A 113,466-nucleotide genomic window follows, 5' to 3' on the forward strand; every position below is an offset into this window, starting at 1 on the left:
GACGAGCCCGCACGCCTCAGGCCCGGTGAACCGTGAAAACGCCACGATCAATCTGATAAAAGACGAGCGCATCATCGTTACCGATATTAACGATATTTATTATGCCGAAGCGCATGAAAAGATGACGTTTGTTTATACCCGCCGCGAAGCTTATGTCATGCCGGTAAACATTACCGAGTTTTGCAGCCGTCTGCCGGAGGCGCACTTTTTCCGCTGTCACCGCTCCTATTGCGTGAATCTCAATAAAATTCGCGAGATCGAGCCCTGGTTTAACAACACCTATATTTTGCGCCTGCGGGATCTCGATTTTCAGGTGCCGGTAAGCCGCAGCAAAGTAAAAGAGTTTCGCCAGCTAATGCGGCTGTAAAAAAGGCGCCTCGCGGCGCCTGGAATCAGAGGATTTGCCCCAGCGTCTGGCGCAGGTGCGCGCCTGCGCCCAGCAGGCCTGGCTGATCGTGAACGATGAGATAAACCGGAATATCCTGTACGTAAGCTTTGAAACGGCCTTTGTCTTCAAAACCACCGCGAAAACCGGAAGCGGTAAAGAAGTCCAGGAATCGCGGCACAATGCCGCCTGCAATATAAACGCCGCCAAAGGTGCCCAGCGTCAGCGCCAGGTTGCCGCCAAAGCGGCCCATAATCACACAGAACAGCGAAAGCGCGCGGCGGCAGTCGGTGCAGCTGTCTTCCAGCGCCCGCTCGGTGATGTCTTTCGGCTTCAGGTTTTCCGGCAGACGGCCGTCTGCTTTAACAATAGCGCGGTAAAGATTCACAAGACCCGGGCCGGAAAGCACACGCTCGGCAGAAACATGCCCGACTTCGGCGCGCAGCTGTTCAAGAATAATAGCTTCCTCTTCGCTGTTCGGCGCGAAATCCACATGGCCGCCCTCGCCCGGCAGGCTCACCCAGCGACGGTCGACATGCACCAGATGCGCCACGCCAAGACCGGTGCCCGCTCCATAAACGGCAATCGGTTTGCCAGGCTGCGCGGCGGCGCCGCCGAACTGGATCAGCTCTTCTTGTTTGAGCATCGGAATAGCCATCGACACGGCGGTAAAATCGTTAATGATTTCCAGATGCGCAAAACCCAGGTTCTTTTTCATCTCCGCAATAGAGAAAGCCCAGATATGGTTAGTCATCGCCACCCAGTCGCCGGTTATCGGGCAGGCGATAGCGATGCAGCCGTCGGTCACAGTGACGTTATGTTCATCCAGATAAACACGCACCACCGCTTCAAGGCTCGGATAATCCAGCCCGGAATAGGTTTTTGCACGCAGAATTTCGCCGCTGTCTACATCGCATAGCGCTAAGCGTGCGTTGGTGCCGCCGACGTCCCCCACCAAAGCATATTTTGTCATTCTTTCACTGCTCCGCTAAATTCAGAATTGGTCCCTGGCACACTGTAATTTCCTGACGCCAGAACAACAATGACCATAGCATATGTGCCCCAGGTTTATTGATAACTGTCACAGATTACCTTTACCGTTTCAGCACGTAATGTCATGCGATTATGACACAGCGGCTGACGCGGTCTGAATAAGACAACGGTGCAATACGTTAAGGAAAATATCATGCTCCATCCGCGAGCCCGAACCATGCTGCTGCTCTCTTTTCCCGCGTTGTTAATCGGCGTGGGATCAAGCCTGATATTACTCTGCGTGATGAAAGTCGCCGCAGCGCTGCAAACGCTGTTATGGCAGTCTCTGCCCTCGCGGCTTGGCGTGGCGCTGGATTCCCCGTGGTGGATTTTGCTGATGCTCACGCTAACCGGCGTGGCGGTAGGGCTGGTGATTCGCTATCTGCCCGGGCATGCCGGCCCGGATCCAGCGCGGGAGCCGCTTATCGGCGCGCCGGTTTCGCCGCTCGCGCTGCCGGGGTTGATTATCGCGCTGGTGCTGGGGCTTGCAGGCGGCGTGAGCCTTGGGCCGGAACACCCGATTATGGCGCTGAATATCGCGCTGGCCGTCGCGATCGGCGCCCGGGTATTGCCTCGCGTTAACGCGCTGGACTGGACGATACTTGCCGCCGCGGGCACCATCGGCGCGTTGTTTGGCACGCCGGTCGCCGCCGCGCTTATCTTTTCGCAAACCCTCAACAGCAGCAACGACGCGCCGCTGTGGGATAAGCTTTTCGCGCCGCTGATGGCCGCTGCCGCAGGCGGCATCACCACCAGCCTGTTCATCCACCCTCACTTTGCGCTGCCTGTCGCGCCCTACGGACAGATGCGGCTGGTGGATATTTTAAGCGGCGCCGTCGTCGCGGCCATCGCCATCGCGCTTGGCATGGTAGCCGTATGGTGTTTGCCTCGCCTGCACAGGCTGCTGCACCGGTTAAGGCACCCGGTGCTTACCCTGGGCGCAGGCGGCTTTTGCCTGGGGGTGCTCGGCATTATCGGCGGACATATCACGCTGTTTAAAGGGCTGGATGAGATGCAGCAGCTCGCTTTCAGCCAGACTTACAGCGTGGCGGACTATTTGCGCTTTACCCTCGTAAAACTGGCGGCGCTGGTGATAGCCGCCGCCTGCGGCTTTCGCGGCGGGCGTATTTTTCCGGCCGTGTTTGTCGCCGTCTCGCTCGGCTTAATGCTTCATGCGCATGTGGAAGCGGTGCCGGCGGCCATTACGCTCTCCTGCGCGGTGCTGGGTATGGTGCTGGTTGTCACCCGGGACGGCTGGCTCAGCCTCTTTATGGCGGCGGCCATCGTGCCGGATCTTAACCTTCTGCCGCTGCTGTGCATCGTTATGCTGCCCGCCTGGCTGCTGCTGGCGGGCAAACCGCTGATGATGGCCTCCCGGGATGATAGCTAAGCGGAATTGCGCGCCTCCAGCGCCGCGCTGACGGCGCCGAGCAGCGCAGGCAGGCTCTCTTTCGGCAGCATCACTTCCACAAGGCTAAGCTGCGCTGGCTGCGCCAGGCGTTCAAGCACTTCACGGAGTTGTACGGTCTCGCTGACGCGCCAGCTTTTCGCCTGGCGCGTTATGTCCAGCGCATGCGCCAGCGCCGTCCAGTCCCAGCGGGCGATATCGTTGTAACGCTGCTGCGCGCCGTGAATGGCGCGCTCCACTGTGTAGCCATCGTTATTAAGAATAATAACCACCGGCTTTTGTCCGTCTCGCAGCATCGACCCAAGCTCCTGAACAGAGAGCTGTGCCGCCCCGTCGCCAGTAATCAACACCACGCGCCGGTTAGGCGAGGCAGTTTGCGCGCCAAAGGCCGCAGGCAGCGCATAGCCTATCGAGCCCCAGAGCGGCTGAACAAGAAACGTCACGCCTGCGGGCAGTTGTAACGCCGCCGCGCCAAAAGCCGCCGTCCCCTGATCCACGACCACGATATCCCCGGGGCGCAAAAAAGCCTGCATTTCGCGCCAGAAGGCGTTTTGATCCAGGCCGCCTTCGCCCTGCGCCAGCGGCGGCGGCACGAGTTCAGGCTGCGGCCAGCGCTGCACATGCCGCTTACAAACCTGATGCAGGATCTCAACCGCTTGCGCCACAGGCAGAGGGCTGAACCAGCGTTCGCCAACCCGCGCCGCCTGGGGTTGAACGTCGATAGTCTGGCTGTGGGAAAGATGCTGGGTAAAACCAGCGGTAATGGTGTCTGAAAACTGCACCCCCACGCAGATAACTAAATCTGCCTCTTCTATGGCTTCACGAACCGTCGCGGCGCTTGCCGCCCCGCTGTACGTTCCCACAAATCCTGGCTGGCTTTCATCCAGTAATCCTTTGCCCATCAGCAGCGAAGCGTGCGGCAGCGGCGTATCATCCAGCCACTGTTGCAGCGCTTTTTGTTGCCCGAAGCGGTGCGCTAAAAAATCGGCGAGTAATGCGGGTCGCTGGCTTTTCGCCACGCTTTCACTTACTGCTTCGGTAAAAGCGGCTATTACGTTTTCATCGCCAGGTACGGGGCTATTTGTGAGAGCGTTTACAGGCGCAGTGGCAGCTATTTTTGCCACATCGGCCGGTAATAGCAGGTAAGCAGGCTTGCGTGTTTTGAGCATTTCACCGATAACCCGGTCGATTTCGGCGCAGGCATTTTCCGCCGTTAATACCGCCTGCGCGACCGTTGCTTCCCGGGCGATACGCAAAAAATGGGCAAAATCGCCGTCGCCCAGCGTGTGGTGCAGACATTCGCCTTTTTGCTGTGCGCTGCGACAGGGCGCGCCGACAATATGCAAAACCGGCACATATTCCGCGAAGCTCCCCGCGATGCCGTTAAGCGCGCTGAGTTCCCCCACGCCAAACGTAGTGAGGATTGCGCCAGCGCCTTTGCAGCGGGCATAGCCGTCGGCGGCATAGGCGGCATTAAGCTCATTGGCGCACCCTACCCATTTCACTGCTGCATGACTGATGACGTTATCAAGAAATTGCAGGTTGTAGTCGCCCGGCACGCCAAACAGATGTGAAATGCCGCACCCTGCCAGCCTGTCCAGAAGATAATCCGCAACGCTGTAATGAGAAGGCATAATTGCCATCCTTTTAATAAGGGCCTGATTTGAGTATCGAAGAAGTGTGATCGCTGTCCAGGAGGCGGCAGTTTTTCCGTCTGGAAAGCAAGCTTTACGCCGCGCCCGGGTGTAGGCTGAGAGACGCTCGTTTTTGTGTAACCGTATACACTTATTGCAGACTATCTTCTCAGAGGCATTCTTTATGGTTTATCAGGCAGATCCGGCTCGTTACCAGGCCATGGAATACCGCCGCTGCGGCCGCAGCGGGTTAAAACTTCCGGCGGTTTCGCTTGGACTTTGGCACAACTTCGGCGACGCTACGCTTATCGAAACCAGCCGCCAGCTACTGCGCCGCGCTTTTGATTCAGGCATTACCCATTTCGACCTTGCGAATAACTACGGGCCGCCTCCCGGTTCAGCGGAAAGCAATTTTGGCCGCATCTTGCGGGAAGACTTTCTGCCTTATCGCGATGAATTAATCATCTCTTCAAAAGCAGGCTATACCATGTGGGACGGCCCCTACGGCGACTGGGGTTCGCGCAAGTATCTGATTTCCAGTCTTGATCAGAGCCTGAAACGCATGGGCCTTGAATATGTAGACATCTTTTATCACCATCGCCCTGATCCCGACACGCCGCTTGAAGAGACCATGCGCGCGCTTGATCATCTGGTTCGCCAGGGTAAAGCGCTCTATGTGGGCCTTTCTAACTACCCGGCGGCGCTGGCAGCGCAGGCCATTGATATTCTTAACGACCTCGGCACCCCTTGCCTTATTCATCAGCCTAAATACTCTCTGTTTGAGCGCTGGGTAGAGGCGGAATTGCTGGATGTGCTGAAGGAAAAAGGGGTGGGCAGTATCGCCTTTTCACCGCTGGCAGGGGGGCAACTGACGGATCGCTACCTGAACGGCATCCCGGCGGACTCCCGCGCGGCGAGCGGCAGCCGTTTCCTTAACCCCGACCAGCTCACTGCGCAGAAGCTTGAAAAAGTGCGTAAGCTGAACGCGCTGGCGGAACGTCGCGGGCAGAAGCTGTCGCAAATGGCGCTCGCCTGGGTGCTGCGTGACGAGAAAGTGACATCGGTGCTGATTGGCGCCAGCAAGACCAGCCAGATTGACGATGCCGTCGGCATGCTGGCTAATCGCCAGTTCACGCAGGAGGAACGGCAGGAAATCGAAGACATTCTTAGCCATCCGCAAGCCTGAAACATTTAGCAAAAAGTGCTGTGCCGCAGGAATTAGGAGTTAAAGCGATAAAGGAGTTCTTTACCTGTCCGTAATATTCTCGTAACAGGCCTTTGTGGCCCCGATCGTGAAGGAGAAGAGTATGTTCAGGTCCCTGATTCTTGCGGCAGTATTGCTTGCTGGTACGCCGCTGGTCGCCAGCGCTGGCGAAATCACCCTGTTGCCATCGATAAAATTACAAATTGGCGATCGTGACAATTACGGTAACTACTGGGACGGCGGCCGCTGGCGCGACCGTGATTACTGGCATCGTCACTATGAACGACGCGAAGGACGCTGGTGGCGCCATGATAACGGCTGGCACCGCGGCTGGGATAAAAAGCGCGGCTGGGATAACCGCCGGGCTTATGAGCGTGGTTATCGCGCCGGTTGGGAAGACCGCGATGACCGTCGCGGCTGGGGGCATAAAGGCCGCCACCACCATCACTAACTGAAAAAAGCAGGCGCAAAGCCTGCTTTTTTTTGCCTACGCGACTTACAGCCCCAGCGCCGTTCCCACCAGCAGCCAGATATTCAACGCCACCACTACGGTGACAATCGCCCAGCCAATACGCTTAACAAGCGTAGTATTGACCAGTTCGCCCATCAGTTTTGGGTTGCTGGTAAAAATAAGCAGCGGGATAAGCGCCAGCGCGATGCCAAAACTCAGCAGCACCTGGCTCATCACCAGGATTCGGGTAGGATCCAGCCCCATCAGAATGACGATAAAAGAAGGCGCCATTGTAATAGAGCGGCGCAGCCACAGCGGAATGTGAAAACGCACGAATCCCTGCATGACCACTTGTCCCGCCAGCGTTCCCACGACCGTTGAAGAGAGCCCCGCCGCCACCAGGCTTAAGCCAAAAATCGTCGCCGCCGCGTGGCTTAGTAACGGCTCAAGGGTCAGATAAGCCTGATCGAGATCCGCAACGCCGCTGTGACCATTAAAGTGAAAAGCCGCAGCCGCCGTCGCCATCATCGCCAGGTTAACAAAACCGGCGATGGTCATGGCGATAGCAACGTCCCATTTCGTGGCGGAATAACGCTCTTTGCGAGAGCCGTCATGAAGGTTCTGCGTTAACGAAGAGTGCAGATAAATAACGTGCGGCATAATGGTCGCGCCCAGTACGCCAGCCGCCAGGAAAACAGCCTCCGAGGTGGGCAAGCCTGGAATAATCATCCCTTTCGCCAACGCAGCCACTTTCGGCTGAGAGAAAAAGAGCTCGACGATATAAGCTGCGGCAACGAAAAGCAGCAGGCCGCCAATGACTTTTTCCAGCGGTTTTTGCCCGTGACGCTGCAACATCAGAATTAAGAACGTGGCGATACCCGTTAAAATCGCGCCCTGCAACAGGGAAACGCCAAGCAGGAGTTTAAAGCCGATGGCGGCGCCAATAAATTCCGCCAGATCGGTCGCCATGGCGATGATTTCCGCCTGTATCCAGTAAAACCAGACGACCGGACGCGGATAATGATCGCGAATGTGTTCCGCCAGATTTTTCCCGGTGGCGATACCCAGTTTTGCGGAAAGAACCTGGATAACCATCGCCATCAGGTTAGCCCAGACGACAACCCACAGCAGCTTATAACCGAAGCTGGCGCCGGCCTGGATGTTGGTAGCGAAGTTGCCAGGATCGATATAGCCGATGGCCGCAATGAAAGCAGGCCCCATCAGCGCGAGCCTTAACTTACGCGCTGTACGCCCACTGCTATTCTCAACGCGACTGTTGCTCATGCTTTGCCTCTAAATATAGCCTTTGCTATGTTTCATGCTATCAAAATGAGAATGATTATCAAGTTCATTAAGGAAAGGTAAACGTGATTTCTCTGATAGCTGAAAACGATGCAAGGCGGGGTCTATGGCTCTGGTCGCTGCGACAAACGCTAACGGACCGATTGTGATAAAAGTGTAGCAGTATGACGTAACTTTTCACTTCCTTACTTAACATATCAGAATTGTATGATGGATCACTTTTTTTGCGTTCCGTCACAGGACCTTACTATAGTGTGCGTTTACTCTCGTTTTCTAAATGTTTGTTGCATAGAATGTGCACGGAAATTAAACCTGCCTCATATTCGGAGCAAACATGTCCCGCGTTCTGCATTTTATTCTGGCGCTAGCCGTTGTTGCGCTGCTTGCCTTGCTGGTTAGCCATGACCGCAAGAAAATTCGTCTGCCTTATATTGGTCTGTTACTGGTAATAGAAGTTTTGCTGGCCTGGTTCTTTCTTAACTCAAATATTGGCCTGGGCTTTGTTAAAGGCTTTGCCGATATGTTTGAAAAACTGCTCGGCTTCGCCAATGAAGGTACTAACTTCGTCTTTGGCAAAATGAACGATGAAGGTCTGGCATTCTTCTTCCTGAAAGTGCTCTGCCCTATCGTTTTCATCTCTGCGTTGATCGGTATTCTGCAACATATCCGCGTACTGCCGATTATTATTCGCGCTATCGGTACCGTGCTTTCTAAAGTTAACGGTATGGGCAAGCTCGAATCCTTCAACGCGGTAAGCTCGCTGATTCTGGGACAATCAGAAAACTTTATCGCCTATAAGGATATTCTTGGCAAGATGTCGCGCAACCGCATGTACACCATGGCCGCTACTGCGATGTCCACCGTGTCTATGTCGATTGTCGGCGCCTACATGACCATGCTGAAACCGCAATACGTGGTAGCAGCGTTGATCCTGAATATGTTCAGCACCTTTATCGTGCTCTCCATCATCAACCCGTACCGTGTTGAGAATGAAGAAGATCTGCAAATGTCTAATTTGCATGAAGGCCAGAGCTTCTTCGAAATGTTGGGTGAGTACATCCTGGCAGGTTTTAAAGTCGCTATTATCGTAGCCGCGATGCTGATTGGCTTTATCGCGCTTATCTCTGGTCTTAACGCGCTGTTCGCCGCTGTGCTGGGCATCTCTTTCCAGGGCATTCTGGGTTACATCTTCTACCCGGTAGCCTGGGTAATGGGCGTGCCGGCAAGTGAAGCGTTGCAGGTAGGCAGCATCATGGCGACGAAACTGGTTTCCAACGAATTTGTTGCGATGATGGATCTGCAAAAACTGGCGGGCCAGATTTCTCCGCGCGCCGAAGGCATCCTCTCCGTGTTCCTGGTCTCTTTCGCTAACTTCTCCTCCATCGGCATTATCGCAGGGGCGATTAAAGGGCTGAACGAAGAACAGGGCAACGTGGTTTCCCGTTTTGGCCTGAAGCTGGTTTACGGCTCAACGCTGGTAAGCGTACTTTCCGCTTCTATCGCCGCACTGGTGTTGTAACGGTTTAAACGCTGAAGAAAGCAAAACCGGGGCTCAGGCCCCGGTTTTTTTATGTCAACGTTGCAGCGGTTCCGGCCTGCCTGACAGATACCCTTGCAGATAATCTACGCCCAGACTCAAGAGCATCTCGCGCTGCGCCTGCGTTTCAACATATTCAGCCACGACCGTCAACGACTTCACTTTCGCCAGCTCACAAATTGATTTCACAATCTTCTCGTCAACCGGGTCACTGGTGATCTCTTTAATAAAGCAGCCATCAATCTTAATGATATCGGCTTCGATGGTCTTCAGCCGTTCATAGTTCGCATAACCTGTTCCGAAATCATCAATGGCAATGCGCAACCCGCTCTGGCGCAACAACGCGACGTTTTGCATACTGGTTTCCGAATCGGAGAAGGCTTGCGCCTCCGTTATTTCAATAATGACGGTGCTGAGTGAAACCTGATACTGGTTAAAAAGCGAAACGATCTCTCTGGCAATCCCTTTTTGCATTAACGTCATCGGCATCAGGTTTAGCGAAAAGCGCGCTTCGTTGCGGGATGCCGGATGCTGACTCAGATATCGAAGCAGCTTTTGCAATACCAGCATGTCGAAGCAGGCGCTGAGGTTAAACTGGGCGATAACGGGCAGAAATTTATCCGGCGTGATGATTTGACCATCGCAGTAAAGACGCGACAGAATTTCCTGATACCCCTCGCCATTAGCATCGACTATCGGCTGGGCGTAAAGCATGATCTGGTCTTCATCCAGCGCGCGTTTAACGTTCTGCAACATAAGCACCTGCCCGGTGATATAGCCTGAAACGTTGCCTTCACGCTCATCCAGCGCCAGCACCGGCTCGCTCATTTGCGTCTGCTCGGCCAGATAGCTGAGCTGGCCAATGAGCCGATAAAGCCTTTCTTTATCGTTTTCAACTTTTCCCCAGGCGGCGCCGTAAGCCAGCTCAAGCGTTGCGTTATGCCAGTGTATACGCTTGCTGTTAAGCACATCGACAATATGCCGCAACCGGGAAGCTGGCTCCGGGCCCGCCAGAAAAAGCAAAAGATCGCAGCCGGGTAAATAGAAGATTTTATCTTTCGCGCCAAGCCAGGGTTGCAGAATTTGCACTACGGTTTTTTTACAGTGGATCCGCATTTGCAACCCATAATGGCGGCTGAGAATTTCCAGATTAGCCATATGCAAGCAGCAGAGCGTGCCGGTCTCTTCCTGTTGAAGGTGAAGCTCCAGCGCGCGCAAGTTAGGCAGTTGAGTAAGCGGATCGGTCTGCGCAAGCGTGCGGTATCGGCGCTGCATCCAGGCATTACGCTGGAAAATTACCGTCATAAAAATCATGGAAACGGTAAAAGCAATAAACACGGAAAGCACGAAACAAAGCATGAACGAGGCGTTTTCTTCAGGAATAAATCCACTGTTCCATGACAGCAAACATAACGCCGTCAGCGCCCATGTCAGCGTGACCAGCCGCGGGCCTAAATGAAAAACGCCTACGGTAAAGAAAATAAAAATAACCGGCACCATATAACCGGAAATAAACACTGCTTTATAAGGAACGCAAAAAAGCAAAGTTAATATGACAACGGAAAATAACCAGCAAAGCGTAAAAGCAATTTTCTCAGGGCTAAAGGCGGGCATGACGCAACGGCGCCAGAAATTACGCGCAACGACTTTGCTTAATATTATTCGCAAAGGATAATAGAAAAGTACGGTGAAAGATAAAGACGCCATAAAGAGGCTCTGGAAATCGACGACGCTATAGAAAAGCGAGCTTTTACCAAAATAAGCTGCGACGACGCCAGGATAACCAAGATAAAGCCCAGCCACAAGCATCAAACATTTTAATATACATGGCGTGATAAACCCAAACCCCAGCAACCGCACTCCAACCCCTTTCCCCGGAAGCGCATAACGCCAACGACGCCCCAGCAGATATCGACAAACCAGCCCTCCTGCGATCAACGAAACGATAATGCATGATACCAGCGTCAGATTTTGCAGGACGTTCAGAGAGAGCTGGTGCGAATACCAGAAGTAAAAGCACGTGAAAAGTGGAAGGAGCGCATAACGTCCATAAATGAACACCAGGGCGATAGCGAAACTTAAAGGCAGATAGGCAAGATAGTTCGTGGTGCCATCAATAATGGTTTGTGGCGACAAAGCACGGCATAAAGGAATTAACAAAAAACATAACAAAAAAGCGATACCAGACTTCCGCAACGGATTGTAATATTTCATAGCAAAGAATGTTACTTTTCTGTAATTTAATAGAATGAATTTTCGCTGCTAATGGTAAATATCTTTTATTAAAGTAACAAGGCAGGAAAAGGTGAATTACATATTAAGTAAAAATACATTCATATGCTGTATTGAAATACACATATATATACAAATAAATAGGTATATTATAAATTAATCGTTTGATTATCGGGTAGTGACAAGGTGGGTTTCGCAGGCACAAACAAAAAACCCCCGCCGTCTGGCGAGGGTTTATATTTTGGTGGAGCTAAGCGGGATCGAACCGCTGACCTCTTGCATGCCATGCAAGCGCTCTCCCAGCTGAGCTATAGCCCCACGATGCGTTGTTTACCTTACCAAACCTTGCGGGAAGAAGGTTTGGTGGAGCTAAGCGGGATCGAACCGCTGACCTCTTGCATGCCATGCAAGCGCTCTCCCAGCTGAGCTATAGCCCCAACGTAAACACTGTGTCGTGTCGACGGGCGGCATAATAAGAATTCCCCTTCACACTGTCAACGGCAAATTTGAACTTGCCTGTCAACCGCTGAAAAAGCCAGCAACTTATCTGAAAAGCAGGGGCTTTGCAGGATCTGCTAGTTATTCGCATCACAGTTTCTATTAAAATTTCGCGTTAAGATGAAATCTTATTACACCCACTATCAGCAGGACTACTCATGCTCAAGGAACGAATGACGCCTGAAGAACTGGCTATGATGACAGGGTATAGCCGTCAGACGATTAATAAATGGGTTCGCAAAGAGGGATGGGAAACGTCGCCCAAACCCGGCGTGCAAGGCGGCAAAGCCAGGCTGATTCATGTTGATGATCAGGTAAGAAACTTTATCCGCAGCACACAGCGAGCAGCGGACAATACAGGCGTCTACAGCGCCTCTCCCACAGATACCCCACTGGAAAATTTACTGCGCAATTCGCTAAAAGAGATGACGGCTTACGAACAAAAGCAGATAACTTCGCTGCTTTTACGCGAAGGCATTTCAGGGCTTTTGCTGCGTCTGGGTATCCGAAGCGCGGAATAAATAATGATTAAGTTTAAAACAAGGATGACCTCCGCAGAACTGGCGGAGATGGCTGCTACCACGCCGCAGACCATTAATCGCTGGGCGCGAGCGCAAAACTGGAAAAGAAGAAAACTGAAAGGCAGCAAACGTCAGCTTGAGATTTTCGTTAACGCCTCGGTAAGAGAGTATCTTCTTAGTACTAAACAGTTGCGCTACTTTGCTGATGAAATGCATGTAGCACGGGAAACACCCGCTGATTACGGTATTTCCACCAGCGATTTAGCCTTCCAGTTACAGGAGGCGCTCGACATGATGACCTCAGGGGAGCAGCAGAAGCTCAGCGACTTGCTGGAAAACGAAGGGGTAAGCGGGTTGCTTTCGCGGCTGGGTATAGAAGAAGAGTAAAAGCCGGTAAATGTACCGGCTTTTTTATACGCATGCTTTCCGACAGCGGCTTACTGCTGGTTTTCACGCTCGGCAATAAATGCCAGCGCTTTGTTAATGCGCTCCACGCTGCGGGTTTTGCCAATAGCATGCACAGTGACATCCAGCGCAGGCGACTGCCCTGCCCCGGTCACGGCAACACGCAGCGGCATCCCAACTTTGCCCATCCCCACTTCCAGCTCGTCAGCCGTAGCCTGAATAGCGTGGTGAACATTTTCTGCTGTCCACTCGCTGATGGCGGAAAGCTTATCGCGAACCACTTCCAGCGGCTGGCGAGCAACCGGACGAAGATGTTTTTTCGCGGCATCAGCGTCGAACTCGGCGAAATCTTCATAGAAGTAGCGGCAGGTTTGAGCTATCTCTTTCAGCGTTTTGCAACGTTCGCCCAGCAGTTTTACCAGTTCCGCCAGTTGCGGGCCATTACGGGTATCAATCCCTTCCTGCTCGATATGCCACTGCAAATGTGTCGCCACATATTCCGCTGGCATGGTGTTAATGTAATGGTGGTTCAGCCATAACAGCTTATCGGTATTAAAAGCGCTGGCAGATTTGCTGACCGCGCCCAGCGTAAACAGCTGGATCATCTCTTCGCGGCTGAAAATTTCCTGATCGCCGTGCGACCATCCCAGACGTACCAGATAGTTGAGCAACGCCTCCGGCAGATAACCGTCATCACGATATTGCATCACGCTTACTGCGCCATGGCGCTTGGAAAGCTTTTTGCCATCGTCGCCGTTAATCATAGAAACGTGGGCATACAGCGGCACCGGCGCGCCCAGCGCTTTAAGGATATTAATTTGACGCGGCGTGTTGTTGATATGGTCTTCGCCACGAATAACATGGGTAATTTCCATATCCCAGTCATCCACCACAACGCAAAAGTTGTAGGTTGGAGAACCATCGGTACGACGGATGATCAAATCGTCCAGCTCGAGGTTGCTGAACTCAATCGGACCGCGGATCTGATCATCAAATACCACAGAGCCTTCCTGCGGGTTAGCAAAACGCACTACGCAGGGTTCATCTTCTGCATGATGCTCATGGCTGTGACGGCAGCGCCCGTCATAACGCGGTTTCTCGCCTTTCGCCATTTGCTCTTCGCGCAGCGCTTCCAGACGCTCTTTCGAGCAATAGCATTTATAAGCCGTACCCGCTTCCAGCATCTCATCAATGACCGCATTGTAGCGATCAAAGCGTTTGGTCTGGAAATAAGGGCCCTCGTCCCATTCCAGGCTCAGCCAGTTCATCCCATCCATAATGGCTTCGATCGCTTCCGGCGTGGAACGCTCAAGATCGGTATCTTCGATACGCAGCACAAACTGGCCGCCTTGATTGCGAGCGAAAAGCCAGGAATAGAGAGCTGTACGGGCGCCGCCGACATGAAGGTAGCCAGTCGGGCTCGGCGCAAAGCGGGTTTTGATTTTCATTAAATGGCCTTAGTGTTGAACAGTGCCGAAAAGCGGCAAATGCCAGGGAATTTCAGTGCGCAATATTCTACCACCCTGAACTGATTCCTCAATGTCGGCGCCTAAGCTCAGCGGCACAAAGCGCCGATTTGATGCTGGTTTAGCCGAAAAAGCTTAACAAACCATCAGCCTGGCTAATTTTACGACGAACAAACAAAAACTTTGGAAAAGGCGTTGACTCATTTCGAACTCTCCCTATAATGCGACTCCACACAGCGGGGGTGATTAGCTCAGCTGGGAGAGCACCTCCCTTACAAGGAGGGGGTCGGCGGTTCGATCCCGTCATCACCCACCACTTTCTCGCCAGCTAAATTTCTTATTGTTGATGAAGTACCGAAGTGGGTGATTAGCTCAGCTGGGAGAGCACCTCCCTTACAAGGAGGGGGTCGGCGGTTCGATCCCGTCATCACCCACCACTCTAAACAAGTGGTTCCCGCAGTGTAGATAAGAAATTGAGAAGTGGGTGATTAGCTCAGCTGGGAGAGCACCTCCCTTACAAGGAGGGGGTCGGCGGTTCGATCCCGTCATCACCCACCACTTCGGGTCGTTAGCTCAGTTGGTAGAGCAGTTGACTTTTAATCAATTGGTCGCAGGTTCGAATCCTGCACGACCCACCAATGTAAAAAGGCGCCCTAAAGGCGCCTTTTTGCTATCTGTAACAACGACGCCGCCTGCGGCGGCGGCCCGAAGGGCGAGCGAAGCGAGTTATCCTGCACGACCCACCAGTGTAAAAAGGCGCCCTGAAGGCGCCTTTTTGCTGTGCATGTCTGGCAAAACCGGATTTTCCTGCGTATTCCCGTTCAAAAGTGACTCCTGCTCAAGCTCTTAGCGCTTATGCCGATAAACCTTCTTTATGGCAAAAAAGGAGCGCAGCGTGACTACGATTCAGGTATCAACCCCTTCAGCCAGCACGGCAAGCAGTAGCGGCAGTAATGGCTCAGGCGGCAACGATCTCTCATCCCAAATTAGTCGCATTACTACGCAAATCACCAAACTGACTCAGCAGCTTAAAGATATCTCCAGTGGCAGCGGCAGCGCCGAACAGAAGCAAAAACAACAAGAATTGATTACAACCCAGATTAAAATGTTGCAGGCCCAACTGGCGCAGTTACAACGCCAGCAAGCCGAACAAGCCCAGCAAAAACAGGAACAAAAGCAGGGCAAAGTCGAAGGCGTAAACAAGCCCTCCGATGAGCATCAGATTGATATCTATATCTGATAATCCGTTGCGTTAAACAACGGATCGCGTATGCGGGCTTCGGTTAATTTCTGAGCCTGCATACGCACCACTTCCCAGATGGCCTGAGCGGCACCCGAAAGCGACCGGTTTTTACGGCGCACCAGCATCAGCTTGCGTTCAATAACCGGCGTTAAACGACGCACCCGGAGATGGCTTCCCTGCGGCAACGGCAGAGCCAGCGCGGGCAATACGCTAATACCGATCCCTGCCTCTACCATCGGAAAAAGCGTAGCGGGATGCCCTATCTCCTGCACGATAATGGCGTCTACCTGTTGTTCTGCAAGCGCCGCATCAATCAGCGGACGACTGCCGGAAGCGTAATCTTGCAACACCAGCTTAGCGCCCTGCAAAGCCTGCCATGTTACCTGCGCCAGAGAAGCCAGAGGATCGTCTTCCCGGCAGAGCAAAAGAAACGGCTCGGAGAGCACTACTTCCCATTCCAGATCGTTAACCGGCCCCGGATCGATAACAATGCCGAAATCCACATCCCCCTGACGAATGCTCTCCAGCACCCATTGCTGAGGCCTGTCGTGCAGCACAAAGTCAATGTCCGGATAGAGCTGCTTTCCTTCAGCGATACACTGGGGCATGAGATGCGCGGAGATAGTTTGACTGGCAGCCACGCGCACCGTGCCGGAAAGCTGTTGTCCAAGCCTGCCAACATCACGAAGCGTGCTGTTCAGTTCATCAAGCAGCCTTTGCAGACGCATCGCCAGCTGCTGACCTGCCTCGGTCAGCACCACTTCACGCGTGGTGCGATCAAGCAACCTGACGCCAGTCTGTAGCTCAAGCTCTTTTATACTGTGACTTACGGCAGACTGACTCAGACCTATCAGGTTGCCGGCGCGGCTAAAGCTGCCCGCCTGCGCTACGGCGACAAAAACGCGAAGCTGGCGTAAGGTATAATTCATCTGTTTTATTCATTAATTCATTCAATAAATCAATTTTATTTCTTAAACCCGCTTTTGCACAATGAAGCTTTCTTATGGCAGGAATGGTTATGAAACTCTTTCGCATCCTTGACCCTTTTACCCTTACGCTTATCGCCGTCGTGTTGCTTGCCTCTTTCTTTCCGGTGCACGGCGAATATGTTCGCTATTTTGACTGGCTGACCAACGCGGCCATCGCCCTGCTCTTTTTCATGCACGGCGCTAAGCTTTCGCGTGAAGCGATTATTGCGGGCGGCAGCCACTGGCGGCTGCATTTATGGGTGATGTGCAGCACCTTTATTCTCTTCCCGGCGCTGGGCGTGCTGTTTGCCTGGTGGGCGCCTGTGCCGGTGAGCCCGGCGCTCTACTCCGGCTTTCTATATCTGTGCATTTTGCCTGCCACAGTACAGTCCGCTATCGCCTTCACCTCGATTGCGGGCGGCAACGTGGCGGCGGCAGTCTGCTCCGCTTCCGCCTCCAGCCTGCTTGGTATTTTTCTCTCGCCGCTGCTGGTTGGCCTGTTGATGCACATGAACGGCGCCAGCGGAAGCCTTGAACAGGTCGGCACAATCATGCTGCAACTCTTGCTGCCGTTTGTCTTAGGCCATCTTTCTCGCCGCTGGACCGCCAACTGGGTTGCGAAACATAAAAAATGGATCGGCAAAACCGACCAGACTTCCATCCTGCTGGTGGTTTATGGCGCATTCAGCGAAGCAGTGGTTAACGGAATATGGCATCAGGTGGGCGCAGGCTCGCTGCTGTTTATTGTGGCGGTAAGCCTGGTGCTGCTGGCGATCGTCATCGCAGTGAATATGGTTGTGGCGCGTAAGTGCGGCTTTAGCAAGGCGGATGAAATAACCATTGTCTTTTGTGGTTCGAAAAAGAGCCTCGCTAACGGCATTCCCATGGCGAATATTCTCTTTCCTGCCGCTACGGTCGGGGTGATGGTGTTGCCGCTGATGATTTTTCATCAGATCCAGCTGATGGTCTGCGCGGCGCTGGCGCGTCGTTACCAGCGCCAGACCGCTAAAGCGAAGGCGGATGCCCGCGCTGTGCAGGCGCACTAACGCTTCAGGGGCTGCACCAGGTGGGTCAGCCCCTCGCTTTTGATTAGCAGCGTAAAGGCCATCAGCTCACCGAGACGTCCCGCCGGAAACGTATCCTTGCGGGCAAACCACAACAAATACTCCTCCGGCAAGTCAATAAGCTTTCGCCCTTTATACTTGCCAAACGGCATTTCGGTATTGGCTATCTCAATGAGTTGGGCCTTTTCCACATTACTCTCCAAGCAGACGCAGCATCTGCTCCTCGTCGATAACCTCAATGCCCAGCTCCTGCGCTTTCGCGAGCTTGGAGCCCGCCGCTTCGCCGGCGATGACCATATCCGTTTTCTTCGACACGCTGCCGCTGACTTTCGCGCCAAGCGCTTCAAGCCGGGCTTTCGCATCATCGCGCGACATCTGGCTTAAAGAACCGGTCAGGACAATCGTTTTTCCGGCGAACGGGCTGTCTATCTCTTCCGCTTTCACCACTACCGGCGCAGGCCAACTGATGCCGACCTGCCCGACCAGCTCGCGAATTACCGCGCGGTTGCTCTCTTCTTCGAAAAAGTTAAAGACATGCGTGGCGACAACCACGCCTACGTCAGGCACTTTTTGCAGCTCATCGACCGAGGCCGCCATCAGCGCCTCCAGCGTGCCGAAATAAGCCGCAAGCCCGGCTGCCGTCGCCTCGCCGACTTCGCGGATGCCAAGCGCATAAAGGAAACGAGCGAACGTGGTTTGCTTCGCTTTTTCCAGCGCATCCACCAGGTTCTGCGCCGATTTAGGCCCCATACGTTCAAGGCGCTCCAGCGTCTCTTTGCCAAGCGCGAACAGATCGGCTGGCGTATGAACGTATTCCTTCTCAACGAGCTGATCGATGATTTTATCGCCCATGCCGTCGACATCCATCGCGCGGCGGGAGACAAAGTGCTTGAGCGACTCTTTGCGCTGCGCGCCGCATATCAGGCCGCCCGTGCAGCGCGCCACCGCTTCGCCTTCTACGCGCTCCACATCAGAGCCGCAGACCGGGCAATGGGCCGGAAACTCAACCGCCCGCGTCTCTTCGGGACGTTCGGAAAGCACCACGTTAACAACCTGCGGAATGACATCGCCTGCGCGACGAATAACAACCCGGTCGCCAATACGTAAACCAAGACGATCAATTTCATCAGCATTGTGCAGCGTAGCGTTGCTAACCAGAACGCCTGCGACCTGAACGGGCTCCAGCCGGGCGACAGGCGTGATGGCGCCGGTGCGCCCAACCTGAAACTCGACGTCGCGAACGGTGGTCATTTGCTCCTGCGCCGGGAACTTAAAGGCGACAGCCCAGCGGGGCGCGCGGGCTACAAATCCCAGTTGCTCCTGCAAATCCAGCGAATCGACTTTGATAACTACGCCGTCAATATCAAACCCAAGCGTCGGGCGATCCGCTTCGACTTTACGGTAGAATTCCAGTACGCCTTCCGGCGTGTCGCACAGACGGATCCGGTCGCTGACCGGCAATCCCCATTTTTTAAATTGCTGCAAACGCGCCATATGGCTTCGCGGCAGTTCGCCGCCTTCAAGCAACCCCACGCCATAGCAGAAAAAGGTTAACGGGCGTTTGGCGGTAATACGGGGATCAAGCTGGCGCAATGAACCGGCAGCGGCATTGCGCGGGTTAGCAAAGATTTTTCCGCCATTACGACGCGCTTCTTCGTTAATTTTTTCAAAGCCCGCCTGCGGCAGAAAAACTTCGCCGCGCACTTCCAGACGCAAAGGGATGTCTTTGCCGTGCAGCTTGAGCGGAATGGCGCGAATAGTGCGCACGTTCAGGGTGATATCTTCCCCGGTCGTGCCATCGCCCCGCGTGGCAGCGCGAACCAGCAAGCCATTTTCATACAGCAGGCTGACCGCCAGGCCATCAAGCTTGAGTTCGCAGCAATAAACCAGCGCGTCGGCGCTTTTCAAACGGTCCTGAACGCGTTTGTTAAAAGCCAGGAAGCTCGCTTCATCAAACACGTTATCCAGCGAAAGCATAGGCACTTCATGGCGCACCTGGCTGAACTCTGTCAGCGGCGCGGCGCCCACGCGCTGGGTGGGGGAATCGGGCGTAACCAGCTCCGGATGCGCCTCTTCCAGCGCCCTTAGCTCGCGCATCAGCCGGTCATATTCCGCGTCCGGAATTTCCGGCGCATCCATAACGTGATAGAGAAATTCATGATGGCGAAGCGTGGTTCGCAGTTGAGTCAGTTTTTCTTCGATTGAGTCCATATCGCACCATCAATGATAAAAAACCCCCGACATGCGGGGGCTGGTATGAGGATTGAGGTCGGAATGATATCAGGCGTTAGCCTCTTTGACCTCGCGAATGCGGTCCTGATATTCACGCAGCTTCTGAGGCGTCATCATACGGCGCTGGTCATCCAGCACTACGCCGCCCACTTCGTCAGCAATATGCTGGGCCGACTGTAGCATCAGCTTGAAGTTTTGCAGTTCATCGCCGAAACCAGGCACCTGCATAAAAATGGTAATGCCAGGCGTGGTGAAATCGTTCATGGTTTCCGGGTCAAAGGAACCCGGCTTCACCATATTCGCCAGGCTGAAGAGGATCGGGCCGCTGCCGTCCGGGCTAAGGTGGCGGTGAAAAATATTCATATCGCCAAATTTAAAGCCCGCCTGCTGGATACTGTTCAGCAGCACATCGCCATTGATTTGCGTGCCGGCATGCGCCGCAACGTTCATCACGATAACCGTTTCTTTAAGCTGCGGCTTTGGCGCTTCAACGGGTTGCGCTACTGGCTCAGGCTGCGCAGGCACGGCAACAGGTTGCGGCGCAGGCTGTTGCATCGCCGGTTGCGAGGCAGGCTGCTGTATGGGCGAAGGCGCATATTGCGGCGCGCCAGCGTGCGTTGGCTGCGGCACTGGCTGTTGAACCGGCGGCTGCGGCTGCGGCTGGGCCGCAGGGGTTTGCGGCGCAGGCTGCTGTACGGGCGCTTGCGGGCGCGGCGCGGCGACAGGCGTCTGTTCAGGCGCTTGTTGAACGTGCTGGCGCGGTTGAGCCGGTTCGTAAGGCGGTTGATAGTTGTGCTGTGGCTGACGCGGCGTTTCCTGTTCCCAGTTCGCGTTGTCCTGCGGCGTATTTACACGGCGCACTCGCACTTCACCCACGCCTTCCGTTTCATCGTCTTCGGCGTCTTCCTCAAACTCTTCTTCGTTGCGCTTCGATTTCATTCGCTTAAGCGGACGATCGCGGAACACGGAAGAACGCTCCTTACGACTGGTCCAGAGTCCATGAACCAGTAAGGCTATTATGGCTATCGCGCCAACAATGATTAATATCAGACGCAAATCCTGCATCATTATATTCTCTGTTGTTCTAACACCTTGCCAACACGGCAAACATTTACTCACTAAGAGTATTTGCCCAACTGCCCAAGTGCAAGTGCGCGCTCGGTTTTCTCAGCATAAAGATGGCATAAAGTCCGCTTTTTGCTGTTTTTTCGACCATTTCTGAACTGGCGCATTTACCCGGCTCGGTTAAGATAACCAACCCCTTCACGGGCTAACATCCAGGAGCATTGCAAGAGATATGGTTTCATATACAGGTACGGCCCCACGCAGCGGCCTTTATTACTTTTCGCAGGGCTGGAAACTGTTAAGCCAGCCGGGCTTAAAACGCTTCGTCCTTTTACCGCTTCTGGTGAACATCCTGCTGATGGGCGGCGCTTTCTGGTGGCTCTTTACACGGCTTGATGTGTGGATCCCGCAGCTTATGGCTTCGGTTCCCGACTGGCTGCAATGGTTAAGCTACTTGCTGTGGCCTGTCGCCGTGTTATCCATCTTGCTGGTTTTCGGCTATTTTTTCTCAACGGTCGCCAACTGGATTGCCGCGCCGTTCAACGGCTTGCTTGCCGAACAGCTTGAAGCGCGCCTGACAGGCGCGACGCCGCCTGATACTGGTATTTTCGGCATCATGAAAGATGTGCCGCGTATTATGAAGCGCGAATGGCAAAAGTTTGTCTGGTACCTGCCGCGGGCTGTCGTCTTACTGCTGCTTTATTTTATTCCGGGCATTGGTCAGACCGTAGCCCCGGTGCTGTGGTTTCTGTTTAGCGCCTGGATGCTGGCGATTCAGTACTGCGACTACCCGTTTGACAACCACAAGGTGCCGTTTAAAACCATGCGCGTCGCGCTCCGCCAGCAAAAAGTCACCAATATGCAATTTGGCGCGCTGGTTAACCTGTTCACCCTCGTTCCGGTACTTAACTTTGTCATCATGCCCGTTGCGGTATGCGGAGCGACGGCCATGTGGGTGGATTGCTATCGCAACCAGCATGCCCTCTGGAAGTAATGCCTGATGAGGTGGCATATGCCGCCTCTTATTCCATACTGATAAGCATTATTTCGCGACAGTATATAGATATGCGAATTCCTTACTTCCGCATAAGGGCTGAGCAGGTATGCTGGAGCGGTTCCCAAAATTCATACAGTTAAGGACAGGCCATGAGTAAGATTTTTGAAGATAACTCGTTGACTATTGGTCATACGCCTCTGGTTCGACTGAACCGTATCGGTAATGGACGCATCCTCGCTAAGGTCGAGTCCCGTAACCCGAGCTTTAGCGTCAAATGCCGCATCGGTGCCAATATGATTTGGGATGCCGAGAAACGCGGCGTACTGAAACCAGGCGTTGAACTGGTTGAGCCGACCAGCGGCAACACGGGTATTGCTCTGGCTTATGTTGCTGCCGCGCGCGGCTACAAGCTGACGCTGACCATGCCGGAAACAATGAGTATCGAACGTCGCAAATTGCTCAAGGCGCTGGGTGCGAACCTGGTGTTGACTGAAGGCGCAAAAGGCATGAAAGGCGCTATCCAGAAAGCAGAAGAAATTGTGGCGAGCGATCCGGCGAAATATCTGCTTCTCCAGCAGTTCAGCAACCCGGCTAACCCGGAAATTCATGAGAAGACCACCGGTCCGGAAATCTGGGAAGATACCGACGGCCAGGTTGACGTCTTTATTGCAGGCGTTGGTACCGGCGGTACGCTGACTGGCGTTAGTCGTTATATTAAAAATACCAAAGGTAAAACCGACCTTATCACCGTAGCGGTAGAGCCGACCGACTCGCCTGTTATCGCGCAGGCGCTGGCGGGCGAAGAGCTCAAGCCGGGTCCGCATAAAATCCAGGGTATCGGCGCAGGCTTTATCCCGGGCAACCTTGATCTGAAGCTGATCGACAAAGTTGTCGCCATCACCAATGAAGAGGCAATCTCTACCGCCCGTCGCCTGATGGAAGAAGAAGGCATTCTGGCAGGCATCTCTTCTGGCGCAGCGGTAGCTGCCGCCCTGAAATTGCAGGAAGACGAAGCCCTCAGCAATAAAAACATTGTCGTGATCCTGCCTTCTTCAGGCGAGCGTTATCTGAGTACCGCGCTGTTTGCCGATCTCTTTACGGAAAAAGAACTGCAACAGTGATGCCAGATTGTTAAATCTGAATAAAAAAGCACCTTCAGGGGTGCTTTTTTGTGGCACAGGTCAAACTTTTACCCCCACTGGCATTGCTTCAACCTGCTGGGTCTGGTATTTAACCAGCAAATTATTTCGATGCGTGAAATTAATCATTGGCACCCTTCGTGTTTGCTGAATCGATTTTACGATTTGGTTAAGCTGCTTTTTTCGCGGCATAATGATTAATGGCGAACGAAACGCGTGCCGCATGGAGATCCTGCCATGCGATTTTCGTCGTTCTGGCAGCCTGTGCTGCGTTCCGTTTACCTCGGCGCTAACAATACAGGCTAAAGTCCGGCCGCCAGGCTAGACTTTAGTTCCACAACACTAAACCTATAAGTTGGGGAAATACAATGTTCCAGCAAGAAGTTACCATTACCGCTCCGAACGGTCTGCATACCCGCCCTGCTGCTCAGTTTGTAAAAGAAGCTAAAGGCTTCGCATCTGAGATCACTGTGACTTCCAACGGCAAAAGCGCCAGCGCGAAAAGCCTGTTCAAGCTGCAAACTCTGGGTCTGACTCAGGGCACTGTTGTGACCATTTCTGCGGAAGGCGAAGACGAGCAGAAAGCAGTTGAACATCTGGTAAAACTGATGGCTGAACTCGAGTAAGTTCCGGGTTCTTATTAAAATCAGTCACAAGTAAGGTAGGGTTATGATTTCAGGCATTTTAGCATCTCCGGGTATCGCCTTTGGTAAAGCACTGCTGCTGAAGGAAGATGAAATTGTCATCGACCGGAAAAAAATTTCTGCCGACAAGGTTTCTCAGGAAGTTGAACGTTTCCTGAGCGGTCGCGCTAAAGCTTCTGCGCAGTTAGAAGCGATTAAGGTGAAAGCCGGCGAAACTTTCGGTGAAGAAAAGGAAGCCATCTTCGAAGGCCACATTATGTTGCTGGAAGATGAAGAGCTGGAGCAGGAAATCATAGCCCTGATTAAAGATAAGCTCGTTACTGCGGATGCCGCAGCGTACGAGGTTATTGAAGGTCAGGCCACCGCGCTGGAAGAACTTGACGATGAATACCTGAAAGAGCGTGCGGCTGACGTGCGCGACATCGGCAAGCGTCTGCTGCGCAATATCCTGGGCCTCGCCATCATCGATTTAAGCGCCATTCAGGATGAAGTCATCCTGGTCGCCGCTGACCTGACCCCGTCGGAAACCGCTCAGCTGAACCTGAAAAAGGTGCTGGGTTTTATCACCGATTTGGGCGGCCGTACTTCTCACACCTCTATCATGGCGCGCTCCCTTGAGCTGCCAGCCATTGTGGGTACCGGCAGCGTCACCTCGCAGGTGAAAAACGACGATTACCTGATTCTCGATGCGGTTAACAACAAAGTTTACGTTAACCCGACTAACGAAGAGATCGAAGCGCTGCGCAATATTCAGTCTCAGGTGGCTGAAGAAAAAGCGGAGCTCGCTAAACTGAAAGACCTGCCGGCTATCACGCTTGACGGCCATCAGGTAGAAGTTTGCGCCAACATCGGCACCGTGCGCGACGTCGCGGGCGCTGAGCGTAACGGTGCAGAAGGCGTAGGTCTTTATCGTACCGAATTCCTGTTCATGGACCGCGACTCCCTGCCTACCGAAGAAGAACAGTTCCAGGCTTATAAAGCCGTGGCTGAAGCTTGCGGTTCTCAGGCGGTAATCGTTCGCACCATGGATATCGGCGGCGACAAAGAGCTGCCGTATATGAACTTCCCGAAAGAAGAGAACCCGTTCCTTGGCTGGCGTGCGATTCGTATCGCTATGGATCGCAAAGAGATCCTGCGCGACCAGCTGCGCGCTATCCTGCGCGCCTCCGCTTTCGGCAAACTGCGCATTATGTTCCCGATGATCATCTCTGTGGAAGAAGTGCGCGCGCTGAAAAAAGAGATCGAAGCGTTCAAACAAGAGCTGCGCGATGAAGGCAAAGCGTTTGACGAAGCGATTGAAATCGGCGTGATGGTTGAAACCCCGGCGGCGGCGACTATCGCCCGTCACCTGGCGAAAGAAGTCGACTTTTTCAGCATCGGCACCAACGATTTGACGCAGTACACTCTGGCGGTTGACCGTGGTAATGATATGATTTCCCACCTCTACCAGCCGATGTCGCCGTCTGTGCTGAACCTGATTAAGCAAGTCATTGACGCATCTCATGCTGAAGGCAAATGGACAGGCATGTGTGGTGAGCTTGCTGGCGATGAACGTGCTACACTTCTTTTGCTGGGGATGGGTCTGGATGAATTCAGTATGAGTGCCATTTCTATCCCGCGCATTAAGAAGATTATTCGTAACACGAACTTCGAAGATGCGAAGGTTTTAGCAGAGCAGGCTCTTGCTCAACCGACAACGGACGAGTTAATGACGCTGGTTAACAAGTTCATTGAAGAAAAAACAATCTGCTAATCCACGAGATGCGGCCCAAATTACTGCTTAGGAGAGAAGGCTAATGGGGTTATTTAGTAAGCTGTTCGGTGACAAAGGCAATAGCGACACCGGAACCATTGAGATCGTTGCTCCACTGTCTGGTGAAATCGTTAACATTGAAGACGTGCCGGATGTAGTGTTCGCAGAGAAGATTGTTGGTGATGGCATCGCTATCAAACCGACCGGCAACAAAATGGTTGCGCCGGTAGATGGCACCATCGGCAAAATCTTTGAAACCAACCATGCGTTCTCTATCGAATCCGATAGCGGAATTGAGCTGTTCGTTCACTTCGGCATCGACACCGTCGAGCTGAAAGGCGAAGGCTTCAAGCGTCTCGCAGAAGAAGGCCAGCGCGTGAAGAAAGGCGATCCGGTTATCGAGTTCGACCTGCCGCTGCTGGAAGAAAAAGCGAAGTCCACGCTGACGCCGGTCGTCATCTCTAACATGGATGAAATTAAAGAGCTGATCAAACTTTCTGGTAGCGTAACCGTTGGCGAAACCCCGGTTATCCGCATCAAAAAGTAATTCATCAGTATGATAAAAACGGCGCCGCGGCGCCGTTTTTTTATGCCTGCCGAACAGTACAGTCCAGGACAGCCGCGTTATATCCCCGCGCCCTGGCTGTAGCTCTCTTCGCCAAACACGCCGGTTGAGAGATAACGATCGCCGCGATCGCAGATAATCGCCACTACCACTGCGCCAGGGTTTGACCGAGCGATACGCAACGCGCCCGCCACCGCGCCGCCGGAACTTACGCCGCAAAAAATGCCTTCTTTACGCGCCAGGGAACGCATGGTGTTTTCCGCCTCAAGCTGGCTGATATCCAGCACCTCATCCACCAGAGAAGCGTTGAAAATTCCCGGCAGATATTCCTGCGGCCAGCGGCGAATACCGGGAATGCTGCTGCCCTCTTCCGGTTGCAGACCGACGATTTTTATCTGGGTTTGCTGCTCGCGCAGGAAGCGGCTTACGCCGGTAATGGTGCCGGTCGTACCCATACTGGAAACAAAGTGGGTAATGCGGCCGTTCGTTTGCCGCCAGATTTCCGGGCCTGTGGTGGTGTAATGCGCATAAGGGTTATCAGGGTTATTAAACTGATCCAGCACCTTGCCTTCGCCGCGTTCGCCCATCGCCTTCGCCAGATCGCGCGCCCCTTCCATCCCCTGTTCACGGCTCACCAGAATTAACTGCGCGCCGTAAGCCTGCATTGCCGCCTTACGCTCCATGCTCATGTTGTCCGGCATCAGCAGCTTCATGCGATAGCCTTTCAGCGCCGCGATCATCGCCAGCGCAATGCCCGTATTGCCGCTGGTCGCTTCAATGAGCGTGTCGCCGGGTTTGATCTCGCCGCGCTTTTCCGCCTCGGTAATCATAGCGAGCGCCGCCCGGTCTTTTACCGACCCCGCCGGGTTGTTGCCTTCGAGCTTGACCCAGATTTCAGCCCCGTTGGTTAACCCGGTTCGTTGCAGCCGCACCAGAGGCGTATTGCCGATAGTCTGTTCTAATGTGTTCACGTTCTGTCTGTCCAAAGCATAAAAAAAGCGGCCACGGGGGCCGCTTGCTCGTCGTGTAAGGCGCTAAGCTATCAGGCTGTCTCAGCCAGAGCAACACTCTGGATCCGCTCGTCGCCGTTATAAAGGCGGGCATGTTGCAGGCCCACATACAGGCGCTCGCCCCGGTGCGGCACATAATCTTCGCGCAACACCACCGTCAGCGGTTCGTCGTACCAGCCGAGCGGCTGCACCACCAGCTGCATATAGTGGCCTTTCGGGCTGGCTTCCAGCACCTGCACCGGCAGCGGAGAATCCAGGCTGGTGCGGCGGCTTACGTCTACTTCCCAGGGACGCAGGAAAAGATCCACCGGCCCCTGATGCGCAGGCGGAAAACCGAGCGGCCAGCGGTGCGCGCCAACGTGGAACTGGCTGCCGCGGATCGTGCCTTTCAGGCGATTAACCTCGCCGAGAAACTCCAGCACGAAGCGCGTAGCGGGTTCGCGCCATACCTGCTCCGGCGCGTCGGCCTGTTCAATATGCCCCTGGCTCATCACCACCACCCGGTCGGCCACTTCCATCGCCTCTTCCTGGTCGTGCGTGACAAAGACGCTGGTGAATTTTAGCTCTTCATGCAGCTCGCGCAGCCAGCGTCGCAGCTCTTTGCGCACCTGGGCGTCCAGCGCGCCGAAAGGCTCATCGAGCAGCAGGATTTGCGGCTCTACCGCCAGCGCGCGAGCCAGCGCCACACGCTGTTTCTGGCCGCCGGAAAGCTGCGCCGGATAGCGGTCAGCCAGATGCGAAAGCTGGACCATTTCCAGCAGCTGCGTCACCTTTTGCTTTATCGTCGCGGCATTGGGGCGCTCGCGGCGCGGCAGAACGGTTAAGCCGAAAGCGATGTTGTCGAACACCGTCATATGGCGAAACAGCGCATAGTGCTGGAACACAAACCCGACCTTACGGTCGCGGGCATGCAGGCGGCTTACGTCGGTGCCGTGAAAGCGAATACGCCCGCTGGTCTGGTGCTCAAGTCCGGCGATAATGCGCAGCAACGTGGTTTTACCAGAGCCGGAAGGCCCCAGCAGCGCTACCATCTGGCCGGAAGGGATATCCAGTGAGATATCATTCAGCACCTGGGTGCGACCAAAAGACTTCTTAATATTGGCAATCTCAATGCTCATGGTTTCCCTCCTGTTGCCCGCGTTTTTCCTGATGATTCAAACGCCACTGCAACGCACTCTTCAAGAACAGGGTCAAAATAGCCATTAACGTCAGCAGGGCGGCGGCGGTAAACGAACCTACCGTGTTGTAATCCTGCTCCAGTAATTCAATTTGCAACGGCAGCGAAAGGGTTTCTCCGCGAATCGAACCGGAAACCACCGACACGGCGCCAAATTCGCCAATGGCGCGCGCGTTCGTCAGCACCACGCCATAGAGCAGCGCCCAGCGGATATTGGGCAACGTCACGCGCCGAAACATCTGCCAGCCGGAAGCGCCCAGCAGAATAGCCGCTTCATCTTCCTGGCTGCCCTGGCTTAGCATCACCGGCACCAGCTCGCGCACCACAAACGGACAGGTGACGAAAATGGTGACCAGCGCCATGCCCGGCCAGGCAAACATAATCTGCATATTGTGCTCGTCCAGCCAGCCGCCAAGCGGGCCGTTGGAGCCGTAAAAGAGCAGGTAAACCAGACCCGCCACGACCGGTGAAACGGCGAAAGGAATATCCAGCAGCGTCAGCAGCAGCTGGCGCCCGCGAAAATCAAAGCGCGTTACCAGCCAGGCGAGCAACGTGCCGAACACCAGGTTTACGGGAACGGTAATAAGCGCAATCAGCACCGTCAGCCAGATGGCGTGCAGCATGTCCGGGTTAGCGATATTCTCCAGCACCGGCATCAGCCCTTTGGAAAAGGCCTGCGCGAAGATATAAATCATCGGCACCAGCAGGATCAGGCAAGAGACCAGGACGCCCGTGCCGATAAGCAGCCATTTGCCCCAGTTCACGCCGGGACGGCCATAATTTTTCACTTCAGTAACTTCAGCCATTAGTGACCTACCACGCGCCGGCCAAAGCGGCTTTGCAGAGTGTTAATCCCAAACAGCAGCAGCAGCGAAGCGGCAAGGATCACCGATGCGATGGCGCTGGCCGCCGGGTAGTCGAACTCCTGCAACCGCACGAAAATCATCAGCGAGGTCACTTCTGTCTTCCAGGCAATATTGCCGGCGATAAAAATGACCGCGCCGAATTCGCCAAGGCTGCGGGTGAAAGAAAGCGCCACGCCCGCCATCAGCGCCGGAGAAAGCTCCGGCAGCACCACTTTACGAAAGCTCTGCCAGCGCGTAGCGCCAAGCGTCTGCGCCGCTTCTTCATATTCCGGGCCTAACTCTTCCAGCACGGGCTGTACGGTACGCACGACAAACGGAATGCTGGTAAACGCCATCGCCACGGCGATGCCAAGCCAGGTGTAGGTGACTTTTATGCCGAAGTGCGCCAGCCATTCGCCGTAAAAACCGTTCACGGAGAAAAGCGAGGCAAGCGTCAGGCCCGCTACCGCCGTCGGCAGCGCGAAAGGCAAATCCATTAGCGCATCCAGCAGCGTGCGTCCGGGAAACTGGTAACGGGTTAAAATCCACGCCATCAGCAGCCCAAACACGCCGTTGAATACTGAAGCCACCGCCGCGGAAAGCAGCGTGACTTTATAAGCCGCCACCACCTGCGGGTTAGTAATCACTTCCCAGTACTGCTCCCAGCTCATCTGAGCGAGCTGCATAATCAGCGCGCTAAGCGGCAGCAGCAAAATCAAACAAACAAACAGCAGGCTGGTGCCAAGGCTTAGGGTAAAGCCCGGCAACACGCGCTTAGAAACTGCAAACATCACTTACGCCCCGCCGCGACCAGCCGGTCAAATTCGCCGCCGCTGTTGAAATGGGTTTTCATCGCCTCCGGCCAGCCGCCGAACTTATCTTCCACACGGAAGAGCTCAGTCTGCGGGAATTTGTCCTTGAGCTTGTCCATAACCTGCGGGTTATTAACACGGTAATAATAATTGGTGATGATTTGCTGCGCCGTCGGGCTGTAGAGGTAATTCAGATACGCCTTCGCCGCTTTTTCGGTACCGTTAGCCTTCACATTTTTATCAACCCAGGCCACCGGAAATTCCGCCAGGATATTGACCTTCGGCACCACGACCTCATAGCCCTCTTTTTCATACTGATTGCGGATGTTATTCACTTCCGACTCAAAGCTAATCAGCACGTCGCCGAGGCCGCGTTCAACGAACGTGGTGGTTGCGCCGCGACCGCCGGTATCAAAAACTTCGACGTTTTTCAGAAACTGCGTCATGAACTGTTCGGTTTTGGCTTTATCGCCGCCGTCTGCTTTATCTGCCGCGCCCCAGGCTGCTAAATAGGTGTAACGAGCATTACCCGACGTCTTTGGGTTCGGGAAAATCAGCTTCACGTCCGGGCGCACCAGGTCGCTCCAGTCGTGGATATTTTTCGGGTTGCCCTTACGCACCAGGAAAGCCATGGTGGAATAAAAAGGCGAGCTGTTGTTCGGCAGGCGGCTCTGCCAGTCCGCCGGGATAAGCTTGCCCTTGTCATGCAGGATCTGCACGTCAGTCACCTGGTTATAAGTTACAACGTCTGCTTTTAAGCCCTGCAAAATGGCCAGCGCCTGCTTGGAGGAGCCCGCATGCGACTGCTTGATGGTGAGCTTATCGCCGTTGCTTTCTTTCGCCCACTGCTGCGCAAAAGGCGGGTTAAGGGCGGCAAACAGCTCGCGGGAGACATCATACGAGCTGTTCAGCAGCTCGGTTGCCTGAGCGTGTCCTGCCATTAACAGAGAGATGGCGATTGCACTCCATGCTTTTTTAGTAAACTTAACGGCCATTGCGCACCCTTATAAATGTGATGACGATCAGGCATCAGTTTATTTATAACGGGTGTTAAAGCTGTAACGCTTTTATATACCGTTTAGCGATTTGCAATTGCGAAAGGATATAAGACGGCGGCGCGCCGGAAAGCCGCGCCGCCTGGGGATCACAGCGAGAAAAGACGCTCCAGTGATGGCGCGAAATAGTAGCCGCCGGTAACAGGACGGGTAAAGCGCAGCATCGCGTCGCGCTTGCCGTCTTTATCACCGAACATGCTCAGCAGCTGCTGTTCAATGTTATAAAGACGCGCGCAATAAGCGCAGAAGTAAAGACCGTGAACGCCGCTCGCCGTGCCGTAAGGCAGGCTCTGGCGCACAATCTTCAGCCCTTTGCCCTCTTCTTTTAAATCAACGCGGGTCAGATGAGAGGTGACCGGGCGGGCGTCGCCGTCTATCTCTTCGTTAGCCGCTTTGGTGCGGCCAATCATCATCTCCTGATCCGGCACGCTCATGCGGTTAAGCTGCTTCAGGTTGTGCTCCCAGCGCTGCACGAAAACATAGCTGCCGCCTGCGTCCACGCCGTCGTTGATGACCGCGACGGCACGACGCGTTTCTTCGCCCGCCGGGTTCTCGGTGCCGTCGACAAAGCCGCTCAGGTCGCGATCTTCCACCCAGCGAAAACCGTGCGTCTCTTCTTCTACTTTCAGCGTGTCGCCAAAGGCCGCCAGCGCGGCCTGGGCAACGGAGAAATTGACGTCATGGCGCAGGGAGAGAATGTGGATCAGCACGTCATGCTGGGTGGCAGGCGCCAGCCCTTTGCCAAGCGGCATAAAGTTTTTCAGCTCTTCAGCGCCGACGCCGTCGCTCAGCTCGCGCCAGAGATCGTGGCCGAAACCGATAACCACCCCAAGGTGGGCTTCCGGGAACTGCGCCTGAAAGGTGGCGACCTTATCAGCTAACGCTTTGCAACCCTGGCGCAGCGCCTCCCGCTCACCCTGCGCTTTCGCTTCCAGCCAGATGGCGGCGCGGCAATGTTCCGGCAAAATGCCGCTTTGTACCTGAGACATCACTCCTCCAGAAAAAACGATGCCACGGGCGTGGCATGAATCGGGCTATTGTACCCGATTTTTCTGCCGGAGCGTTGCGCCAGAGCAAGCGGTTAACGGCGCCAGATAATCTTATGCAACGTCCATTTTTTCAGCGTGTCATCGGCAGGCATCAGGCCTTCCGGGCCGCGCCATTCGCCGGTGAAAACATAGCTCACATGATGGCTGCCCGGCGCCTGGCATTCCACCCCTTCACTGTCGTCGTCCAGCGCTTGTTTGCAGGCGCCATAGGCTTTGTCATACAGATCGCCAAACGGGGTGCCAATCTCAACGCCGCTGTCGGTGGTAATCGCTTTGTCCAGCACATCGATACGGCTGACCGTGCCGTTTTCGCCGTTAACCACAACCGCAAGATTGTCATCTTTCAGCGCTTCGAAATAACGCACCACCGCGCCGCCCTGCGTTTTCATGCCGCTGCGCAGGCGGTAATCGCTTCCCAGCGCGTCGGCGATAGCCTCTTCTTTCAGCGGCGTTTCGGCGGTGATATCGCCAAGCCCGTTTTCCGTGACTTCTGGCGTCGAGCCAAACCAGTTCCAGGGCGCCGCGGCCGACCAGTGTACATTCGATAAAGTCGTGCAGCCCGTCAGCACGAGCGGCAAACCGCAAAGCAGCAAACGCAGATTTTTCATTTTCTCTCCCATCTTAAAAAGTATTCCTTGTTGGAGCGCCGCAAAGGCAAAAAGTGCCGGTTAATCGCCTTGCGTCATAAAACAGGCGCGCAGGCGGGCGTTAAAGCCAAGCCACCAGAGGGCGAAAAAATCGGCCGCCAGCAACGCTGCGGCCGCCGCGCCCGACGCTTCATCGCTCATCAGCATAAACAGCTGCAAGGCCAGCAGCCAGGTTTGCGTTGCGATTAACACCCAGCGCCACGCCCGCCACAATCGCGGGAAACGCTCGCGCCGTCCGCTTAACAGAAAAGCCAGCGCCGCGGGTATGCCGGTCAGCACAAACAGCGCCCAGGTGCGCGCCTGCAACAGTAGCACCGCCCAGAACAGCGCTGGCGGCTTCAGCATTCCTTTGCCATCGTAATCGGAAGGTAAAAACATGTATAAATTCCGGGATCCGCCATCACAAATGGCGGAATTATGTCACCCTGTAAGGGTGCGAAGAAAGCGCTTCGCACGGGATAAACAAAAGGAGATTGATATGAAAAAACGTAGCATTGCGCTGTTATTTGCCGCCGCCGCGCTGACGGCAGCCCCGGCCCTCGCTCAAAAAGGGGGTTTCAGCGGCCCGGATAACACCAACGCCGCAGCCGCTGCCAAAGGCGGCTTCGTAGGCCCGGATGCGGCCAGCACCACGGTGGAACAGGCGAAAAGCCTGCGTGACGACGCATGGGTAGCGCTGGAAGGCAACATTGTGCGTAAGCTAGGCAAAGAACTTTACGAGTTCCGCGACGCCAGCGGCTCCATCAACGTTGAAATCGACGATCACGTCTGGAACGGCGTCACCATTACCCCAAACGACAAAGTGCGTATTGAAGGGGAAGTGGATAAAGACTGGAACTCCGTGGAAATCGACGTGAAGAAAGTGACCAAAGGTTAAGCCTCTCTCACCCGGCCTCGCGCCGGGTGAAAATTAATATTCCTGGTCTTCAATCAGACGTTTGCCAAGGCTTAGCACATCCTGATGTTCATAACCCAGGCGTTCATACATGCCCAACACCAGATCGTTATCTTCGCGGATTTGAATGTTAATTTTCGGACAGCCGCGGGCGATGAGTTTTTTCTCAAGGCGGCTTAACAGCGCATTGGCGATGCCGCGACCGCGAAACTCCGGGTGTACGCCCAGGTAATAGGCCGAGCCGCGATGGCCGTCGTAGCCGCCCATCACCGAACCGACTACTTCTCCGTTCACCTCGGCGACTAAAAACAGGTCCGGATCGTGATTCAGCTTACGCTCAATATCCATCTCCGGATCGTTCCAGGGACGCAGCAGGTCGCACCGCTCCCAAAGGGTAATGACCTCTTCGAAATCTGGCTGGCGAAAAACACGTATCTCCATGGTATTACCCATCTTTTGTGCAATAAAAACAGTGATTATGGCGCTATCGGTCGCAATAGCCAATATGCCCGGCAAAAGTTCGCAAAAAATGGCATACTTCCCTTTCGCCTCGCCTTGAAACGAAAAGTAAAACTTTTCCCGCTACGGAATGTCGTCCCCTGGAGAGCGATACGCTATAACACTGCGGGACCACAAAAACAGAAGTCAGGACGCATGAGCACTATTAAGCCTTTAAAAAAACTCACATCGCGCCGTCAGCTGCTGCTTACGGGCCTCGCAGCCCTGACGGTTACCGGCATTAACAAAGCCCTTGCCAGAGAAGAAAAACCGCTCGCCACCCGCAACAGCCACAGCAAACCGAAAGCGAAAAAAGCGGGCGCGAAGCGCATGGTTATGCTGGACCCAGGCCACGGCGGCATCGATACCGGCGCCATCGGCCATAATGGCTCGAAAGAGAAACATGTGGTGCTGGCGATAGCCAAAAAGGTGCGCGCTATTTTGCGCTCAAAGGGCATAGACGCCCGCTTAACGCGCAGCGACGACACCTTTATTCCCCTTTATGACCGGGTAGAAATCGCTCATAAGCATGGCGCGGATCTCTTTATGTCGATTCACGCCGACGGCTTTACCAGCCCCTCCGCCGCAGGCGCTTCGGTGTTCGCGCTCTCCAACCGCGGCGCGAGTAGCGCCATGGCGAAATACCTCTCCGATCGCGAAAACGCCGCCGATGACGTGGCGGGCAGCAAAGTGAAAAATAAAGATCACTATCTGCAACAGGTGCTGTTCGATCTGGTGCAGACCGACACCATCAAAAACAGCCTCACGCTCGGCTCGCACATTCTGCGACAAATCAAGCCGGTACACCGCCTGCACAGCCGTTCGACTGAACAGGCGGCGTTTGTGGTGCTGAAATCGCCGTCTATCCCTTCGGTGCTGGTGGAAACCTCGTTTATCACCAACCCGGAAGAGGAAAAGCTGCTCGGCACCAATGCGTTTCGCCAGAAAATCGCTACCGCTATCGCCAATGGCGTGATCAGCTATTTCAACTGGTTCGATAACCACAAAGCCCACTCGAAGCGAGGCTAACGAATGCAACCGGATATTCAGACCGTTAAATCCTTCCTGCTCGACTTGCAGGACCGTATCTGCCGGGAGCTCGCGGCTGTCGACGGCACGGCGTTTAGCGAAGACGCCTGGCAGCGCGAGGGCGGCGGCGGCGGTCGCAGCCGGGTGCTGCGGGAGGGCGGCGTGTTCGAACAGGCAGGGGTGAACTTTTCCCACGTACATGGCGACGCCATGCCCGCCTCCGCCACCGCGCACCGCCCGGAGCTTGCCGGGCGCAGCTTTGAAGCAATGGGCGTTTCACTGGTGGTTCACCCGCGCAACCCCTACGTGCCGACAAGCCACGCTAACGTGCGCTTTTTCATCGCCGAAAAGCCAGGCGCCGACCCGGTGTGGTGGTTTGGCGGCGGCTTTGACTTAACGCCTTACTACGGCTTTGAAGAAGACGCCGTACACTGGCACCGCACCGCGCGCGACATTTGCCAGCCTTTTGGCGAGGATGTTTATCCGCGCTATAAAAAGTGGTGCGACGATTACTTTTTCCTCAAGCACCGCAACGAACAGCGCGGCATTGGCGGCCTTTTCTTTGATGACCTGAACGCGCCCGATTTCGACCACTGCTTTAGTTTTATGCAGGCGGTGGGCAACGGGTATCTTGATGCCTATCTGCCCATTGTCGGGCGTCGCAAAGCGCTTGACTGGGGCGAGCGCGAGCGCGACTTCCAGCTCTACCGTCGCGGGCGCTATGTGGAGTTCAACCTGGTGTGGGACCGCGGCACGCTGTTCGGCCTGCAAACCGGCGGGCGCACCGAATCGATTCTGATGTCGATGCCGCCGCTGGTGCGCTGGGAGTATAACTATCAGCCTGAAGAGGGCAGCCCGGAAGCGGCCCTGTACCGCGATTTTCTGCCGGTACGCGACTGGGTGTGATCCTGCCGCGGCGCCGGTGAAATGGCGCCGCTAGTTTTTAAAATGCCCGTTCGCCACCTCTTCTGGCGTGACCACACCGCTGTCCAGCACCCAACCGCTAATCAGCGCGGCGGGGGTGACGTCAAAAGCCGGGTTGTAAACCCGCGCATTTTCTGGCGCCCACTGCACCGCGCCGAAGCTGCCCGCCACGCCCGTCACCTCTGCTGGCGCACGTTGTTCAATCGGGATAGCCGCGCCATCCGGGCAATCCGGGTCGAGGGTCGTTTGCGGCGCGGCGACATAAAACGGAATATGGTGAAACTTCGCCAGCACCGCCAGGCTGTAGGTGCCTATCTTATTAGCCACATCGCCATTCGCCGCGATACGATCCGCGCCAACCCATATCGCATCGACCTGCCCCTGCGCCATCAGGCTCGCCGCCATTGAATCGGTAATCAGTTGATAAGGCACGCCAAGCTCGCCAAGCTCCCATGCCGTTAAGCGACCGCCCTGTAACAGCGGCCGGGTTTCATCCACCCAGACGCTTTTCACTTTCCCTTCGTCAAATGCCTGCGCGATGACGCCAAGGGCGGTGCCCACGCCCGCCGTCGCCAGCCCGCCGGTATTGCAATGGGTCAGCAAACGGCTGCCGGGCTTCACCAGCTGGCTGCCTGCGCGGGCGATACGGTCGCACAGCTCGCGATCTTCCTGCACCAGCCGCACCGCTTCGGCTTCCAGCGCGGCGGCGTAGTTTTCTTGCGCGAGCGCCTGTTGCATACGGCCAAGGTTATTCATCAGGTTGACCGCCGTGGGCCGCGCCGCGCGCAGCGTTTCCAGCGCCTGCGCCAGTTGGTCGCGCGCCATGCCGCGCCCGGCAAGCAACGCCAGCAGCAGGCTTGCGGAAAGGCCGATCAGCGGCGCGCCGCGCACGCGTAAAGCATGAATATGGCCCACCAGCGCTTCCACGCTGTCGGCGGGCAGCCAGTTTTTCTGCTGCGGCAGCGCCTGCTGGTCGAGGATCCAGAGCTTATTGTCCACCACCCGCAGGCTGGTTGTCTGAAGTGTCTGCATGAGTTAAATCCCTGTTGCGTTATTGTGGCGTATTGTGTCAGGATGCAAAACGGATGTATAGACGTCTGAACGGCTTTATAACCTGATTGCATGAGGATATTCGTAATGTCGCACTACCGAACCTTCACAGCCCAGGACGCTGTGGCTTACGCGCAACAGTTTGGCGGTCTCGCGGATCCGTCCAGCCTTGTAGAGGCGCAGGAGGTGGGCGACGGCAACCTCAATCTGGTGTTTAAGATATTCGATGCCGCAGGCGTAAGCCGCATTATTGTTAAGCAGGCGCTGCCCTATGTGCGCTGCGTGGGCGAATCCTGGCCGCTGACCTTAGACCGCGCGCGGCTGGAAGCGCAAACCCTGGTGGCGCACTACCAACATTGCCCGCAGCACACCGTAAAAATCCATCATTACGACGCTGAACTGGCGGTCATGGTGATGGAGGATCTCTCCAGCCACCGCATCTGGCGCGGCGAGCTTATCAAAGGCGTCTATTATCCGCAGGCGGCACGCCAGCTTGGCGAATACCTGGCGCAAACGCTCTTTCACACCAGCGATTTTTACCTGCATCCGCATGAAAAAAAGGCCCAGGTGGCGCGCTTTATCAACCCGGAAATGTGCGAAATCACTGAAGATCTCTTTTTCAACGATCCATACCAAATCCACGAACGTAATAACTATCCGGCGAAGCTGGAAGCGCAAGCGGCAGCCCTGCGGGACGATCCGCAGCTCAAAACCGCCGTTGCCGCGCTGAAGCACCGCTTTTTTTCGCAGGCGGAAGCGTTGCTGCACGGCGATATACACAGCGGCTCGATTTTTGTCGCCGAAGGAAGCCTGAAGGCGATAGACGCCGAATTTGGTTACTTCGGCCCTGTAGGCTTTGATGTGGGCACCGCCATTGGCAACCTGCTGCTGAATTACTGCGGCCTGCCGGGGCAGCTTGGCATCCGCGAAGCCGCCAGCGGTCGCGACCAGCGCCTTGCGGATATTGTCGAGCTGTGGAATACCTTCGCCGAGCGTTTTCAGTCGCTTGCGCGGGAGAAAACCCGCGATGCGGCGCTGGCTTTCCCTGGCTACGCCAGCGAGTTCCTGAAAAAAGTATGGGCCGACGCCATCGGCTTTGCGGGTACGGAGCTTATCCGTCGAAGCGTAGGGCTTTCCCACGTGGCGGATATCGACACCATTCAGGATGAAGAGATGAAACTCTCCTGCCTGCGCCACGCCATTGAGCTTGGCAAAGCGCTGATTGTGCTCGCCCCGCGTATCGACAGCGCCGACGAACTGATCGCCCGCGTACGGCAATACGGTTAAGCGCTCTGCCCTCTCCCCTGGCGGGAGAGGGTCAGGACCAAACGCCAGCGCTATCCCAGATAGTCGATTACCGACAATCCGCCGTTGTAATCGGTGCTGTAGATAATCCCCTGCGCATCGACAAACACGTCGCAGGACTGTATCACCTGCGGGCGGCCAGGCCGCGTATCCATCATTTTCGCCGGCGCGGCGGGCACCAGCGCGCCGGTTTCCACAGGCCGATAAGGGTTGGAGATATCATAGGCTCGCACCCCGGCGTTCTGGTATGTCGCGAAAATCAGCGTTGAGCTAATAAAACTGCCGGGGCGGTTTTCATGCAGGTTATGCGGCCCGAAATGCGCGCCTTTAGCCACGTAATCCGCTTCATCCGGCTGCGGGAACGTTGCGATGCTGACCGGGTTTGACGGCTCGCGGATATCAAACAGCCAGATGTGTTTCTCGCCATCCTCCTGATGGTCGAGCACCGCTTCATCCAGCACGACCAGCAAGTCGCGGTCCGGCAAAGGCAGCGCGGTATGCGTCCCGCCGCCAAACGGCGGGCTCCAGTTGCGATGGCTGATAAGCGTCGGCTGGCTGCGGTCTTTCACGTCCAGAATCGTCAGCCCGCCGTCGCGCCAGCTGCCGTAAGCCGTATCGCCCGCAATAATCGCATGGTGCAACGCATAGCGTTTTCCTTGCGGCCAGTCTGGTTTTTCACCTGCCGCCTCGTTCATGCCCGGCAACCACCAGCGCCCCGCCACTTCGGGTTTACGCGGGTCGGCAAGATCGATAGTCAAAAAGATATAATCGGTAAACCCGTCAATCAGCGCCGAAACATAAGCCCAGCGCCCGCCCACATACCAGATGCGGTGAATGCCGATGCCGCTTAACGATAAAAAACCGATTTCGCGCGGTTTATCGGGCGTGGAAATATCAAACACGCGCAGCCCGGCGCTCCAGCCTCTCTCCTGCACATCGCGCACGGTGTCGCCCACGGAGCGGGTGTAATAGACCTTTTCATCGGCGAAGCGGGCGTCGGCGAACAGGTCGCGAGCGTTAATCACCAGCAGCAGATCGTCGTGCGCCTGCAAATGCACGTTCCAGGTTCCCGGCGGCGCGGGAACAAAACCCACCGCCTTCGGGTTTTTCGGGTCGCGCACGTCCACAATGGAAAACCCCTGCGACACCATATGGCCGATATACGCAAAGCCGCGGTGCACCATCAGCTGCACGCCGTCCGGCCTTCCGCCCTGGTCGCTGTGACCAATCAGCCGCATATTGCGGCTGTAATCGGGACGCGGTAAGTCAGCGGCCATTATTTGTTCTTCGCTTCAAGCGTCGCGAACCACGGCGCGATAAAATCCTCCGTCTGGCCCCAGCCCGGAATGATTTTGCCAAGGCTCGCCACGTTCACCGCCCCGCCCTGGCTTGCCAGCAGCGCCTGCGGAATGGCGGCGGCTTTAAAATCATAGGTGGCAGGGGTCTGCTCGCCCGCAATCTTATTGGCGATAAGGCGCACGTTGGTCGCGCCAATCAGCTTCGGATCGACGGCAACGGTCACTTTCCACGGGCTGGCGGCTTCGCGCATTAACTGCAAATCCTGGTTTGAAACATCAATGCTGTAGAGTTTGATCTCGGTGCGTCCGTTCTCTTTCAGCGCCTTATAAGCCCCCTGGCTAAACGCATCCCAGGCGCCCCAGATAGCGTCAATTTGCCCTTTCGGGTATTTCGCCAGCACCGCGCCCACTTTGTTCGCGGTATCGCCCTGCACGTCGGAAGACACCGCGCCGATAGACTCCAGCTCTTTAATGCCAGGGTTCTGTTTAAGGATGGCCTGATAAGCCGCCTGGCGGCGCTCCATTGGCGGGAAGCCCGCCACCCACAGCTTGATGATGTTCGCCTTGCCGTTGAAATCTTTTACCAGCTGGCCGAAAGAGAGGTTGGTCAGCGAAGCGTCATCCTGCTGGGTTACGGTCACGCCGGGAATATCGCCGTTCACCGCCGTATCGAACACGGAAACCTTAATGCCCGCGTCGACAATACGTTTCACCAGCGCCGTGGAGTACGGGTCGCGCCCCTGGGAGAGAATAATGCCGTCATATTTCTGGCTAATGGCCTGGTTAACGAAATCCTGGAATTTCGCGTCGTCGCCGTTGCTCAGAAAAGTGCTGACCTTAAAGCCCAGCTTTTTGCCTTCCTGAATCGCGCCGGCGACAAACTGCGTGGTGTTATCGTCCGAACCCAGGTTGCGGATAACGGCAATGCGCACCGGCCCGCTATGGTTAGCGATGGCCTCCGGCACTGGCGCAGGCGCGGCGGCAAAACCCGGCAGCGAGGAAAAAAGGCCCAGCGCCAGCAAAGAGAGCGTAAATTTTTTCATTCTGTTTGATTCCCTGTCCTGTGATTAACGGCGCTGGATATAGGTGATGGCAAGCGCTCCAGCAAGCACCAGCCCTTTGATAATGTCCATTGCGTAGTACGGCACCGAAAGCATGACCAGACCGTTGGAGAGCACGCCAAGAATTACCGCGCCGACCAGCGTGCCGAGAGCGTTAGGCTTGCCGCTGCCGGCGAGCGAAAAGCCTATCCATGCCGCCGCAACGGCGTCCATCAGGTAACCGCCGCCCGCATTCACCTGCGAAGAGCCGATGCGCGAAGCGAGCAGAATGCCCCCAAGCCCCGCCAGCAGCGAAGCGATCATATACGCCGCCACTTTATAGCGGGTGGTGCGAATGCCGGAGAGGCGCGCCGCTTCCGGGTTGCCGCCGATGGCGTACATGCGCCGCCCGTGGGTGGTGAGCGAAAGGCCAAGCTGCGCTACCAGCGTCACAATCAGCATAATGATAACGATGGTCGGCACCTGGCCCAGCAGGCCGAACGCTTCCGGGATTGTCCCTTCCGCCATGTCGCCGCTCGGCAGCACCATATTTTCGGTAATCGATCCGCCGAAGCTGTAGGTCATCGCCACACCCTGGATAACAAACAGGCTGGCAAGCGTGGCGAGCATATCGGGAATTTTCAGCACCACGATGAGAAAGACGTTAAACAGCCCCACCAGCGCGCAAAGCAGCAGCGTGATAACAATCGCTTCCGTGGTGCCGAAGCCGTGCCAGACGAAAAGCGAAATCACCAGCGCGTTAGCAAGCGAGGCGGTAGAGCCGACAGAAAGGTCAAACCCGCCCACCGTCAGCGATACCGACACGCCGATAGCAATGACCGTCACAATGGCGATGGAGCGCAAAATATTGATGATGTTAAACGGGTCGAGAAAATTGTCGGAGGCGATGCCGAACAGCGCAATCAGCACCACCACGGTAAGCAGCATCCCCCACTTATAGAAAAATTCAAACAGCTGATGGCGCGCCGACGGCGTCGCCTTAAGGGTTGCGGCTTTGCTCACGCTGGGGTTCCTCCGGTGGAGTAAAGTAATAAGGTTTCTTCGCTGGCCTCGCGTCCGTCCAGCTCCGCCACAATGCGTCCGTCCCAGAGTACGCAGATGCGGTCGCACAGGCCCACCAGCTCGGCAAATTCGCCGGAGGCGTAAATCACGCCTTTGCCTTCGCGGGCCAGCTGGTCGATTAACGTGAAAAGGTCGGTTTTCGCTTTGACGTCCACCCCTTTGGTCGGCTCGTCAAAAATGAATACGCTGGCCTTGCCGCGCAGCCATTTGCCGATAGCCACTTTCTGCTGGTTGCCGCCCGAAAGCCTGCGCAGCGGCTGCGCGGGCCCGGTGGTGCGTACGCCAAGCCGTGCAATGCTTTTAAGCGCCCAGCGCCAGGCTTCGCGGTGGCGAAAAAGGCTTGCGCGAGCGAAGGTGGTGTCCGCGCTGACCGCAAGGTTCATCACCACCGGCTCGTCGATGAAAATCCCCTCTTTGCGCCGCTCTTCAGGAATTAACGCCAGCCCCTGCGCTACTGAGTCCGCCGGGTCGCGCGGCTGCCAGGGTTTGCCGTTCAGCTCGCCTGCGCGCAGCGTACTGGCGCTGGCGCCAAAAAGCGCTTTGCAAAGCTCGGTTTTACCCGCGCCCGCAAGCCCGGCGATGCCGAGGATTTCGCCGCGCTTAAGGCGCAGCGAAATATCGCGCAGCAGGCTTTCGTCATGCAGGCCGTCGATGCGCAACAGCGTTTCATCGCCTGCTGGCGGGCGTTTCGGCGGGTAGATATCCGTTAGCTCATGACCAAGCATTTTTTCCACGATCTGTTCGCCGCTGAGCGCCGCCATCGGGCCGCTCTCAATCAGCTTGCCGTCGCGCAGCACCGTTAAGGTGTCGCAGATGGCTTTCAGCTCATGAATGCGGTGAGAAATAAATACTATGCCGATGCCCTGCGCTTGCAGGCGCTTCACCACAGTAAACAGCCGCTCGCTTTCATGCTGGTCCAGCGGCGCGGTGGGCTCATCGAGAATTAAAAAACGGCAGCGGTGGGAAAGCGCGCGCGCCAGCAAAATTTGCTGTTTTTCGGCAAGCGTGCAGCTTTCAATGCGGCGGTTAACGTCGAGCGTGACGTCCAGCTGCGCCAGCGCCTGCCGGGCCTCGGCGCGAATGGCGCGCCAGCGGTAGTAATGACCAGGCTGCGCCAGATGATCGAGCATGATGTTCTCTGCAATGCTCAGCCCCGGCACCAGCGCCACGTCTACCTCCTGCTGCACCAGATGAATGCCGAGCGCTTTCGCCTCGCGCGGCGAGCGGATAGCGACCGGTTCACTGTCGATCAGGATCTCGCCCTGGTAATCGGGATACGTGCCGCACAGCACGGCCATCAGCGTTGATTTGCCCGCGCCGTTGGCCCCCGTCAGCGCATGAACACCGCCGCCGATGAGCGTGAAATCCACTTTCGTGAGCGCCTGAAACCCGGCGAAAGCAATCGAGATATCGCGCATGTCAAGGCGCGGGGAAACAGGCATGGCGGGGCTCTCCGGGTGGTAATAACGCAATGATTTGCCACTTTTTCACGCAGACGTATCCCTGGCAATGAACGAATCGGCATAAGATAAAGCGAAAAAGCATTAGACGTCCAGATGTCCAGAAGTAACATCAAAATAATTCACGTTCGCGCCGTTTCTCTGGTCATCATGAAAATAATGCAACTTGCGGTCGCGATTTATTCAGACGTCCGGAAGTCTGTTTATGGTAGGGTGAAAGAAAACATAACAAGGACACTTACATGAGCAACACCGATATTCGCGTCGTTCCCGGCCCGGCTAACTATTACTCCCACCCGGGCGCGCTGGCGCGCCTTGCCGATTTCTACACGCCTGAGCAACTTTCCCGCGCTTTCTGGGTATATGGCGAACGCGCTATCGCCGCCGCGCAGCCTTTTCTGCCGCCAGCGTTTAACGCGCCGGGCGCGAAAAAAGCGCTGTTTAAAGGGCATTGCAGCGAAAGCGATGTGGCTCAACTTGCGCAGCAAGCGGGCGACGACCGCGCGGTAGTGATTGGCGTAGGCGGCGGCGCGCTGCTGGATACCGCCAAAGCGCTGGCGCGCCGTCTGGGGTTGCCGGTCGTGGGGATCCCGACTATTGCAGCCACCTGCGCCGCCTGGACGCCGCTCTCGGTCTGGTATAACGACGCGGGCCAGGCGCTGCATTTTGAGATCTTCAACGACGCCAATCACCTGGTGCTGGTGGAGCCGGAAATCATTCTGCGCGCGCCCGTGGAGTATCTGCTGGCGGGCATCGGCGATACGCTTGCCAAATGGTACGAAGCCGTGGTGCTGGCCCCTGCGCCGCAAACGCTGCCGCTGACCGTGCGCCTTGGCATTAACGCCGCGTTAGCGATTCGCGATGTGTTGCTGGAACAGAGCGAGGCGGCGCTGGCGGACCAGCAGCGCGGCGAGCTTAGCCAGGATTTTCGCGACATTGTGGACGCGATTATCGCAGGCGGCGGCATGGTGGGCGGCCTTGGCGAGCGCTATACCCGCGTGGCGGCGGCGCATGCGGTACATAACGGCCTGACCGTGCTGCCGCAAACCGAAAAGTTTCTTCACGGTACAAAAGTGGCCTACGGCATTCTGGTGCAGAGCGCCCTGCTCGGCCAGGATGAGATCCTGACGCAGCTCATCGCTGCTTATCAGCGCTTTAATCTGCCGACCACGCTTGCCGGGCTGGATGTGGATATTCATAACGCGGCGGAGCTTGAAAGCGTTATCGCCCACACGCTGCGCCCGGTGGAGTCGATTCACTACCTGCCGGTGGAACTGACGCCTGCCAGCCTGCGCGCGGCGTTTGAAAAGGTGGAAAGCTTCGCGCGCTAACGAAAAGCACGCGCCGCCATGCCCCTTTCGGCGAAATCTCTGTAGGCTTAAAACCTTGCTGATGCGGCGATAAAACACTATTCGCGCCGCCTCTTTTCTTTAGGTTAATGGGATGGTTTATGGCTTCTGTACACGCTGACAGCGGGGCGTCGTTGCTGGCGCACCGCTCGTTTGTCGCCTTCTGGCTGGCGCGCACCTGCTCCGGCTTTGGCTTCCAGATGTTATCTATCGTGGTGGGCTGGCAAATCTATGCCCTCACCCACAGCGCGTTTTACCTTGGCCTGATAGGCCTGGTGCAATTTCTTCCTTCCATTACGCTTGCGCTCTGGGCAGGCCACGTCGCCGACCAGCGCGACCGCCGCCGCGTGGTGCTGCTTGGACAACTGGTGGAATGGCTGGCTATCGGCGCCCTTACCGCCGTTACGGTGCTGCACCTCGCGGATGTCAAAATTATCCTCGGGCTTATCTTTATCATCTCCGTGGCGAAAGTCATGGAGGCGCCGTCGCTTCAGTCGATGCTGCCCGCGCTGGTGCCGCCCTTTCTGCTGGCGCGCGCCACGGCGGCGAGCGCGGTATCAAGCCAGGCGGCGATGATCATGGGCCCGGCGCTCGGCGGCCTGCTGTATGCGTTCGGGGCGGATGTGGTGTATGGACTCACCGCCGCGCTTTATCTGGTGTCGATAGCCATGGTCAGCCGCCTGCGCTATGAGCAAGCGCCGCCGAAGCGCCAGCCTGCAAGCCTCGCCACGCTGTTCGCCGGAGTGAAGTTTATTCGCGAGCGGCCGGACGTGCTGGGGGTGATATCGCTCGATCTTTTTGCCGTGCTGTTAGGCGGCGCGACGGCGCTGCTGCCGATTTACGCGCACGATATTCTGCATACCGGCCCGTGGGGCCTGGGGCTGCTGCGCGCTGCGCCCGCCGTCGGCGCACTGCTGGTCGGCTTCTGGCTTAGCCGTCATTCGCTTGAAAAAAATGTCGGCATGATTATGTTTCTCTGCGTCGCCGGATTTGGAGTGGCGACGCTTGTGTTCGCGCTCTCAAGCAATCTCTGGCTGTCGCTTATCGCGCTCTTTGCAACGGGCGGTTTCGATATGGTCAGCATGGTTATCCGCGGCGCGCTGGTGCAGCTTGATACGCCAAACGACATGCTGGGGCGCGTCAACGCCGTCAACTCCATTTTCATCAACACCTCAAACCAGCTTGGCGAGTTTGAGTCCGGCATGCTGGCGGCGCTGTTTGGCGCGGTGCCCGCCGCGGCGATTGGCGGCATCGGCACGCTGGTGGTGGTGGGGCTGTGGATGAAACTCTTCCCCTCGCTGCGCAAGCGCCAGCGGCTGGAGGAGCCTAAACCCGACGCAGTGTAATGACCTGACGCCTTCCGCCCGGAAGGCGTTTTTGCGAGACGGCACGAGAAACCTTTCGCTGCCGCTTTCCTCCCGCCCGTTCCCCGTTTAGCGTACTCCATATAAGCAAATCGCTTTCAGATAAAAGCTTATATTCTTATATTTTACTTATACCGCGAAAGCAGATAGAGTGAGGGAACGCAATGGAGATCAGATGGACGAAGCGGGCGTACAAACAACTCAACGCCGTACCGGAAAGCGACAGGCTCGCGCTCTACAAGAAGGTCTCCGCGCTCGCCGCTGAAGATACCCGGCTGGATATTGTAAAACTGGCGGGGCTGAAACCCCGTTACCGGCTGCGGGTGGGGAATTATCGGGTTATCTACGAGCGCGTGGCAGGCGTACCGGTTATCTGCCTCATTCTGGAAGTTAAACGCAGAACCACGACGACTTACCTGAATTAACGGGGGAGCAATATGCTTAACGCACAAATTATTCATGATAAACAGGGCAAACCCGAATATGCGGTCATCCCTTATGATCTCTATCTGTCTATGCTGGCGCAGCTGGAAGATGAAGAGGCGCTGGCGTCATTGCCCTGGGAGTCAGATAGCGAGGATGACGTCGCGCTGCCGCATGAGGTGGTTGGCATTACAGTCGAGCAGAACGTGAGTTTACAGGCCGCCTGGCGTATCTGGCGCGGGCTGTCGCAGCAGGAGGTGGCGGAAAAGCTCGGCATCAGCCAGTCTGCCGTTTCGCAGCTGGAATCGCCTGATTCACGTCCGCAAAAACGTACCCGCGAAAAACTGGCGGCGCTTTATGGCTGCCAGCCGGAGCAACTGATGCAGTACCGCTGACAGGCGCTTAGCAACATTTCGCGCCGCCTTTGCCGCCGTAACGGGCGTCCTGACGCTCGCGGAAAAACGCTTCATACGTCATGGGCGTCTGGTCCGGGTGATTCACCCGCATATGTTCCACGTAGTTGTCGTAATCCGGTACGCCAATCATCATTTTCGCTGCGTGGCCGAGGTATTTTCCGGCTTTAGCAAGGGTGTCGAACATCGTTTTATCCTCAGTCATGGCCTGTCGCCTTTGCGCAAAGCGCAAGCGGCAGGCGTATTGAGCGCGTTAGTCGCCCCGCCTTTCTCATCAATGAAGGGCGGGACGAGGATCAGGTCAACGCGCGCTCAGGTTTAATGCGCGCTTTTCGCCTCGGTGACGATGCGGTCTGCGTTTTCCGGCATCGGCTCGTATGGCGTTTCTCTAGCCGTCGGGCGGCTCTCTTTCAGCGCCTTCATGGCCGTTTTAAGAGAGAAGAGCGCCAGCACCACCACCACAACCATAAAGAAGATAGTTAACCCGGCATCCAGACGGTTATTAAACACCAGCTGGCTCAGCTGCGCTTCGGTGTACTGCGCCGGAATATTACCGCTGTCTATCATCCCCTGGAAGCGGTTGGCAATGGCCAGGAAGCCCACTTTGTTATCCGGGCTGAAGGCTTTTTGCCAGCCCGCCGTCAGCGTACAGATAAGCAGCCAGGCGGTCGGCAGCAGCGCCACCCAGGCATACATCTGGCGCTTCATCTTAAACAGCACAACGGCGCAGAGCATAAGCGCCATGCCCGCCAGCATCTGGTTGGCGATGCCGAAGAGCGGCCACAGGGTGTTGATGCCGCCGAGCGGATCCACCACCCCCTGATGCAGGAAGTACCCCCATGCCAGCACGCAAAGCGCCGTCGCCAGCAGGTTGGCGGGCAGCGATTCGGTCCGTTTGAGATTGGGTGAAATCACCCCCAGCAGATCCTGGAGCATAAAGCGCGCCGCGCGGGTTCCGGCATCCACGGCCGTGAGGATAAACAGCGCCTCAAACAGAATGGCGAAGTGATACCAGAACGAGACGTCCATCAGGCCGCCGAGCGCGCCGTGAAGGATATAAGCCATACCGACGGCGAGCGTCGGCGCGCCGCCTGCGCGGGAAATAATCGTCTGCTCGCCCACTTCGGTGGCGATTTGATTCAGCGTATCCGGCGTTATCTGGAAACCCCAGCCGCTGACGACCTGCGCGGCGGAAGCCACCACATCCGCCGTCCCGGCGGGCGCCAGCACCGCCATCGGGCTGTTCATCGCGAAATAGACGCCGGGATCGATAACGCAGGCAGAAACCAGCGCCATGATGGCGACAAAGGATTCCATCAGCATGCCGCCGTAGCCAATAAAGCAGGCCTGGTTTTCGTTCGCCAGCATCTTCGGCGTGGTGCCGGACGCGATCAGCGCATGGAAGCCAGAGACCGCGCCGCAGGCGATGGTAATAAACAGGAACGGAAAGAGATTGCCGCTCCACACCGGCCCGGTGCCGTCGATAAATTTCGTCATCGCCGGCATGGTGAGCGTTGGCCGCATAATCAGAATGCCGATCGCCAGACCAATAATGGTGCCGATTTTCAAAAAGGTAGAGAGATAGTCGCGCGGCGCCAGCAGCAGCCACACCGGCAAGACCGCCGCCACAAAACCATAACCCACCAGCATCCAGGTCAGCTGCACGCCGGTGAAGTCAAAATAGGGCGCCCAGGTCGGGCTTTCCGCCACCCAGCCGCCGGAAATAATCGCGAACACCAGCATCACCAGGCCGATAACCGACACTTCGCCAATGCGTCCGGGGCGCAGGTAACGGATATAAATCCCCATAAAAATGGCGAGCGGAATGGTAAAGGCGACGGTGTAGGTTCCCCACGGGCTGTGGGTGAGCGCTTTCACCACGATCATCGCCAGCACGGCCAGAATAATCACCATGATCATAAAGCAGGCGACCAGCGCGATAACGCCTGCCGTGTTGCCCATTTCTTCTTTCACCAGCTCGCCAAGCGAGCGTCCGTCGCGACGTGTGGAGACAAAAAGCACCATGAAATCCTGCACCGCGCCGGCAAATACCACGCCCGCCAGGATCCAGAGCATGCCGGGCAGGTAGCCCATCTGCGCCGCCAGCACCGGCCCGACCAGCGGGCCTGCGCCTGCGATAGCGGCAAAATGGTGACCGAACAGCACTTTTTTATCGGTCGGCACATAGTCAAGGCCGTCGTTATGGCGCACGGCGGGCGTCATTCGCGTGGCGTCCACGCTCAGCACCCGTCTGGCGATATAGAGGCCATAAAAACGGTAAGCGATAAGGTAAATGCAGACAGCAGCCACCACTATCCACAGCGCGTTAATCTGCTCGCCGCGGTTAAGCGCGATGTACCCCATAGCGAAAGCCGCCACTACGGAGAGCCCCGGCCAGAGCAGGTATTTCCCTGAATTCGTCATAATCGTTGTCCCTTCAGTGAAGGTAGAGTGAAACAGAGGTGTTACATTTTGTTTCTATATCACGACTATGAATTTAACAACTTAGCTACCAGAGAAACGCGGGGTTGGCAGGGGGATTTGTGTGAGTCTGCTAGCGGGATCACGGGAAAGGGGCAAGGGAAAAACCCTGGTGCCCCGCAAGCAACGCCCGTTTACCCCAGCACCGCCGTACTTAACCGGCTGGTGCAGCAGCGCCTCCCCTGCTCATCGAAAATCACGATTTCCCAGCTCTGACTCTGCCGGCCAAGATGCAGCGGCTGGCAAACGCCGCGCACCGTGCCCTGGGAAACCGCGCGGTGGTGCGTGGCATTCAGCTCTGTCCCCACCACGCACTGTCCGTCGCGGGTGGTGAGATAACCCGCCATCGAACCCAGCGTCTCCGCCAGCGCCGCCGACGCGCCGCCATGCAGCAGACCGAACGGCTGATGCGTGCGGGTATCTACCGGCATTGTCGCTTCAAGCAAGTCGTCGCCAAGACGGGTATAAAGAATGCCAAGATGCGCCACCATAGTGCCTGCGCTGGTAGCGTTAAGCTCCTCCAGCGTCATATGCCGTTTCCAGATCATCTATGCTCCAAGCGTTGAGCCGCCGTCGATAACGATATCCTGCAAGGTAATGTGGCTCGCCTGCGCGGAAGCCAGAAACAGGATAGTGTTCGCAATCTCCTGCGGACGGGCGATTTTGCCAAGCGGAATACCGAGCTTGAACTGCTCTGCAAAGCCGCGGATGCGCTGCTGCTCGGCGTCGTCGCTTTTCCAGAGCGTGCGCTGCATATCGGTATCCGTTGAGCCAGGCGAAACCAGGTTGGCGCGCACGCCGAAAGTCGCCAGCTCCAGCCCCACGGTGAGCGCCAGGCTTTTCAGCGCCGCCTTCGAGGCGCCATAGGCGGACATGCCGATGCGCGGCGTGTGCGCGGCATCGGAGGCGACCGTAACGATAGCCCCGCCCTTCTGCGCGCGAAATTGCGCCATCGTCTGCTGAAAGAAATTAAACGCCCCGCCGACATTCACGGCAAAAGTTTGCTGCCAGTCGGCGGCGGAAAGCGCGTCCGTCGGCCCCATGCGCAGAATGCCTGCGGCATTGACCAGCACGTCGAGACGCGACGTAGTCGCCAGCAACCGCTGGCAGGTTTGGGCCACGGCGGCGGCATCTGCCACATCCAGCGTTTCACGCGCGAAAGGATAATCCTTCTGCTCAAACGCGACATCAAAACCCACCACCGTAGCGCCCGCTTCAACAAACGCCAGCGCAGTGGCATAGCCGATACCTTTGCCTGCGCCGGTCACCCAGACCGTCTGGCCGCTGAAATCGAGCCTCATGCCTGCGGTTCCCGTGAGAGCAGCGCCCACCAGGCGTCCAGCGTCGGGTTTTTCGCCAGCATTACGAAGTCGATGTCGCCATGCGTTTTACGCCAGCGGGCGGCAAGCGCCATCATGCGCACCGAATCCAGGCCATAGTCGATAAGGTTTTCGTCATCTTCCGGCTCATCCGATTCATCCAGCAGCGGCAGGATCAGCGCACGCAGCTCCGCTTTGCTCTGAGGCAGATCGGATGTCGCGGCGATATCGCGGGTCATGACCACGCGCCCGGCGCGGCCTGCGACATATTTCAGCGCCATCAGGTGCTCTTCACGGCTGAAATCCGCCAGCGCGTCCGCCACCATAAAGGGCTTAATGTCACGCATGAAGGCGTCAGTTGCGGTGATCATGCAGCCAATATGCGCGTATACGCCGCAAATGATCAGCTGATCGCGGCCCGACTCTTTCAGCGCCTGTTCCAGCGGCGAGCGGTGAAACGCGCTGTATCGCCACTTCACAAGCACGGTATCGTCGGCGTCAGGGGCCAGCGCATCCACCACTTTCTGTTTATCGGGATGGTTGTTCAGACCGGGGCCCCACATGTCGTTCAGCAGCGCGCGGTCAGCATCGCTCTGGTTATTGGGCTGCGCGGTGTAGTAAACCGGGATGCCATGCTGTTTGCAGAACTGGCGCAGCGCGACAACGTTCGCCACAACCTGCTCGATCATCGGGCAGTTTTCACCCCAGAAGTTGAGAAAATAGTCCTGCATATCATGGATAAGCAGCGCTGCGCGATCTGGCTCAAAGGCCCACTGCACTTTGTTCTGCCCAATATCTGCCGCGGTCGGCAACGCGTAGGCATTCAGTTTTGGAATGGCCATGTTCTCTCCTTATTCAGATGCGGACTGGCGCGCCGCCAGCCACTGACGCAATTGTTTTTTATCCACTTTGCCGACAGGGGTAAGCGGCAGTTCATCGACGCGCTCTACGCGGTCCGGCAGTTTAAAATCGGCAACGCCCAGTTCGCGCAGAAAGCGGCGGATCTCTACCGCCTTAACCGGGCGAGAGGTAACAAGGTAAGCGCAGCTTTTCTCGCCCATCAGGCTGTCATCCATGGAAACCAGCGCCGCGTGGATTATCGCCTCGTGGCTGAGCAGCAGGTTTTCTATCTCTTCCGCCGCGATCTTCTCGCCGCCGCGGTTGATCTGATCTTTCTCGCGGCCCTGCACGGTGATGTAGCCCCGATCGTCAATGGCGATCAGATCGCCGGAGCAGTAAAAACCATTTTTATCAAAGGCCTGGGCGTTATGTTCCGGGCTGTTGTAATAGCCGCGGAAGGTGTAAGGGCCGCGGGTCATTAAGCGCCCTACTTCGCCGCGCGGCAGGGGGTTGCCCTCCGGGTCCGCTACCCAGACTTCATCGTCGGGGCTCATCGGGTAGCCCTGGGTGGTGAAGATGCGCTCATCCGGGTCGTCAAGGCGGGTGTAATTCACAAGCCCCTCCGCCATGCCGAACACCTGCTGCAACTGACAACCGATCTCCGCCGGAATACGCGCGGCGAGGGAATCTGAAAGGCGGGCGCCGCCCACCTGCAACAGCGTCAGCGAGGCGAGTTGCGCATTGCTGCCCCATTCGCTTATGGCCTGTAGCCAGAGGCTGACGGCGGGCGGCACCAGGGCGGTGACGGTAATACGATGCTGTTCGATAAGCGGGAAGCAAAGCGTGGCGCTCGGGTCGCTCGCCATCACCACGCAGCCCTGACCAAAGAAAACGCCAAGGGCACCGGGCGAGCTCATCGGATAGTTATGCGCGGCAGGCAGCGCGCAGAGGTAGCGCGTTTCGCGATCAAAACAGCAAATCTCCACGCTGCGGCGAATGCTGTAGTAGTAGTCGTTATGGGTGCGCGGAATAAGCTTCGGCGTGCCGGTGCTGCCGCCGGAGAGCTGGAAAAAAGCGACTTCGTCCGGCGCGGAGGGCGAGGCAACGAAGTTATCTTCCGGCTCGGCAATCAGGGCTTCGAGGGTTTCATTGCGCAGGGCGATAACGCGCAGAGAAGGCGTTTTCGCCCTCAGCGTCTCCAGGTAAGCGTCATCCTGAAACAGCCCGTGTTCGCGGTCGGCAATCAGCAGCGCCGGGGCAATCTGGCGGGCGTAAGCGTCAAGCTCGGTGCGCTGGTGGCTGAAAAGCGCGTTGACCGACGCCACGCCGATTTTCCACAGCGCGAACAGCGTGATGTAAAACTCCGCCACGTTGCCCAGTTGCACCAGCGCGGTGTCGCCGGTTTTCAGGCCGCGGCGTTGCAGCGCGCCCGCAAGACGGGTCGCGGCTTGCTCCAGTTCGCGATAGCTGAAGCGCCGTTCGCCATCAATAAGCGCCGTCGCTTCGCTGTTGGCGTGGCGGCTCAGGATATCGGTGAGCGGCAGATCCAGCCAGTAGCCTTTTTCACGGTAGCGGGCGGCGAACGCTTCCGGCCAGCGGGAGTAAGGGATGGTCATGCGGGGCTTCCTTAATTCAGTCCAAATACGTTGAGCATGGTGGAGAGCTTGACGCCGGTTTCGCGCCATTCGCTCTGCGGCTCAGATGCGGGCACGATGCCTGCGCCGGCAAAGCAGCGCACGCGATTGCCGTTAAGCTGCGCGCAGCGAATCGTTACGACCCACTCGCCGTTGCCTTCTTCGTCGCACCAGCCGACGATGCCGCCAAACAGCTCGCGGTCGAACGGCTCCAGCCCGGCGATAAGCGTTTTCGCGGCTTCATGAGGGAAGCCGCTCAGGGCGGGCGTAGGGTGCAGCAGGCAGGCGAGCGTCAATGCGTTATCGCGCAAGTCCTGCGTTTCGCCTTCAATAGCGGTAGCAAGATGCCAGAGAGTAGGCGTGGTAATCAGATCCGGCGTTTCCGGCACGCTGAGCAGGCGGCTGCGCGGCGCCAGCACGGTTTTCATCGCCTTAGTGACCAGTTCATGCTCGTGTCGGTCTTTGGCGGAACACAGCAGCTGATTCCCCGCCTCCTTGTCCTGCGCCGGGTCCTGCATGCGACGAGCGGAACCGGCCAGCGGCAGCGAGCTAAAACACTCGCCTGATTTGCGCAGCAGCAGTTCCGGGCTTGCGCCAAGCAGCGCCCCGCCCGCTTCCAGCGGCACGTGGAAATTAAAACTGCCCGGGTTTTGCGCAATAAGCTGCCCGAGCAGCGCGACGCTGTCAGGCGCTTCTTCGGTGGTGATATCAATCAGGCGCGACAGCACGATTTTATCAACACGCGGCGTGGCGGTAAGGGCGGCGGCGCGGGCAACCATCTCCATAAACTGCGGCTGTTCGGGAATAGCCTGTCTGTGAGTGACGCGCAGCGGCTTTTGCGGCTTCGCGAAAGCGCGATAGTGCTGGCGATTGAACGCGCGCCAGGTTTCGGGAATAAACAGCGCCGAAGGTTTGCGCGTATCGAACGGGATGGCGCCTACCACCACAGGCCTTTCAATGCCCCGGGCGCGGGCGGCGGCAAACTGCGCCTGTAATGCTGTCTGGAAAGCGCCATTGCGGTCTGCGCCATCGGCAGCGGGGGTGGTAAGCCTCGCGAAACAGCCGGACGTCGTCAGGCTGCGATAGGGCGACATGAAGAAAAAGCTGTCAGGTGAAAGGGTTGTCATCTCCACTTGCGTTTCCTCAGCCAAAGACGTCTCCATGAACTCCTCCAAACACTGATAAGAGAACTGATAATTGTTATCATTTGTATTTGGTGGCGTAACCTAAGACGAAAAGCCGTTTATGTCAACCAACGCCACATTTTACGCTAAGCGACAAACTTGCATCGCTGCGGCAAATAGTGAAAATGAGAAGCATTACTTACCTTACTTGACAGGATGCCACGCTGTGATCTCTTTCTCTGCCCGACAGGCGTTGCTGCTTTTCAGCGCCCTGGTTTTAGGATTTTCCTCAATTACCCATGCCGCGGAGTGGCCCCGCCAGGTCACCGACAGCCGCGGCGCGCATACGCTTGAAAAAGCGCCGCAGCGTATTGTCTCCACCAGCGTCACCCTCACCGGCTCGCTGCTGGCGCTTGACGCGCCGGTGGTGGCAAGCGGCGCGACCACGCCTGGCAACCGCCTGGCGGACGACCAGGGCTTTTTGCGCCAGTGGGGGGAGATTGCGAAAAAACGCAACGTGCAGCGCCTGTACATTGGCGAGCCGAACGCCGAAGCAGTGGCGGCGCAAATGCCGGATCTTATTCTCATCAGCGCCACCGGCGGCGACTCCGCGCTGGCCCTTTATGACCAGCTCTCCGCCATCGCCCCGACGCTTATCATCAATTACGACGACAAAAGCTGGCAGCAGCTCCTAACGCAGCTTGGGCAGATAACCGGGCGTGAGAAAGAAGCCGAAGCGCGCATCGCCAGCTTTACGCAAAAACTCGCCGAAGCGAAAGCGCACATGAAGCTGCCGCCGCAGCCGGTGAGCGCGTTGGTTTATAACGCCGCCGCCCACGGCGCGAACCTGTTTACGCCGATGTCCGCTCAGGGCCAGCTTTTGCAGCAGTTAGGTTTCACGCTGGCGACGCCGCCTGTAATGCCCGCGCTGAACAGCATGGGCAAACGCCATGATATTGTGCAGCTGGGCGGCGAAAATCTGGCGTCCGGGCTGAACGGCCAGACATTGTTTCTCTTCGCCAGCGATGAAAAAGATGCCGGGGCGCTGACCGGCAACGCCCTGCTCTCTCATCTGCCCGCCGTACAGAACAAGCGCGTTTATGCGCTGGGCTCAGAAACCTTCCGTCTGGATTACTACAGCGCAAGCCTGATACTCGAACGGCTGGCAACGCTGTTTAAAGCGTAAAAAAAGGGGCCGCATGGCCCCTTCTCTTTAGGGTTTTACCGCTTCCGGCGGCGCCTGACGCAGGCGGCGAAGCTCGCTTAACAGCAGCGTAAGCGCAAGGCCCGCTACGGCGAGCGCCAGCCCGCTGACGCTTGCCGAACTCACCGGCGAGAGCGCGACGCCCATGCCGCCGAGCAGCGCCGCGCCAATCGCATCGCCCGTTACGTTCTGTGCAGTCCACAAACCGTTAATGCGCCCGAGCATATGGTCCGGCGTCTGCGTCTGGATAAGCGTGTACTGCACCAGCGAACTGATGCCGCTCAGGTAGCCAAACAGCGCAAGGCAGACAACCCCTAACCCCCAGAACGGCATCAGGCTAAAAATGCCCACCGCCGCAAAAGCCAGCACCGAGGTGAACAGCATAACGCGCCCCGGATGCAGCGAATGCGCCAGCCTGCCGCTGGTGAGCGCGCCAATCGCCGCGCCCAGCGGCACGGCGGCGTAAAGCGCGCCGATTTCACTGCTCGCCATCTGCCAGTGGTTGGCGAGCGCCGGGTAAAGCACGCGCACCGCGCTCGCCATGGTCAGCAGCGCGCCGACAAGCGCAACGCCGCCGACAACCGGGCTTGCCAGTAAAAAACGAAACGCGCTCGCCAGCGCTTTTAAGGGATGCTCACGCTGCATCTGCGGCGCGGGCAGCTTCGGCAGCGTCAACAGCGGCAACAGGGTGATAAAAGTGCCGAGCGCCGCCAGCGCGTAGTTCCAGGATACGCCGCCGCCAGCCAGCAGCAGGCCGCCGATAAGCGGCGAGATAACCGACCCCAGGCGCACCGTCAGCATGGTGATGGCCCCCGCCTGCATCAGATTTTCCCGCCCGACAATCGCAGGCGTGGCGGCCAGCAATGCCGTCACGCCAATCGCGCCGAAAAAGCCATCCCACAAGCCGAGCAGGTAAATGGCGATAAGCGAAGGCGCCGGCAGCATGGCGTTAACCCAAAGCCCGATAAACCCCACGCCGCAGGTGGAGCGCGCCAGCAGGATAAGCTTTTTACGCTCGTGACGATCCGCCAGCACGCCGCCGGTCATCAGGCCGATAAACATCGCCCCGCCGGTCAGCGTGACCGCAAGCCCTACCTGAAAAGAGGAGCCGGTGAGCGTCTGGATCTGCACCGGCACCGCCACGCCGAGCAGCCCCAGCGCGAGGATGGAAATAAAACGCGCCAGGAACACAGCGCGGTAAGCGGGATGGGTTTTCAATAAACTGAGGTTGAGCAACAGCGAATTTCGGTTCATTACAGGGCCTTGAGAGCGAATTTTCCTTACCGATTAACGGGGCGCTCATGCTAACATAGCCTGATAAGAGTGATAATAACTATCATTATCGGTTGTGGGATGTGCGTTATGTCGGCCTCACGGTTTTCAGCGCGGGCTTTCTCCCTGCTGGGCCTTTTCCTTTTTTTGCTGCTGATGGCGGCGTTAAGTTTGTTGGTGGGCGCGAAGGCAATGCCGGTTTCGGTGGTGCTCGACGCGTTAAGCGGTCAGTGCCGAAGCGCGGACTGCACCATTGTGCTGGATGCGCGGCTGCCGCGTACGCTGGCAGGTTTGCTCGCCGGCGGCGCATTAGGCGTGGCGGGCGCGCTGATGCAAACCCTTACCCGTAACCCGCTGGCGGACCCGGGCCTGCTTGGCGTTAACGCCGGCGCAAGCTTCGCGATTGTCATCGGCGCCGCCCTTTGGGGCGCTTCCTCTTCGCTCTCTCTGCTGGGTTTCGCCTTCGGCGGCGCGCTTTTCGCCTCGCTGATTGTCGCCTTTACCGGCAGCGCGGGCGGCGGCCAGCTTAGCCCGGTGCGCCTGACGCTTGCGGGCGTGGCGCTGACCGCCGTGCTGGAAGGCTTTACCAGCGGCGTCTCGCTGCTCAACCCGGTGGTTTACGACCAGCTGCGCTTCTGGCAGGCGGGGTCCCTCGACATTCGCACCCTCGCTACGCTCAAAATCATCGTTCTGCCGGTGCTGGCGGGTATGGCGCTGGCGCTGGGGTTAGGCCGCGCGCTGAACAGCCTGAGCATGGGCAGCGATACCGCGACTGCGCTTGGCAGCCGGGTGGCCCGCACCCAGCTACTCGGCCTGCTGGTGATAACGGTGCTGTGCGGCAGCGCGACGGCGGCGGTCGGCCCCATCGCGTTTATCGGTTTGATGATGCCGCATATGGCGCGCTGGCTGGTGGGGCCGGATCACCGCTGGTCGCTGCCGGTCACGCTGCTTGCCACCCCTGCCCTGCTGCTGCTTGCCGATATTATTGGCCGCCTGATTGTGCCCGGCGAAATGCGCGTTTCAGTGGTAAGCGCGTTTATCGGCGCGCCGGTGCTGATTTATCTGGTGCGCCGCCGTCGCGGCGGGGTGTCGCTATGAACGTCTCGGCGCGCCTGTGGCTGGTCTGCACTCTGTTTCTACTGGTGAGCGGCGCGCTTGCCGTATGGGCGCTGGGCCAGGGCGCTGTTTCGCTGAGCGTGGCGCAGGTAGGGGATGCGCTTTTCGGCAATGCGCCGCCTAACATTTCCCTGATTGTGACGCAGTGGCGTTTGCCGCGTATTGCGATGGCGTTGCTGCTGGGCGCAGCGCTTGGCGTCAGCGGCGCGATTTTCCAGTCGCTGATGCGCAACCCTCTGGGCAGCCCCGACGTGATGGGTTTTAACACCGGCGCCTGGAGCGGCGTGCTGGTAGCCATGGTGCTGTTTGGCCAGCATCAGACGGCCATTGCCGCCGCCGCGATGGCGGGCGGCGTGCTGACTTCGCTTCTCGTCTGGGCGCTTGCCTGGCGCAACGGTATCGATACCTTCCGCTTGATTATTATCGGCATCGGCCTTCGCGCCATGCTGGTGGCGTTCAACACCTGGCTTTTGTTGCAGGCTTCCCTTGAAACAGCGATATCGGCAGGCTTGTGGAATGCCGGTTCGCTGAACGGCCTGACCTGGGGCAAAACCTTTCCTGCCGCGCCGCTGATGATGCTGGCGCTGCTCGCGGCCGCGCTGCTGGTGCGCCGGTTGCGGCTTTTAGAGATGGGCGATGACAGCGCCTGCGCGCTGGGCGTGCCGGTTGAGCGCTCGCGCCTGCTGCTGATGCTGGTCGCCGTTATCTTAACCGCCGCCGCCACGGCGCTGGCCGGACCCATTTCGTTTATCGCGCTGGTGGCGCCGCACATTGCCCGTCGGCTGAGCCGCACGGCGCGCTGGGGGCTTTTCCAGTCGGCGCTTTGCGGCGCTCTGCTGCTACTCGCCGCCGACCTTGGCGCGCAGTATCTTTTTACCCCTTATCAACTGCCGGTGGGCGTGGTCACCGTCAGCCTCGGCGGTATTTACCTTATCGCTTTGTTGATTCAGGAGTCCCGTAAGCGATGAACACCTTAACGCGCCTGCATGGCGATGCCCTTACGCTGGGCTATGGCGATCATGTGGTGGCTGAAAACCTCAGCGTGACGATCCCGGATGGTCAGTTCACCGCTATTATCGGCCCTAACGGCTGCGGCAAATCGACGCTGCTTCGCACCTTAAGCCGCCTGATGAAACCTGCGGCGGGCAGCGTCTGGCTGGATGGCCAGGAGATCCAGCGCTACGCCACGAAAGAGGTTGCGAGGCGCATCGGCCTGCTGGCGCAAAACGCCAGCGCGCCGGGCGACATCACCGTGCAGGAGCTGGTGGCGCGCGGGCGATATCCTCATCAGCCGCTGTTTACCCGCTGGCGTGAAGAAGACGAGCGGGCGGTGCAAAAAGCGATGGCGGCGACGGGCGTGGCTTCCCTTGCGCATCTTGCCGTCGATACCCTTTCCGGCGGCCAGCGGCAGCGGGCGTGGATTGCGATGGTGCTGGCTCAGGAAACCTCCATCATGCTGCTGGACGAGCCGACCACCTGGCTTGATATCAGCCATCAAATTGATTTGCTGGAGCTGTTAAGCGAACTGAACCGCGAGCAGGGCTATACCCTGGCGGCCGTGCTGCACGATCTCAACCAGGCGTGCCGCTACGCCACGCATCTGATTGCCTTACGGGAAGGTAAAATCATCGCCGAGGGGGCGCCAGACGCCATAGTCACCCCGGAGCTTATTGAGGCGATTTACGGCCTGCGCTGCATGATTATCGACGACCCGGTCGCAGGCACGCCGCTGGTGGTGCCGCTGGGGCGGCGGTAGCGCCCTGCCCCATAAAAAAGCCCCGCGCCGTTTGCGGCGCAGGGCTTTTTAGCCATTACCCTTTACAGCGGCTGCGTCTGGGCTTCCACCACCGCCAGCGCCACCATGTTGACGATGCGGCGCACCGAGGCGATAGGCGTTAACACATGCACCGGCTTCGCCACGCCCATCAATACCGGCCCGACGGTCACCCCTTCCGAGCTGGAGACGCGCAGTAAGTTGTAACTAATGCGCGCCGCCTCGACGTTCGGCATGATCAGAATATTGGCGGAGCCTTTGAGCGGGCTGTCCGGCATGCGGTCGTTGCGGATGCTCTCGATTAGCGCCGCGTCGCCGTGCATTTCGCCATCAATCATCAGTTCCGGCGCCCGTTCGCGCACCAGCGCTAAAGTTTCACGCATCTTGCTGGCGGCAGGCGAACTGGAAGAGCCGTAGTTAGAGTGAGAAAGCAGCGCCACCTTCGGCTCAATGCCGAAGCGACGTACGGTTTCCGCCGCCATCACGGTAATTTCCGCCAGCTGTTCCGGCGTCGGATCGTCGTTAACATAGGTATCAGCAATAAACGTGTTGCCGCTTGGCAGCAGCAGCGCATTCATCGCCCCCGCCGCTTTTACCCCCTCGCGATAACCGAAAATTTCGCGAACCACGCCGAAGTGTTCGTGATAATCGCCAATTGTGCCGCAAATCATCGCATCGGCTTCGCCACGATGCACCATGATCGCGCCAATCACCGTGGTATTGCCGATCACCGCCCGCTGCGCCTGTTCCTGGGTGACGCCGCGACGCTTCATGATGGTGTAGTACTCATTCCAGTACTCTTTGAAGCGCGGGTCAGATTCATTATTGACGATTTCAAAATCCACGCCCGGCTGGATTTGCAGGCCCAGCTTCTTCACGCGCATTTCAATGACGCTCGGGCGGCCAATCAGAATCGGCTTCGCAAGGCCGAGGCTTACCAGCTCCTGCGTGGCATGCAGCACGCGCGCCTCTTCCCCCTCCGCCAGAACCACGCGTTTCGGGGCGGTGCGCGCCTGGGAGAAGATCGGCTTCATAAAGAGGTTGGTTTTGTAGACGAACTCGGTGAGCTTGTCTTTATAGGCTTCGAAATCCTCAATCGGGCGCGTCGCCACGCCGGAATCCATCGCCGCTTTCGCCACAGCCGGGGCGATTTTTACGATAAGACGCGGGTCGAACGGTTTCGGGATGATGTAGTCCGGGCCGAAGGAGAGCTCCTGATCGCCATAAGCAGAGGCGACCACTTCGCTTTGCTCGGCGTGGGTCAGTTCTGCAATGGCATGCACTGCGGCAAGTTTCATCTCTTCGTTAATGGCGGTAGCGCCCACATCCAGCGCGCCGCGGAAGATGAACGGGAAGCAGAGCACGTTGTTGACCTGGTTTGGGTAATCTGACCGGCCGGTGCAGATAATGGCGTCGGGGCGCACTTCTTTAGCGAGCGGCGGCAGGATTTCCGGCTCCGGGTTCGCCAGCGCCAGAATCAGCGGCGAATCCGCCATCTGTTTCACCATCTCCTGAGTAAGCACTTTCGGGCCGGAACAGCCGAGGAAAATATCCGCCCCTTCGATCACTTCGCCAAGCGTGCGCTTGCCGTTATCGTCAATGGCGTAAGCGGCTTTGGTTTCCGCCATGTTTTCTTCACGGCCTTTGTAGATAACGCCTTTAGAGTCGCACACCACGATGTTGTGCTTTTGCATGCCAAGCGCCACCAGCAGGTTCATACAGGCGATGGCGGAAGCGCCCGCGCCGGAAACCACCAGCCGTACGTCGGAAATCGTCTTTTTTACCACCCGCAGGCCGTTTAATACCGCAGCGGTGCAGATAATAGCGGTGCCGTGCTGATCGTCGTGGAATACCGGAATATTCATACGCTCGCGCAGCTTTTGCTCAATATAAAAGCACTCCGGCGCTTTGATGTCTTCGAGGTTAATGCCGCCGAAAGTAGGTTCGAGCGCGGCCACCACGTCAATCAGCTTATCCGGATCGTGCTCGTCGACTTCGATATCAAACACGTCGATGCCGGCGAATTTTTTAAACAGCACGCCTTTGCCTTCCATGACCGGCTTACCGGCCAGCGCGCCGATATTGCCAAGACCCAGCACCGCCGTGCCGTTGGAAATCACCGCCACCAGGTTGCCGCGCGCGGTGTACTTATGGGCCGCCAGCGGGTCTGCCGCAATTTCCAGACAGGGCGCCGCGACGCCTGGCGAGTAGGCCAGCGCCAGGTCGCGCTGGGTGGCAAGCGGTTTGGTTGGCGAAACCTGGATTTTCCCGGGCACCGGGAATTCATGAAAATCGAGGGCGCTTTGCTTCAGTTGATCATCCATTTGTTCGATCCTTTTTTATCTGTCTTTCAGTAAGGTCAGAGTGGCGAACCGTCACTGGCACGCCTGAAGAGGCGGATAGTATCGCCCCTTGCGCCGCCGCAAACTTTGAACGCTCCCAAAATTCCCGGCCGTAAGATAAGGAATGTTAGCAATTTATAGCGGTTCTGTTACGTAACGCCGGAAGCAATACCCTGCTCGTCTGCTATGCTTTTTAGTTATGTTCTTTGTGAATTTTTACGGGGCGTGCCAGGAAACGCTCTGTTAAGTATTTGCTTTTCAAGGAGTATCGACAATGAACCAGTTAGACGGCATTAAACAATTCACCACCGTAGTCGCCGACAGCGGCGATATTGAATCTATCCGCCACTATCAACCGCAGGACGCCACCACCAACCCTTCCCTGCTGCTGAAAGCGGCAAGTCTTGAGCATTATCAACACCTTTTTGAAGATGCGCTGGCGTACGGCAAACAGCGCGGCGACACGCAGGAGCAGCAGGTCGCCGAAGCGAGCGACAAGCTGGCGGTCAATGTGGGTGCGGAAATTCTGAAAAGCATTCCGGGCCGCGTTTCTACCGAAGTGGACGCCCGTCTGTCGTTCGATAAACAGAAAAGCATTCAGAAAGCGCGCCGCCTGGTCGAGCTGTATCAGGATCAGGGCGTTGAGAAAGACCGTATATTGATCAAGCTTGCTTCAACGTGGGAAGGCATTCGCGCCGCCGAAGAGCTGGAGAAAGAAGGCATCAAGTGCAACCTGACGCTGCTGTTCTCTTTTGCTCAGGCGCGCGCCTGCGCCGAGGCGGGAGTCTATTTGATCTCCCCGTTCGTTGGGCGCATTTATGACTGGTATAACAGCCGCAAGCCGATGGACCCGTACGTGGTGGATGAAGATCCGGGCGTTAAGTCTGTACGCAATATCTACGACTACTACAAGCAGCACAATTACGAAACCATCGTCATGGGCGCGAGCTTCCGCCGTACCGAACAGATCCTGGCGCTGGCTGGCTGCGACCGCCTGACCATCTCGCCAAACCTGCTGAAAGAGTTGCAGGACAAAGAAGCGTTAGTGGAACGCAAGCTTATTCCGAATAAACAAGGCTACCGCCGTCCGGAACCGATGACCGAAGCGGAATTCCGCTGGGAGCATAACCAGGACGCGATGGCAGTCGAAAAACTGGCTGAAGGAATTCGCCAGTTCGCCGTTGACCAGCGCGCGCTGGAAGATTTGCTCGCCGCCAAACTTTAAACTTTGCCATGGAGTGAACTATGTCACGACAGCAGTTAGCTAACGCCGTTCGCGCCCTGAGTATGGACGCGGTGCAAAAAGCCAAATCCGGCCACCCGGGCGCGCCGATGGGCATGGCGGATATCGCCGAAGTGCTGTGGAATGATTTCCTTAAGCACAACCCGACCAACCCGGCCTGGTATGACCGCGACCGTTTTATTCTCTCTAACGGCCATGCTTCGATGCTGCTTTACAGCCTGCTGCATCTTTCCGGCTACGACCTGCCGATTGATGAGCTGAAAAATTTCCGCCAGCTGCATTCGAAAACCCCGGGGCATCCGGAAATCGGCTATACGCCTGGGGTGGAAACCACTACCGGGCCGCTCGGCCAGGGGCTGGCGAACGCCGTTGGCCTGGCGATTGCCGAACGCACGCTGGCGGCGCAGTTTAACCAGCCGGGTCACGATATTGTCGACCACTTCACCTATGTGTTTATGGGCGACGGCTGCCTGATGGAAGGCATCTCGCACGAGGTCTGTTCACTGGCGGGCACCCTGGGCCTTGGCAAGCTCATTGGCTTCTACGACCACAACGGGATTTCCATCGACGGCGAAACCGAAGGCTGGTTTACCGACGACACCGCAAAACGCTTCGAAGCGTATAACTGGCACGTGGTGCATGAAATTGACGGTCACGATCCCGAGGCGGTTAAACGCGCCATTGAAGAGGCGCAGCGCGTGAAGGATAAACCTTCGCTGATTATCTGCCGCACGGTGATTGGCTTCGGCTCCCCGAACAAAGCAGGTAAAGAGGAGTCGCACGGCGCGGCGCTGGGCGAAGAGGAAGTGGCGCTGACGCGCAAACAGCTGGGCTGGGATTATCCGCCGTTTGAGATCCCGCAGGAGATTTATCAGGCGTGGGACGCCCGTGAAAAAGGCCAGCAGCAGGAAGCGGGCTGGAAAGAAAAATTCGCCGCCTATGAAAAAGCGCACCCCGAGCTGGCGGCGGAATTCAACCGTCGCATGAGCGGCGGGCTGCCGGAAAACTGGGAACAGCTGACGCTGGATTACATTAAGAAATTGCAGGCGGAACCGGCGAAAGTCGCGACCCGCAAAGCTTCCCAGAACGCGCTTAATGCTTATGGCCCTGCCCTGCCGGAGCTGCTTGGCGGTTCAGCGGACCTGGCGCCCAGCAATCTCACCATCTGGTCTGGTTCTAAATCGCTTAAGGAAGACGAAGCGGGTAACTATATCCACTATGGCGTGCGCGAGTTCGGCATGACGGCGATAGCGAACGGCATCGCGCACCACGGCGGCTTTGTGCCTTATACCGCCACCTTCCTGATGTTCGTGGAATATGCCCGTAACGCGGCGCGCATGGCGGCGCTGATGAAAGCGCGCCAGATTATGGTTTATACCCATGATTCCATCGGCCTTGGCGAAGACGGCCCGACCCACCAGGCGGTGGAGCAGCTGGCAAGTTTGCGCCTGACGCCAAACTTCACCAGCTGGCGCCCCTGCGACCAGGTAGAAGCGGCGGTAGCCTGGAAAGCGGCTATTGAGCGGCATAATGGCCCGACGGCGTTGATTCTTTCGCGCCAGAACCTGGCGCAAATGGAACGCACGCCGGAACAGGTCGAGAATATCGCCCGGGGCGGCTACATACTGAAAGAGAGCGACGGCAAGCCGGACGTTATTCTTATCGCCACCGGTTCGGAAGTGGAAATTACCGTTCAGGCGGCGGAACAGCTTACTGCTGAAGGCCATAAAGTCCGCGTCGTTTCGCTGCCTTCGACCGATGTGTTTGAAGATCAGGATGCGGAATACCGCGAATCCGTGCTGCCTTCCGATGTGGAAGCGCGCGTAGCGGTGGAAGCAGGCATTGCTGACTACTGGTACAAGTATGTCGGCCTGAAAGGGGCGATTGTCGGCATGACCGGCTACGGCGAATCCGCGCCAGCGGAAAAACTCTTCCCGTTCTTCGGCTTTACGGTTGAAAACGTGGTAGAGAAAGCCAAAAAGGTTCTTAAGAAGTAAACCGCATGGCGATTCAGCCGCAGGGCTGAATCGCTTTTTTATTTCACGACATTGAGCGGTACGGACGCTTTCTCAATGACTATCTCTTCCTTTGCTTCATCCCATTTCGCCTGCGTCACAATCACCTGACCCGGGCGCTGCGCGTCGCGCGCCACCAGCTCGCGCCCTGTCGCCTCTTCCTGCACGTTACTATTCATTGAAAAAGAAGGGATAGCTTTTACCCACTGCTTTTGCTGAATATCGTAGAGATAAACAACGCTCCAGGCGCTGGTCCACCATTGCGGGTAAACGATGAGGCGGTCGCGGCCGCTGTCGTCAAGCCCGGCAAGCGTTTCTACGCCGCCGCCAATGCAGGAAGGCAGTTTCGCCGGTTTGATCGCCGGGTCGCTGTTCCAGACTTCGCACTCGCAGTCGCCGCTTTCATCGCAAACGCCGCCGGTTACAGGGTCTTTCGCGCTCAGCCAGGCGTAGCTTTTTATCGCGCCATTAAACCGCCCGCCGGCAACCCGGTAATCGTTCTCTTTTTGCTGGTTCGACTCGGTTATCCAGTCGCTCTCTTCATTAATACGCCAGCCCTCTGGCTGTTTGATGACCCTGAGCTGCGCCGGGTAAAAGCGCTGGCTTGCCGTCTCCAGCCCTGCAAGTTTGACAAACGAAACCTGCGCGGCGGGCTGCTCGCCATCAAGCGCATCGATTGTCAGTCTGTTAACGATTTTCTGTGCGTAGCGAGGATATTTTTGTACAAAGGCGCTGTTTTGCTCAGCCACGGCGCTTAACGGCAGGGTTTTGCCGTAAAACCTGACCCGGCTTGCATAAATGGCCGCTGCGGGCTGTGGGTGATTTTTGAGCGCGTTCCACTGTGAGATGAGCGTGTGGATATCCCGTTCATCCTGCGCCGTAAGCGTTGCGCCAGCGCAGGCCAGGGGTAAAAAAAGCAGTAGCGCCGCCGCGCCGCGCATTCCTTTGCTGCTGTAAAACGCCATCGTCTGTCGCCTTTTTCCGGTCTACGTTCGCGAAAATATACGGAAAAATGCGCGGCGGCAAAAGGGCGTTATTTCGTTACCCAAAGAAGCGGCCAGCTGTCAGGGCCGCTCCAGCCGTCACAGCTCGGCTCTTCGGCATAACGCACCAGCCTGAACCGCTGGCCATCGTAGCGCCAACGGGTCGCCACGCCGCAGTCGCCAAGCCCGCGCCCTTTAGCGAGCGTCGCCAGCTCTTTGCTTTTCTCGTTATAGGCGGCATTCATCAGCTCAAGATCCGGGTTGCCGTTCGCGGGCGTGAATGGCAGCCGCAGCCGAACCGGCCGGGAAGAAAAAGGTTTTTTGCGCGACACCAGCCAGGCGAGATCGACGGTGTTATAGGCGCCCGCCTCGCAGCTGATTATCATCAGCGCCTTGTCGTCGCTTAATGCCGAAACGCGCACTTCGCGACGCGCCGGGTCGAGCGAGCACTGGCTGTTGTTCATACGCCAGGCGCCAAAATCGAGCAGATCGTTAAGCTCTTCCTGCGAAAGCGGCGTCGGCGTCGGGTTGGTAATAGCCACTTCTTTTAATGCTGGCGCAGGCGGCACGCTAAGCGGCGGATCGTCGCCCTTTTTTATCCAGGCGGTTTCGCTGCCAACGCGCTTTTGCTGGGCATCGATGAAAATTAAGGATGCCTTCAGCCCGGCAAGAGAAAGCGTGCCCGGCCCGCCCTTGAGGGTAATGGCGGAGGCTTCCTGAACCTGCGCCAGAAACGCGTTAATGGTTGTCGGGTCTTCCGTTATCAGGCGGTTGGGGCCGATACGCCATTTATCGCCTGCCGGGGTAAGGGACATGTCGTCGAGCAGCAGGCGCGGCGCGATGGGCGGCGCTTTGGCGGAGACTTTATTCAGGCTGTTAAGGTTGCCGTAATCGATACGCAACTGCGCGTCGGCGCGTGCGCCTGCGCTGCGGGAAAGGGTCATCACCAGGCCCTGATGTTCGCCGGTGTTGCGGGCCTGGCAAAAATTCTGGTTGTTACAGGTAACTTGCCAGTCAGTAAAACTTTTTTGTACTGACGCCGCATAAGCAGCGGGCGCCAGAAACAGAAAAAGCGCAACAAGCGAAAAAAGGCGAGACGACATGAACGGCACTTATCCTGAACAAAAATGAGACAACTGAGGATTTAAGCGCCTATCTTCATCGTCCGCCCCGGGCGGCTCAATCGGATTTATCGGATTGATTCATTTTAAATACCAGTTTAATTGCCGAGTGAAATCAACCCATTATTCCGCTGGCGTGCAGGTGTTGCAGCAATATCACTGTCTTAGCGTCGCGAATTTCGCCGCTTTTTACTTTCGCCAGCGCGTCGCTAAAAGGCATCTCCAGCACGTCAATCTCTTCGTCTTCCACGCCGCCGCCTGCGTTTGCGCGCTGCGCTTCACTGTATTCGGCAATAAAAAGATGCACAATTTCCGTTACGCCGCCGGGCGACATATAAAGCTCAAACACTTTGGTGGCGTCGCCCACTTCATAACCGGTCTCCTCAACCGCCTCTTTGCGAATGCACACCTCCGGCTCGTCATCGTCAAGCAGTCCGGCGCAGGCTTCAATCAGCATGCCGTCGGCGTTGCCGTTTAACCAGGTGGCGACACGGAACTGACGAATTAACACCACGGTTTGTTTTTCGCGGTTATAGAGCAGAACCGCAGCGCCGTTGCCCCGGTCATACACTTCACGCTTGTGGCGGATAACTTCGCCATCTTTTCGCGTCAGGTCGTAAGTGATATTGCGCAGGATGAAATAGTTTTCGGAGAGGATGGTATCTTTGATAAGCGTAATGTTGAGCGACATCGCAGCTTCCTGTTCAACACGGTCGGGGCGTTTATAGTAAGCCGCTTGAGGGAATTTGTCGCGCTAAGGCCGCGGGAATTCCTCCCCCTGCCGCCGGGGGAGGCGTTATCAAAAACCGTTTTTTACTTGCGCCATATGCGGCAATTTATGCGCAATGCCTTTATGACAGTCAATACAGGTTTGCCCTGCTTTAATCGCCTTGTCATGAAGCTTCGCCGCCACGGTTTTTTGCGCCGTAAGATCCATAAAGTCGAAATTATGGCAGTTGCGGCACTCCTGAGAGTTGTTGTTTTTCATCCGGCGCCATTCGTTTTGCGCCATCGCCAGCCGGTGCTCTTCAAACTTTTTCGGCGTGTCGATAAGCCCGAATGCTTTCGCATACAGCTCCTTGCTGGCCTGAATTTTACGCACCATTTTCGGCGCCCATTCGTGCGGAACATGGCAATCAGGGCATGTGGCGCGCACGCCGCTGCGGTTGCTGTAATGCGCGGTCTGCATATATTCCTGGTAGACGGTATTGCGCATTTCATGACAGCTGATGCAAAACGTCTCGCGGTTGGTCATCTCAAGACCGGTATTAAAACCGCCCCAAAAAATGATGCCGGCGGCAAAGCCTGCAAGCAGCAAAGTGCCGAGCGCAAGGCGGCCTGGCCTGCGCCACCACAGCCACAGGCGTTTAAGCACGCCCGGTTTATGGGAAACGTTCATTGCTCGCCTCACTCACCAAAGCCTTTTGAAGGGGTAAACGTGTTTTCGACAATCGGCGGCGCATCTGTTTGCGGCACGTGGCATTGCAGACAGAAATAGCGGCGCGGCGCTACGCCCGCCAGCACCTTGCCTTCGCTGTCGATAAAATGGGTCGGGCTGACGCGCGGCGCGCCTGTCGTGCGGTAATGTTCCACGCCGTGACATTGCAGGCAGCGGTTGGTGTTGGTGGAAACCTGATAACCGTCCACGCTGTGCGGGATCATGGGCGGCTGGTTGACATAGTTCAGCGCCATACGTCCCTGCTGCTTCGGCATGTGGATAGTGCCTTTCTGCGTGCCGGAAACCTCCGGCGACGCGCTAAAATCCACGCTCCCGGCGGCCCATGCCGCGCCGCCCACCAGCCATATCACCGCTATCGCCCAGCGAAACAGCCCCTTATTCAGGAAAAAGTTCTGCATTATGTTGCTCTCGAATTGCATCCTGTAGTGATTGAGAAAATTGCGCCTGCAAACCGCCTGGTTACGCTGGCCTGCCGCCCCGATTAACCCGAGCGGACAGGCTTGTCAGCGCTACGCTTTTTCAAGCTTCACGGCGCATTTTTTGAAGTCCGTCTCTTTAGAGAGCGGGTCGGTGGCGTCGAGCGTCAGGGCGTTAACCAGCTGCGCAGCGTCGAAAAACGGCATAAAGACCAGCCCCTGGGGCGGGCGGTTGCGGCCCCGGGTTTCAACAATCGATGTCACTTTCCCCCGCCGGGAGATAACGTTCACTTTATCGCCGCGCTTAAGCCCCCGCGCTTTGGCATCCAGCGGATGAATAAAAAGCACCGCTTCAGGGAAAGCCCGGTGCAGCTCTGGCACGCGGCGAGTCATGCTGCCGGTGTGCCAGTGCTCCAGCACGCGGCCCGTGGAGAGCCACAGGTCATAGGTTTTATCCGGCGATTCCGCCGCCGGTTCATACGGGAGCGCGAAGATAACCGCTTTGCCGTCCGGCTTGCCGTAAAAGCTGAAACCCTCGCCGCTTTTCACGTAAGGATCGTGACCCTCGCTGTAGCGCCAGCGGGTTTCCTGACCATTAACCACCGGCCAGCGCAAGCCGCGCGCCTTGTGGTAATCATCAAACGGCGCGAGATCGTGACCATGTCCGCGTCCGAAGCTGGCGTACTCCTCAAACAGCCCTTTTTGCAGGTAAAAACCGCATTCGCGGGATTCATCGTTGAGTTGATCTTCGGCTAATTCGCTCAGGGGGAAGCGGCTTACCGCCGGGCTTGCAAACAGCACCTCGTACAACGTTTTGCCGCGATGCTCCGGCTTTTGCGCCAGCAACGCTTCACTCCATACCTCTTCGGTTTTGAAACGCTTCGCAAAATTCACCAGTTGCCAGAGATCGGATTTCGCCTCGCCCGGCGCGCTCACCTGCTGGCGCCAGAACTGCGTGCGGCGTTCGGCGTTGCCGTAAGCGCCCTCTTTTTCCACCCACATGGCGGTGGGGAGGATCAGATCCGCCGCCAGCGCGCTCACGGTCGGGTAAGGATCGGAAACGATCACGAAGTTGCGCGGATCGCGCCATCCAGGCAGCCTTTCCTCGTTGATGTTCGCCCCGGCCTGCATATTGTTGTTGCACATCACCCAATAGACATTGAGCTTGCCATCTTTTAGCGCCCGGTCCTGGGCCACGGCATGCAAGCCAACCTTCGCCGGGATAGTTCCCGCAGGCAGGTTCCATTTTTGTTCGGCGATTTCGCGATGTTTATCGTTGGTTACCACCATGTCGGCGGGCAGACGGTGCGAGAAGGTGCCCACTTCGCGCGCCGTGCCGCAGGCGGAGGGCTGGCCGGTGAGCGAGAATGGCCCGCAGCCGGGTTTCGAAATTTTGCCGGTCAGCAAATGCAGGTTGTAGCAAAGGTTATTGGCCCACACGCCGCGGCTGTGCTGGTTAAACCCCATGGTCCAGTAAGAGATAACTTTTTTATCAGGGTCGGCGTAGAGCTTCGCGAGCGCTTCGAGTTGATCTTCCGGCACGCCGCTCAGGGCGCTGGTTTTCTCCAGCGTGTAGTCCGAAACGAACGCTTTGTACTCTTCAAAACTCATCGGTTCGGCGGCGTCGGAGCCGGGGTTTTTCGCCGCTTGTTCCAGCGGATGGGTGGGACGAAGACCGTAGCCGATATCGGTAGCGCCGCGTTTGAAATTCACATGCTGGCTGAGAAAGCTTTTATCCACCGCCTCATTCTGGATGATGTAATTGGCGATGTAGTTAAGAATGGCGAGATCGGTTTGCGGCGTGAACACCATGCCGTTATCTGCCAGCTCGAAACTGCGGTGCTCGAAGGTGGAGAGCACCGAAACGTTGACGCTTTCGTCAGAGAGGCGACGGTTAGCAATGCGCGACCAGAGGATCGGATGCATCTCCGCCATGTTGGAGCCCCACAGCACAAAGGCGTCCGCCTGCTCAATATCGTCATAGCAGCCCATCGGCTCATCCATGCCGAAGGTGCGCATAAAGCCGACAACCGCTGAAGCCATACAGTGACGGGCGTTCGGGTCGATGTTATTTGTCCGAAAGCCCGCTTTGAACAGCTTCGCTGCGGCGTATCCTTCCCACACCGTCCACTGGCCGGAACCGAACATGCCGACGGACTCTGGTCCCTTCTCTTTCAGCGCAGCTTTGAATTTTTCTTCCATGACATCGAAGGCCTGCGCCCAGCTCACCGGCGTAAATTCGCCCTCTTTGTCGAACCGCCCTTCTTTCATGCGCAGCAACGGCTGCGTCAGGCGATCCTTGCCGTACATAATTTTGGGCAGGAAATAGCCTTTTACGCAGCTAAGGCCGCGGTTGACCGGCGCATCCGGATCTCCCTGGCTTGCCACCACTTTGCCGTTTTGCGTGCCGACCAGCACGCCGCAGCCGGTGCCGCAAAAGCGGCAGGGCGCTTTGTCCCATTTGATAATTTGCGACTCGCTCGCCGCCGTCCGGGCGAGAGAAGGTAAGCTGATGCCCGCCGCAGCAGCGGCCGCGGCGACGGCGTTAGCTTTCATAAAGCTACGACGACTGAGTTTCATGCTGTTTCCTCACAGGCTTCCTGCTGGTGATAAACCAGCGACACCGCCAGCACGCCTTGCAGCTGACGCGCCGACTCAATACTGGCGAATAGCGCCGCGCTGTCGGCGGCCTCCATGACAACAACTAATTTGCCCCTGGACCCATCCTGCGCCGCTACCTCGCAGCCAGGCAGCGCGCTAAGGTAGTGCGCCACGCGCCCGACATCGCCCGGGCGGGCCTGAACCAGCAAGCCGCAAACGTGCCATTCAGCGTTCATCTGTTCTCTCCAGGCGTAATGCCGACACGGGACAGGCGCGCAGACATTCGCCGCAGGTAGTGCAGTGTTCGGGCGCGATGTGCGGTATAGCGACGCCTGTCGCCAGCGGTGAAAAACGGATCGCCCGCGTGTCGCAGGCGTCCTGGCAACAGCGGCACTCTACGCGTTGCAGGGCAAGGCAATGCGCGTCAAGCGCGAGCTTAAGCCGCCAGGGTGCGGCGCGCTGTTGTGTAAAGATGGGCTGCGGGCAGGCATCGGCGCAGGCATAGCAAAAGGTGCAGCCAGCGCGGGTGAAATCGATCTGCGGAAAACCGCCTTCGCCTGTGCGCAGCACGCTGGTTTCGCATGCATCCAGACAAGCGCCGCAACGGCTGCATAACTCGATGAAATGGCTCTCCGCGCCGCTCCAGGGCGGACGGATCGCCAGCGCTTTTCGACCGGTCAGCAAACCGCGTCTCGACATTTCAACCATTGTTTTCCCTGCTTGCGCTGCGACAGAGGCCGCTGAACTGATTATCCCCGCTTTTTATGCGGCTTTTTTTATGAGGCGTAACATTAAGTTACGCAAAGGTAGCCAGGCATCCCCCTTTAGGGGTAAATGACGATGCAGGATCAAGGTTGTGGCGAGCCAGCCGCCAGTCACCCTTTTCAGAACGGGATAACGCGCTGCTGTAGACAAGACGGCCCGGCAAATCCGCCCTGTTCGTGACAGACCGCAATGATTAGGTGAATAAACGGCGCCACGTTTAGCTGGCGCATTTTCCCCGGCATCGCTTTCTGGTAGGTTGCGCGCACGCTAACTCTGAGGAAACAAAAGGTGATTGTTAAACGCCCGGTCTCAGCAAGCCTGGCCCGCGCCTTTTTATGCATTATTTTGCTTTCGCTGCTGTCCACAGGCGTGGCGCTGCTTACGCTCGCCAGCAGCCTGCGCGACGCCGAAGCGGTGAATATCGCAGGCTCATTGCGCATGCAAAGCTACCGCCTTGGATATGATTTACAGACGAACGATCCGCAGTTGGCCGCTCACCGCCAGCTCTACGCCCAGACGCTCGACTCCCCCGTTTTCCAGCTGTTGCGCCACCGCTGGGTGCCTGCGCAGGTGCAGGAAAGCTACCGCCTGCTGCATGCGCGCTGGCGTGAAATGGATATGCGCCTGGCGCATGGCGATACCGACTGGTACCGGCAAAACATCGCCAGCTATGTCACGCAAATCGACAGCTTCGTTCTGGCTTTGCAGCATTACGCCGAGCGTAAGATGCTGCTGGTGGTCGCTATCTGCCTGCTTGGCTTCGTGGCGATATTACTGCTGGTCTTTTTTACCCTGCGCCGCATTAACCAACAGGTGGCGGCGCCGCTTAGCGCGCTGGTCGAGGCCAGCCGCCGCATTGAACAAGGGCGTTTCGACCACGCGCCGCTGGATACGCGCCTGCCGAATGAAATCGGTCTGCTGGGACGCTCTTTCACCCGCATGTCGGGCGAGCTGCGAAAGCTTTATCGTTCGCTTGAAGAGAGCGTGGCGGAAAAAACCGTTAGTTTGCAGGAAGCAAACCGCATGCTGGAGGTGTTATTTCGCTGCTCGCAAGCGCTAAGCGTCGACGCTATCGATCGCCGCTGCTTTCGCCATATTTTGCAGATTGTCCGTGAGCATGAGCCGGTAACCAGCATAACGCTGTCGGTGGGTGAAAACGGCTTTTTGCAGGAAGGCGAGCCGCAGGCCGGCGCGCCCTGGCAAACGCTGCCTGTCACGATGCAGGAAACCACGCTCGGCGAGCTGCGCTGGCAGGGAAAGCGTGCGGAAAAACCGTCGTTGCAGCTCATGCAGAGCGTCGCGAACATGCTGGGACGGGGGCTTTACTTTAACCAGGCGCAGAAGCATACCCAGCAGCTGTTGTTGATGGAGGAGCGCGCCACTATCGCCCGCGAACTGCACGACTCGCTGGCGCAGGTGCTCTCTTATCTGCGTATTCAACTTACGTTGCTGCGGCGCGCCGTGCCAGCGCAAGACCAGACCGCGCAGCAAATCATCGATGATTTCTCGCGCGCGCTGAAAGACGCTTACCAGCAGCTGCGCGAACTGCTGGCAACGTTTCGCCTGACTCTGCAACAGGCGGATCTCCCCGCTGCGCTGGAAGAGATGATTGAACCATTGCGCGCGCAAACAACGGCGGCTATTCGGCTTGACTGCCGTATGTCCGGGCTGGCGCTGGACGCCCAGCAGCAGGTTCATCTGCTGCAAATAATCCGCGAGGCGGTGCTGAACGCCATTAAACATGCGAACGCCAGGGCGATTTCAGTGAGCTGCGTCAGCGCGCCGGAGGGGCATCATGCGGTATATATTCACGACGATGGCTGCGGTATCGACAGCCTGAAAGAGCCTGAGGGGCACTACGGGCTCAATATTATGCAGGAGCGCGCCGAAAGATTGGGCGGCACGCTCGCTATAAGCCGTCCGGCGACAGGCGGCACGCAGGTAAGCGTGCATTTTACTTCGCTCGCCGGCGTTCAACAGGCAGGGAGGCCTCATAACGATAATGCAGATAACAATTAATACCCTGGAGCACGCAATGTCAGAAAAACCAACCTGTCAGGTGCTGATCGTCGACGACCATCCGCTGATGCGCAGGGGGATCCGGCAACTGCTGGAAACCGACGACTATTTCAGCGTCATTGGCGAGGCCAGCAGCGGCGCGGAAGCCATCGGCCTTGCGAGCCGCCTGTCGCCCGACATTATCCTGCTGGATCTCAATATGAAGGGATTAAGCGGGCTGGATACCCTTAACGGCCTGCGGCGCGACGGCGTGAGCGCGCGCATCATCGTGCTCACCGTTTCAGACGCGCGCAGCGATATTTTCGCGCTGATTGACGCAGGCGCGGACGGCTATTTGCTTAAAGACAGCGACCCGGAAACGTTGCTTGACGCCATTCGCCATAGCGCGGTTCACGGCGCAGCCTTCAGCGAACAGGTGCGCCAGTATCTTGCCCAGCGTAACGATAAAATCAGAAGCGACGATCCTTTCTTGCTGCTGACCGAGCGGGAGCTTGATGTCTTGCAGGAAGTGGCGCGCGGGCTGTCAAATAAGCAGGTTGCCGCCACGTTGCATATTTCCGAAGAGACGGTGAAGGTGCATATCCGTAATCTGCTGCGTAAACTTAACGTGCGCTCGCGTGTGGCGGCCACCGTACTGTTTTTAAACGCCCGTATGCTGTAAGCAGGTGCAGGCTGACATCAGCCTGCAAAAACCGCATGATAATTTACACTTTCTCCTCAATTTCTCCACGTTTGACCCGTCGCTTAACGCTACAGTGATTGCGGCTACCAATAATAACGATGCGAAGTATTAAGAGGTCCTGATCCTGATGGCGAATTTTTTTATCGATCGCCCCATTTTCGCCTGGGTGCTGGCGATCCTGCTTTGTCTTACGGGCACGCTGGCCATTATGTCTTTACCTGTCGAACAATATCCGGAGCTGGCGCCGCCCAACGTTCGCATCACGGCTAACTACCCCGGCGCTTCCGCCCAAACGCTGGAAAACACCGTCACCCAGGTTATTGAGCAGAATATGACGGGGCTCGATAACCTGATGTATATGTTCTCGCAGAGCAGCAGCACGGGCCAGGTTACCGTGACGCTGAGCTTTCTTGCCGGCACTGACCCGGATGAAGCCGTGCAGCAAGTACAAAACCAGCTGCAATCTGCGCTGCGTAAACTCCCTCAGGCGGTGCAAAACCAGGGGGTGACGGTGCGTAAAACGGGCGATACCAATATTCTCACCATCGCGTTTGTTTCCACCGACGGCAGCATGGATAAACAGGATATCGCTGACTATGTGGCGAGTAATATTCAGGACCCGCTTAGCCGCGTAAACGGCGTTGGCGATATTGACGCCTACGGTTCGCAGTACTCTATGCGCATCTGGCTCGACCCAAATAAGCTCACCAGCTTTCAGCTCACCACCCAGGATGTGGTCAGCGCGATTGAATCGCAAAACAGCCAGATAGCCGTCGGCCAGCTTGGCGGCACGCCTTCCGTGGATAACCAGGCGCTTAACGCCACCATTAACGCGCAATCTTTGCTGCAAACGCCGCAGCAGTTTCGCGATATTACGCTGCGTGTAAACCAGGATGGGTCGACCGTCACGCTGGGCCAGGTGGCGACGGTAGAGATGGGTGCGGAAAAGTATGACTATCTGAGCCGCTATAACGGCAACCCGGCTTCCGGGCTGGGGGTCAAGCTGGCATCAGGCGCCAACGAAATGGCGACGGCGAAGCTGGTTCTGGAGCGCCTCGACGAACTGGCGAACTATTTTCCGCACGGGCTGGAATATAAAGTCGCCTATGAGACCACCTCGTTCGTTAAAGCTTCTATTATCGACGTTGTCAAAACGCTGCTGGAAGCGATCCTGCTGGTTTTCCTGGTGATGTATCTCTTCTTGCAAAACTTTCGCGCCACGCTTATCCCCACCATCGCCGTGCCGGTGGTGTTAATGGGCACCTTTTCTGTGCTTTACGCGTTTGGCTATAGCATTAACACGCTTACGATGTTCGCCATGGTGCTGGCGATAGGCTTGCTGGTGGACGACGCCATCGTGGTGGTGGAAAACGTCGAACGCATCATGAGTGAAGAAGGGCTGTCGCCGCGTGAAGCGACCCGGAAATCCATGGGTCAGATCCAGGGAGCGCTGGTCGGCATCGCCATGGTTCTTTCAGCGGTATTTATCCCCATGGCGTTCTTTGGCGGCACCACCGGCGCTATCTATCGCCAGTTTTCCATCACCATTGTTTCGGCGATGGTGCTTTCGGTGCTGGTGGCGATGATCCTCACCCCTGCCCTGTGCGCCACGCTTCTCAAGCCGCTGCATAAAGGCGAACAGCATGGTCAGCGCGGCTTTTTCGGCTGGTTTAACCGCGTATTCAACCGCAACGCCGACCGTTACGAAAAAGGCGTGGCGAAGATCCTTCACCGCAGCCTGCGCTGGGTTTTGATCTACGGATTGCTGCTGGTGGGTATGGTGGTGCTCTTTTTACGCCTGCCGACCTCGTTTTTGCCGCAGGAAGACCGGGGAATGTTCATTACTTCCGTCCAGTTGCCAAGCGGCTCCACTCAGCAGCAGACGCTGAAAGTGGTGCAGAAGGTAGAGCACTATTTTTTCACGAAAGAGAAAGAGAATGTCACTTCGGTGTTCGCGACCGTGGGTTCAGGCCCCGGCGGCAACGGCCAGAACGTGGCGCGTATGTTTATCCGCCTGAAAGACTGGGAAGCCCGCGACCCGGACACCGGCAGCGCGGACGCTATTATTGAACGCGCCACAAAAGCTTTCCGCAGCATTAACGAAGCGCGCGTATTCGCCAACAGCCCGCCCGCTATTAGCGGCCTCGGCAGCTCCGCAGGTTTTGATATGGAGTTGCAGGATCATGCCGGCGCAGGCCACGACGCATTAATGCAAGCCCGCGATCAACTGCTGGAGATGGCCGGAAAGAACCCGCAGCTCACCCGCGTACGCCACAACGGCCTGGACGACAGCCCACAGTTGCAGATTGATATCGATCAGCGCAAAGCGCAGGCGCTCGGCGTCGCTATCGACGATATTAACGACACGCTGCAAACCGCCTGGGGTTCAAGCTACGTCAACGACTTTATGGATCGCGGGCGCGTGAAAAAAGTGTATGTGCAGTCTGAGGCGAAATTCCGCATGCTGCCGTCCGATATTAACCAGTGGTATGTGCGCAACAGCGAAGGCGGCATGGTGCCCTTCTCCGCCTTTGCCACCTCGCGCTGGGAAACGGGCTCGCCGCGCCTTGAACGCTACAACGGCTATTCGGCGCTGGAGATTGTCGGCGAAGCCGCCCCCGGCGTCAGCACGGGTACGGCGATGGAGATCATGGAAAATCTGGTGCGCCAACTGCCGGGCGGTTTTGGTTTAGAGTGGACGGCCATGTCTTATCAGGAACGTCTCTCCGGCGCGCAGGCGCCTGCCCTGTATGCCATTTCGCTGCTGGTGGTTTTTCTGTGCCTCGCAGCCTTGTATGAAAGCTGGTCGGTGCCTTTCTCCGTCATGCTGGTGGTGCCGCTCGGGGTCATTGGCGCACTGCTCGCCACCTGGATGCGCGGGCTTGAGAACGACGTCTATTTCCAGGTAGGGCTACTGACGGTAATAGGTCTTTCGGCGAAAAACGCCATTCTGATAGTGGAATTCGCCAATGAAATGAACAGCAAAGGGCAAGAGTTGCTTTCCGCCACGCTTGAGGCGTGTCGCCAGCGTCTGCGCCCTATTTTGATGACCTCGCTGGCGTTTATTTTTGGCGTGTTGCCGATGGCCACCAGCAGCGGCGCGGGGTCGGCGAGCCAGCATGCGGTAGGTACTGGCGTAATGGGCGGGATGATTTCCGCCACCGTGCTGGCTATCTTCTTCGTTCCGCTGTTCTTTGTGCTGGTGCGTCGACGCTTTCCGTTGCGCCCGGCCCACGATGCGTAAGGCAATAAAAAGGCGACCTTTTCGGGTCGCCTTTTCTGTCGGTTTTTTTATGGCGATAACGTCGCCATTATTATTCTGTAATTTTACGTGCTTATTGCATTCGCTGGATGTTATTTACGAAGCATAGCTTCAATAAAATCTTTCCAGTTCCCCAGTTCGTGTTCAATCATAACAACCTCTCTTATTATTGTTGCTATATTACAAAATCTGCCGCTGCGTGTGAAGAGAATTTAATCAATCGCTTTGATTACTCCTGCTGATGATTCGCCGCCCTGAACCTACTATGCCTAATATCGCTGTGGCATAATGTGACGCTTAGCAATATTCAGCAACATTTACCCGTTGCGCTACAGCCGTTGTCCGCTCTGGGATGACGCGTAAATCCTGCCAAAAAATGAAACCTAAGCCGGTTTATGAAGACGCTTCTTCATTACCTGCTTAATAAGCAACTTTATTAATTTATTTGAAACTTACTTAGCAACCTGATTAATTCTGAAATTTAATTTAAGGCATTACTGATAAGCCTGGTGGGGGAATGAACCACTGACAAGATGAGATTTTATTCAATTTGTATCAAGGTGGTTATATTTGTTACACGGCTTCGCCCAAATTGCGTTATATTTAGCGTGCTATGGTTTATTTTGGTATTTGTTCTAATTATTTGTTTAAGTAGCACCCATAAAGACAAAAGGATTCATGCATGACGATTATGTACGGCATAAAAAACTGCGATACCATCAAAAAAGCGCGCCGCTGGCTGGAAGCTCATCAGCTTGACTATCGTTTTCATGACTACCGCGCCGACGGGATTGATGCAGCGTTGTTGCATAAATTTATCGACGAGCTGGGCTGGGAAGCGCTGCTTAATACGCGCGGCACTACGTGGCGCAAGCTTGATGAATCGCGCCGCGCCGCAGTGACAGATGCCAACGCCGCTGCCGAACTGATGCTGGAAATGCCATCAATTATAAAACGACCGTTGCTCTGCGCGCCCGGTAAGCCTATGCTGCTGGGTTTCAGCGAATCCACCTATCAGCAGTATTTCAATGAGGTCCAGTAATATGTCTTGCCCGGTAATTGAGCTGACGCAGCAGCTTATTCGTCGTCCCTCCCTGAGTCCTGATGACGCTGGCTGCCAGGCGCTGCTTATCGAACGTCTGCGCGCCATCGGTTTCACGGTCGAGCGTATGGACTTCGGCGACACGCAGAATTTCTGGGCGTGGCGCGGCAAGGGCGAGACGCTGGCGTTTGCCGGGCATACCGATGTGGTGCCCGCAGGCGACGCCGACCGCTGGATCAACCCGCCTTTCGAGCCAACCATTCGCGACGGCATGCTGTTTGGCCGCGGCGCGGCGGATATGAAAGGCTCGCTTGCGGCGATGGTCGTGGCGGCAGAGCGTTTTGTCGCGCAGTATCCTGACCATCGCGGTCGCCTGGCTTTTTTAATCACCTCTGATGAAGAGGCCAGCGCGGCTAACGGCACCGTTAAAGTCGTGGAAGCTTTAATGGCGCGTAACGAGCGGCTGGATTATTGCCTGGTGGGCGAACCTTCCAGTAGCGAAGTGGTTGGCGACGTCGTTAAAAATGGCCGTCGCGGATCGCTGACCTGCAACCTGACCGTGCATGGCGTGCAGGGGCATGTCGCTTATCCGCACCTGGCGGATAACCCGGTGCACCGCGCCGCGCCCATGCTTAACGAGCTGGTTGCTATCGAGTGGGATCAGGGCAACGCCTATTTCCCGCCGACCAGCATGCAAATCGCTAATATTAAAGCCGGCACCGGCAGCAATAACGTGATCCCCGGCGATCTGTTCGTCCAGTTCAATTTCCGTTTCAGCACGCAGGTGACGGCGGAAATCATTCAGCAACGCGTACAGGCGCTGCTGGATAAATATCAGCTGCGTTATACCCTGGACTGGTGGCTTTCCGGCCAGCCGTTCTTAACGGACCGCGGCAAGCTGGTGGATGCGGTAGTGAACGCCGTTCACCACTATAATGAAATAAAACCGCAGTTGCTCACCACGGGCGGTACGTCCGATGGGCGTTTTATCGCCCGTATGGGGGCGCAGGTCGTGGAACTCGGTCCGGTCAACGCCACCATTCATAAAATTAACGAATGCGTGAAGGCTTCGGACCTGCAACTGCTGGCTCGTATGTATCAACGCGTGATGGAGCAGCTTGTCGCCTGACAGGCCTCCGACAAAGAGGGTAGCGCATGGAATGGCTTTCTAAATACTGGTGGGTGCTGGTACTGGTTTTTCTGCTCGGCGTCCTGCTGAATGTGATTAAAGACTTAAAACGGGTCGACCATAAAAAGTTTATGGATAACCGCCCGGAACTTCCCCCGCATCGCGATTTCAACGACAAGTGGGACGATGAAGACGACTGGCCGAAGAAGAAGTAATGCCGCTCGTAAACGTAAAAGGCAAGCCTGAGGCTTGCCTTTTTGTTTGTCTGAGGGTGAAGCCTCAGAACAGTTCGATAATATCGTCGTCTTTCGGTTTGCCGCCGCTTAGCGCCTCGTCGAAATAGTGCTTCGGCACCGTATAGCGCAGGTGATCAAGCGCCAGCTGCATGCTGCGGTTATCAATAGCGTGTCCCAGGTCTTCAACGATATCCAGCGTCACGTCGCCGCCTGCGCGAACAAGCGCCTCTTCGGCGGCCTGCGCGTGGCGAGCCTCAATCACCGGATCTTCCTCACCGTGAATGAGGTGCACGGTCGTCGCGGTGGACGCCGTCTGCGGAAGCTGGGCGAAACGACCATTAAAGGCGATAACCCGGGCGGCCAGTCCCGGCTGCGCCTTGATCCCCTCCAGCACCATAATCGCGCCCTGCGAAAAACCGATAAGCGCCGTGGCGCTGGGATCGACGCCGCTATGCTCCTGCCAGTAACGCACTACGCTGATAAACGTAGGCATAACAGCATCTATCCTCTGCTGGCGGTTCTCTTCGGTAACATCCTGCACTGAAAACCACTCGCGCCCTGGCGCAGGCCCACTCGCGGACGGCCCGCCGATGCTGACCACCAGCGCGTCGGGAAAGAGCGGCGCAAAGTAGCTGCCAATCTCGCCCATAGAGACCGGGTTGTCGCCCACGCCGTGAAACAGCAGCAGCAACTGTTTCGCCAGAGCCAGAGGGCGTTGCACGATAAAATGTTCGGGTTTCATGGCGGTCTCCTTAGTTAACAGAAGGCAGTTTACGCCTGGCAGAGTGAATGACCATGCCATTTAACTGAATGAGTTAGTGGAAAAATTGCAATTGCAAAACCCACTCTTTGAGCGCTTGCGCGCGCGTGGCATCAAGCGAGGCGAGCGCAAGCGCCGCCTCCTGTCGCTGTACCGCCAGCAGCGCTTTACGTCCGGAAAGCCGCAAGTGCTGACACAGTATGTTGATAGCCAACCGCTTTTCCAGACGTCCCCGCAGCGCCGACAAGGGCAGCGCGCTGGCGAGCAACAAACGGTGCAGGCACCCTATGGAGGTTTCCAGCGGTCGATGGCCCCAGGCGAAACCGGCGAGCTCTCGCCAGTCGTTATCATTAAGGGTAGACGCTTTACCGCTGACAGGCAGTATCTCCTCCACCCAGGGTTGTAGCCAGTCGCCGTCCCGTTGCAGCCGCTGATGCGCCAGACGGACAAGCGCTTCGCCCTGCGGCGTAAGCGCCAGCAACGCCATCGCCGTGTAGCAACCGCTGCTGGCTTCACGGTGGCTGCCAAAGCGCGCCAACGTAAAGCCGCATGCCTGCCAGAAGCGCCAAAGCTCAGGCGTATAGCCAAAACTTACCGACAGATAGTCGCAGGCAGGCAAATGGCGGCGGGCAAACGTCACCAGCGCCTGACCCGTTCCTTCGCGCTGGCGAGAAGGATGAACGGCGATGCGGCTGATGCGCCAGCCCTTCAGCGTCGCCGCCAGCGGATCGCCGCCATGCGCGGCAAGCGACTGCGCAACAAGATTCCCGCGGGGGCGGCGAAAACCGGCCCATACCGCCTGGCTGAGCGCTTCGCTTAACCCGCCCTCCTTCACAAGCCACAGCGCGCCCACGGTTTTTTCTGCCGTTTCCGCAGCGATAAACCGCTGGCCTGGCGCATCCATCATCCGTCGTAAATCAAGCGGCGATGTGCGGTAATGGGCGCCGGAAAGCAGACGATAAAGCGCTGCCGCCCGTTCAGGTTGCTGCCGCCACACGCTTTGATCCAGTGTCTGGATGCTCACCTCTCCCTGCGGCGCATTGCTGAAATCGTCGTCTTCAAACAGCAAAGCGCTGTCAATAAACTGCTCCAGCGGATCGCCCGCCGCCCAGCGCACTGGCATGCTCAACGCAAACTGGCGCAGATGCGGCACCGAAGCGCAAAACTTCAGAAGAAATCCGCGTCCCGTGCCTTCATAGCCCTGTATCGTGGTGGTGAGCAGAACCCGGGGAAAACTGCGGATAAGCTTACGCAGCACGGGGCCTGGCAACGCTGCGGCTTCGTCGATGATAAGCCAGTCGGCCTGAAGCGCAGGCAGGGCCGCGAGCAGCGCATCCGGCGCGACAAACTCAAACGCGTCGCCTGCGTGAGCGGCAATCACGTCCGTTGCGGCGCGGGAAGGCGCCGTGACAAGCCCCGCCCCTTCGAACCGCGCCAGCAACATGCCTGCCAGCGCCGACTTACCGCGTCCGCGGGGCGCTGTGATAACCGCTACGCCCGAATTCATCGCCAGCAGTTCCGCCAGGATATTTTCCTGCTCCCGGTGCGGCGCGCCGCAGGCGGGCTGCCAGCGCGGGCGTGGAGAGAAAGAGGTCTGTTTTAAAGGGCTGTCCTGACGCCAGCAGAGGCTCTCCGGGTCGCTTGCGATCGTCTGTTGCAGATGGCGAATAAAATGGGGCGTGGCGATGGGCCGGGCGCTGTCGCTCCAGCGAATGGCGTCGCAGTCTGGTTGCTGCGGCCAGCGTATCCAGTCGGGCGCGAGCAGCAACAGCCAGCTTCCCGCTTTGAGCGTGCCTGCCAGCACCGCCAGCGCTTCGGCGTCGAAACCGCTGCGGGCGTCGAACACCGCGTGGAGAAATTCCTGGCCCAGCAGCGTACGGACTGCCGCTGGCGCGCAGTTTACCGGCAACAGCGGCGCATCGCCTACCCAGAGCCAGTCTCCGGGCAGCTGGCGGGCAAGCATCAGACTCTGCTCTTCGCACCAGGCGTTATCGCCGCTGATGACCAACAAACGGCGAATACCGTTTGCTGCCATGTCGTCTGCGGCGCGGATCAGGTACTCCATAAGGCGTCCTTGCGGTTAATGGCGTGAATTAAAGGCTTTTGCCGAAGGTATTGCACTGCTTCGGATCACCGCTGTCGAAGCCGCGCTTAAACCAGCTGTAGCGCTGTTCGGAAGTACCGTGCGTAAAGCTGTCCGGCACTACGCGCCCCTGGCTTTGCTGCTGAAGGCGGTCGTCGCCAATGGCCTGAGCGGCGTTCAGCGCTTCCTGGATATCTCCTGCTTCCAGCACGCCCTGCTGCTGCATGCTGTGGCCCCAGACGCCTGCGAAGCAGTCAGCCTGTAATTCCATGCGCACAGAAAGATGGTTAACTTCGGTCTGTGAGGCGTTCTGCTGCATTTGACGAACCTTCGGCTCAATGCCCAGCAGTTTCTGCACATGGTGGCCCACTTCATGAGCGATAACGTAACCCTGCGCGAAATCGCCGTCAGCGCCGAGCTTGTTTTTCATTTCGTCATAGAAAGAGAGATCGATATAGACCGTGCTGTCCGCCGGGCAGTAGAACGGCCCCATCACAGACTGGCCCGTGCCGCAGCCGGTGCGCGTGGCGCCGCGATACATCACCAGTTTAGGTTGCTGATAGCTGTGGCCCATCTGCTCAAACAGTTGCCCCCAGGTATCTTCGGTGGTGGCAAGGATAACGGAGGTAAACTTCGCTGCTTCGTCTTCATCCGGGCTGATAGAGCGGGTCTGGGTTTGTTGCGTCAACGGCTGGCCGCCGGTAATCAGCGAGGTGAGATCCACGCCGTAATACCCTGCCACCACAACGATAACCAGCAGGACGATGCCGCCTTTGCCGCCCGGCAAGCGGAACCCGCCGCCGCCCATCATCGGACCGCCGGACTGTCTTCTTCTGTCTTCTACATTGTCGCTTTCGCGACGCCCCTGCCAACGCATAGCGTTCTCCTTGCTGCTAATTAAGTAATAAGGAGATCGTAGGTGGTTAATGAGAGGATTACCATAAGAAAGCGGGTACAGCATGCCGGGAGAAGATACGTTGACTCCCGGCAGAGAGGAAAACGATTGCCAGCTTAGTCCAGGTTAACGCCCAGACGACGTGCGACTTCTTCGTAAGCTTCGATAAGCCCGCCCAGGCTCTGGCGGAAGCGGTCTTTGTCCATCTTGTCCATCGTCTCTTTGTCCCACAGACGGGCGCCATCGGGTGAAAACTCATCGCCCAGCACCACTTCGCCTTTATAAAGCCCGAACTCCAGCTTGAAGTCGACGAGAATGAGGCCCGCGTCGTCAAACAGCTTTTTCAGCACGTCATTGGCTTTGTAAGTGAGTTCTTTCATGCGCGCCAGATTTTCTTTGCTCACCCAGCCGAAAGTTTCGCAGTAAGACTCGTTTACCATCGGGTCGTGCATGGCGTCGTTTTTTAAGAAAAGATCGAACAGCGGCGGCGTGAGCTCGATACCTTCTTCAATACCCAGACGCTTAACCAGCGAACCCGCGGCGCGGTTACGGATAACACATTCGACCGGCACCATTTCCAGCTTCTTCACCAGCGATTCGGTATCGGAGAGCAGGCGCTCCATCTGCGTTGGAATACCCGCATCGGCAAGCTTCGTCATGATGAAGTGGTTAAACTTGTTATTCACCATGCCTTTGCGGTCAAACTGTTCAATACGCGCGCCGTCTCCTGCTGACGTATCATTGCGGAATTCGAGCACCAACAGATCCGGATTTTCCGTGCTGTATACGGTTTTCGCCTTGCCACGATACAACTCAGCTTGCTTCTGCATCTTTATTACTCCAGGTATGGTTGGCCGTTCGGCGGCCTGATGATTTAACACAAAAAGGGTTGCTGCCAATTCTACGCACACGTTTGCGTAGAGGGAATAAAAAAGGGCCGGAATCTTCCGGCCCTGCGATTATTTGCTGAATGCGGCCTGGAATACGGCCACCAGCGCATCGTTTTGCGCCTGCGTCAGCGTATGTCCTTTAGGGTCGATAAATTGCAGACTGCTGCGGTTATCCAGATCGCCTACCTGCAATTTGTAGTCGCCCCCCGGCAGACCCGGATCGCGCGCGCCCAGCTCTTGCCAGTCGCTGTCAGACAGCGGTTTATAAGTCACCGCCAGGCTGCCTTGCGAGCGGGTAGAATCTGTGACCTTCATGCCTGCTTTTTCAAGCGTGGCCGGCAAACGGTTCCAGACGACGTTAAACGGCGCGCGTACAACCAGCACCGGCAGGCCGACATCATCCGCGCCGCTCTGCACATCGATTTGCGAAGCGTTGCGGTTTTCAGCCGCGTTCTGGCTCGTCGTCAGGTTTTTATCAAGGCCTGCTGAGATAGCGTTCAGCATTTGCGCGCTATAGCGCTGCATGGATGCCGCATCGCCTGCCGGTTTACCGCCCTGCTCCAGGTTAAGCAGTTTTACCACCAGCGCCTGCTGGTAGCCCTGCGGCTGCACGGTGATTTGATAGCGCCCGCGGTATTGTTCATCTTCGTCCGCGCGGTTCCACTGCACCCAGTCGGTGGTCAGCGTCTGACCGGCATCATCACGTTTGGTGATGGCGTAGTTATTCGCCTGCACCACGCTGACAACCTGCGGCCAGAGCGAACCGCTACGACCGCTTTCCAGCAGCAGCGTGGAAGTGTCGCCGGTAAATTGGGTGCGACCGCCGTTTACCAGCGCCAGCGGCTGAGCGGGCGGACGAATGTCCAGCGCTTTGCCGACCGGACCGCTGCCGTTGGTCACGGGGATGTTATAGTCGCCGTTCTGTACCGGTAAAATCATACCGGCCGGGGCGTGCAGTTCCGCCAGCGGCGCTGCGTCCAGATAGGACTCGTCGCCGCTTACCTGACGCTTATAACGTGAATCGGAACTACAGGCGGCAAGCAGCATCACCAGTGAAACGGTAACCGCTTTCGCCACACGCGACTTCTGTACTGAGTAAGCCATCAAATCTCCCTAAACTTTACAGCAAACCGGCGTGCTTAAGCGCCTGGCTGACAGCTTCACGACCTGCGTCAGTGATAGGCGTCATCGGCAGGCGCAGCGTATCGGTCGCCACAAGTCCCAACTCCTTACAGGCCCATTTCACCGGGATCGGATTGGGTTCGACAAATAATTTATAGTGCAGCGGCATCAGGCGCTGGTTAATACGATGCGCCTCGTTAAACTGCCCCTGAGCGGCAAGCTTGCAGACTTCCGCCATTTCACGCGCCGCCACGTTCGAGGTAACGGAAATAACGCCGTGCCCGCCGAGCTGCATGAAGTCCAGCGCGCTGGCGTCGTCGCCGCTCAGCAGGATGAAGTCATCTGCAACCAGCTCTTTGATCTGGTTAACGCGCGTTAAGTTCCCTGTCGCTTCTTTAATACCGACAATATTTTTCACCTTCGACAGGCGGCCCACGGTTTCCGGCAGCATGTCGCAGCCGGTACGAGACGGTACATTGTAGAGGATTTGCGGCAGATCGGTATGTTCGGCGATAGCTTTAAAATGCTGAAACAGCCCTTCCTGGGTCGGACGGTTATAGTACGGCGTGACCGTCAGGCAGCCCGCTATGCCGCTGTCATTAAAGCGCTGGGTAAGGCTGATGGCTTCGGAAGTGGCGTTCGCGCCCGTACCGGCAATCACCGGAATACGTCCGTCCGCCAGTTCAAGCGTCATCATCACTACGTCGCCATGCTCATCATGGCTTAGCGTTGCGGATTCACCGGTAGTCCCTACCGAAACGATCGCCGAGGTTCCGCTGGCGACATGGTAATCAATCAGTTTTTTCAGGCTCGACCGGCAGACATTACCTTTGTCATCCATCGGTGTGATAAGCGCGACAATACTTCCCGTGAACATTGGCCATCCTCTCCACAAACAAGTGTCACAATGGTACGTTTGGAGTTGCAATAAAAGCAAGCGGCCAGGCCGGGCTACGCGGTTGTACGGCGGTTTTTTTTATGCTTTCCTAGAGTTTACTTCACGGCTTCACAGGAATAACCCGTTTGGAACCCTCATCACACCATTATCTGGTCATCACGGCGCTGGGCGCGGACCGTCCTGGTATCGTTAATACCATCACTCGTCACGTCAGCAGCTGCGGCTGTAATATTGAAGACAGCCGGCTGGCGATGTTGGGTGAAGAATTCACTTTTATTATGCTGCTTTCCGGCAGCTGGAACGCCATCACGCTGATTGAATCCACGCTTCCGCTCAAAGGCGCGGAACTTGAGCTGCTCATTGTGATGAAGCGCACCGCCGCGCAGGCCCGCGCGCCAATGCCCGCTTCCGTCTGGGTACAGGTAGAAGTGGCGGATTCGCCGCACCTGATCGAACGCTTTACGGCGCTGTTCGACGCGCACAATATGAATATTGCCGAACTGGTGTCGCGCACGCAGCCCGCCGTGGAGAATAAAGCCGCGCAGCTCTATATTCAGATAACCGCGCACAGCCCGGCTTCTCAGGATGCGACAATTATCGAACAAGCCTTTCGCGATCTATGTACAGAATTAAATGCGCAAGGCACTATTAGTGTGGTGAATTACCCACAGCAAGATGAACAGGATGGAGTGTAGTGATGAATCCACTGAAAGCCGGTGATATCGCACCGAAATTTAGCTTGCCCGATCAGGACGGTGAACAAGTAAATTTGGCCGACTTCCAGGGACAGCGTGTACTGGTCTATTTTTATCCGAAAGCCATGACGCCGGGTTGCACCGTGCAGGCTTGCGGTCTGCGCGACAACATGGATGAGTTGAAAAAGGCGGGCGTTGAGGTCTTAGGCATCAGCACCGACAAACCCGAAAAGCTCTCCCGTTTCGCGGAAAAAGAGCTGCTGAACTTCACCCTGCTTTCCGATGAAGATCATCAGGTCTGTGAAGCCTTCGGCGTCTGGGGAGAAAAGTCCTTTATGGGCAAAACCTATGACGGCATTCATCGCATCAGCTTCCTCATTAACGCTAACGGCGAAGTGGAAAAAGTGTTCGATGATTTCAAAACCAGCAACCACCATGACGTGGTGATGAACTGGCTAAAAGCAAGCGCGTGAATATCTTCATAAAAAAGCCGACCTGAGGTCGGCTTTTTTTATTTCTCTTCCAGCGCCATGTCATCCGGCCAGGCGTGCACCACCGCCTTAATTAGCGTCGCCAGAGGAATCGCGAAGAAAACGCCCCAGAACCCCCACAGGCCGCCGAAGATAACCACCGAGAGAATAATCACCAGCGGGTGAAGGTTAACCGCCTCGGAGAAAAGCACCGGCACCAGCAAATTGCCGTCAAGCCCCTGAATTATCAGGTAAACTGCGAAGCAGCTCCAGAATTCAGGGCCAGCGCCGAACTGAAAGAGCGCCACGCAGATAACCGGGATGGTCACCACAAACGCCCCGATATAAGGGATCAGCACGGAAATCCCTACCAGCACCGCCAGCAGCAGCGAATAATTCAGGCCGAAAATAAGAAAGCCAATCCAGGTGGCGATGCCAACAACGATCATCTCCAGCACTTTGCCGCGTATATAGTTGGTAATTTGCTGGTTCATCTCGACCCATACCTGCCCGGCAAGGCCGCGATTGCGCGGCAGCACGCGGCGCACCGCGTTAAGCATTTGCTCTTTATCTTTGAGCAGGAAGAACACCATCAGCGGCACTAACACCAGATAGATGGCGAGGGTCAGCAACCCAACCAGCGAAGCGAGGGAATATTTCACGACCGAATCGCCGAGCACGGACATCCGGGCGCGCAGGTTTTCAGCCATCGCGTCGATAATGCCCGCATCCGTCAGCGCCGGGTAGCGTCTTGGCAACGTGGCGGCGAAATCAGCAAGCTTGTTGAACATGCCGGGCATATCACGTATCAGGTAGATGCCCTGCTGCCAGGCGACAGGCGCCACCACAAAAGCCATCACCAGCACAACGCCGACAAAAAGCACCAGCACCAGCGTCGCGGCCAGCCGACGCGAACAGCCTATGCGCTCAAGACGCACGGTCGGCCACTCCAGTAAGTAAGCGAACACAATCGCCACCAGCAACGGCGCCAGCAGGCCATGCAGAAAAAACAGGATGCAAAAACCGGCAACCAGGATAACAAGCAGAGCAATAGCTTCCGGGTCGCTGAAGCGACGGCGGTACCACTGCGTTAACAACTCAAGCATAGGACTCCTTCCCAGGCGGAGGAATAGCCGAAAGGTGAAGGGCGAATTGTATCGAAATGTCACAAAAAAGACCGCGATTTTTCGCCCGTTCACAAGACAAGTGTTTACTTGCTGAATATGATTTTCATCGCACAGGATGCAGGCTACACTCGCCGGGCAAGGATTTGCTGAACAAAAGCAGGCCGGCCCGGTCTTAAAGAGACTTCAGACAAACAGGACAGAGGTTATGTTCAGGCAGTTGAAAACGACCCTGGTTGCAACCCTTATCGGCGCCATGCTGGCAGGTCAGGCCCTTCCCGCGTTTGCGGACTCGGGCGATCAACTGCCGGATATGGGGACATCGGCAGGAAGCACGCTCTCCATCGGTCAGGAGATGCAGATGGGGGACTATTACGTTCGCCAGCTGCGCGGCAGCGCGCCGCTTATCAATGACCCCCTGCTGGTGCAATATATCAACGGTCTTGGCATGCGGCTGGTCTCTCATGCCAACTCGGTGAAAACCCCCTTTCACTTCTATTTAATCAATAACGACGAAATTAACGCCTTCGCTTTCTTTGGCGGCAATGTCGTGCTGCACTCCGCGCTGTTCCGTTATGCCGATAACGAAAGCCAGCTCGCCTCGGTGATGGCGCACGAAATCTCGCACGTGACCCAGCGTCACCTGGCGAGGGCGATGGAAGATCAAAAGCGCAGCGCGCCGCTGACATGGGCAGGGGCGCTGGGCTCTATCCTGCTGGCGATGGCGAGCCCGCAAGCGGGAATGGCGGCGCTTACCGGCACGCTCGCCGGGACGCAGCAGGGAGTGATTAGCTTTACGCAACAAAACGAGCAGGAAGCGGACCGCATCGGCATTCAGGTGCTGCAACGTTCGGGTTTTGATCCGCAGGCAATGCCGACCTTCCTTGAAAAATTGCTCGACCAGGCGCGCTACTCAACCCGGCCGCCGGAGATTTTGCTGACGCACCCGCTGCCTGAAAGCCGTCTCGCTGATGCCCGCAACCGCGCCAACCAGATGCGCCCGGTGGTAACCCAATCTTCAGAAGATTTTTATATGGCGAAAGTGCGTACGCTCGGCATGTATAACTCCGGGCGTAATCAGCTCACCAGCGATTTGCTGGACACGCTGGCGAAGGGCAACGTGCGCGAGCAGCATGCCGCGCAGTATGGCCGCGCGCTACAGGCGATGCAGGATAAAAATTTCGCCGAGGCGCGCCGTCAGCTTCAGCCGCTGCTCGCCGCGCAACCGCGCAGCGCCTGGTATCTTGATTTATCTACTGATATCGATCTTGGTCAGAACAAAGCGAACGACGCCATTAACCGTCTGCAAAGCGCCCCGGATTTAAAAAATAATCCGGTGTTGCAGCTCAACCTGGCGAATGCGTATCTGGAAGGCGGACAGCCTGGCGAAGCGGCGAAAATCCTCAATCGTTATACCTTCTCGCACCCGGACGACACTAACGGCTGGGACTTGCTGGCGCAGGCGCAGGCGAGGCTTGGCAACCGCGACCAGGAGCTGGCGGCGCGTGCCGAAGTGATGGCCCTGCTCGGCAAACTCGACCAGGCAATCAGCCTGCTCAGTGGCGCCAGTTCGCAGGTTAAGCTCGGCAGCCTTCAGCAGGCGCGCTACGATGCCCGTATCGACCAGTTGCGTCAGATGCAGCAACGCTTCCGCCCCTACGAAAAAATGTAAAAAGGAGACCCCATGTCTCAGGACGTGACGATTTACCACAATCCCCGTTGCTCAAAAAGCCGCGAGACATTAAGCCTGTTGCAAGAGAATGGCGTGGAGCCGCAGGTGGTGCTTTATCTGGAAACGCCGCCGGATGCGCAAACGCTGAAATCGCTGTTGCAAATGCTCGGCATGAGCAGCCCGCGTGAACTGATGCGCACGAAAGACGATCTTTATAAAGCGCTTAACCTGGCGGATGAAACCCGCAATGAAGCGTTGATCGCGGCGATGGTTGATAACCCGAAACTGATTGAGCGCCCGATTGTGATAAAAAATGGCCAGGCGCGTATTGGCCGCCCGCCGGAAGCTGTGCTGGAAATTCTTTAAGCTTCCCTTTGTGTAGCGGGCATCGCGCCCGCTACAGGTTCAGGATCTCTTTCACAAATGGAATGGTTAGCTTGCGCTGGGCGGTAATCGACGCTCTGTCGAGCTGATCGAGCGTCATAAATAGCGTACGCATCTCCCGATCCAACCGCTTGAGCAAAAAACGTCCCACATCTTCCGGTAGCTCAAAGCCGCGTAAACGGGCGCGCAGTTGCAGCGCCTGTAGCTTGTCGTCATCCGAAAGCGGCTGAAGCTTGTAGATCTGCCCCCAGTCGAGGCGCGAGGCGAGATCCGGCAAATGAAGATTAAGCTGGCGCGGCGGGCGATCGCCTGTGATCAGCAGCCGGGTATTGCCCGATTCCAGAATACGGTTATAGAGGTTGAAAATCGCCATTTCCCAGGGCTCGTCGCCTGCGATGCATTCGATATTGTCGATGCAGACCAGCGAGAGTTGTTCCATCCCTTCCAGCACTTCCGGTACAAACCAGGTGCGTTTATCCAGCGGAACATAACCTACGGCGTCGCCGCGCTGGGAAAGTTCAGCGCAGGCGGCATGCAGCAGATGGCTGCGCCCGGCTCCTTCTCTGGCCCAGAAATAGATATACCCGCTGTGCTCCTGGCGCAGCACGTTTTGTAGCGCGGCTAAAAGCGAAGGATTATCACCCGGCCAGAAACTTGCAAAAGTTTCGTCATCGGGCAGCCAGAGCGGCAAAGAGAGCTGTGCCGGTGTGTTCAGGGGGACCTCTTCGAAGGCTTACAGAAAAACGCGCTGAGTTTACCACAGAATCGTTTCGCTGTTGAACCGGGCGGATCGCCGCCCGGTATCAGGATCAGGAATGTTTCTCAGCCTGCTCGTCTGCGTCAAGCACCACCTCTTCCGGGCGCAACACGCTGATGAGCTTGAAAATAAGGCTCAGGGCAACACCAACGATAGTCGCCAGCGCCATCCCTTTCAGCTCCGCCGCGCCAATATGCACTTTCGCGCCGCTCACGCCGATAATCAGGATCACGGAGGTGAGGATCAGGTTTTGCGCTTTGCTGTAATCCACTTTCGATTCGATCAGCACGCGGATGCCGGAAGCGCCAATCACGCCGTAAAGCAGCAGTGAAACGCCGCCCATCACCGGCACCGGAATTATCTGGATAGCCGCCGCGAGCTTGCCTACGCAAGAGAGCAGAATGGCGATGATCGCCGCGCCGCCGATAACCCAGGTGCTGTAAACGCGGGTGATGGCCATAACGCCAATGTTCTCGCCATAAGTGGTATTCGGCGTGGAGCCGAAGAAGCCGGAGATCATGGTAGAGAAGCCGTTAGCAAACATCGAGCGGTGCAGGCCCGGGTCGCGCAGCAAATCTTTCTTCACAATGTTCGCCGTGACCACTAAGTGGCCTACGTGTTCGGCGATAACCACCAGCGCCGCCGGCAGGATGGTAAAGATGGCGAACCACTCAAAGCGCGGGGTGTAAAAGGTGGGCAGCGCGAACCAGTGCGCCTGCTGAATTGGCGTGGTGTCCACAACGCCCAGCGCAAAAGAGAGCGCATAGCCTGCCAGCACGCCGATGAGAATCGGGATAATTGCGAGGAAGCCGCGGAACAGCACCGAGCCAAACACCGTGACGCCAAGCGTTACCAGCGAAATCGTGATGGTGGTGGTATCTGCCGTCTGCCCTTGCGCTGGCAGTAAACCGGCCATGTTCGCCGCGACGCCGGCAAGCTCCAGACCGATAACGGCAACGATAGCGCCCATCGCCGCAGGCGGGAACATCACATCCAGCCAGCCGGTTCCCGCTTTTTTCACAATCAGCGCTACCAGACAAAACAGCGCGCCGCAGACGATAAAACCGCCCAGCGCCATTTCATAACCCAGCGGCAACAAGAGCAACACGGGCGAGATAAAAGCAAAGCTCGACCCAAGATAAGCCGGGATTTTGCCTTTACAGATAAAGAGATAAAGCAGCGTACCGATGCCGTTAAACAGCAGCACGGTGGCGGGGTTAATGTGAAACAGGATTGGCACCAGCACGGTTGCGCCAAACATGGCGAACAGGTGCTGCAAACTAAGCGGGATAGTCTGTAAAAGCGGCGGTCTTTCACTTACCCCGATAGCACGGCGCGTCATAGTGTTTTCCTCAAGTGTGTTGTGTGCAAATGTTTCGCTGTTGGACCAAAAAAAAGCCGACTATCAAAGTCGGCTCATTGTTTATTTCGTACCAAATATCTTGTCGCCTGCATCACCGAGGCCAGGAATAATGTATCCGTGCTCGTTAAGGCCCTGATCGATAGAGGCAGTGTAAAGCTCAACGTCCGGATGCGCTTTTTCCAGCGCCGCGATGCCTTCCGGCGCCGCCACCAGCACCAAAACTTTAATGCTGCTGCAACCCGCTTTTTTCAGCAGGTCGATGGTCGCAATCATCGAGCCGCCGGTCGCCAGCATAGGGTCAACCACCAGCGCCATGCGCTCGTCGATATTAGAAACCAGCTTCTGGAAATAAGGCACCGGCTCAAGGGTGGTTTCATCGCGGTAGATGCCCACCACGCTGATGCGCGCGCTCGGCACGTGCTCCAGAACGCCCTCCATCATGCCAAGCCCGGCACGCAGAATAGGCACGACGGTAATTTTTTTGCCTTTGATCTGCTCAACGACCACCGGACCGTTCCAGCCTTCGATGGTCACTTTCTCGGTAGCCAGATCGGAGGTCGCTTCGTAGGTCAGCAGGCTCCCGACTTCAGAGGCGAGTTCACGAAAGCGCTTGGTGCTGATGTCATGCTCGCGCATCAGGCCAAGCTTGTGTTTGACGAGTGGGTGTTTCACTTCCACGATCTTCATACTCTTTCTCCCCGAAAGTTGGCTACCACAAAAAAAATCGCCGGATTATACCGCTTTTTCAAGTCAGCGCCATACGTAATGGGCTTGATCGCGATCAAGCGAACGGGAAACAGCCAGCCGGCGTCTCTGTGGCTTTCTGGTGGACAAGGGGATAGCAAACGTTTGCCTTGGCTGTTAGAATTGCCGCGTTTTCTTATATACCACCAACCGCAACCGCGTGGGGATTGTGCAGTGACCGATAAAACCTCTCTCAGCTATAAAGACGCCGGTGTAGATATTGACGCAGGCAACGCTCTGGTTGACCGCATCAAAGGCGTAGTGAAAAAGACCCGCCGCCCGGAAGTGATGGGTGGACTGGGCGGATTCGGCGCGCTGTGCGCTCTGCCGCAAAAATATCGTGAGCCCGTGCTGGTTTCCGGCACCGATGGCGTGGGCACCAAGCTGCGTCTGGCCATGGATCTTAAGCGTCACGACACAATAGGCATCGACCTGGTCGCCATGTGCGTTAATGACCTGGTGGTTCAGGGCGCCGAGCCGCTCTTTTTCCTCGATTATTACGCCACCGGCAAGCTGGACGTCGACACCGCATCCAGCGTGATCAGCGGCATCGCGGAAGGCTGCCTGCAATCGGGTTGCGCGCTGGTGGGCGGCGAAACCGCCGAAATGCCGGGCATGTATCACGGCGAAGATTACGACGTAGCCGGTTTTTGCGTAGGCGTGGTGGAGAAGTCGGAAATTATCGATGGCGCTAAAGTGGCGGATGGCGACGTGTTGATTGCGCTTGGCGCCAGCGGCCCGCACTCCAACGGCTATTCACTGGTGCGTAAAATCCTTGAAGTCAGCGGCATAGACCCGCAATCCACTGAGCTTGAAGGCAAACCGTTGGCCGATCACCTGCTCGCGCCGACGCGCATTTACGTGAAATCCGTGCTGGAGCTGATTGAGAAAGTGGATGTGCATGCCATCGCCCACCTGACCGGCGGCGGCTTCTGGGAAAACATCCCGCGCGTGCTGCCGGATAACACCCAGGCGGTTATCGACGAAGCTTCCTGGCAGTGGCCGGCAGTCTTTAACTGGCTGCAACAGGCGGGCAACGTCAGCCGCCACGAAATGTATCGTACCTTTAACTGCGGCGTGGGCATGGTTATTGCGCTTCCCGCCTCAGAAGTAGACAGCGCGCTGCAACTGCTCGAAAGCAAAGGTGAAAAGGCCTGGAAAATCGGTATCATCAAAGCTTCTGATTCCGAACAGCGCGTGGTTATTGAGTAATGAAAAACATCGTGGTGCTTATTTCCGGTAACGGAAGCAATCTGCAAGCGATTATCGACGCCTGCGGGACAAAGCGGATTAATGGCGCCATTAAAGCGGTGTTCAGCAACAAGGCCGACGCGTTCGGCCTTGAACGCGCGCGCGAAGCGGGGATCCCCGCTCACGCCCTGACGGCGGCGCAGTTCGCCAGCCGCGAAGCTTTCGATCGTGAATTGATGCAGGAAATCGACGCCTACGCGCCGGATCTCGTGGTGCTGGCAGGCTATATGCGTATTTTAAGCCCCGATTTCGTCGCGCATTATCAGGGACGACTGATTAATATTCACCCTTCCCTGCTGCCAAAATATCCAGGACTGCACACCCATCGTCAGGTTCTGGAGAACGGCGACGAAGAGCACGGCACGTCGGTGCATTTTGTTACTGACGAACTCGACGGCGGGCCGGTCATTTTACAGGCGAAAGTGCCGGTGTTTCCGGGCGACACCGAGGCGGACATTACCGCTCGCGTGCAGCATCAGGAGCATGCTATTTATCCGCTGGTGGTTAGCTGGTATGTCGACGGACGCCTGGCGATGCGCGATAACGCCGCCTGGCTGGACGGGCAGCCATTGCCTGCTCAGGGACACGCTGCTGAAGAGGAATAAAAAGGGCCAAACGGCCCTTTTTTCAATATGTTCAGCCTATTTGGCAGGCTGCGCGCTTTCTTGTCATACTTCTCTGGCACAGTTGGACATTGTGCGGCAATGCTCGCCATAATAGCTGGTGAGACGGATTTGCCACGTCCCGAGTGAATAAACCGGAGTGTGAGTAGTAATGGGTCAGGAAAAGCTATATATCGAAAAAGAACTAAGTTGGCTGTCTTTCAACGAGCGCGTGCTCCAGGAGGCGGCGGACAAAAGCAACCCGCTGATTGAACGTATGCGCTTTTTGGGGATCTACTCCAACAACCTTGATGAGTTTTACAAGGTGCGCTTTGCGGAACTCAAGCGTCGCATCATCATCAGCGAAGAGCAGGGTTCACACTCACATTCCCGCCATCTGTTAGGTAAGATCCAGTCCCGCGTGCTGAAAACGGATCAGGAGTTTGACGGTTTATATAACGATCTGCTGCTGGAAATGGCTCGCAACCAGATCTTCCTCATAAACGAAAGACAGCTTTCCGACAATCAACAAACCTGGCTGCGCCACTACTTCAAACACTATTTGCGCCAGCACATTACGCCAACGCTGATAAACCGCGACACCGATCTCGTCCAGTTTCTGAAAGATGATTACACCTACCTGGCGGTAGAAATTATTCGCGGCGACGAAATCCGCTATGCGCTGCTGGAAATCCCGTCCGACAAGGTGCCGCGCTTCGTCAACCTGCCGCCGGAGGCGCCTCGCCGCCGCAAGCCAATGATCCTCCTGGACAATATTCTGCGTTTCTGTCTGGAAGATATTTTTAAAGGCTTTTTTGACTACGATGCGCTTAACGCCTATTCGATGAAGATGACGCGCGACGCAGAGTACGACCTGGTGCACGAAATGGAGTCGAGCCTGCTGGAGCTGATGTCTTCAAGCCTCAAGCAGCGTTTGACCGCCGAACCAGTTCGCTTTGTTTATCAGCGCGATATGCCAGACGCGATGGTGGAAATGCTGCGCCAGAAGCTCTCTATCTCCCGTTATGATTCTATTATTCCGGGCGGGCGCTACCATAACTTCAAAGATTTCATCAGCTTTCCGAACGTGGGCAAAGCCAACCTGGTGAATAAACCGCTGCCCCGTTTGCGCCATATCTGGTTTGATAAATTCCGCAATGGCTTTGACGCCATTCGCGAGCGCGATGTATTGCTTTATTACCCTTACCACACCTTTGAACATGTGCTGGAGCTGCTGCGCCAGGCCTCGTTCGACCCAAGCGTACTGGCGATTAAGATTAATATTTACCGCGTGGCGAAAGATTCCCGCATTATCGACTCGATGATCCACGCTGCGCATAACGGTAAAAAAGTGACGGTGGTGGTGGAGTTGCAGGCGCGCTTTGACGAAGAGGCGAATATTCACTGGGCGAAGCGCCTCACCGAAGCGGGGGTTCATGTTATTTTCTCCGCGCCCGGGCTTAAAATTCACGCCAAACTTTTTCTTATCTCCCGTAAAGAGGGCGAAGAAGTGGTGCGTTACGCCCACATCGGCACAGGTAACTTTAACGAAAAAACCGCGCGGATTTATACCGACTATTCGTTACTTACCGCGGATGCGCGCATCACCAATGAAGTGCGCCGCGTCTTTAACTTTATCGAGAACCCCTACCGCCCGGTAAGCTTTGACTATCTGCTGGTTTCGCCGCAAAACTCCCGGCGCCTGCTTTATGAGATGATCGATACGGAAATTGCCAACGCGCAGCAGGGTCTGCCTTCCGGCATTACGCTAAAACTGAATAACCTGGTTGATAAAGGGCTGGTGGACAGACTTTACGCGGCCTCCAGCGCTGGCGTGCCGGTAAACCTGCTGATCCGCGGCATGTGTTCGTTGATTCCTGAACTGGAAGGGTTGAGCGATAATATTCGCGTTATCAGCATCGTAGACCGCTACCTTGAGCACGATCGCATCTATATTTTCGAACGCGGCGGCGACAAACAGGTCTATCTCTCTTCCGCAGACTGGATGACGCGTAACATCGATTACCGTATTGAAGTGGCCGCGCCGCTCCTTGATCCTCGACTCAAGCAGCGGATCCTGGATATTATCGACATCTTGTTCAGCGATACGGTTAAAGCCCGCATTATCGATAAAGAACTAAGCAATCGTTACGTGCCGCGCGGCAACCGCCGAAAAGTGCGTGCGCAGTTAGCGATTTACGACTATCTCAAATCACTAGAGCAACCTGACTGATACTCTATGCCGATAAACTCACAAGCTCCGCGACCGCAGGAATTCGCTGCGGTCGACCTCGGCTCTAACAGCTTCCACATGGTCATCGCCCGCGTCGTGGATGGCGCGATGCAAATCATCGGACGACTGAAACAGCGTGTGCATCTGGCCGACGGGCTGGACGCCAACAATATGCTGACAGAGGAGGCCATGGAGCGCGGCCTCGCCTGCTTGTCGCTCTTTGCAGAAAGGTTGCAGGGGTTTTCCCCCGCTAACGTCTGTATCGTCGGCACCCATACTTTGCGCCAGGCGACTAACGCGCCGGAGTTCCTCAAGCGCGCCGAACAGGTTATCCCCTACCCTATTGAAATCATCTCGGGCAATGAAGAAGCGCGTTTGATTTTTATGGGCGTGGAACATACGCAGCCGGAACGCGGACGCAAGCTGGTTATTGATATTGGCGGCGGCTCTACAGAGCTTGTTATCGGCGAAGATTTTGAACCGCAGCTGGTGGAAAGCCGCCGCATGGGCTGCGTCAGTTTCGCGCAGCACTTTTTCGCCAACGGCGAGATAACGCCGGATAACTTCCGCCGCGCACGCCTCGCAGCGGTGCAAAAACTGGAAAGTCTTGCCTGGCAGTATCGCTTACATGGCTGGAGCGTCGCGCTTGGCGCGTCGGGCACCATCAAAGCAGCGCATGAAGTGCTGCTGGCTATGGGCGAAAAAGACGGGCTTATCACTGCGGATCGCCTGGACAAGCTGCGTGATGAAGTTCTGAACTATAAAAGCTTTACTTCTTTAACGCTGCCAGGGCTTTCCGAAGAGCGTAAAGCGGTATTCGTGCCCGGTCTCGCTATTCTTTGCGGCGTGTTCGACGCGCTGGCAATCCGCGAGCTTCGCCTTTCGGATGGCGCATTGCGCGAAGGGGTGCTTTATGAGATGGAAGGCCGCTTCCGCCATCAGGATATCCGCAGCAGAACCGCGCAGAGCCTTGCCAATCAGTACCATATTGACCGCGAGCAGGCTAAGCGGGTGCTGGATACCACCACTCAAATGTACGACCAGTGGCAAGCGCAAAACCCGAAGCTTGCCAACCCGCAGCTGGCGGCGCTGATGAAATGGGCCACCATGCTGCATGAAGTGGGCCTCACCATCAACCACAGCGGCATGCATCGCCATTCCGCCTATATTCTACAACACAGCGATCTGCCGGGCTTCACGCAGGAACAGCAGGCGCTAATGGCGACGCTGGTGCGTTATCACCGCAAGGCTATCAAGCTTGACGAACTGCCGCGCTTCACGCTCTTTAAGAAAAAGCAGTATTTGCCGCTGATTCAACTGCTGCGTCTTGGCGTATTGCTCAATAACCAGCGCCAGGCGACGACTACGCCGCCTACGCTGGTGCTGGAAACAGACGATAATCACTGGACGCTGCGTTTCCCGCATGACTGGTTCAGCCAGAATGCGCTGGTCATGCTCGACCTGGAGCGCGAACAGCAGTACTGGCAAGATGTCACCGGATGGCGTCTGACCATTGAAGAAGAAGTTAGCCCTGAAGCGGCGGCTTAAGCATTGTTAAAGGAGCGCATTACGCGCTCCTTTTTATTTATTTGCGACCAGCGTCTCAAGCGGTTGCGGATGCCCAATCAGAAACCCCTGCAAATAATCTATGCCTAATTCGCGAACCAGCGCGGCCGTCGCCTCGTTCTCGACATATTCCGCCACAATCTGCATTTTTTTCATGCGCGCCAGGCGGCACATAGATTCAACTATCTGGTAATCCAGGCTGCTGGCGGCGAGGTTGCGAATAAAGCTGCCGTCGATTTTCATAATATCAGCGTCAATATTTTTAAGGCGGGCATAGCTGGCGTAGCCGGTTCCAAAGTCATCAATGGCAATACGGCAACCCATGGCGCGCAAGCGCTGCACGTTTTGATGCGTTTGGTCGTAATTGGTCAAAGAGCTGCTTTCGGTTATTTCGAAAATAAGCTGCCAGGGTTCAATCTGATACCGCGCCAACAGCCCCTGGACCTCGTTCGGGAAAAGCGTTCTGCAAAGCGAAGAGGTGGTGAGGTTTACGGCGAACCGGCTGCCAGGCAGTTTTTCACGCCATTGCGCCATAAACGCCAGCGTATTTTCCAGCACCATCAGGTCAATACGCGAAGAGAGACCAAATTCCTGAGCGACAGGTAAAAACCGCTCTGGCAGTACTCTTTCGCCATTCTGGCTCTGCATCCTCAGTAAGACTTCGTAGTAATCATCGCCGCGCATGCCAGCTATAGGCTGCGCCATCAGGACAAACTGATTATTGTCCAGCGCGTTTTGCAGCTGGTTGAGCATTTCAACCTTGCTCTTCACGGCTTGTTGAACGTGATTCGCGCCGCGATCCTGCATGCTTTCAGGTCGATTGCTGGTCAGCGAGAGATCGGCCATGGTGCTCATTTCGCCCAGTAATAAATGCAAATGCGTAACAGGCGAGCGGACAAAACTGTAGCTTATGCCTACCTGCGGTTGCAGCGGCATACCGTCCCACATAAAACGAAACTGCTTAATGTGTTGCGCGAGCCTGTCGATACGCTCCGGGTGCGATTCAGTGCGCAGACGCAGCACCATGTCATGCCCGGAAAGCTGATAGGCCAGCTCGCCCGGTTCCATCACATCACGCAACCAGGCCGCCATTCGCTGTTTGTAGTAGACACGGAGCATTAATCCGTAATTGCGTCCCAGCAGATCCAGCTCCGGGATGCGCATAAAGCAGAGTATCGACCATGGCGTATCGGCAAGATCGCGGCTGAGCGCCCGTAAATTTGGCAGGTGAAACAGCGGATCAACCAAAGCCAGACGTCTTCCGCGCTGATGTACGAAACGCTGTCGCGTAGCGGTTAGCGCCATAAAGATAATAACCAGCGAGAAAATACCGTAACTCGAAGAGTTAATTACCAGCTGGAAATCATAATTAGGTGTTGTTGGAAAGTAGCGATAAAAATAGTGACACAGCAGGATAAGCAGCGGCGTCCAGACGCTAATAACAAGAAAATAGCCGAAGCGCATTGCGCCCCACAGCATCAAAGGAAGCAACAGCGAGAGCGAATAACTTGTACTGAATATAGAAGACTCAGGACTTAGCGGCAGCAGTAATAAAAGAAGTAACCCCGCCAGCAAACTAAGCCATATGCCTGCTTCAACCTTAGTGACGCGTTTATCGCACTGGGCGCGCATCTGGCTGATAAAAGCATAAAAATAACGAGGGTGCCGCGTAAGACGAATAATTAAAGAAAACAGAGGGATCCCGGTAAGACACCCCACCAGCACCGCCTGATAATTTACCAGCGTTAACAAGGTAAACGGGTTTTCGCCCATAAGTTGCGCATGTTGATCGTATAAACCAAAGAAGGTCGAAAACTGGTAAAAGAGCATAAAAAGCGTGGCGTTAACAAATACCAGCCAGAAAAGTCGTTGCCCGATAGCTTTTGAGTACCAGCCAGAGACCGGCGCCGTTCGGGTTGCGAAAACCCGGTATCCTCCCCAGCTCAGTAAAGTGGGCACCAAAAAGTGGATAACGGTAATCAGCAAATCGCTCTTACAGCGCAGGGAATAATAGTTAACCACTAAACTCAGCACTATGCCCGGCAGCGCCGCCCAACCATAAAAAAGTAACAGCGTGGTGATCAGCGACAGCGGGAGAAAATAAAGAATGACCGGCGCGTCATTGACCCAGGTCAGGGTGCTACAGTAACGCGCAAAAGGCAGCAAAACGAACGGCAGAAGTAAGGGCAGCCCCCACCATTTTTCTTTATATAATTTCAGCGTGTTAATCAGTTGCATAGATGCCCGGTTAAAACCTCTTTTCCTGCGAGGCGTTGAGGGCAAGCATCCAACCTTGCCGAAAGAGACTACAACAGGCGTAGTCGTTGCGAAACGGAATGAAATTTTAGTTAAGGAGAGAGATTAATAATTGATATATATCAATTTATGCCTCTCTCTATTTACACTTTTTGCGCATTGCTTATAAAAACTATTTTATTACTAATATGAAATTTTTTTAGATAACAACCAGTAATCTTTACTTGACCTATTTTTACGTGATGAAGAATTGACCCCTCCGCCGCGCTGTGCCTTAATAGTGAAGTCGCCCGCAGTTGTCGGGCAAACCTGAAGGAAACTGGTGTGACACAGGCCACCTCCCCCTTACGAATACGAAAACGACACCGCTTTAACAGTCGCATGACCCGCATTGTACTGCTTATCAGCTTTTTCTTCCTTTTTGGCCGCTTTGTTTACTCAGCCGTAGGCGCATGGTATCACTACCAGGACAAAGTACAGGCGCAACAATCCAGTCTGACTATCGAAACCACGTCGCAACGCTGACCGCTATTCTATCCTGAGATGACACTGCCCTGACGGCGCGGTGGGCTTATTTTTGCCTTTAGTCCGGCTTAACAGGCATTACGCTGCTGTCATGCCAGCCCGCTGAAAGTGCAAACCAGCTATCATCGAGGCTTACTTTTTATAAAGCGATTCGAACAGGTGATATCGCACGTTTCCTTATGCCTGTCTGCTTCCGGTTGCGTTTATCCTGCTGGCGTTCCTGCTTGCCTGGCGCCAGTGCCCGAGAGCAGGCACAGTGAGTAAGATGATGAGATATAAAAAAACCCCCTGCTTGCACAGAGGGTTTACTATCAGGCCAAATAGCTATGATGAAAAATAGCTGAACAGCGGCTTATTCCCACTCAATCGTAGCCGGTGGCTTACCGCTGATGTCATAGACTACGCGGGAAATGCCGTTCACTTCGTTGATGATACGGTTGGAAACGCGGCCCAGGAAGTCATAAGGCAGGTGTGCCCAGTGCGCGGTCATAAAGTCGATAGTTTCCACCGCACGCAGGGAAACAACCCAGTCGTATTTACGGCCATCGCCCATGACGCCTACGGAGCGTACCGGCAGGAACACGGTGAACGCCTGGCTCACTTTGTCATAGAGATCCGCTTTACGCAGCTCTTCGATGAAGATCGCGTCGGCACGGCGCAGCAGATCGCAGTACTCTTTCTTCACTTCTCCCAGTACGCGTACGCCAAGGCCCGGCCCCGGGAACGGGTGACGGTACAGCATATCGAACGGCAGACCCAGTTCGAGACCGATTTTACGCACTTCATCTTTGAACAGCTCTTTGAGCGGTTCAACGAGCCCCATCTTCATCTCTTTCGGCAGGCCGCCTACGTTATGGTGAGATTTAATCACGTGCGCTTTACCGGTAGCGGAAGCGGCGGATTCAATCACATCCGGGTAGATGGTGCCCTGCGCCAGCCATTTCACATCTTCAAGCTTCAGCGCTTCTTCATCAAACACTTCAACAAAGACGCGACCGATGATTTTGCGCTTCGCTTCCGGGTCGTTTTCACCCGCCAGCGCTTCGAGGAAACGCGCTTCCGCCGGTACATGAACAATGTTCAGGCCGAAGTGGTCGCCAAACATGTCCATCACCTGTTCCGCTTCATTCAGGCGCAGCAGGCCGTTATCAACGAATACGCAAGTCAGACGGTCGCCAATGGCGCGGTGCAGCAGCATGGCGGTTACAGAGGAATCCACGCCGCCGGAGAGGCCAAGGATCACTTTGTCGTTGCCTACCTGCTGGCGAATGCGCTCCACTGCGTCATCGATAATCTTCGCCGGGGTCCACAGCGCTTCACACTGGCAGATATCGCGCACGAAGCGCTCCAGCATACGTAAGCCCTGGCGGGTGTGAGTCACTTCCGGGTGGAACTGCACGCCGTAAAAGCGTTTCTCTTCATTAGCCATAATGGCGAACGGGCTGGTTTCGGTGCTGGCGACGGTCACGAAGTCAGACGGGATAGCGGTAACTTTATCGCCGTGGCTCATCCATACGTCCAGCAGCGGGTTGCCGCTCGCGCTCAGCGCGTCTTCGATGCCGCGAACCAGCGCGCTGTCGGTTTTTACTTCTACCTGCGCATAACCAAATTCACGCTCGTTTGAACCTTCAACATGGCCGCCCAACTGCATAGCCATGGTCTGCATGCCGTAGCAAACGCCCAGCACCGGCACGCCCGCTTCAAACACATACTGCGGCGCGCGCGGGCTGTTCTCTTCGGTGGTGCTTTCCGGACCGCCGGAGAGAATAATCCCGTTCGGGTTAAATTCACGGATCTGGGCTTCAGTCACATCCCATGCCCAGAGTTCGCAATAAACGCCCAGTTCACGGACGCGGCGGGCGACAAGCTGCGTGTACTGCGAGCCGAAATCAAGAATGAGAATGCGATGTTTATGGATATTTTCCGTCATTGACGCTAATTCCGAGGCAAGTGCAATTAAAGTAAATCGCCCGGCGCATGGCCGGGCGAGGAAAATCAGGAGCCCATGCGGTAGTTCGGGGACTCTTTGGTAATGGTTACGTCGTGTACGTGGCTTTCCTGAATGCCCGCGCCGCTGATACGCACAAATTCCGCCTTAGTGCGCAGCTCGAGGATAGTACCACAGCCGGTCAGGCCCATACAGGAACGCAGGCCGCCCATCTGCTGGTGAATAATCTCTTTCAGACGGCCTTTATACGCTACGCGGCCTTCGATACCTTCCGGCACCAGCTTGTCAGCAGCGTTATCGGTCTGGAAGTAACGATCGGAAGAACCTTTAGACATCGCGCCGAGCGAGCCCATACCGCGATAGGATTTATAAGAGCGGCCCTGATAAAGCTCGATTTCACCCGGCGATTCCTCGGTGCCTGCCAGCATAGAGCCAACCATGACCGCGCTCGCGCCTGCGGCAATCGCTTTGGCGATGTCGCCGGAGAAGCGGATACCGCCGTCGGCGATAACCGGAATGCCGGTGCCTTCCAGCGCTTCAACCGCGTCTGCAACGGCGGTAATCTGCGGTACGCCCACGCCAGTAACGATACGGGTGGTGCAAATAGAGCCAGGACCAATGCCCACTTTCACTGCGCTAACGCCCGCGTCCGCCAGCGCTTTTGCGCCCGCCGCCGTGGCCACGTTGCCGCCGATAATTTGCAGATCCGGGTATTTGGCGCGCGTTTCGCGAATACGCTGCAACACGCCTTCGGAATGACCATGAGAGGAGTCGATAAGCAGCACGTCAACGCCTGCCGCTACCAGCGCGTCCACACGCTCTTCGTTGCCCGCGCCCGCGCCCACTGCCGCGCCAACGCGCAGGCGGCCCTGCTCGTCTTTACAGGCGTTCGGCTTACGTTCCGCTTTCTGGAAGTCTTTAACGGTGATCATGCCGCGCAGATGGAAACTTTCATCCACTACCAGCGCTTTCTCAACACGTTTTTCGTGCATTTTGGCGAATACGACTTCACGGGATTCGCCTTCGCGCACGGTGACCAGGCGGGATTTCGGCGTCATGTAAACGCTGACCGGCTGAGAAAGGTCAGTCACAAAACGCACGTCGCGACCGGTGATAATGCCCACCAGCTCGTTGTCTTCAGTCACAACCGGGTAACCTGCAAAGCCGTTACGTTCGGTCAGCTCTTTCACTTCGCGAAGCGTAGTGGTCGGCAATACGGTCTGCGGGTCAGTTACTACGCCGCTTTCATGTTTTTTCACGCGGCGAACTTCTTCCGCCTGGCGCTCAATAGACATATTTTTGTGAATAAAGCCGATGCCCCCTTCCTGCGCCAGGGCAATAGCCAGACGCGCTTCGGTAACGGTATCCATCGCAGCGGAAAGCATAGGGATGTTCAGGCGGATCGTTTTGGTCAGCTGCGTGCTGAGATCGGCCGTATTCGGCAGGACGGTAGAATGAGCGGGAACGAGGAGAACGTCGTCAAACGTTAAAGCTTCTTTAGCGATACGTAGCATGGGCAATATCTCAACCTGGGGTGAATGAGAACAGATAAAATATTGCCGCGGCATTATACAGAGCGTAACCGATTGCTTCCACATTTTTTTACGCTAAATGCTTGCGATTGAACTGAACGGCGTTACTATCGATGCATTAACCCGCTGATTTAGAATTTGATCCAGCTCACATGTTACCTACGCAAAATTCCGGAATTTTTACCGTCAGCCGTCTGAATCAGACAGTCCGCCTGCTGCTGGAACAGGAGATGGGTCAGGTCTGGATAAGCGGTGAAATCTCCAACTTCACCCAGCCTGCCTCTGGTCACTGGTACTTTACGCTGAAGGATGATTCGGCCCAGGTGCGCTGCGCTATGTTTCGCAACAGCAACCGCCGCGTCACTTTCCGCCCGCAACACGGCCAGCAAGTGTTAGTACGCGCTAACATCACGCTTTATGAGCCGCGCGGCGACTACCAGATAATCGTTGAGAGCATGCAGCCTGCGGGTGAAGGGCTTTTACAGCAGCGCTACGAACAGCTTAAACAGCGTCTCGCCGCTGAAGGGCTGTTCGATCAGAGCCTGAAAAAACCGCTCCCCTCCCCGGCTCGCCAGGTTGGCGTTATTACTTCAAAAACCGGCGCGGCGCTCCATGATGTGCTGCACGTGCTGCAACGCCGCGACCCGTCGCTGCCGGTGGTTATCTATCCAACAGCTGTACAGGGCGAAGATGCGCCGGGGCAAATCGTTCGCGCTATTGAACTCGCCAACCGCCGGGACGAATGCGACGTGTTGATCGTCGGTCGCGGCGGCGGCTCGCTGGAAGATTTATGGAGTTTTAACGACGAGCGCGTGGCGCGGGCGATTTTCGCCAGCCGTATTCCCGTTGTTAGCGCCGTCGGCCATGAAACGGATGTGACTATCGCCGATTTTGTCGCTGACCTGCGCGCCCCGACGCCTTCCGCCGCCGCCGAGATAGTCAGCCGCAACCAGCTTGAACTGCTGCGCCAGATCCAGTCGCAGCAGCAGCGTCTGGAGATGGCGATGGACTACTTCCTCGCCAGCAACAACCAGCGCTTTACGCGCCTGCATCATCGTCTGCAACAGCAACACCCGCAACTGCGGCTGGCACGCCAGCAGACCGAGCTGGTGCGGCTGAAACAGCGTCTTGATACGGCTGTGGATGCCCGATTGCGTCGCGCTTCGCTGCAACAACAGCGTCTTTCGCAGCGTCTTTCACAGCATACGCCGCTGCCTCGCATCCACCGTTTGCAGACCCGTCTGCAACAGCATGAATATCGGTTATCGCAGCTAGTGAGCGCGCGGCTTGGCGCTTCCCGAGAACGTTTTGCTACGCTCGCGGCGCACCTCGAAGCTGTAAGCCCCCTTGCGACGCTGGCCCGCGGCTACAGCGTAACGCAGGCGCAAGACGGCAAACTGCTTAAGCAAACGCAGCAGATTAAACCGGGCGACACTCTTACCACCCGGCTTGCTGACGGCATAGTGGAAAGCCAGGTTACCGCCATCGCGCCGGTAAAAAAAACGCGTAAACCTAAAAGCGCCTGACGCGGCGGCGCTTCGCCAACTATACTGCTGCTGTTCCTTTTTTAATCGGCACTTCCCGCCAGAAGGAGAGCAGCATGTCATCATCCCGTTACCGCAGCGTTATTCCTCCCTACATCCTTCGTCGCATTATCGATCACGGCACAGAATATCAGCAGCGCTACGCCCGCCAGACGCTGACCCACGTGCAGACGCTGATGGCCGAAGGCCATGCGAAACCGCACGCCCCGCAGGCTGTCGCTAAAGGCGAACTTATTCGCGATATTTATGACGCCAATAATACCCAGTCCCTGCCGGGCGAACCGGTGCGTAAAGAAGGCCAGCCGTCGAACGGCGACGTGGCGGTGGATGAGGCCTATGACTATCTCGGCGTAACCCATGACGTTTTCTGGAAGTGTTATCAGCGCGATTCGCTGGATAACAAAGGTCTGGTGCTGAGCGGCACAGTGCACTACGGCGAGGATTATCAGAACGCTTTCTGGAACGGTCAGCAGATGGTGTTTGGCGATGGCGACGGCGAAATTTTTAACCGCTTTACCATCGCCATCGATGTGGTGGCTCATGAACTGAGTCACGGCGTAACGGAAACCGAAGCCGGGCTGATTTACTTTGAGCAGGCGGGCGCGCTGAACGAATCGCTCTCCGACGTTTTCGGCTCGCTGGTGAAGCAATATCATCTTGGCCATACGGCGGACGAAGCAGACTGGATAATCGGCGAAGGGCTGCTGGCGCCCGGCATTCATGGCCGCGGCCTGCGCTCAATGGCGGAACCCGGCACCGCTTATGACGACCCGCTTTTGGGTAAAGATCCCCAGCCTGCGCACATGAAAGATTTTATTAAAACGCGTGACGATAATGGCGGCGTGCACCTGAACTCCGGCATACCGAACCGGGCGTTTTATCTGGCGGCGAAAGCGATTGGCGGCTATGCCTGGGAAAAGGCGGGCTACGCCTGGTATGACACAGTTTGTGACCGCTCACTTGCGCAAGACGCCGATTTCGCTGCCTTTGCAAAGCTGACGATTGAACATGGCGGCAGACGCTCCGGCGACAGCGTCGCCCGTGCTATAGAAGCGGCCTGGAAACAGGTGGGGGTGCTGTGATGAACGAACTGCCGACGCTGACGGACGATGCCGTTATTGAGCTGGCGCGCGAAGGCGGCGTGGCGTTCATCCCTCGCCTGAGCGGGCTGCGGCGGATCATTCTCGCGCAGCTTAACGAGACGCAGCGCCAGCGTATCGTTAACATCCTTCAGCAGACGCTGCCGGTAGCGAAACCGCCTGGCGAGCCAGATTCGCCAGGCCGCGGCGACCAACGCTATTACCGCATCCAGATTACCTGGACGCATCACAACAGCGCCCACTACGCCGACGTTATTGTTCTGGTGCCGGAAACAAAAGCGCCGCCGGAGCTGGAAGAGCTGTGGCGGCGCGGCGAAGATTGCGTCTGTGATTAACGTGCGACCGGCTGCCAGTCGACGCGCTTTTTCGAAATAAGGCCGTGGCCGTTGCGACAAAAGTAGTCCACCGCGCCGCAGGCCTTCATCACCTCAAGCGGCTGATGACAATCCGGGCAACGCGCCTCCAGCAGGAAGTCTTTATCACAGCTGACGCAGCGCGCGCCCGTTTCAGTTTGTTCCAGCGGCTGGTTGCAGACCGGGCAGTTCACGTCCATAACGCCTCCTTCGGTAGTTAAAATCAGCGCAGTATAAATGACCACGCTGATGGGCTTTTCTCTCTCACCTTAAGTGAAGATAATCGCCGCTTACTTGCCTTTCTTAATGTGTTTAATCAAACGCTTACGTTTACGCATCTGGTTTGGTGTTAAGGTGTTGCGCTTGTTCGCAAACGGGTTATCCCCTTCCTTGAACTGAATGCGGATCGGCGTTCCCATCACTTCCAGCGATTTGCGGAAGTAGTTCATCAGATAGCGTTTATAGGAATCAGGCAGATCCTTCACCTGGTTGCCGTGGATAACCACAATCGGCGGGTTATAACCGCCGGCGTGGGCATATTTAAGCTTCACGCGACGCCCGCGCACCAGCGGCGGCTGATGGTCTTCCGCCGCCATGTTCATAATGCGGGTGAGCAGCGCGGTGCTGACACGACGGGTGGAGCTGTCATACGCTTCGCGCACTGATTCGAACAAATTGCCGACGCCGCTGCCGTGCAGGGCGGAAATAAAGTGCACGCGGGCGAAATCGATAAAGCCCAGACGGTAATCGAGCGTCTCTTTAACCTGCTCTTTCACTTCCTGGCTCAGGCCATCCCATTTGTTAACGACAATCACCAGCGAGCGGCCGCTATTGAGGATAAAGCCAAGCAGCGACAGATCCTGGTCAGAAATCCCTTCATGGGCGTCGATAACCAGCAGCACCACGTTTGCGTCTTCAATCGCCTGTAACGTTTTGATGACCGAAAACTTTTCCACCACGTCGGTGATTTTGCCGCGCTTGCGCACGCCCGCAGTATCGATAAGCACATACTCGCGGCCGTCACGCTCCATCGGAATGTAAATACTGTCGCGCGTGGTGCCGGGCATATCGTAGACCACCACGCGGTCCTCGCCGAGAATACGGTTAGTAAGTGTAGACTTACCAACATTAGGGCGGCCGACGATGGCGAGCTTGATGGGCAGATCCTGCGGGTTGAAGTCGTCCTCTTCTTCTTCGGCTGCTTCGCCGTTTTGCTCCGCTTCAAACTGCGCCCAGTATTCAGCCTCTTCGTCCACTTCTTCCGGCGGATTAACGTCATCCATCCACGGCATCAGCACTTGTTCAAGCAGGCTGGTCACGCCGCGACCGTGCGAAGCGGCAATAGGGTGAATTTCGCCAAGGCCCAGCGAGTAGAAATCAACGACCGCCTGGTCCGGATCCAGCCCATCGGTTTTGTTAGCGACAAGAAAGGTCGGCTTTTCACGGCTGCGCAAATGCTTTGCGATAGCCTCGTCCGCCGGCATCAGGCCAGCGCGGGCATCAACCATAAACAGCACAACATCTGCTTCTTCAATCGCCAGCAGCGACTGTTCCGCCATGCGTGTTTCCACACCCTCTTCCGTGCCGTCAATACCTCCGGTATCGATGCAGATAAATTCACGGCCTTCCACTTCAGCACGACCATACTTGCGATCGCGAGTCAGCCCCGGGAAATCCGCGACCAGCGCATCACGGGTGCGGGTTAAGCGGTTAAAAAGGGTGGATTTTCCGACGTTAGGGCGCCCGACCAGCGCGACCACAGGTACCATTATCAAAGCCTCATTACTAAAAAACAGTGTTAAACCCGGCCGAATTAGCAGGGTTTCAGAAAACAGGAAACGGCCCCTGTGCGATTCAGGAGCCGTTTTTCTGTGCTACGCCCGTTATTATTAACGCGTAATCGCGTAGAGCGTGCCGTCTTTCGCCTGAATCAGCAGTTTGTCGTTCGCGACAACCGGCTCCGTAAGGAAGCCTGAGCCGTCCACCTTCTGCTGTGCGACAAAGCGACCATCATCGGTGTTGATCCAGTGCATATAGCCTTCGCTATCGCCCACCACCAGATAACCATTATACAACGCTGGCGCGGTGAGGTTGCGGTGCAGCAGATCGCTTTGCGTCCAGAGCGTGACGCCGCCTTCGGTATTAAGCGCCAGCAGACGATCGTTCTGGTCGACCAGGTAAATGCGCCCGCCGTCCACAATGAAATCATTCACTGAGCCCAGCTCGCGTTTCCACATAATCTGGCCGGAACGCAAATCCAGCGCCGTCAGGTTGCCGTTATACGCCAGGGCGTAAACCACGCCGTTAACCACAACCGGCGTTGTATCCACATCGCTCAGGCGATCAATTTCCGTTGCGCCTGTCGCCTGCGAGATACGCTGCTGCCAGATCATCTGGCCCTGCTGCATCAGTACCGCGCTGACGCGGCCGTTATCGCCGCCAACGATAGCCGCGCCATAAGCGGACGTCGGCGCAGATTCGCCGCGCAGCGAAAGCGAAGGCATATCCAGGTTAACGGTCCATTTTACCGCGCCGTCGCTCTCATTTAACGCTTGCAGGATGCCGTTACTGGTATGCACCAGCACCAGACCGTCGCTCACTACCGGGCGGGAGAGCGCTTCGCCCGCCACGCGGGTTTGCCATGCAATGGTGCCGTCTGCGGTATTCAGCGCATAAATCTGCGCTTTTTCGCTGCCGATATAAGCATGGGCGCCCGCCACAGTCACGCCGCCGGACAGCAGCGCCGGACGATTACGTGAAAGCCAGCCGGTTTTCTCAGAGAGATCGACGCGCCACACCTCTTTACCGTCAGCGATATTCATCGCCTTAACGATGCCGTGACGGTCCGCCGCATAAACGGTGTCATCAAGAAACGCCGGGTGCAGATTGGAGTAAAAATCGCCAATCCCGTCGCCTACGGACGTGCTCCACGCCGTTTGCGGATCAAACTGATTCTGTACCGTCGGCAACGGCGACATCTTCACAACATCTTCTTCACCGCTGAACAGTGAACACCCGCTTAACAGCGTAACGGAAAGCAGCCCTGGCAGAAGTAATTTACGCAATTGCATCGGGTCCCTCTCAGACGGACAAGTTATTGATTTTCATCTGGATCATTTCACGAAGCGCCGGGGAGCTATCGCTCTCTACTCCTTTGCTCCACGCCTCGCGCGCGCCCTGCTTGTCGCCTTTGCTCAGCAGCGCTTCGCCGCGCAGGTCGGCGACAATCGCCGTCCAGCCTGCGCCTTTTACCGCATCCAGCGTTTTCAGCGCCGCGTCAGCCTGTTTAAGCTGAACCTGAACGCGCGCCAGACGCAAATTGATAAGCGCCTGTAGATTTTCATCTTTTGTGCTCTCCAGACCTTGCTGGAGCTGTGCGGCAGCTTTGTTGAGATCGTTTTTATCGACGTATTGCTGAGCAAGCTTCAGCGATGCCAGCGCGCCGTAGTTATTTTTGTTCTGCGCTGCAAATTGCTCTACAGCAGTAATCGACTGCGGATTATCGGCGCGCACGCCAGAGACAGCATTGTCATAAGCCAGCGACGCGCTGCGCGCTGAATCAACTTCATGGCTTGTCCAGTAGCGCCAGCCTACCAGCGCGCCAATTCCTAACACCACCCCGACCGCCAGCGCTTTGCCATTCTCGGCAAAGAAACGCTTCACGGCATCGACCTGGTCGTTTTCGTTCTCGTAGATTTCCACGCTGTCCTTCTCCTTAACGATAAATCGCCGGGGACATTAACCCAGCAGCGTCTGTAGGTGGGTCGCAACCTCGCTTTGCGCGACGGTTTGCTGCTCGCCTGAACGCAAGTCCTTCACCACGACCTGACGGTTCGCCACTTCATTTTCGCCGAGCACCAGTGCAACGCGAGCGCCCCACTTGTCCGCACGGGCGAACTGCTTTTTGAAGTTGCCGCCGCCGTAGTTCGTCATCAGTTTGCCTGCCGGGAACGCATCGCGTACCGCTTCAGCCAGCAGCATCGCCGCCGTCTGCGTACCGTTGCCGGAAGCAACCAGGTAAATATCGACAACAGAATCGGCTTTAAATTCCGGGTTGACCGCCTGAACCAGTAAAACGAGGCGCTCAAGGCCCATCGCGAAACCGACAGCCGGCGCTGCGCGGCCGCCCAGTTGCTCAACCAGGCCATC

The 113,466-nt window shown here is 56.7% G+C and carries 105 protein-coding genes and 6 tRNA genes (2 of these 111 cut by a window edge); 50 read left to right on the top strand and 61 right to left on the bottom strand.

The features are described from left to right. On the top strand, positions 1 to 367 hold the 3' portion of the coding sequence (locus DW56_RS13765; RefSeq protein WP_024552760.1) for a LytR/AlgR family response regulator transcription factor. 365 nt of this gene lie to the left of the window's left edge; 367 of the gene's 732 nt are visible here — the last part of the coding sequence; its start codon lies off the left edge, out of view; the stop codon is at positions 365 to 367. A 25-nt stretch (positions 368 to 392) separates the two neighbouring features. On the opposite strand, the gene glk is transcribed toward DW56_RS13765, so the two are convergent. Further along, positions 393 to 1,358 (bottom strand): glucokinase, encoded by a 966-nt coding sequence (gene glk / locus DW56_RS13770; protein ID WP_024561957.1) that lies wholly within the window; start codon positions 1,356 to 1,358, stop codon positions 393 to 395. A gap of 213 nt (positions 1,359 to 1,571) precedes the next feature. On the opposite strand from glk, the gene DW56_RS13775 reads away from it, so the two are divergent. Next, the gene (locus DW56_RS13775) at positions 1,572 to 2,807 is read left to right on the top strand and encodes an ion channel protein (RefSeq protein WP_024554896.1); all 1,236 of its coding nucleotides are present in this window, start codon (positions 1,572 to 1,574) and stop codon (positions 2,805 to 2,807) included. Here the strand turns inward: DW56_RS13775 and DW56_RS13780 are convergent. Then, positions 2,804 to 4,459: an alpha-keto acid decarboxylase family protein gene (locus DW56_RS13780; protein ID WP_024554895.1), complete on the bottom strand. Its 1,656-nt coding sequence runs from the start codon at positions 4,457 to 4,459 to the stop codon at positions 2,804 to 2,806. The genes DW56_RS13775 and DW56_RS13780 overlap by 4 nt on opposite strands. 184 nt (positions 4,460 to 4,643) lie before the next feature. Between DW56_RS13780 and mgrA the strand changes: the two genes are divergently transcribed. Beyond that, entirely contained in the window at positions 4,644 to 5,645 is a 1,002-nt protein-coding gene (gene mgrA, locus DW56_RS13785; RefSeq protein WP_024561958.1) for an L-glyceraldehyde 3-phosphate reductase, read from the top strand. A 121-nt stretch (positions 5,646 to 5,766) separates the two neighbouring features. Then, positions 5,767 to 6,114, top strand: a complete 348-nt coding sequence (locus tag DW56_RS13790; protein WP_024554872.1) for a DUF2502 domain-containing protein — start codon at positions 5,767 to 5,769, stop codon at positions 6,112 to 6,114. A 45-nt stretch (positions 6,115 to 6,159) separates the two neighbouring features. Here the strand turns inward: DW56_RS13790 and DW56_RS13795 are convergent, their stop codons facing one another. Beyond that, positions 6,160 to 7,398, bottom strand: coding sequence for an Nramp family divalent metal transporter (locus DW56_RS13795; RefSeq protein WP_035890039.1), 1,239 nt, complete (start codon positions 7,396 to 7,398; stop codon positions 6,160 to 6,162). 352 nt (positions 7,399 to 7,750) lie between these two features. On the opposite strand from DW56_RS13795, the gene DW56_RS13800 reads away from it, so the two are divergent. After that, positions 7,751 to 8,935 (top strand): NupC/NupG family nucleoside CNT transporter, encoded by a 1,185-nt coding sequence (locus tag DW56_RS13800; RefSeq protein WP_024554874.1) that lies wholly within the window; start codon positions 7,751 to 7,753, stop codon positions 8,933 to 8,935. Positions 8,936 to 8,989: 54 nt separating this feature from the next. On the opposite strand, the gene DW56_RS13805 is transcribed toward DW56_RS13800, so the two are convergent. From DW56_RS13805 to DW56_RS13815, 3 genes are all read right to left on the bottom strand, one after another. Further along, complete coding sequence (locus DW56_RS13805) at positions 8,990 to 11,167, bottom strand: sensor domain-containing phosphodiesterase (protein WP_024554875.1); 2,178 nt, start codon at positions 11,165 to 11,167, stop codon at positions 8,990 to 8,992. A 260-nt stretch (positions 11,168 to 11,427) separates the two neighbouring features. Next, positions 11,428 to 11,503 (bottom strand) — tRNA-Ala (locus DW56_RS13810). Between the two features lie 43 nt (positions 11,504 to 11,546). Next, positions 11,547 to 11,622: transfer RNA gene (locus DW56_RS13815), tRNA-Ala, on the bottom strand. A 219-nt stretch (positions 11,623 to 11,841) separates the two neighbouring features. On the opposite strand from DW56_RS13815, the gene DW56_RS13820 reads away from it, so the two are divergent. Both DW56_RS13820 and DW56_RS13825 read left to right on the top strand, forming a co-directional pair. Continuing rightward, positions 11,842 to 12,204, top strand: a complete 363-nt coding sequence (locus tag DW56_RS13820; RefSeq protein ID WP_035890042.1) for a YfeC-like transcriptional regulator — start codon at positions 11,842 to 11,844, stop codon at positions 12,202 to 12,204. 3 nt (positions 12,205 to 12,207) lie between these two features. After that, complete coding sequence (locus DW56_RS13825; RefSeq protein ID WP_024554877.1) at positions 12,208 to 12,591, top strand: YfeC-like transcriptional regulator; 384 nt, start codon at positions 12,208 to 12,210, stop codon at positions 12,589 to 12,591. A 50-nt stretch (positions 12,592 to 12,641) separates the two neighbouring features. On the opposite strand, the gene gltX is transcribed toward DW56_RS13825, so the two are convergent. Then, positions 12,642 to 14,057 carry a glutamate--tRNA ligase gene (gltX, locus tag DW56_RS13830; protein WP_024554878.1) on the bottom strand — a complete coding sequence of 472 codons (1,416 nt, stop codon included), beginning with the start codon at positions 14,055 to 14,057 and terminating at the stop codon, positions 12,642 to 12,644. A gap of 258 nt (positions 14,058 to 14,315) precedes the next feature. Between gltX and DW56_RS13835 the strand changes: the two genes are divergently transcribed. The 5 genes from DW56_RS13835 to DW56_RS13855 all read left to right on the top strand — a co-directional run bounded on the left by DW56_RS13835 (position 14,316) and on the right by DW56_RS13855 (position 15,315). Beyond that, positions 14,316 to 14,391, top strand: a tRNA-Val gene (locus tag DW56_RS13835). A gap of 45 nt (positions 14,392 to 14,436) precedes the next feature. Then, positions 14,437 to 14,512 (top strand) — tRNA-Val (locus DW56_RS13840). Positions 14,513 to 14,557: 45 nt separating this feature from the next. Then, positions 14,558 to 14,633, top strand: a tRNA-Val gene (locus DW56_RS13845). Positions 14,634 to 14,637: 4 nt separating this feature from the next. Further along, positions 14,638 to 14,713, top strand: a tRNA-Lys gene (locus DW56_RS13850). Positions 14,714 to 14,970: 257 nt separating this feature from the next. Further along, complete coding sequence (locus tag DW56_RS13855) at positions 14,971 to 15,315, top strand: FlxA-like family protein (protein WP_024554672.1); 345 nt, start codon at positions 14,971 to 14,973, stop codon at positions 15,313 to 15,315. Here DW56_RS13855 and DW56_RS13860 read toward each other — a convergent pair. Further along, on the bottom strand, positions 15,306 to 16,247 hold the full coding sequence (locus DW56_RS13860) for a LysR family transcriptional regulator (RefSeq protein ID WP_024554671.1): 942 nt from the start codon (positions 16,245 to 16,247) through the stop codon (positions 15,306 to 15,308). The genes DW56_RS13855 and DW56_RS13860 overlap by 10 nt on opposite strands. An 89-nt stretch (positions 16,248 to 16,336) precedes the next feature. On the opposite strand from DW56_RS13860, the gene DW56_RS13865 reads away from it, so the two are divergent. Next, positions 16,337 to 17,332 carry a bile acid:sodium symporter family protein gene (locus tag DW56_RS13865; RefSeq protein ID WP_024554670.1) on the top strand — a complete coding sequence of 332 codons (996 nt, stop codon included), beginning with the start codon at positions 16,337 to 16,339 and terminating at the stop codon, positions 17,330 to 17,332. Here the strand turns inward: DW56_RS13865 and DW56_RS13870 are convergent. The 3 genes from DW56_RS13870 to zipA form a co-directional block, all read right to left on the bottom strand. After that, positions 17,329 to 17,541: a DUF3820 family protein gene (locus DW56_RS13870; protein WP_024554669.1), complete on the bottom strand. Its 213-nt coding sequence runs from the start codon at positions 17,539 to 17,541 to the stop codon at positions 17,329 to 17,331. The two genes, DW56_RS13865 and DW56_RS13870, sit on opposite strands and share 4 nt — an antisense overlap. Before the next feature lies 1 nt (position 17,542). Beyond that, on the bottom strand, positions 17,543 to 19,561 hold the full coding sequence (ligA, locus tag DW56_RS13875; RefSeq protein ID WP_024554668.1) for an NAD-dependent DNA ligase LigA: 2,019 nt from the start codon (positions 19,559 to 19,561) through the stop codon (positions 17,543 to 17,545). A gap of 69 nt (positions 19,562 to 19,630) precedes the next feature. Then, complete coding sequence (zipA, locus tag DW56_RS13880) at positions 19,631 to 20,650, bottom strand: cell division protein ZipA (RefSeq protein WP_024561960.1); 1,020 nt, start codon at positions 20,648 to 20,650, stop codon at positions 19,631 to 19,633. A gap of 229 nt (positions 20,651 to 20,879) precedes the next feature. On the opposite strand from zipA, the gene cysZ reads away from it, so the two are divergent. The 5 genes from cysZ to crr all read left to right on the top strand — a co-directional run bounded on the left by cysZ (position 20,880) and on the right by crr (position 25,727). Beyond that, positions 20,880 to 21,641, top strand: coding sequence for a sulfate transporter CysZ (gene cysZ, locus DW56_RS13885; protein ID WP_024561961.1), 762 nt, complete (start codon positions 20,880 to 20,882; stop codon positions 21,639 to 21,641). Positions 21,642 to 21,793: 152 nt separating this feature from the next. After that, positions 21,794 to 22,765, top strand: coding sequence for a cysteine synthase A (gene cysK, locus DW56_RS13890; protein WP_024555236.1), 972 nt, complete (start codon positions 21,794 to 21,796; stop codon positions 22,763 to 22,765). A gap of 386 nt (positions 22,766 to 23,151) precedes the next feature. Beyond that, positions 23,152 to 23,409 (top strand): phosphocarrier protein Hpr, encoded by a 258-nt coding sequence (gene ptsH, locus DW56_RS13900; RefSeq protein WP_004960145.1) that lies wholly within the window; start codon positions 23,152 to 23,154, stop codon positions 23,407 to 23,409. A gap of 43 nt (positions 23,410 to 23,452) precedes the next feature. Beyond that, entirely contained in the window at positions 23,453 to 25,180 is a 1,728-nt protein-coding gene (gene ptsI, locus DW56_RS13905) for a phosphoenolpyruvate-protein phosphotransferase PtsI (RefSeq protein ID WP_024555238.1), read from the top strand. Between the two features lie 43 nt (positions 25,181 to 25,223). Continuing rightward, a complete protein-coding gene (gene crr, locus DW56_RS13910) occupies positions 25,224 to 25,727 on the top strand; it encodes a PTS glucose transporter subunit IIA (protein WP_024555239.1) in 504 nt (167 codons plus the stop codon). 77 nt (positions 25,728 to 25,804) lie between these two features. On the opposite strand, the gene cysM is transcribed toward crr, so the two are convergent. The 8 genes from cysM to DW56_RS13950 all read right to left on the bottom strand — a co-directional run bounded on the left by cysM (position 25,805) and on the right by DW56_RS13950 (position 32,718). Beyond that, complete coding sequence (gene cysM / locus DW56_RS13915; RefSeq protein WP_024554188.1) at positions 25,805 to 26,716, bottom strand: cysteine synthase CysM; 912 nt, start codon at positions 26,714 to 26,716, stop codon at positions 25,805 to 25,807. A gap of 71 nt (positions 26,717 to 26,787) precedes the next feature. Beyond that, complete coding sequence (gene cysA, locus DW56_RS13920; protein WP_024554189.1) at positions 26,788 to 27,873, bottom strand: sulfate/thiosulfate ABC transporter ATP-binding protein CysA; 1,086 nt, start codon at positions 27,871 to 27,873, stop codon at positions 26,788 to 26,790. Next, positions 27,863 to 28,738 carry a sulfate/thiosulfate ABC transporter permease CysW gene (cysW, locus tag DW56_RS13925; protein WP_024554190.1) on the bottom strand — a complete coding sequence of 292 codons (876 nt, stop codon included), beginning with the start codon at positions 28,736 to 28,738 and terminating at the stop codon, positions 27,863 to 27,865. Before cysW ends, cysA begins: the two co-directional genes overlap by 11 nt. Beyond that, a complete protein-coding gene (gene cysT, locus DW56_RS13930) occupies positions 28,738 to 29,568 on the bottom strand; it encodes a sulfate/thiosulfate ABC transporter permease CysT (protein WP_024554191.1) in 831 nt (276 codons plus the stop codon). The genes cysW and cysT overlap by 1 nt, the downstream gene beginning before the upstream one ends. Continuing rightward, a complete protein-coding gene (locus DW56_RS13935) occupies positions 29,568 to 30,584 on the bottom strand; it encodes a sulfate ABC transporter substrate-binding protein (RefSeq protein ID WP_024554192.1) in 1,017 nt (338 codons plus the stop codon). Before DW56_RS13935 ends, cysT begins: the two co-directional genes overlap by 1 nt. Positions 30,585 to 30,733: 149 nt before the next feature. After that, entirely contained in the window at positions 30,734 to 31,633 is a 900-nt protein-coding gene (locus DW56_RS13940; protein ID WP_024554193.1) for a Dyp-type peroxidase, read from the bottom strand. Between the two features lie 92 nt (positions 31,634 to 31,725). After that, entirely contained in the window at positions 31,726 to 32,301 is a 576-nt protein-coding gene (locus DW56_RS13945; protein ID WP_024554194.1) for an RpoE-regulated lipoprotein, read from the bottom strand. A gap of 60 nt (positions 32,302 to 32,361) precedes the next feature. After that, positions 32,362 to 32,718 (bottom strand): DUF2919 family protein, encoded by a 357-nt coding sequence (locus DW56_RS13950; protein WP_024554195.1) that lies wholly within the window; start codon positions 32,716 to 32,718, stop codon positions 32,362 to 32,364. A 100-nt stretch (positions 32,719 to 32,818) separates the two neighbouring features. Between DW56_RS13950 and DW56_RS13955 the strand changes: the two genes are divergently transcribed. After that, entirely contained in the window at positions 32,819 to 33,217 is a 399-nt protein-coding gene (locus tag DW56_RS13955) for a YgiW/YdeI family stress tolerance OB fold protein (protein WP_024554196.1), read from the top strand. Positions 33,218 to 33,250: 33 nt separating this feature from the next. Here the strand turns inward: DW56_RS13955 and DW56_RS13960 are convergent, their stop codons facing one another. After that, positions 33,251 to 33,676 carry a GNAT family acetyltransferase gene (locus tag DW56_RS13960; protein ID WP_024554197.1) on the bottom strand — a complete coding sequence of 142 codons (426 nt, stop codon included), beginning with the start codon at positions 33,674 to 33,676 and terminating at the stop codon, positions 33,251 to 33,253. Positions 33,677 to 33,889: 213 nt separating this feature from the next. Between DW56_RS13960 and amiA the strand changes: the two genes are divergently transcribed. Continuing rightward, positions 33,890 to 34,762 carry an N-acetylmuramoyl-L-alanine amidase AmiA gene (gene amiA / locus DW56_RS13965; RefSeq protein ID WP_024554198.1) on the top strand — a complete coding sequence of 291 codons (873 nt, stop codon included), beginning with the start codon at positions 33,890 to 33,892 and terminating at the stop codon, positions 34,760 to 34,762. Between the two features lie 3 nt (positions 34,763 to 34,765). Beyond that, on the top strand, positions 34,766 to 35,668 hold the full coding sequence (hemF, locus tag DW56_RS13970; protein WP_024554199.1) for an oxygen-dependent coproporphyrinogen oxidase: 903 nt from the start codon (positions 34,766 to 34,768) through the stop codon (positions 35,666 to 35,668). A gap of 30 nt (positions 35,669 to 35,698) precedes the next feature. Here the strand turns inward: hemF and mtnA are convergent, their stop codons facing one another. Further along, positions 35,699 to 36,718 (bottom strand): S-methyl-5-thioribose-1-phosphate isomerase, encoded by a 1,020-nt coding sequence (gene mtnA, locus DW56_RS13975; protein WP_024554200.1) that lies wholly within the window; start codon positions 36,716 to 36,718, stop codon positions 35,699 to 35,701. A gap of 105 nt (positions 36,719 to 36,823) precedes the next feature. Between mtnA and mtnK the strand changes: the two genes are divergently transcribed. Beyond that, a complete protein-coding gene (gene mtnK / locus DW56_RS13980; protein WP_024554201.1) occupies positions 36,824 to 38,023 on the top strand; it encodes an S-methyl-5-thioribose kinase in 1,200 nt (399 codons plus the stop codon). A gap of 50 nt (positions 38,024 to 38,073) precedes the next feature. Here the strand turns inward: mtnK and DW56_RS13985 are convergent, their stop codons facing one another. The 4 genes from DW56_RS13985 to DW56_RS14000 are packed head-to-tail and all read right to left on the bottom strand — an operon-like array spanning position 38,074 to position 42,904. Beyond that, positions 38,074 to 39,318 carry an LVIVD repeat-containing protein gene (locus DW56_RS13985; RefSeq protein ID WP_024554202.1) on the bottom strand — a complete coding sequence of 415 codons (1,245 nt, stop codon included), beginning with the start codon at positions 39,316 to 39,318 and terminating at the stop codon, positions 38,074 to 38,076. Further along, complete coding sequence (locus DW56_RS13990) at positions 39,318 to 40,382, bottom strand: sugar ABC transporter substrate-binding protein (RefSeq protein ID WP_024554203.1); 1,065 nt, start codon at positions 40,380 to 40,382, stop codon at positions 39,318 to 39,320. Before DW56_RS13990 ends, DW56_RS13985 begins: the two co-directional genes overlap by 1 nt. 24 nt (positions 40,383 to 40,406) lie before the next feature. Further along, the gene (locus DW56_RS13995; protein WP_024554204.1) at positions 40,407 to 41,402 is read right to left on the bottom strand and encodes an ABC transporter permease; all 996 of its coding nucleotides are present in this window, start codon (positions 41,400 to 41,402) and stop codon (positions 40,407 to 40,409) included. Continuing rightward, on the bottom strand, positions 41,399 to 42,904 hold the full coding sequence (locus DW56_RS14000; RefSeq protein WP_024554205.1) for a sugar ABC transporter ATP-binding protein: 1,506 nt from the start codon (positions 42,902 to 42,904) through the stop codon (positions 41,399 to 41,401). The genes DW56_RS13995 and DW56_RS14000 overlap by 4 nt, the downstream gene beginning before the upstream one ends. Positions 42,905 to 43,164: 260 nt before the next feature. Here DW56_RS14000 and DW56_RS14005 point away from each other — a divergent pair, with 260 nt between their 5' ends. The 4 genes from DW56_RS14005 to DW56_RS14020 all read left to right on the top strand — a co-directional run bounded on the left by DW56_RS14005 (position 43,165) and on the right by DW56_RS14020 (position 46,453). Then, the gene (locus tag DW56_RS14005; RefSeq protein ID WP_024554206.1) at positions 43,165 to 44,253 is read left to right on the top strand and encodes an oxidoreductase; all 1,089 of its coding nucleotides are present in this window, start codon (positions 43,165 to 43,167) and stop codon (positions 44,251 to 44,253) included. A gap of 119 nt (positions 44,254 to 44,372) precedes the next feature. Then, on the top strand, positions 44,373 to 45,617 hold the full coding sequence (locus tag DW56_RS14010) for an MFS transporter (RefSeq protein ID WP_024554207.1): 1,245 nt from the start codon (positions 44,373 to 44,375) through the stop codon (positions 45,615 to 45,617). Positions 45,618 to 45,799: 182 nt separating this feature from the next. Beyond that, a complete protein-coding gene (locus DW56_RS14015) occupies positions 45,800 to 46,060 on the top strand; it encodes a type II toxin-antitoxin system RelE family toxin (protein ID WP_024554208.1) in 261 nt (86 codons plus the stop codon). 12 nt (positions 46,061 to 46,072) lie between these two features. Next, complete coding sequence (locus DW56_RS14020) at positions 46,073 to 46,453, top strand: helix-turn-helix domain-containing protein (RefSeq protein WP_024554209.1); 381 nt, start codon at positions 46,073 to 46,075, stop codon at positions 46,451 to 46,453. Positions 46,454 to 46,460: 7 nt separating this feature from the next. On the opposite strand, the gene DW56_RS14025 is transcribed toward DW56_RS14020, so the two are convergent. The 7 genes from DW56_RS14025 to entC all read right to left on the bottom strand — a co-directional run bounded on the left by DW56_RS14025 (position 46,461) and on the right by entC (position 53,908). After that, complete coding sequence (locus DW56_RS14025) at positions 46,461 to 46,658, bottom strand: YbdD/YjiX family protein (RefSeq protein WP_024554210.1); 198 nt, start codon at positions 46,656 to 46,658, stop codon at positions 46,461 to 46,463. Between the two features lie 131 nt (positions 46,659 to 46,789). After that, complete coding sequence (gene cstA / locus DW56_RS14030; RefSeq protein ID WP_024561962.1) at positions 46,790 to 48,895, bottom strand: pyruvate/proton symporter CstA; 2,106 nt, start codon at positions 48,893 to 48,895, stop codon at positions 46,790 to 46,792. Between the two features lie 191 nt (positions 48,896 to 49,086). Continuing rightward, positions 49,087 to 49,500, bottom strand: coding sequence for a proofreading thioesterase EntH (entH, locus tag DW56_RS14035; protein ID WP_024553795.1), 414 nt, complete (start codon positions 49,498 to 49,500; stop codon positions 49,087 to 49,089). Beyond that, a complete protein-coding gene (gene entA / locus DW56_RS14040) occupies positions 49,501 to 50,253 on the bottom strand; it encodes a 2,3-dihydro-2,3-dihydroxybenzoate dehydrogenase EntA (protein WP_024553794.1) in 753 nt (250 codons plus the stop codon). It lies immediately after the preceding gene. Then, entirely contained in the window at positions 50,250 to 51,113 is an 864-nt protein-coding gene (locus tag DW56_RS22900) for an isochorismatase (protein WP_024553793.1), read from the bottom strand. Before DW56_RS22900 ends, entA begins: the two co-directional genes overlap by 4 nt. Positions 51,114 to 51,122: 9 nt before the next feature. Further along, entirely contained in the window at positions 51,123 to 52,727 is a 1,605-nt protein-coding gene (locus tag DW56_RS22905; RefSeq protein ID WP_024553792.1) for a (2,3-dihydroxybenzoyl)adenylate synthase, read from the bottom strand. Between the two features lie 11 nt (positions 52,728 to 52,738). Beyond that, entirely contained in the window at positions 52,739 to 53,908 is a 1,170-nt protein-coding gene (entC, locus tag DW56_RS14055) for an isochorismate synthase EntC (protein WP_024553791.1), read from the bottom strand. Between the two features lie 190 nt (positions 53,909 to 54,098). On the opposite strand from entC, the gene fepB reads away from it, so the two are divergent. Continuing rightward, the gene (gene fepB, locus DW56_RS14060; RefSeq protein ID WP_024553790.1) at positions 54,099 to 55,055 is read left to right on the top strand and encodes a Fe2+-enterobactin ABC transporter substrate-binding protein; all 957 of its coding nucleotides are present in this window, start codon (positions 54,099 to 54,101) and stop codon (positions 55,053 to 55,055) included. Between the two features lie 27 nt (positions 55,056 to 55,082). Here the strand turns inward: fepB and entS are convergent, their stop codons facing one another. Further along, entirely contained in the window at positions 55,083 to 56,327 is a 1,245-nt protein-coding gene (entS, locus tag DW56_RS14065) for an enterobactin transporter EntS (protein WP_024553789.1), read from the bottom strand. Positions 56,328 to 56,435: 108 nt separating this feature from the next. Between entS and fepD the strand changes: the two genes are divergently transcribed. From fepD to fepC, 3 genes are read left to right on the top strand one after another with little or no spacing between them, the layout of a single operon-like run. Continuing rightward, positions 56,436 to 57,443 carry a Fe(3+)-siderophore ABC transporter permease gene (gene fepD, locus DW56_RS14070; protein WP_024553788.1) on the top strand — a complete coding sequence of 336 codons (1,008 nt, stop codon included), beginning with the start codon at positions 56,436 to 56,438 and terminating at the stop codon, positions 57,441 to 57,443. After that, positions 57,440 to 58,429 (top strand): iron-enterobactin ABC transporter permease, encoded by a 990-nt coding sequence (fepG, locus tag DW56_RS14075; RefSeq protein ID WP_024553787.1) that lies wholly within the window; start codon positions 57,440 to 57,442, stop codon positions 58,427 to 58,429. Before fepD ends, fepG begins: the two co-directional genes overlap by 4 nt. Next, complete coding sequence (gene fepC, locus DW56_RS14080; protein WP_024553786.1) at positions 58,426 to 59,217, top strand: iron-enterobactin ABC transporter ATP-binding protein; 792 nt, start codon at positions 58,426 to 58,428, stop codon at positions 59,215 to 59,217. The genes fepG and fepC overlap by 4 nt, the downstream gene beginning before the upstream one ends. Before the next feature lie 62 nt (positions 59,218 to 59,279). Here the strand turns inward: fepC and maeB are convergent, their stop codons facing one another. Further along, on the bottom strand, positions 59,280 to 61,559 hold the full coding sequence (gene maeB, locus DW56_RS14085) for an NADP-dependent oxaloacetate-decarboxylating malate dehydrogenase (protein ID WP_024553785.1): 2,280 nt from the start codon (positions 61,557 to 61,559) through the stop codon (positions 59,280 to 59,282). 292 nt (positions 61,560 to 61,851) lie between these two features. Between maeB and tal the strand changes: the two genes are divergently transcribed. Together tal and tkt are read left to right on the top strand one after the other, a co-directional pair. Next, the gene (gene tal / locus DW56_RS14090) at positions 61,852 to 62,802 is read left to right on the top strand and encodes a transaldolase (protein ID WP_024553784.1); all 951 of its coding nucleotides are present in this window, start codon (positions 61,852 to 61,854) and stop codon (positions 62,800 to 62,802) included. A gap of 20 nt (positions 62,803 to 62,822) precedes the next feature. After that, entirely contained in the window at positions 62,823 to 64,817 is a 1,995-nt protein-coding gene (gene tkt / locus DW56_RS14095; RefSeq protein WP_024553783.1) for a transketolase, read from the top strand. Positions 64,818 to 64,855: 38 nt separating this feature from the next. Here tkt and DW56_RS14100 read toward each other — a convergent pair whose 3' ends face one another. The 8 genes from DW56_RS14100 to napF form a co-directional block, all read right to left on the bottom strand. Beyond that, positions 64,856 to 65,800 carry a hypothetical protein gene (locus tag DW56_RS14100; protein ID WP_024553782.1) on the bottom strand — a complete coding sequence of 315 codons (945 nt, stop codon included), beginning with the start codon at positions 65,798 to 65,800 and terminating at the stop codon, positions 64,856 to 64,858. Positions 65,801 to 65,868: 68 nt separating this feature from the next. After that, a complete protein-coding gene (locus DW56_RS14105) occupies positions 65,869 to 66,921 on the bottom strand; it encodes a DUF1176 domain-containing protein (protein ID WP_024553781.1) in 1,053 nt (350 codons plus the stop codon). 133 nt (positions 66,922 to 67,054) lie between these two features. Beyond that, positions 67,055 to 67,630 carry a GDP-mannose pyrophosphatase NudK gene (gene nudK, locus DW56_RS14110; RefSeq protein WP_024553780.1) on the bottom strand — a complete coding sequence of 192 codons (576 nt, stop codon included), beginning with the start codon at positions 67,628 to 67,630 and terminating at the stop codon, positions 67,055 to 67,057. 108 nt (positions 67,631 to 67,738) lie between these two features. Further along, positions 67,739 to 68,338 carry a cytochrome c-type protein NapC gene (napC, locus tag DW56_RS14115; RefSeq protein WP_024553779.1) on the bottom strand — a complete coding sequence of 200 codons (600 nt, stop codon included), beginning with the start codon at positions 68,336 to 68,338 and terminating at the stop codon, positions 67,739 to 67,741. Between the two features lie 8 nt (positions 68,339 to 68,346). Further along, positions 68,347 to 68,796, bottom strand: coding sequence for a nitrate reductase cytochrome c-type subunit (napB, locus tag DW56_RS14120; RefSeq protein WP_024553778.1), 450 nt, complete (start codon positions 68,794 to 68,796; stop codon positions 68,347 to 68,349). A 111-nt stretch (positions 68,797 to 68,907) separates the two neighbouring features. Next, positions 68,908 to 71,394 carry a nitrate reductase catalytic subunit NapA gene (napA, locus tag DW56_RS14125; protein ID WP_024553777.1) on the bottom strand — a complete coding sequence of 829 codons (2,487 nt, stop codon included), beginning with the start codon at positions 71,392 to 71,394 and terminating at the stop codon, positions 68,908 to 68,910. Next, the gene (locus DW56_RS14130; protein ID WP_024553776.1) at positions 71,391 to 71,651 is read right to left on the bottom strand and encodes a chaperone NapD; all 261 of its coding nucleotides are present in this window, start codon (positions 71,649 to 71,651) and stop codon (positions 71,391 to 71,393) included. The genes napA and DW56_RS14130 overlap by 4 nt, the downstream gene beginning before the upstream one ends. Then, entirely contained in the window at positions 71,641 to 72,123 is a 483-nt protein-coding gene (gene napF, locus DW56_RS14135; protein ID WP_024561963.1) for a ferredoxin-type protein NapF, read from the bottom strand. Before napF ends, DW56_RS14130 begins: the two co-directional genes overlap by 11 nt. A 345-nt stretch (positions 72,124 to 72,468) precedes the next feature. Here napF and narQ point away from each other — a divergent pair, with 345 nt between their 5' ends. The 3 genes from narQ (at position 72,469) to acrD (ending at position 78,125) form a co-directional block, all read left to right on the top strand. Beyond that, positions 72,469 to 74,199 carry a nitrate/nitrite two-component system sensor histidine kinase NarQ gene (narQ, locus tag DW56_RS14140; protein WP_051179301.1) on the top strand — a complete coding sequence of 577 codons (1,731 nt, stop codon included), beginning with the start codon at positions 72,469 to 72,471 and terminating at the stop codon, positions 74,197 to 74,199. A gap of 16 nt (positions 74,200 to 74,215) precedes the next feature. Beyond that, positions 74,216 to 74,860 carry a nitrate/nitrite response regulator protein NarP gene (gene narP / locus DW56_RS14145; RefSeq protein WP_024554259.1) on the top strand — a complete coding sequence of 215 codons (645 nt, stop codon included), beginning with the start codon at positions 74,216 to 74,218 and terminating at the stop codon, positions 74,858 to 74,860. 148 nt (positions 74,861 to 75,008) lie between these two features. Then, a complete protein-coding gene (gene acrD, locus DW56_RS14150; RefSeq protein WP_024554260.1) occupies positions 75,009 to 78,125 on the top strand; it encodes a multidrug efflux RND transporter permease AcrD in 3,117 nt (1,038 codons plus the stop codon). A gap of 110 nt (positions 78,126 to 78,235) precedes the next feature. Here acrD and ypfM read toward each other — a convergent pair whose 3' ends face one another. After that, positions 78,236 to 78,295 (bottom strand): protein YpfM, encoded by a 60-nt coding sequence (ypfM, locus tag DW56_RS22475; RefSeq protein WP_100207200.1) that lies wholly within the window; start codon positions 78,293 to 78,295, stop codon positions 78,236 to 78,238. 530 nt (positions 78,296 to 78,825) lie between these two features. Here ypfM and DW56_RS14155 point away from each other — a divergent pair. From DW56_RS14155 to DW56_RS14165, 3 genes are read left to right on the top strand one after another with little or no spacing between them, the layout of a single operon-like run. Further along, complete coding sequence (locus tag DW56_RS14155; protein ID WP_024554261.1) at positions 78,826 to 79,185, top strand: ArsC family reductase; 360 nt, start codon at positions 78,826 to 78,828, stop codon at positions 79,183 to 79,185. Between the two features lies 1 nt (position 79,186). Continuing rightward, complete coding sequence (gene dapE / locus DW56_RS14160) at positions 79,187 to 80,314, top strand: succinyl-diaminopimelate desuccinylase (RefSeq protein WP_024554262.1); 1,128 nt, start codon at positions 79,187 to 79,189, stop codon at positions 80,312 to 80,314. A gap of 26 nt (positions 80,315 to 80,340) precedes the next feature. Continuing rightward, entirely contained in the window at positions 80,341 to 80,529 is a 189-nt protein-coding gene (locus DW56_RS14165; RefSeq protein WP_024554263.1) for a YpfN family protein, read from the top strand. A 64-nt stretch (positions 80,530 to 80,593) separates the two neighbouring features. On the opposite strand, the gene ypfH is transcribed toward DW56_RS14165, so the two are convergent. The 6 genes from ypfH to dapA all read right to left on the bottom strand — a co-directional run bounded on the left by ypfH (position 80,594) and on the right by dapA (position 87,177). Further along, a complete protein-coding gene (gene ypfH, locus DW56_RS14170; RefSeq protein ID WP_024554264.1) occupies positions 80,594 to 81,292 on the bottom strand; it encodes an esterase in 699 nt (232 codons plus the stop codon). A gap of 73 nt (positions 81,293 to 81,365) precedes the next feature. Next, positions 81,366 to 83,375, bottom strand: a complete 2,010-nt coding sequence (locus DW56_RS14175) for a tRNA(Met) cytidine acetyltransferase TmcA (RefSeq protein ID WP_051179303.1) — start codon at positions 83,373 to 83,375, stop codon at positions 81,366 to 81,368. A 28-nt stretch (positions 83,376 to 83,403) separates the two neighbouring features. Continuing rightward, entirely contained in the window at positions 83,404 to 84,270 is an 867-nt protein-coding gene (gene ypfJ / locus DW56_RS14180; protein ID WP_024555078.1) for a KPN_02809 family neutral zinc metallopeptidase, read from the bottom strand. A gap of 134 nt (positions 84,271 to 84,404) precedes the next feature. Continuing rightward, on the bottom strand, positions 84,405 to 85,118 hold the full coding sequence (gene purC / locus DW56_RS14185) for a phosphoribosylaminoimidazolesuccinocarboxamide synthase (RefSeq protein WP_024555079.1): 714 nt from the start codon (positions 85,116 to 85,118) through the stop codon (positions 84,405 to 84,407). Positions 85,119 to 85,247: 129 nt separating this feature from the next. Then, entirely contained in the window at positions 85,248 to 86,282 is a 1,035-nt protein-coding gene (gene bamC / locus DW56_RS14190) for an outer membrane protein assembly factor BamC (RefSeq protein ID WP_024555080.1), read from the bottom strand. Between the two features lie 16 nt (positions 86,283 to 86,298). Next, a complete protein-coding gene (gene dapA, locus DW56_RS14195; protein ID WP_024555081.1) occupies positions 86,299 to 87,177 on the bottom strand; it encodes a 4-hydroxy-tetrahydrodipicolinate synthase in 879 nt (292 codons plus the stop codon). 146 nt (positions 87,178 to 87,323) lie between these two features. On the opposite strand from dapA, the gene DW56_RS14200 reads away from it, so the two are divergent. Further along, positions 87,324 to 87,893, top strand: a complete 570-nt coding sequence (locus DW56_RS14200) for a glycine cleavage system transcriptional repressor (protein ID WP_024555082.1) — start codon at positions 87,324 to 87,326, stop codon at positions 87,891 to 87,893. Positions 87,894 to 87,895: 2 nt separating this feature from the next. Then, positions 87,896 to 88,366 (top strand): thioredoxin-dependent thiol peroxidase, encoded by a 471-nt coding sequence (gene bcp, locus DW56_RS14205; RefSeq protein ID WP_024555083.1) that lies wholly within the window; start codon positions 87,896 to 87,898, stop codon positions 88,364 to 88,366. Positions 88,367 to 88,404: 38 nt separating this feature from the next. On the opposite strand, the gene DW56_RS14210 is transcribed toward bcp, so the two are convergent. Continuing rightward, complete coding sequence (locus DW56_RS14210) at positions 88,405 to 89,469, bottom strand: AI-2E family transporter (RefSeq protein ID WP_024555084.1); 1,065 nt, start codon at positions 89,467 to 89,469, stop codon at positions 88,405 to 88,407. A 226-nt stretch (positions 89,470 to 89,695) separates the two neighbouring features. On the opposite strand from DW56_RS14210, the gene bepA reads away from it, so the two are divergent. Both bepA and arsC read left to right on the top strand, forming a co-directional pair. Next, entirely contained in the window at positions 89,696 to 91,159 is a 1,464-nt protein-coding gene (bepA, locus tag DW56_RS14215; RefSeq protein ID WP_024555085.1) for a beta-barrel assembly-enhancing protease, read from the top strand. 12 nt (positions 91,160 to 91,171) lie between these two features. After that, complete coding sequence (gene arsC / locus DW56_RS14220) at positions 91,172 to 91,525, top strand: arsenate reductase (glutaredoxin) (protein ID WP_024555086.1); 354 nt, start codon at positions 91,172 to 91,174, stop codon at positions 91,523 to 91,525. 31 nt (positions 91,526 to 91,556) lie between these two features. Here the strand turns inward: arsC and DW56_RS14225 are convergent, their stop codons facing one another. From DW56_RS14225 to upp, 3 genes are all read right to left on the bottom strand, one after another. Then, complete coding sequence (locus DW56_RS14225) at positions 91,557 to 92,258, bottom strand: DnaA inactivator Hda (protein ID WP_024555087.1); 702 nt, start codon at positions 92,256 to 92,258, stop codon at positions 91,557 to 91,559. Positions 92,259 to 92,352: 94 nt separating this feature from the next. Then, positions 92,353 to 93,642, bottom strand: coding sequence for a uracil permease (gene uraA, locus DW56_RS14230; protein WP_024555088.1), 1,290 nt, complete (start codon positions 93,640 to 93,642; stop codon positions 92,353 to 92,355). Positions 93,643 to 93,723: 81 nt separating this feature from the next. Then, positions 93,724 to 94,350, bottom strand: a complete 627-nt coding sequence (upp, locus tag DW56_RS14235; protein ID WP_024555089.1) for a uracil phosphoribosyltransferase — start codon at positions 94,348 to 94,350, stop codon at positions 93,724 to 93,726. Between the two features lie 231 nt (positions 94,351 to 94,581). On the opposite strand from upp, the gene purM reads away from it, so the two are divergent. The 4 genes from purM (at position 94,582) to ppx (ending at position 100,041) form a co-directional block, all read left to right on the top strand. Then, positions 94,582 to 95,619, top strand: a complete 1,038-nt coding sequence (purM, locus tag DW56_RS14240; RefSeq protein ID WP_024555090.1) for a phosphoribosylformylglycinamidine cyclo-ligase — start codon at positions 94,582 to 94,584, stop codon at positions 95,617 to 95,619. Continuing rightward, positions 95,619 to 96,263, top strand: coding sequence for a phosphoribosylglycinamide formyltransferase (purN, locus tag DW56_RS14245; protein WP_024561965.1), 645 nt, complete (start codon positions 95,619 to 95,621; stop codon positions 96,261 to 96,263). Before purM ends, purN begins: the two co-directional genes overlap by 1 nt. A gap of 169 nt (positions 96,264 to 96,432) precedes the next feature. Further along, the gene (gene ppk1 / locus DW56_RS14250) at positions 96,433 to 98,493 is read left to right on the top strand and encodes a polyphosphate kinase 1 (RefSeq protein WP_024553599.1); all 2,061 of its coding nucleotides are present in this window, start codon (positions 96,433 to 96,435) and stop codon (positions 98,491 to 98,493) included. Positions 98,494 to 98,499: 6 nt separating this feature from the next. Continuing rightward, positions 98,500 to 100,041, top strand: a complete 1,542-nt coding sequence (gene ppx / locus DW56_RS14255) for an exopolyphosphatase (protein WP_024553598.1) — start codon at positions 98,500 to 98,502, stop codon at positions 100,039 to 100,041. Positions 100,042 to 100,074: 33 nt separating this feature from the next. Here ppx and DW56_RS14260 read toward each other — a convergent pair whose 3' ends face one another. Next, the gene (locus tag DW56_RS14260) at positions 100,075 to 102,297 is read right to left on the bottom strand and encodes a sensor domain-containing phosphodiesterase (RefSeq protein WP_024553597.1); all 2,223 of its coding nucleotides are present in this window, start codon (positions 102,295 to 102,297) and stop codon (positions 100,075 to 100,077) included. 342 nt (positions 102,298 to 102,639) lie between these two features. On the opposite strand from DW56_RS14260, the gene DW56_RS21755 reads away from it, so the two are divergent. After that, positions 102,640 to 102,840 carry a YfgG family protein gene (locus DW56_RS21755; RefSeq protein WP_071789787.1) on the top strand — a complete coding sequence of 67 codons (201 nt, stop codon included), beginning with the start codon at positions 102,640 to 102,642 and terminating at the stop codon, positions 102,838 to 102,840. A gap of 352 nt (positions 102,841 to 103,192) precedes the next feature. On the opposite strand, the gene guaA is transcribed toward DW56_RS21755, so the two are convergent. Together guaA and guaB are read right to left on the bottom strand one after the other, a co-directional pair. Then, positions 103,193 to 104,770, bottom strand: coding sequence for a glutamine-hydrolyzing GMP synthase (gene guaA / locus DW56_RS14265; RefSeq protein ID WP_024553595.1), 1,578 nt, complete (start codon positions 104,768 to 104,770; stop codon positions 103,193 to 103,195). Between the two features lie 65 nt (positions 104,771 to 104,835). Continuing rightward, entirely contained in the window at positions 104,836 to 106,302 is a 1,467-nt protein-coding gene (guaB, locus tag DW56_RS14270; RefSeq protein WP_024553594.1) for an IMP dehydrogenase, read from the bottom strand. Between the two features lie 170 nt (positions 106,303 to 106,472). On the opposite strand from guaB, the gene xseA reads away from it, so the two are divergent. From xseA to DW56_RS14285, 3 genes are all read left to right on the top strand, one after another. After that, entirely contained in the window at positions 106,473 to 107,846 is a 1,374-nt protein-coding gene (gene xseA / locus DW56_RS14275) for an exodeoxyribonuclease VII large subunit (RefSeq protein ID WP_024553593.1), read from the top strand. Between the two features lie 74 nt (positions 107,847 to 107,920). Next, positions 107,921 to 108,946 (top strand): M4 family metallopeptidase, encoded by a 1,026-nt coding sequence (locus tag DW56_RS14280; protein WP_024553592.1) that lies wholly within the window; start codon positions 107,921 to 107,923, stop codon positions 108,944 to 108,946. Continuing rightward, complete coding sequence (locus DW56_RS14285; protein WP_024553591.1) at positions 108,946 to 109,299, top strand: protealysin inhibitor emfourin; 354 nt, start codon at positions 108,946 to 108,948, stop codon at positions 109,297 to 109,299. Before DW56_RS14280 ends, DW56_RS14285 begins: the two co-directional genes overlap by 1 nt. Here DW56_RS14285 and DW56_RS14290 read toward each other — a convergent pair. The 5 genes from DW56_RS14290 to hisS all read right to left on the bottom strand — a co-directional run. Next, on the bottom strand, positions 109,296 to 109,517 hold the full coding sequence (locus DW56_RS14290) for a zinc ribbon domain-containing protein (protein WP_024553590.1): 222 nt from the start codon (positions 109,515 to 109,517) through the stop codon (positions 109,296 to 109,298). The genes DW56_RS14285 and DW56_RS14290 overlap by 4 nt on opposite strands. A gap of 90 nt (positions 109,518 to 109,607) precedes the next feature. Next, a complete protein-coding gene (gene der / locus DW56_RS14295; protein ID WP_035890052.1) occupies positions 109,608 to 111,086 on the bottom strand; it encodes a ribosome biogenesis GTPase Der in 1,479 nt (492 codons plus the stop codon). A 120-nt stretch (positions 111,087 to 111,206) separates the two neighbouring features. Further along, positions 111,207 to 112,388 (bottom strand): outer membrane protein assembly factor BamB, encoded by a 1,182-nt coding sequence (gene bamB, locus DW56_RS14300; RefSeq protein WP_024553588.1) that lies wholly within the window; start codon positions 112,386 to 112,388, stop codon positions 111,207 to 111,209. 10 nt (positions 112,389 to 112,398) lie between these two features. Continuing rightward, the gene (locus tag DW56_RS14305; RefSeq protein WP_024561966.1) at positions 112,399 to 113,019 is read right to left on the bottom strand and encodes a YfgM family protein; all 621 of its coding nucleotides are present in this window, start codon (positions 113,017 to 113,019) and stop codon (positions 112,399 to 112,401) included. Positions 113,020 to 113,055: 36 nt separating this feature from the next. Further along, positions 113,056 to 113,466, bottom strand: partial view of a histidine--tRNA ligase gene (gene hisS / locus DW56_RS14310; RefSeq protein WP_024555258.1) — the end only. The gene runs 864 nt beyond the window's last position; only the last 411 of its 1,275 coding nucleotides appear in the window; the start codon falls outside the window, past its right edge; its stop codon occupies positions 113,056 to 113,058.

The sequence above is a fragment of the Franconibacter helveticus LMG 23732 genome (assembly GCF_000463115.2).
GTDB lineage: Bacteria > Pseudomonadota > Gammaproteobacteria > Enterobacterales > Enterobacteriaceae > Franconibacter > Franconibacter helveticus.

What these genes read in the sequence shown, in the direction of transcription:
- narP (WP_024554259.1), top strand. Translation starts at nt 74,216, where the DNA reads ATGTCAGAAAAACCAACCTGTCAGGTGCTGATCGTCGACGACCATCCG.
- DW56_RS13960 (WP_024554197.1), bottom strand. Translation starts at nt 33,676, where the DNA reads ATGGAGATACGTGTTTTTCGCCAGCCAGATTTCGAAGAGGTCATTACC.
- tal (WP_024553784.1), top strand. Translation starts at nt 61,852, where the DNA reads ATGAACCAGTTAGACGGCATTAAACAATTCACCACCGTAGTCGCCGAC.
- tkt (WP_024553783.1), top strand. Translation starts at nt 62,823, where the DNA reads ATGTCACGACAGCAGTTAGCTAACGCCGTTCGCGCCCTGAGTATGGAC.
- entC (WP_024553791.1), bottom strand. Translation starts at nt 53,908, where the DNA reads ATGGAGACGTCTTTGGCTGAGGAAACGCAAGTGGAGATGACAACCCTT.
- DW56_RS13795 (WP_035890039.1), bottom strand. Translation starts at nt 7,398, where the DNA reads ATGAGCAACAGTCGCGTTGAGAATAGCAGTGGGCGTACAGCGCGTAAG.
- DW56_RS14020 (WP_024554209.1), top strand. Translation starts at nt 46,073, where the DNA reads ATGCTTAACGCACAAATTATTCATGATAAACAGGGCAAACCCGAATAT.
- ptsI (WP_024555238.1), top strand. Translation starts at nt 23,453, where the DNA reads ATGATTTCAGGCATTTTAGCATCTCCGGGTATCGCCTTTGGTAAAGCA.
- DW56_RS14290 (WP_024553590.1), bottom strand. Translation starts at nt 109,517, where the DNA reads ATGGACGTGAACTGCCCGGTCTGCAACCAGCCGCTGGAACAAACTGAA.
- DW56_RS14165 (WP_024554263.1), top strand. Translation starts at nt 80,341, where the DNA reads ATGGAATGGCTTTCTAAATACTGGTGGGTGCTGGTACTGGTTTTTCTG.
- DW56_RS13820 (WP_035890042.1), top strand. Translation starts at nt 11,842, where the DNA reads ATGCTCAAGGAACGAATGACGCCTGAAGAACTGGCTATGATGACAGGG.
- mgrA (WP_024561958.1), top strand. Translation starts at nt 4,644, where the DNA reads ATGGTTTATCAGGCAGATCCGGCTCGTTACCAGGCCATGGAATACCGC.
- hemF (WP_024554199.1), top strand. Translation starts at nt 34,766, where the DNA reads ATGCAACCGGATATTCAGACCGTTAAATCCTTCCTGCTCGACTTGCAG.
- DW56_RS13990 (WP_024554203.1), bottom strand. Translation starts at nt 40,382, where the DNA reads ATGAAAAAATTTACGCTCTCTTTGCTGGCGCTGGGCCTTTTTTCCTCG.
- cstA (WP_024561962.1), bottom strand. Translation starts at nt 48,895, where the DNA reads ATGACGAATTCAGGGAAATACCTGCTCTGGCCGGGGCTCTCCGTAGTG.
- DW56_RS14280 (WP_024553592.1), top strand. Translation starts at nt 107,921, where the DNA reads ATGTCATCATCCCGTTACCGCAGCGTTATTCCTCCCTACATCCTTCGT.
- ptsH (WP_004960145.1), top strand. Translation starts at nt 23,152, where the DNA reads ATGTTCCAGCAAGAAGTTACCATTACCGCTCCGAACGGTCTGCATACC.
- DW56_RS13955 (WP_024554196.1), top strand. Translation starts at nt 32,819, where the DNA reads ATGAAAAAACGTAGCATTGCGCTGTTATTTGCCGCCGCCGCGCTGACG.
- bepA (WP_024555085.1), top strand. Translation starts at nt 89,696, where the DNA reads ATGTTCAGGCAGTTGAAAACGACCCTGGTTGCAACCCTTATCGGCGCC.
- mtnA (WP_024554200.1), bottom strand. Translation starts at nt 36,718, where the DNA reads ATGCAGACACTTCAGACAACCAGCCTGCGGGTGGTGGACAATAAGCTC.
- DW56_RS14010 (WP_024554207.1), top strand. Translation starts at nt 44,373, where the DNA reads ATGGCTTCTGTACACGCTGACAGCGGGGCGTCGTTGCTGGCGCACCGC.
- napF (WP_024561963.1), bottom strand. Translation starts at nt 72,123, where the DNA reads ATGGTTGAAATGTCGAGACGCGGTTTGCTGACCGGTCGAAAAGCGCTG.
- DW56_RS13985 (WP_024554202.1), bottom strand. Translation starts at nt 39,318, where the DNA reads ATGGCCGCTGACTTACCGCGTCCCGATTACAGCCGCAATATGCGGCTG.
- napB (WP_024553778.1), bottom strand. Translation starts at nt 68,796, where the DNA reads ATGCAGAACTTTTTCCTGAATAAGGGGCTGTTTCGCTGGGCGATAGCG.
- ypfH (WP_024554264.1), bottom strand. Translation starts at nt 81,292, where the DNA reads ATGAAACCCGAACATTTTATCGTGCAACGCCCTCTGGCTCTGGCGAAA.
- fepD (WP_024553788.1), top strand. Translation starts at nt 56,436, where the DNA reads ATGTCGGCCTCACGGTTTTCAGCGCGGGCTTTCTCCCTGCTGGGCCTT.
- xseA (WP_024553593.1), top strand. Translation starts at nt 106,473, where the DNA reads ATGTTACCTACGCAAAATTCCGGAATTTTTACCGTCAGCCGTCTGAAT.
- DW56_RS14015 (WP_024554208.1), top strand. Translation starts at nt 45,800, where the DNA reads ATGGAGATCAGATGGACGAAGCGGGCGTACAAACAACTCAACGCCGTA.
- bcp (WP_024555083.1), top strand. Translation starts at nt 87,896, where the DNA reads ATGAATCCACTGAAAGCCGGTGATATCGCACCGAAATTTAGCTTGCCC.
- entH (WP_024553795.1), bottom strand. Translation starts at nt 49,500, where the DNA reads ATGATCTGGAAACGGCATATGACGCTGGAGGAGCTTAACGCTACCAGC.
- napA (WP_024553777.1), bottom strand. Translation starts at nt 71,394, where the DNA reads ATGAAACTCAGTCGTCGTAGCTTTATGAAAGCTAACGCCGTCGCCGCG.
- purN (WP_024561965.1), top strand. Translation starts at nt 95,619, where the DNA reads ATGAAAAACATCGTGGTGCTTATTTCCGGTAACGGAAGCAATCTGCAA.
- cysK (WP_024555236.1), top strand. Translation starts at nt 21,794, where the DNA reads ATGAGTAAGATTTTTGAAGATAACTCGTTGACTATTGGTCATACGCCT.
- DW56_RS13950 (WP_024554195.1), bottom strand. Translation starts at nt 32,718, where the DNA reads ATGTTTTTACCTTCCGATTACGATGGCAAAGGAATGCTGAAGCCGCCA.
- purC (WP_024555079.1), bottom strand. Translation starts at nt 85,118, where the DNA reads ATGCAGAAGCAAGCTGAGTTGTATCGTGGCAAGGCGAAAACCGTATAC.
- entS (WP_024553789.1), bottom strand. Translation starts at nt 56,327, where the DNA reads ATGAACCGAAATTCGCTGTTGCTCAACCTCAGTTTATTGAAAACCCAT.
- arsC (WP_024555086.1), top strand. Translation starts at nt 91,172, where the DNA reads ATGTCTCAGGACGTGACGATTTACCACAATCCCCGTTGCTCAAAAAGC.
- acrD (WP_024554260.1), top strand. Translation starts at nt 75,009, where the DNA reads ATGGCGAATTTTTTTATCGATCGCCCCATTTTCGCCTGGGTGCTGGCG.
- guaA (WP_024553595.1), bottom strand. Translation starts at nt 104,770, where the DNA reads ATGACGGAAAATATCCATAAACATCGCATTCTCATTCTTGATTTCGGC.
- DW56_RS22900 (WP_024553793.1), bottom strand. Translation starts at nt 51,113, where the DNA reads ATGGCCATTCCAAAACTGAATGCCTACGCGTTGCCGACCGCGGCAGAT.
- cysZ (WP_024561961.1), top strand. Translation starts at nt 20,880, where the DNA reads ATGGTTTCATATACAGGTACGGCCCCACGCAGCGGCCTTTATTACTTT.
- gltX (WP_024554878.1), bottom strand. Translation starts at nt 14,057, where the DNA reads ATGAAAATCAAAACCCGCTTTGCGCCGAGCCCGACTGGCTACCTTCAT.
- DW56_RS14260 (WP_024553597.1), bottom strand. Translation starts at nt 102,297, where the DNA reads ATGCAACTGATTAACACGCTGAAATTATATAAAGAAAAATGGTGGGGG.
- bamB (WP_024553588.1), bottom strand. Translation starts at nt 112,388, where the DNA reads ATGCAATTGCGTAAATTACTTCTGCCAGGGCTGCTTTCCGTTACGCTG.
- entA (WP_024553794.1), bottom strand. Translation starts at nt 50,253, where the DNA reads ATGAGGCTCGATTTCAGCGGCCAGACGGTCTGGGTGACCGGCGCAGGC.
- napC (WP_024553779.1), bottom strand. Translation starts at nt 68,338, where the DNA reads ATGAACGTTTCCCATAAACCGGGCGTGCTTAAACGCCTGTGGCTGTGG.
- ppk1 (WP_024553599.1), top strand. Translation starts at nt 96,433, where the DNA reads ATGGGTCAGGAAAAGCTATATATCGAAAAAGAACTAAGTTGGCTGTCT.
- dapE (WP_024554262.1), top strand. Translation starts at nt 79,187, where the DNA reads ATGTCTTGCCCGGTAATTGAGCTGACGCAGCAGCTTATTCGTCGTCCC.
- crr (WP_024555239.1), top strand. Translation starts at nt 25,224, where the DNA reads ATGGGGTTATTTAGTAAGCTGTTCGGTGACAAAGGCAATAGCGACACC.
- DW56_RS14155 (WP_024554261.1), top strand. Translation starts at nt 78,826, where the DNA reads ATGACGATTATGTACGGCATAAAAAACTGCGATACCATCAAAAAAGCG.
- zipA (WP_024561960.1), bottom strand. Translation starts at nt 20,650, where the DNA reads ATGATGCAGGATTTGCGTCTGATATTAATCATTGTTGGCGCGATAGCC.
- cysT (WP_024554191.1), bottom strand. Translation starts at nt 29,568, where the DNA reads ATGTTTGCAGTTTCTAAGCGCGTGTTGCCGGGCTTTACCCTAAGCCTT.
- guaB (WP_024553594.1), bottom strand. Translation starts at nt 106,302, where the DNA reads ATGCTACGTATCGCTAAAGAAGCTTTAACGTTTGACGACGTTCTCCTC.
- DW56_RS13780 (WP_024554895.1), bottom strand. Translation starts at nt 4,459, where the DNA reads ATGCCTTCTCATTACAGCGTTGCGGATTATCTTCTGGACAGGCTGGCA.
- DW56_RS13825 (WP_024554877.1), top strand. Translation starts at nt 12,208, where the DNA reads ATGATTAAGTTTAAAACAAGGATGACCTCCGCAGAACTGGCGGAGATG.
- DW56_RS14005 (WP_024554206.1), top strand. Translation starts at nt 43,165, where the DNA reads ATGAGCAACACCGATATTCGCGTCGTTCCCGGCCCGGCTAACTATTAC.
- DW56_RS14025 (WP_024554210.1), bottom strand. Translation starts at nt 46,658, where the DNA reads ATGTTCGACACCCTTGCTAAAGCCGGAAAATACCTCGGCCACGCAGCG.
- uraA (WP_024555088.1), bottom strand. Translation starts at nt 93,642, where the DNA reads ATGACGCGCCGTGCTATCGGGGTAAGTGAAAGACCGCCGCTTTTACAG.
- DW56_RS13790 (WP_024554872.1), top strand. Translation starts at nt 5,767, where the DNA reads ATGTTCAGGTCCCTGATTCTTGCGGCAGTATTGCTTGCTGGTACGCCG.
- DW56_RS13805 (WP_024554875.1), bottom strand. Translation starts at nt 11,167, where the DNA reads ATGAAATATTACAATCCGTTGCGGAAGTCTGGTATCGCTTTTTTGTTA.
- der (WP_035890052.1), bottom strand. Translation starts at nt 111,086, where the DNA reads ATGGTACCTGTGGTCGCGCTGGTCGGGCGCCCTAACGTCGGAAAATCC.
- DW56_RS13865 (WP_024554670.1), top strand. Translation starts at nt 16,337, where the DNA reads ATGAAACTCTTTCGCATCCTTGACCCTTTTACCCTTACGCTTATCGCC.
- DW56_RS13860 (WP_024554671.1), bottom strand. Translation starts at nt 16,247, where the DNA reads ATGAATTATACCTTACGCCAGCTTCGCGTTTTTGTCGCCGTAGCGCAG.
- ppx (WP_024553598.1), top strand. Translation starts at nt 98,500, where the DNA reads ATGCCGATAAACTCACAAGCTCCGCGACCGCAGGAATTCGCTGCGGTC.
- cysW (WP_024554190.1), bottom strand. Translation starts at nt 28,738, where the DNA reads ATGGCTGAAGTTACTGAAGTGAAAAATTATGGCCGTCCCGGCGTGAAC.
- maeB (WP_024553785.1), bottom strand. Translation starts at nt 61,559, where the DNA reads ATGGATGATCAACTGAAGCAAAGCGCCCTCGATTTTCATGAATTCCCG.
- DW56_RS14130 (WP_024553776.1), bottom strand. Translation starts at nt 71,651, where the DNA reads ATGAACGCTGAATGGCACGTTTGCGGCTTGCTGGTTCAGGCCCGCCCG.
- mtnK (WP_024554201.1), top strand. Translation starts at nt 36,824, where the DNA reads ATGTCGCACTACCGAACCTTCACAGCCCAGGACGCTGTGGCTTACGCG.
- dapA (WP_024555081.1), bottom strand. Translation starts at nt 87,177, where the DNA reads ATGTTCACGGGAAGTATTGTCGCGCTTATCACACCGATGGATGACAAA.
- DW56_RS22905 (WP_024553792.1), bottom strand. Translation starts at nt 52,727, where the DNA reads ATGACCATCCCTTACTCCCGCTGGCCGGAAGCGTTCGCCGCCCGCTAC.
- amiA (WP_024554198.1), top strand. Translation starts at nt 33,890, where the DNA reads ATGAGCACTATTAAGCCTTTAAAAAAACTCACATCGCGCCGTCAGCTG.
- DW56_RS14285 (WP_024553591.1), top strand. Translation starts at nt 108,946, where the DNA reads ATGAACGAACTGCCGACGCTGACGGACGATGCCGTTATTGAGCTGGCG.
- DW56_RS14000 (WP_024554205.1), bottom strand. Translation starts at nt 42,904, where the DNA reads ATGCCTGTTTCCCCGCGCCTTGACATGCGCGATATCTCGATTGCTTTC.
- ypfJ (WP_024555078.1), bottom strand. Translation starts at nt 84,270, where the DNA reads ATGCGTTGGCAGGGGCGTCGCGAAAGCGACAATGTAGAAGACAGAAGA.
- bamC (WP_024555080.1), bottom strand. Translation starts at nt 86,282, where the DNA reads ATGGCTTACTCAGTACAGAAGTCGCGTGTGGCGAAAGCGGTTACCGTT.
- DW56_RS14100 (WP_024553782.1), bottom strand. Translation starts at nt 65,800, where the DNA reads ATGGCGTTTTACAGCAGCAAAGGAATGCGCGGCGCGGCGGCGCTACTG.
- DW56_RS13935 (WP_024554192.1), bottom strand. Translation starts at nt 30,584, where the DNA reads ATGGCCGTTAAGTTTACTAAAAAAGCATGGAGTGCAATCGCCATCTCT.
- ligA (WP_024554668.1), bottom strand. Translation starts at nt 19,561, where the DNA reads ATGGACTCAATCGAAGAAAAACTGACTCAACTGCGAACCACGCTTCGC.
- glk (WP_024561957.1), bottom strand. Translation starts at nt 1,358, where the DNA reads ATGACAAAATATGCTTTGGTGGGGGACGTCGGCGGCACCAACGCACGC.
- DW56_RS14105 (WP_024553781.1), bottom strand. Translation starts at nt 66,921, where the DNA reads ATGTCGTCTCGCCTTTTTTCGCTTGTTGCGCTTTTTCTGTTTCTGGCG.
- DW56_RS13775 (WP_024554896.1), top strand. Translation starts at nt 1,572, where the DNA reads ATGCTCCATCCGCGAGCCCGAACCATGCTGCTGCTCTCTTTTCCCGCG.
- upp (WP_024555089.1), bottom strand. Translation starts at nt 94,350, where the DNA reads ATGAAGATCGTGGAAGTGAAACACCCACTCGTCAAACACAAGCTTGGC.
- fepC (WP_024553786.1), top strand. Translation starts at nt 58,426, where the DNA reads ATGAACACCTTAACGCGCCTGCATGGCGATGCCCTTACGCTGGGCTAT.
- fepG (WP_024553787.1), top strand. Translation starts at nt 57,440, where the DNA reads ATGAACGTCTCGGCGCGCCTGTGGCTGGTCTGCACTCTGTTTCTACTG.
- nudK (WP_024553780.1), bottom strand. Translation starts at nt 67,630, where the DNA reads ATGTCGCTCAACATTACGCTTATCAAAGATACCATCCTCTCCGAAAAC.
- cysA (WP_024554189.1), bottom strand. Translation starts at nt 27,873, where the DNA reads ATGAGCATTGAGATTGCCAATATTAAGAAGTCTTTTGGTCGCACCCAG.
- DW56_RS13800 (WP_024554874.1), top strand. Translation starts at nt 7,751, where the DNA reads ATGTCCCGCGTTCTGCATTTTATTCTGGCGCTAGCCGTTGTTGCGCTG.
- DW56_RS14175 (WP_051179303.1), bottom strand. Translation starts at nt 83,375, where the DNA reads ATGGAGTACCTGATCCGCGCCGCAGACGACATGGCAGCAAACGGTATT.
- DW56_RS14210 (WP_024555084.1), bottom strand. Translation starts at nt 89,469, where the DNA reads ATGCTTGAGTTGTTAACGCAGTGGTACCGCCGTCGCTTCAGCGACCCG.
- DW56_RS13945 (WP_024554194.1), bottom strand. Translation starts at nt 32,301, where the DNA reads ATGAAAAATCTGCGTTTGCTGCTTTGCGGTTTGCCGCTCGTGCTGACG.
- DW56_RS13940 (WP_024554193.1), bottom strand. Translation starts at nt 31,633, where the DNA reads ATGTCTCAGGTACAAAGCGGCATTTTGCCGGAACATTGCCGCGCCGCC.